This window comes from Paraburkholderia phytofirmans OLGA172, assembly GCF_001634365.1.
GTDB lineage: Bacteria > Pseudomonadota > Gammaproteobacteria > Burkholderiales > Burkholderiaceae > Paraburkholderia.
The window spans coordinates 403,329-518,671 of sequence record NZ_CP014579.1 but is presented as its reverse complement, the minus strand read 5'-3'; the positions used below and the strand labels follow the sequence as shown (position 1 = coordinate 518,671).

The following is a 115,343-nucleotide window of genomic DNA, read 5'->3' as shown; positions in this document are numbered from 1 at the left end:
GCTATCACGAGTTGATGCAGGACGGTCTCGATGGCTTCCTCAAGCTGATTGCGTCGAGCATTTACGACACTCGTCCGAGCCTCATGATCATCGACGGCTTTCGCAGCGCACGCGAATTCAGCGAAACCGAGCTGTCGCTGTCGAAGTTCATCCACGAACTGAACGCGCTGGTCGCCGCAATGGATTGCACCACGTTGCTGCTCGCACCGCTCTCCGGCAACGAACCGCATCCCGAGCACACGCTGGTCGACGGCCTGATCGAACTGAACCGCTATAACGACGGCATGCGCCGCACGCGCGAAATCGAAGTGCACAAGATGCGTGCGCGCAACCATCTGATGGGCAAACATTCCTTTCGCATTGCCGAAAGCGGGCTCCTGATGTTCCCGCGTCTGGAGTCGCAATGCGCGGCGCCGCCGGGCCCGGTCGATCTGAAAACGCGGCTCGGCTTCGGCCTTGCGCATCTGGACGGCCTGCTCGGCGGCGGCTTTGCGCAAGGTTCCACGACCACGCTGATTGGACCGTCAGGGGTCGGCAAGACCTTGCTTTGTCTGCAGTTTCTCGCGGCCGGCGTGGCGCGCGGCGAACGCTGCGTGTATCTGGGCTTTTACGAAGGACCCCAGCGCCTGATCGGCAAAGCCGAGGCTGTCTCGATCGATCTCGCCGGCCCGTACAACGACGGCCGCGTGATGATTCAATGGCAGCCCGCCATAGAACTGGCGGTCGACGAACTCGCGGCCGTTGCGCTCGCCACGGTCAGGAAGACCGGTGCGAAGCGGATCGTGATCGACGGCGTGGAGGGCTTTCGCGACTCGGCCTTGCGGACCGAACGCTTCGGCCTGTTCCTGAACGCGCTGCTTCATCAGCTTCGGGAAGCCGGCGTCACCACGATACTGACGGAGGAGCTGCCGCTTTACGCCGACCCCGGACACGCGAAGAGCGTGCGGGTCTCCGCGTTGACCGAGAACCTCGTGCTGCTGCGCTACGCCGAAACGGCAGCGGGGTTGCGGCGCATGATTTCCGTGGTCAAGCAGCGTGAGAGCGCACACGACACGTCGCTGCGCGAACTCGTCATTTCGTCTCAGGGGCTCGACGTGATCGAAAGCCCGGTCAGCCTCGCCAGCGTGGTTTCGGCGCAAGGCCTGTCAGCCACGCTGACGCCGCGACGAGATACGTAGCCGCCCATGAAAACCATCCTGCTCGTGGACGACGAGTTCGACATCCTCACGGTTTGGCGACTGTTGCTGGAGCGGCATGGCTATACCGTGCTGACGGCGCCCAACGGGGTTGCCGCACTTGAACAGATCCACAAGACACAGCCCGACATCATCGTGTCGGACTGCATGATGCCAGTCATGTCGGGGCCGCAACTGTGCGCCGCGCTGAACGACGACGCCGGTCTGCGCACCATTCCGATCATCCTGTGCAGCGCGGCCGCGGATATCCCCGCGCAGCCGAATCCCACCATCGAATACGCGCGCAAGCCGCTTTCATTCGACACCCTTCTCGCGATGCTGGAACGGATGGCGGATTGACGGCTGGGTAAAAACCCGAACTCGATCGGAAGAATGGCGTGCGTTGTTCCTGCGATAGAATAAAAAAACATCAGAAGTACGAAGATTTGTAAAAATGGGATTTTTCTCATGCTTGTCTCATAGACGTTCGCGCATCGCGGCAGGTAACCTCAGTAAGTCGAATCGCACGGGTCGGCACATTCCAACATGTGCGCGCACCGTGCCACCCAAAAAAACGGGGACTTCACTGCCGCCATGCGAACCATTAACGATGTTCTGCAGCATCCGGGTGCAAGGCTCACCCAACACCTCAGACTCTCAATCGCCACGTTTGACCCACGGTTAGATGTGCTGGAGTTCCGTCTTGAGGAAGCGTTCAACGAAACCTACGTGGCCGACCTCACCGTTACGTCGGTCGAGAAGTCGATCGATGGCGCATCCTGCGTCGGGCGCCGGTCGACATTCACGATCGACGAACGTGCCGCGATCCCGTCGTTGCCGGGCCTGCTCGACCCGGTAGTCAATCCCGCGCGCACCGTCAATGGCGTGGTGACGCAATGGGAGCGCGTCAACACGAGCCGCGACGAGGCAACTTACAAGCTGCGCATCGAACCTCGCGTGGCGCTTTTCAGGCAAGTGGTCGACTCAGGGATATTTCTCGACAAGACGCTTAAGGAACTGATCACCGAATCGATCATCGACCGGCAACTGATCCAATCATTCGACGTCGAGTTCGAGCTGGAAGGTGTCGAAGAGCGTTTCGAGCAGGCGGTCATGTATGAGGAGACCGTCTGGGATTTTGTGTCGCGTCATTGCCGCCGCGCCGGCCTCTTCTGGTACTTCAAGCAGGGCCGCAAGGGAGATGGACCGCAACGCGACACGATTGTGTTCGGCAATTCGCCGCGTGGCTACGTCCGCGCGCTCGAGGTGCCGCTGATGCCCGTCTCGGGCCTCTCGGGAAACTGGCATGAGGCCGTGCTGTCGATCAGTCCGATCCGCAAGCTTGTGCCGGCCGTGGTCGAGTTGCGGGAGCACAACTATCGCACGCCCGTCGCCCCACTGAAGGCCGAGTCGTACGTCGCGCACGACGACTGTTCTGTGTATGGCAGCGTGAATCGCAGCACCGAGCACCATCATACTGCGGAGATCGGGCAGATGCTGGCCGACGCGCGACGCGATGAACTGATCGCACGGCAAACCACGTTCAAGGGCACGAGCAACGTGATCGGCATGATGCCCGGCATGGTGGTGCGCCTGACGAACCACGCGATGCCCGAGGCCGAATACGGCTTCGTGATCACTAAGCTCATTACGACAGGCAGTCGTACCCAGCCGGTCATCAACCAGTTCGAGGCGACGCCCTCGCATCTGACATACCGCCCCGAGTACATCCTCGAAAAGCACTGGCGCTGGGTCGGCGGCACGCTGATCGCCACCATCGAGTCGGGCGATGACGAGCCGTACGCATGGCTGGACGAATACGGCCGCTACCGGGTATTGCCGCATTTCCTGCGGCGCACCGGCACGCGCGGCATGAACACGATGCCGCTGCGTCTGATGCGCCCCAGCGTGTCGTACCAAGGTGGATTTCATTCGCCGCTGCTGCCGGGCACGGAGGTCCGGCTCGAAGGCACCAACGGGGACGTGGATCGCTTGTACATCAGCGGCGCGCTGCATGACTACGCGCACCCGGACATCGTGCATGGCAAGGCCGGCTGGTACAGCCGCGCGGTATGGCGCTCGCCGCTCAATGGCGCAAAGATCCGCTTCGAGGATCTGAAGGGCCATGAAGGCGTCAAGGTGGCGACGGTCTATATGAAGTCGTCGGTCAGCCTCGGGTATCTGGTGGACAGCCAGAAACAGAAGCGCGGCGAGGGCTTTGAGATCAACACGCAGGGCTGGGGCACGATGCATGCGCCCAAAGGCCTGTTCCTGTCAGCCGATGCGCTGTCCAGCCCCAACGCGCCGCAGCTTGAAATGCAGGCCGCGCTCAGGGAATTGCAGTCTGCCTTGAGTCGCGTGACCGCATTGGTTGATGCCACCACGCAGGCGAAAGCCGCACCTGCCGACAAGGCGACCCAGGCGAGCTTGAAAGATGCGCTGGACCAACTCAAGGACGCCGGACTGATCGCCAGCGCACCGGGCGGCATTGCTCTGGTGACACCGAGCTCCGTGCAGCAGGCCGCCGGCGAAAACGTGATGCTCGCTGCGGGCAGGCACGTCGACGTGAGCGCAGTGAAACGCTTCACGCTGGCGGCAGGTGATCTCATTTCGCTATGCGCACACAAGCTCGGACTGAAGATTTTTGCAGCCAAGGGCAAGGTCGAGATCCAGGCGCAGAGCGATGCACTCGACCTGCTCGCGGACCAGCAGCTACGCGTGGCAAGCGCTAGCCAGGACGTGCTGGTGAGCGGGAAAACGAAGGCAGTCATGGCCAGCGGCGGCGCCGCGATCACGATCGAGAATGGCAACGTGGTGTTCCATTGTCAGGGTGAGTTCCGGGTCAAGGCGGAGTCGTTTACGTTTGAAGGTCCCGCCAGCATGAATGCTCCGCTACCAGCGCTTCCCAAAAGCGACTTCAAGGCAACCGATTTCTACAACATGTCGCGGTAAAAGATGCTTATCAGCCCTCCCTTCCTACCCGCTGCCGGCCTGACGTCTGCCGATGCCACAGCTACCGACCCAATGATGGACGAAGTCGACAAGTATGAACTGGCACACGGGATCTATCCGATCGCTTTTGACCGCCGCTGGCACACGGGCGTGCATCTGTATCCAGACAATCAGAACCTGGAGGTGCGGGCAATCGCCGATGGCGAGGTCGTGACATATCGCGTGAGCCAGAAGCCGGTTAGCGATGGCGGCAAAAAAAACGATGGAACGCCCGAATTGAACAGCAACAATGGCTTTGTGCTGCTCAAACACACGGCCGAAACCGGCGAAGGCCGTACGCTCACTTTTTACTCGCTATATATGCACTTGATGGATCTTGATGAGCAAAATAGCCGCGGGATTGGTCACGTTTCGGCGCACCCTTTACGCTACGATCCGCCAGCATGGCTTCAGTGCCCGTCCGGCGCGCCAGTTGCCGGCGGCAACCTAAAGGTTCGTCGCAAGGATATCCTCGGTTACGCCGGGAAGTGCCATAACGTATCGCAGTTGCACTTCGAAATCTTCATGACGAAGGCGGACTTCGATGCATACTTCTCGCACACACAACTCGGCCACGAACCGGTCGTTACATCAGCGACGACTGACGTTTGGGGCCGGACTTACTACGTCATTCCAGCGCACCAGCAATTTCTGGCACAACCACCCGCCACAGATGCGCATCACAAACTTCATGGCATAGAGTTCCCTTTGCAGAGCACGGGGCAAAACGCCGGCTCGCTTTACGTCGAGATGTGTTTTCACAAGAATGGGAAATATACGAGGGTGTGGCAGGACGCAGGTAACGGTCAGCGGGATCTACTCACAGATACCCCAATTTATGAACCCAAATACGACTGGGATCTTTTCAAGCGAGCGAAGGCGCTGTATGCAACCTGCCCAAGTGACGGGTATGAGCTACTGCGCTTTGGACGGATCTTAAGCACGCCCGCCACCTTGGCCGATCCGTCTCACTCCACGGCAGCTTTGGGTGCCCAGCAGTCCGGCCCTATGCAGGCAAATCCGCGTGCGACGTGGGTCCGCGTGGCCTTCGCTCGCGGCCAGGAAGGTTATATCGATATCAGCCCAGATACGATTCTTAAGGTGTCCGACGCGGACTTCCCGTTCTTCATGGGCTGGAAGAAGATCAGCGAGGGCAACAGTCTGTTCCGCTCGGACGGGTTGTGTGATTTCGAACAGCTTCGGACACTCTTGGGAGATGCCACAAATCACCAAAACATGCAGGAACAGAGCGCGCACGAGGAGTACCAGAAAGAGGAAGCGCTCGTTCGATACGTAAGAACAACCCCCGGCGTGCGCGACATGTTACGCGGCTTCGTGTGCGAGGCCCCAAGCGAATGGGATGGCAGCAATAATGACGCCCGCTACGCAAAACTCAAGACGGCTGGTGAGTTCTACTATGGCAACACCGCAGGCTACACGAAGTTCATGGAGACGCTTAAGCTCTTTCAGTTCTGGGACCGGACCGGATTAGCAGCCGGGCAGAAACTATGGTTCTTCCATCCGCTTCACTTCATCAGACACTTCAGGAAGTGCGGATGAGCTTGCCCCCGAAAAACGAATCCCTTGCTGAGCAGGTAAACTCAAGCAAGGAGAAGAACGATGACAGGCAAGGCAAAGCGGGCACAGTACACGCTCGAATTCAAGCTGGAAGCCGTGCGACTGGTCAAGGCCGGACAAAGCATGGCGGCCGTGGCGGCGACACTGGGTGTTGTTGAACAGACGCTGTACAACTGGATAAAGGCTGAGCGGGAAGGCAGGCTGGCGGGCGCTGGCACGAAGCCTGTGAGCCCAGAACAGATGGAACTGGCGCGGCTGCGTGCGGAAGTGGCTCGCCTGAAGATGGAGCGGGATATTTTAAAAAACCGCCCTACGCGCTTGCGCGCGCCCCTCATGAGTAGAAACTCCCGGGGAGTACACTCGATGCACGCAGAGACAGTGGCCGTAAGCTTCTTGGAGGTATGAACCCCGTCAAAAAACCTGGCCCAGGGGAAGCTGCGGACTCATCTGTGGCGGCGTCTTCGGGCGACCCCGTTTAGGAAATTGATCTATTCCGAGTCCCCGTCCTGCGCCTGATTATCCAGGAGGTGGGTGATGCCAAAAGACCGAACACGATCCAAGCCCTCAGGGTTGCCGATCATTCATCCGTTTGCAGCCGGTATTGATATCGGTTCACGGTTCCATGTTGTCGCCGTGAGTCCAGATCTGTGCGACGAGCCGGTGCAGACATTCCAGGCATTTACGAGCGATTTGCAACGCATGGCGGACTGGCTCGTCGCGACCGGCACAAAGACGGTTGTGATGGAATCGACCGGCGTGTACTGGGTCGCCGCCTACGAGGTGCTGGAGTCCCGGGGCCTTGAAGTCGTTCTTGCCAATGCACGCGAGGCGCGCGCAGTCCCTGGAAGAAAGAGTGATGTCAACGACGCACAATGGCTGCAGCGACTGCACGCGTGTGGGCTACTACGGGCAAGTTTCCGGCCTGGGCGCGACATCGCGGAATTACGCGCATACCTGCGTTGCCGCGAAAGGCATACTGACTATGCCGCCGCGCATATCCAGCACATGCAGAAAGCGCTGACCTTCATGAATATCCAGTTGCACCACGTGATCACGGATATCACGGGCGTCACTGGAATGCGGATCGTCCGCGCGATCGTCGCCGGCGAACGCGATCCAGACCGGCTGGCGGCGATGCGCGACGTCCGCTGCAAGGAAAGCCTTGAGACCATTCGTAGTGCACTGGTGGGCAACTACCAGCCCGAGCACGTATTCGCCTTGAAGCAGGCGCTTGCGCTGTATGACTTTTACCAGCGGTGTATCGACGAGTGCGATGTTGAGATCGAACGCGCTGTCGCGATTCTCAATATCGCTCACCCGATTCCGGATGCGCCGTTGCCGAAGGCGAAGCATCGCAGCAAGCTGCCCAGCGATCCCAACTTTGATGTGCGCACGGCCATGTACCAACTGGCGGGGACCGACCTGACGCAAATTCACGGCATCGGCCCATTCCTTGCACTGCGCCTGATTGGCGAATGTGGAACGGACTTGAGCCGATGGCCAACCGCCAAACATTTCACTTCATGGCTCACGCTTTCGCCCGGCTGCAAGATCAGCGGTGGCAAGGTGCTGTCATCGCACACGCGCAAAACAAGCAGTCGCATCACAGTCGCCCTGAGGCTTGCGGCGGTGACCGTTGGAAGAAGCAATACCGCGCTTGGTGCATTCTACCGGCGCCTCGCCGGGCGCATCGGCAACGCCAAGGCCGTGACCGCGACGGCGCGCAAGATCGCTGTCCTGTTTTATAACGCGATGCGCTATGGCATGGACTATCGCGACCCGGGTGCGGATCATTACGAGCAGCAGTACAGGGACCGCGTCATCAAACAGCTTCATCGCCGCGCGGCGCAATTTGGGTATTCACTGCAACCTCAGGACTCGCCAGCGTGAAGGTGTGTTTCTTAGGAAAGCCGCAGCGTACTTCGCGAAGGAGTCGATGTGAAGTGCGCGTTCATTGACCGGAATCGACACCACTGGCCAGTTTCAGTACTGTGTGAAGCGCTCGAAGTCAGCCCCAGCGGATATCATCAGCGCCAGCAACGCAGCGCCAAGGACAAGCCGCAAAGAGGCTACATGAGCAACGATGCCCTGCTCGCGCACATCAAGGCGATTCACGCGCAGGTCAAGGGCGAATACGGCTGGCCGCGCATGTGGAAGGAACTGCTCGCGCGCGGCGTGCGCGTGGGCAAGGAGCGGGTTCGCAAGCTGATGGCGCAGCATGGCATTCGTGCACGGCACAAGCGCAAGTACATCGCGACGACGAACTCGAATCACAACCTGCCGGTTGCACCGAATCTACTGGGGCGCGACTTCACGGCGTCGGCGCCGAATCAGGTCTGGACGAGCGATATTACCTATCTGGCGACAGCCGAAGGCTGGGTGTACCTCGCGGTCATCATCGACATGTTCAGCCGGCAGGTGGTGGGCTGGTCGATGCAGCCGCACATGAAAGCGGAGTTGGTCACAGACGCGCTACGCATGGCGTGGTTCCGGCGTCGCCCCGAGGCTGGTGTAATCGTGCATAGCGACCGGGGCAGCCAGTATTGCGGCGGCCTGTTCCAGGACACGCTGAAGGCCTACGGCATGCGCTCGTCGATGAGCCGACGCGGCGATTGCTGGGACAACGCGCCGACGGAAAGCCTGTGGGGTTCGCTGAAGGTAGCTCGTATGCATGGACGACACTTCACCACGCGGCGTGCTGCAATGGATGAGGTGATTGACTGGCTGAGCTTTTACAATGCACGCCGGTTGCACTCGACACTCGACTACGTCAGTCCCATGACATTCGAGAAAAACTGGTTCGCGGCTCAGCAGGGACGAGCCGCATAATTCCCTCGGTTATGGGATTCGCGGAACGGGGGCAAGGTCACCCTATTTCCGCGGTGCCTATCGCCAGACGTACCTCGGATTGTTCGGCGCTGATGGCCGAGACACCAGTGACGGGTTCGGAGGCGTTGAGCCGAATCCGATGATGCTGGAGGTCAACGCACCTCGGGCGCTTTTCTTGCGACTACAAAAACGTGTTTGGTGAAGCCCCTTCGCAGACGCTAAAGCGCGTGACGATGCGCTAGCCGTATTAGACGCGGATTTTGTGCCGTGCCTGCGAGCATTCCGGTGCATTGCTTCCGCTTCGCTAGAAATCCTCTGCATTGAGAAGCCAATATCAGATGCGGCAATACGCCGCTTCCGGTGCGCTATTAATCTGCTTGCGCTGATTCCGGCTTGGTTTGCCGAAAAGGTCTTCGTTGCGGCTGTAGTTGCTGCTTTAGTCGGCCCACGGCAGCCGTATCGAGCGACAATTCGCGCCCCGCTCTAATCACCGCTAATGTAGGCGCTCGTTTCCAGGTTTCCAGGCATATTCTGGCGTTAATATCGCAGACCGCATTAAATCAATTTAGTTCCCGCTTTTCCAAAATAAATTTACACCGCTTCGAATTGGGCTTATCGCGATTGCCCGGTTTTCGAACAATCAGACGCTTCTCACTTTTTAAACGTTCCGACCCGATTAGGTCATCCATATTAAATGCTGTTGCATTCACACAACTTTAATATTGAGATGTTGCAAATAACTTTTGTCCAGAGCTGGCGTGTCGCAGCTCTGATTTTGCGATAAATGTCTGAAAAACAAAGACTTAATGCCGATCTCGATTTTATTATTGCTGATTCAGAAATTCCATGTTGTGTAAATTGCGGGCGTCGCTACTAGGGTCTCCACCTACACTCACGCTTCGTTTGAAGGGTGCCCGGCCGCTCCGAAACGGTTTGGCCAACAGGGCAGCAGCGCGTGACGCATGCGTTGCTGAGGCAGGTCCCGCTCCCCGCGTAAATTTATCGAACTGGAGTCCCACGCATGAAAAAGAGTCTCATCGTCGTTGCGGTTGCCGCATCGTTCGCTTCCGTCGCTCACGCACAAAGCAGCGTGACCCTGTATGGTCTGCTGGACGCAGGCCTGACCTACACCAGCAACGTCAACCACAACGCAAAGTGGGCAGCGGGTAGCGGCGGCATCAACCAAAGCATGTTCGGTCTGCGTGGTTCGGAAGATCTGGGCGGCGGTCTGAAGGCCATCTTCACGTTGGAAAGCGGCTTCAACATCAACAACGGCAAGTACGCGAACAACAACGGCATGTTCAACCGTCAAGCGTTTGTCGGTCTGTCGAGCGCGCAATTCGGTACGCTCACGCTGGGTCGTCAATACGACGCAGCACAAGACTACCTGGCACCGCTGACCGCAACGGGCAGCTGGGGCGGTACGTACTTCGCTCACCCGTTCAACAATGACAACCTGAACACGAACGGCGGCTACGCAGTCAACAACTCGATCAAGTACTCGAGCGCTAACTACGCAGGCTTTACGTTCGGCGGCACGTACGGCTTCTCGAACCAGGCTGGCGCATTCGCAAACAACCGCGAATACAGCGTTGGTGCTGCATACCAGTGGCAAGGTCTGCACCTGGGCGCTGCTTACGCACAGCAGAACAACCCGGGCGCAGCTAATGGCGGCGCTTCGGACGGTTCGTACGTCAACGCGCTGGCAGGCAACGTCGGCAACTTCCGTCAACGTGAATTCGGCGTTGCTGGTTCGTACGCATTCGGCCCGGCTACCGTGGGTCTGGCATGGACGCAATCGCGTTCGGACAACTTCGTCGGTGCTGCACAATCGCTGCGCGCCAACAACTACGAAGTCAACGGCAAGTACAACCTGACGCCGGCTATGAGCCTGGGCGTTGCGTACACGTTCACCGACGGCAAGGGCTACGGCGTTGGCGCGAACGGTAGTTCGGATTCGGTTCGCTACCACCAGGTCGGCGTGCAAGCTGACTACTCGCTGTCGCGTCGTACGGACGTCTACGCTCAAGCCGTGTACCAGCACGCAATGGGCGACGGCGGTGTCGCTTCGATCTACAGCGGCGACAACACGCAATTGCCGTCGTCGTCGAAGAACCAGACGGCTGCTACGGTCGGTCTGCGTCACCGCTTCTAAGCTTCAGCAGAAGCGAGTTGTGGTAGAAAAGGTGCCGTTCGCGGCACCTTTTTTTATTGGCGCGCCACTTGGTGGTTGAGGATCCGCTGGTTGTCCGAGGCCGAACCGTCCTGCAGGTTGATACGGCGCGATAGCGCATTGCGATTTCCAACAATTGGTATTGCACACAGGCAAGCCGCGGCACGCGATGCCCGACCGGTATGCGCCTTATCAGACTGCACATCGCTACTATCTGTGCTGGAACAATTCATGCGTGCTGGAAAACATCGCTTTCGCGCTGTTCGATACCGATGCCATGCTGGTGCGGCCCGTCACTCGCCGGAGCGACCCGCGCACCGTGTAGCAGGCTTAGGACTATTTCGGCATGACAAACAGAAAGGCCGTCACCCGGTAAACCGGATGACGGCCTTTTTCACTCGGCTACATAGCCAGGCGCACGCAATTGCCCTAAATCTGCTCCCGACCGAATGCGCACAGGCGTTCGAGATCCAGCACGTCGATCTGGTTATACGAGAGGCGCAAAATCTGCAGCTTTTCGAGGTTTTGCAGTGTCTGGTTGATCCGTTGCCGCGACACGCCTGCCAGCAGGCCGACTTCTTCCTGCGAAATGGCCAGCGTGCGTCCGGTGTCGGGATAGAGGTCGGGATTGAACAGTTGTGCGAGCGACTGGGCGACGCGCGCGTCGACGTCCAGCAACCGGCTATTCTGGATCGCTGCGATGAATTCGCCCATGCGGTTGTTCAACTGCCGGATCACGAAGCCTGTGAACGGCAGACTCGACTCCAGGAGTGCATGAAACGTCTCCGTCGGCACGAACATCACGAGCGAAGGCTGAATGGCGGCCACGTCGTATTTGCGCAATTCGCGCTTGATCACGCTGCCTTCGCCGAACCAGCCGCCAGGCGGTACGCCAGAGAGCGTGCAACTGCGTCCTGAGGCGTTGTAGATGGCGAGTTTGATCAGGCCGGAATGGACGCCGATCCAATAGTCCGACGGCTCCTGGCGGCGCGCGATCCATGCGCCCCCTTCCAGACGCTCCGCGTACGCGCTGGCAAGGACCATGGCCTGATGCTCGGCGGCGAGCGCCCTGAACCAGGCGCAGGTGCCGAACAGCCGCGGCAGATCGGTGCGCGGAATCCGTTCAGGACGGTGCGGGCGGGTGTCTGCGCAGGCGGGGAGCGAAGCGTCATCCATAAGCGGCCAAGGGGGCGTAGGAGGGTGAAGTCGGTTGAGAAGAGTCAGGGCGCGCCACTCTGTCATTTGAATGACAGACAGTTCACCATGACAGTTGCTAGGCTAGTTCATCAATCAGAAAAAGCGACGGCGCGACCAGCGCATCAGGAGACAAAGCGATGAAGCACATGTTCGAAGAAGGCCTTGAGCGGCGCGAGGCCAATTATGTCCCGCTGACACCCATCGATTTCATCGTACGCGCAGCGGAAGTCTACGGTGAGCGGCCGGCGGTCGTCCATGGGGAGATTCGCCGTAACTGGCGCGAGACCTACGGGCGCGCGCGGCGTCTGGCCAGCGCGTTGCAGCAGGCCGGCATAGAACGCGGCGACACGGTTGCTGCGTTGCTGCCGAATATTCCTCCGATGATAGAAGCGCATTTCGGTGTGCCGATGGCCGGGGCCGTGCTCAATACGCTGAATACGCGGCTCGACGTGTCGTCGCTGCTGTTCATGCTGCGCCATGGCGAGGCGAAGGCGCTGATCGTCGACACGGAGTACAGCGAGTTCGCGCACCGGGCGGCGCTGGAATTTCCCGAGTTACGCGTGATCAGCGTGGCAGATGCGATGCCCGCCGACGCGGACAAGTTCATCCGCGCGACCGACTATGAAGCGTTCCTGCAAACTGGCGACCCAGAGTTCGTCTGGACTTTACCTGCCGACGAGTGGGACGCTATCGCGCTGAACTACACCTCGGGCACGACCGGTGACCCGAAGGGCGTGGTCTACCACCATCGCGGCGCGTATCTGAATGCGCTTAGCAATATCCTCGAATGGGATATGCCGAAACATGCAGTCTACCTATGGACCTTGCCGCTCTTTCACTGCAACGGCTGGTGTTTCCCGTGGACCGTCGCCGCACGTGCGGGCGTCAACGTCTGTCTGCGCAAATTCGACGCGAAGACGGTGTTCGACCTGATTCGCCGCGAAGGCATCACGCACTATTGCGGCGCGCCGATTGTGCAAAGCGCGCTTGCGAATGCGCCCGCCGAATGGCGCGAGGGCATCACGCATCGCGTGTCGACGATGGTGGCGGGCGCGGCGCCCGCACCGGCGGTCATCGCCAAGATGAAGGAGATCGGTTTCGATCTGACGCACGTGTACGGGCTCACCGAGACCTACGGCCCGGCCGCGGTCTGCGCGAAACAGGCGGAATGGGAAATGCTCGACGACAACGCGCGTGCCGAAATGAATGCACGGCAAGGCGTGCGCTATCACTTGCAGGCAGCCGTGACGGTGCTCGACCCGGACACGCTCGAGCCGGTGCCTGATGACGGCGAAACGCTCGGCGAGATCATGTTCCGCGGCAATATCTGCATGAAGGGGTATCTGAAGAACGAGCGCGCCACGGAAGCGACCTTCCGCGGCGGCTGGTTCCACACCGGGGACCTCGGCGTGCGGATGCCTGACGGCTATATCCGTATCCGCGATCGCAGCAAGGACATCATCATTTCGGGTGGCGAGAACATCTCGAGCATCGAGGTGGAAGACACGCTGTACCGTCATCCTGCGGTGTCGGTCGCCGCCGTGGTGGCGATGGCCGATCCGAAATGGGGTGAGGTGCCATGTGCTTTCGTCGAGCTCAAGGAGGGCGCTCAGGTAAGCGCAGAAGAGATCATCGCGCACTGCCGGCTGTTTCTTGCGGGATACAAGTTGCCAAAGGCGGTGCGCTTTGGCGAATTGCCGAAGACGTCGACCGGAAAAATTCAGAAGTTCGAACTGCGCGCGCGGATCAAGGCGGAAGAATCCAAATAGACCGCGCGCGATTGTCTAGCGCGCCCAATGACGCGCTATGTAGTGTTGTACGATGCAAGCGCGGGGTCCCGCGCGCATCAGACTCGACTCGCGCTTAACCGCGCGTGTCGACCCAGCGGCGTGCCCAGCGTGCCGAATGCTGCAATGCCTGTTCTTCGTTCGGGAAGTAGTCGAGCGAATAGAACTGGTAGCGCCCTTCGGTACGCACGCTGTCAGCGCGTTCGAGCAGCAGGTTGGATGAAAAGCTACCGTCGGGCAAACGATGCGCCGAGGGTTTGACGGCATAGCCGTTGTAATGATGAATATGTTTGTTTTGCATTTTATATTTTAATAATGTTCGAGTGCGCGCCTGCCGTGCGAGCCGTTGTACGGGTCACGCGGACGAGCCGATTCAAGCCATTGCGAGCCGAATCCACAAACGCAGTCGGAAAGCTAAAAAAGGGCGTTGAAGCCAGAGGGGAGAATGAGGTGCAACGAGGCGTTTGGCGCTTGGGGCTTGCTGCTGAACAACACATGCAGCTAAAAGCGATCGCGCCAACTGTGGGAGACAAAGCTCCGCGAGGATGTCGCTGCAGCCCGATGTCCGTTGCCGGACACCGAGCCCTTCAAACTTACATCGGCTTGATGTTAGCCGCTTGCAGACCCTTCGGGCCTTGCTTCGTTTCGAAGCTCACCTTCTGATTTTCAGCCAGCGTCTTGAAGCCGTCGCCGCTGATTTCGGAGAAGTGCGCGAACAGGTCGTCGCCGCCCTTGTCCGGGGTGATGAAGCCAAAGCCTTTGCTGTCGTTGAACCACTTAACGGTACCGGTATCCATGAAGAATCCTTGAGTAAAAATAGAAAAATTTGCTCTGTTGAGGAGCGCGTGAAGCGTCAAGGAGGGAGAGGACAACGAATACCGCTGAGGAGCGAGACATTGATGAACAGCAATCGAACTTCTTGAACTTCGGATGCCACAATAACCGTCGGGGCACGTCAGCGTCAACACTTATCTTGTAACTGTTTTGTTAGGGGCCCTGCGTGCGCCCGCGCGGCGATGCTGCCCTCGTTACCGGTTTGCCGTGTCGCGCGGCACGGCCAACGCTCAAGCGAGGTTTCCGTTTCAGATACCCACTTTATGCGCTGTCAGGATCAGACGTAAACCGAGTGCAGCGACTGCGCTTGCGGCGACGCGATCGATCCAGGCCTTCCATTGCAGATAGATTTCGCGCGGCCGTTTGCTCGAAAAGCACAACGCGACCACGGTGTACCAGCCGGCTTCAATGGCGAAGATCGCGGGGGGCAATGCAAAGTAGCACCACACCGGCGGATGTTGCGGAAGCAAGGCCGCGAAGATACTGCCGTAGTAGACCGCGGTTTTCGGATTGCTGAGTTGTGTGCTCAAACCGATCCAGAAGGACTTACGCACGTTGGTAGCGGCGGCTTGCGTGGCGTCGAACGCGAGTGGTTTAGCCGCACCGCGCCATATCTTCGACGCAAGGTAGACCAGATAAAGGCCACCGGCCACCTTCAAGCCGACGTACAGCCACTCTACCGTCGCCAGCAAGGTGTATAGACCGAGCAAGGCGATGCCGCTGAAGAACACGCCGCCGATGCCCATGCCGGCGGCTGTTGCGAGGCCGTCGCCGCGCGAGAGTCCGATTGCATTGCGGGCAACGATGACGAAGCTCGGTCCGGGGCTCATGGCGCCGAGCAGCAGTGCGGCCAGGATGGTGACGATGGCTGTCGAGGCGGGCATTTTTGCGTGTCTCCTACGGGCGGCGATGCGGGTCGGTCAAACATAGCATGAGAGGGCGAGGTTTTGCTTTTGATCAGCGCGAATAGAACCGATGAAGAACCAATAAGAATCGACCAGGCCGGAGCCGAACGCAAACGTAATGGCAAAGAAAGCCCGTCGCCGCAGGCAAACAATCTGACCTTGCCCCCGTTCCGCGAATCCCATAACCGAGGGAATTATGCGGCTCGTCCCTGCTGAGCCGCGAACCAGTTTTTCTCGAATGTCATGGGACTGACGTAGTCGAGTGTCGAGTGCAACCGGCGTGCATTGTAAAAGCTCAGCCAGTCAATCACCTCATCCATTGCAGCACGCCGCGTGGTGAAGTGTCGTCCATGCATACGAGCTACCTTCAGCGAACCCCACAGGCTTTCCGTCGGCGCGTTGTCCCAGCAATCGCCGCGTCGGCTCATCGACGAGCGCATGCCGTAGGCCTTCAGCGTGTCCTGGAACAGGCCGCCGCAATACTGGCTGCCCCGGTCGCTATGCACGATTACACCAGCCTCGGGGCGACGCCGGAACCACGCCATGCGTAGCGCGTCTGTGACCAACTCCGCTTTCATGTGCGGCTGCATCGACCAGCCCACCACCTGCCGGCTGAACATGTCGATGATGACCGCGAGGTACACCCAGCCTTCGGCTGTCGCCAGATAGGTAATATCGCTCGTCCAGACCTGATTCGGCGCCGACGCCGTGAAGTCGCGCCCCAGTAGATTCGGTGCAACCGGCAGGTTGTGATTCGAGTTCGTCGTCGCGATGTACTTGCGCTTGTGCCGTGCACGAATGCCATGCTGCGCCATCAGCTTGCGAACCCGCTCCTTGCCCACGCGCACGCCGCGCGCGAGCAGTTCCTTCCACATGCGCGGCCAGCCGTATTCGCCCTTGACCTGCGCGTGAATCGCCTTGATGTGCGCGAGCAGGGCATCGTTGCTCATGTAGCCTCTTTGCGGCTTGTCCTTGGCGCTGCGTTGCTGGCGCTGATGATATCCGCTGGGGCTGACTTCGAGCGCTTCACACAGTACTGAAACTGGCCAGTGGTGTCGATTCCGGTCAATGAACGCGCACTTCACATCGACTCCTTCGCGAAGTACGCTGCGGCTTTCCTAAGAAACACACCTTCACGCTGGCGAGTCCTGAGGTTGCAGTGAATACCCAAATTGCGCCGCGCGGCGATGAAGCTGTTTGATGACGCGGTCCCTGTACTGCTGCTCGTAATGATCCGCACCCGGGTCGCGATAGTCCATGCCATAGCGCATCGCGTTATAAAACAGGACAGCGATCTTGCGCGCCGTCGCGGTCACGGCCTTGGCGTTGCCGATGCGCCCGGCGAGGCGCCGGTAGAATGCACCAAGCGCGGTATTGCTTCTTCCAACGGTCACCGCCGCAAGCCTCAGGGCGACTGTGATGCGACTGCTTGTTTTGCGCGTGTGCGATGACAGCACCTTGCCACCGCTGATCTTGCAGCCGGGCGAAAGCGTGAGCCATGAAGTGAAATGTTTGGCGGTTGGCCATCGGCTCAAGTCCGTTCCACATTCGCCAATCAGGCGCAGTGCAAGGAATGGGCCGATGCCGTGAATTTGCGTCAGGTCGGTCCCCGCCAGTTGGTACATGGCCGTGCGCACATCAAAGTTGGGATCGCTGGGCAGCTTGCTGCGATGCTTCGCCTTCGGCAACGGCGCATCCGGAATCGGGTGAGCGATATTGAGAATCGCGACAGCGCGTTCGATCTCAACATCGCACTCGTCGATACACCGCTGGTAAAAGTCATACAGCGCAAGCGCCTGCTTCAAGGCGAATACGTGCTCGGGCTGGTAGTTGCCCACCAGTGCACTACGAATGGTCTCAAGGCTTTCCTTGCAGCGGACGTCGCGCATCGCCGCCAGCCGGTCTGGATCGCGTTCGCCGGCGACGATCGCGCGGACGATCCGCATTCCAGTGACGCCCGTGATATCCGTGATCACGTGGTGCAACTGGATATTCATGAAGGTCAGCGCTTTCTGCATGTGCTGGATATGCGCGGCGGCATAGTCAGTATGCCTTTCGCGGCAACGCAGGTATGCGCGTAATTCCGCGATGTCGCGCCCAGGCCGGAAACTTGCCCGTAGTAGCCCACACGCGTGCAGTCGCTGCAGCCATTGTGCGTCGTTGACATCACTCTTTCTTCCAGGGACTGCGCGCGCCTCGCGTGCATTGGCAAGAACGACTTCAAGGCCCCGGGACTCCAGCACCTCGTAGGCGGCGACCCAGTACACGCCGGTCGATTCCATCACAACCGTCTTTGTGCCGGTCGCGACGAGCCAGTCCGCCATGCGTTGCAAATCGCTCGTAAATGCCTGGAATGTCTGCACCGGCTCGTCGCACAGATCTGGACTCACGGCGACAACATGGAACCGTGAACCGATATCAATACCGGCTGCAAACGGATGAATGATCGGCAACCCTGAGGGCTTGGATCGTGTTCGGTCTTTTGGCATCACCCACCTCCTGGATAATCAGGCGCAGGACGGGGACTCGGAATAGATCAATTTCCTAAACGGGGTCGCCCGAAGACGCCGCCACAGATGAGTCCGCAGCTTCCCCTGGGCCAGGTTTTTTGACGGGGTTCATACCTCCAAGAAGCTTACGGCCACTGTCTCTGCGTGCATCGAGTGTACTCCCCGGGAGTTTCTACTCATGAGGGGCGCGCGCAAGCGCGTAGGGCGGTTTTTTAAAATATCCCGCTCCATCTTCAGGCGAGCCACTTCCGCACGCAGCCGCGCCAGTTCCATCTGTTCTGGGCTCACAGGCTTCGTGCCAGCGCCCGCCAGCCTGCCTTCCCGCTCAGCCTTTATCCAGTTGTACAGCGTCTGTTCAACAACACCCAGTGTCGCCGCCACGGCCGCCATGCTTTGTCCGGCCTTGACCAGTCGCACGGCTTCCAGCTTGAATTCGAGCGTGTACTGTGCCCGCTTTGCCTTGCCTGTCATCGTTCTTCTCCTTGCTTGAGTTTACCTGCTCAGCAAGGGATTCGTTTTTCGGGGGCAAGCTCAGGGGTCCCCAGTATCGACTGGTCGGCTCTGCAAATATCAAAATCCTGCTTCTTATTCTTAGGAATACAAATTTTTTGTGCATAAACGCAAAAACCCCACCTTTGCGGGGTGGGGTTTCTGGACATGCTGGGGAGCCTGACGATTACCTACTTTCACACGGGAATCCGCACTATCATCGGCGTGGAGTCGTTTCACGGTCCTGTTCGGGATGGGAAGGGGTGGGACCGACTCGCTATGGTCATCAGGCATGACTTGTTGTCGTGTTGACTTTGTCAACACAACCAATCTGGAAGAAGTAGTTTCTGGTGATGCTCACCAGAGGAGCTTTCAGCAAGCTCGGGCTGTGTTGTTCGAGGCACAACATCGATCTCAACCTGTGCATGTGGTCTCAAGACCCTGCGCATGGCGCAGGGTGGGCATCCATAAGTGCTGAAGCACTAACGGCTGCCGACACACACCTGTTATAGGATCAAGCCTTACGGGCAATTAGTATCAGTTAGCTTAACGCATTACTGCGCTTCCACACCTGACCTATCAACGTCCTGGTCTTGAACGACCCTTCAAGGGGCTCGAAGCCCCGGGGATATCTCATCTTAAGGCGAGTTTCCCGCTTAGATGCTTTCAGCGGTTATCTCTTCCGAACATAGCTACCCGGCGATGCCACTGGCGTGACAACCGGTACACCAGAGGTTCGTCCACTCCGGTCCTCTCGTACTAGGAGCAGCCCCCTTCAAATATCCAGCGCCCACGGCAGATAGGGACCAAACTGTCTCACGACGTTTTAAACCCAGCTCACGTACCTCTTTAAATGGCGAACAGCCATACCCTTGGGACCGGCTACAGCCCCAGGATGAGATGAGCCGACATCGAGGTGCCAAACACCGCCGTCGATATGAACTCTTGGGCGGTATCAGCCTGTTATCCCCAGAGTACCTTTTATCCGTTGAGCGATGGCCCTTCCATACAGAACCACCGGATCACTATGACCTGCTTTCGCACCTGCTCGACTTGTCGGTCTCGCAGTTAAGCACGCTTATGCCATTGCACTATCAGCACGATTTCCGACCGTACCTAGCGTACCTTCGTACTCCTCCGTTACACTTTGGGAGGAGACCGCCCCAGTCAAACTGCCTACCATGCACTGTCCCCGATCCGGATCACGGACCAAGGTTAGAACCTCAAACAAACCAGGGTGGTATTTCAAGGTCGGCTCCACGCAGACTGGCGTCCACGCTTCAAAGCCTCCCACCTATCCTACACAGACCGGTTCAAAGTCCAATGCAAAGCTACAGTAAAGGTTCATGGGGTCTTTCCGTCTAGCCGCGGGGAGATTGCATCATCACAAACACTTCAACTTCGCTGAGTCTCGGGAGGAGACAGTGTGGCCATCGTTACGCCATTCGTGCAGGTCGGAACTTACCCGACAAGGAATTTCGCTACCTTAGGACCGTTATAGTTACGGCCGCCGTTTACCGGGACTTCAATCAAGAGCTTGCACCCCATCATTTAATCTTCCGGCACCGGGCAGGCGTCACACCCTATACGTCCACTTTCGTGTTTGCAGAGTGCTGTGTTTTTATTAAACAGTCGCAGCCACCAGTTTATTGCAACCCCTTCACCCTTCTGGCGCAGGCCAGTCAGGCTACAGGGGCGTACCTTATCCCGAAGTTACGGTACCAATTTGCCGAGTTCCTTCTCCCGAGTTCTCTCAAGCGCCTTAGAATACTCATCTCGCCCACCTGTGTCGGTTTGCGGTACGGTCTTGTTAAACTGAAGCTTAGAGGCTTTTCTTGGAACCACTTCCAGTTGCTTCGTGACCTAGATCACTCGTCCCATGCCCTTGAATTCCGCGCCCGGATTTGCCTAAGCGCCTTCTCCAACACAGGAACCGGGACTTCCAACACCCGGACAACCTTCCGCGATCCGTCCCCCCATCGCATTTAACAATGGTGCAGGAATATTAACCTGCTTCCCATCAGCTACGCATTTCTGCCTCGCCTTAGGGGCCGACTCACCCTACGCCGATGAACGTTGCGTAGGAAACCTTGGGCTTACGGCGAGGGGGCCTTTCACCCCCTTTATCGCTACTCATGTCAGCATTCGCACTTCCGATACCTCCAGCGCACTTTTCAATGCACCTTCGCAGGCTTACGGAACGCTCTCCTACCATGCACATAAATGTGCATCCGCAGCTTCGGTATATTGCTTAGCCCCGTTACATCTTCCGCGCAGGACGACTCGATCAGTGAGCTATTACGCTTTCTTTAAAGGATGGCTGCTTCTAAGCCAACCTCCTGACTGTTTTAGCCTTCCCACTTCGTTTCCCACTTAGCAATATTTGGGGACCTTAGCTGGCGGTCTGGGTTGTTTCCCTCTTGACACCGGACGTTAGCACCCGATGTCTGTCTCCCGTGATTGCACTCTTCGGTATTCGGAGTTTGCTATGGCGTAGTAATCCGCAATGGACCCCACAACCATGACAGTGCTCTACCCCCGAAGGTGATACACGAGGCACTACCTAAATAGTTTTCGGAGAGAACCAGCTATTTCCAGGTTTGTTTAGCCTTTCACCCCTATCCACAGCTCATCCCCTAACTTTTCAACGTTAGTGGGTTCGGACCTCCAGTACGTGTTACCGCACCTTCATCCTGGCCATGGATAGATCACCTGGTTTCGGGTCTACACCCAGCGACTGAACGCCCTGTTCGGACTCGCTTTCGCTACGCCTGCCCTAATCGGTTAAGCTTGCCACTGAATGTAAGTCGCTGACCCATTATACAAAAGGTACGCCGTCACCCTCTTTCAAAGGCTCCGACTGTTTGTATGCATGCGGTTTCAGGATCTATTTCACTCCCCTCCCGGGGTTCTTTTCGCCTTTCCCTCACGGTACTGGTTCACTATCGGTCGATCACGAGTATTTAGCCTTGGAGGATGGTCCCCCCATCTTCAGACAGGATTTCACGTGTCCCGCCCTACTTGTCGTACACCTAGTTCTTCCCCGCTGTTTTCGTCTACAGGGCTATCACCTGCTATGGCGGCACTTTCCAGAGCCTTCGACTAACAATGAAGATAACGAGTACAGGCTGCTCCCATTTCGCTCGCCACTACTCTGGGAATCTCGGTTGATTTCTTTTCCTGCGGTTACTTAGATGTTTCAGTTCACCGCGTTCGCTTCACATAGCCTATGTATTCAGCTATGGATACTCCATAAGGAGTGGGTTTCCCCATTCGGACATCTACGGATCAAAGCTCGTTTGCCAGCTCCCCGTAGCTTTTCGCAGGCTACCGCGTCCTTCATCGCCTGTGATCGCCAAGGCATCCACCACATGCACTTGTTCGCTTGACCCTATAACGGGTGTGTCTCATGTCGCATCCACTGGGAATGCAACGCTCGCCACAATCGCTACAGGTTGAGTATTCGTGTTGCGCCGTATTCCAAAAGCGATCTTTCGATCACCTTTTCATACATTGATACAATCACAACCCTGATTCACCTACTCGATCACCCATCTCTAAGTGATCTTTCGTGAATCTCTTTACTACTTCTTCCTGATTGTTAAAGAACGACAGCCGATATCGCGGTTGCTATAACCACGTATCACTCTGACTGGCTCAATCGCCAATGCTTGTTTCACTACATCGCAAACGCCTTTCAACGTGCGCTGCAGATAAACCAGCATTGATGATTGGTGGAGGATGACGGGATCGAACCGACGACCCCCTGCTTGCAAAGCAGGTGCTCTCCCAGCTGAGCTAATCCCCCCAACTTAACCATTCAGACTCAAGGTTGATCCGCCCTGCCCCCTTCGGGGATGGGATGCTCGTAAGCGCTAAAGCGCCAACGATCATCGACATGGTGGGTCTGGATGGATTCGAACCATCGACCCCCGCCTTATCAAGACGGTGCTCTAACCAACTGAGCTACAGACCCCTGAGTCTGTCCTGATTCACAGCCGATAAGCGTGAGCGCTCAACGTTCGACACGTTAGCTCGAGAAAGGAGGTGATCCAGCCGCACCTTCCGATACGGCTACCTTGTTACGACTTCACCCCAGTCATGAATCCTACCGTGGTGACCGTCCTCCTTGCGGTTAGACTAGCCACTTCTGGTAAAACCCACTCCCATGGTGTGACGGGCGGTGTGTACAAGACCCGGGAACGTATTCACCGCGGCATGCTGATCCGCGATTACTAGCGATTCCAGCTTCACGCACTCGAGTTGCAGAGTGCGATCCGGACTACGATCGGTTTTCTGGGATTGGCTCCCCCTCGCGGGTTGGCGACCCTCTGTTCCGACCATTGTATGACGTGTGAAGCCCTACCCATAAGGGCCATGAGGACTTGACGTCATCCCCACCTTCCTCCGGTTTGTCACCGGCAGTCTCCCTAGAGTGCTCTTGCGTAGCAACTAGGGACAAGGGTTGCGCTCGTTGCGGGACTTAACCCAACATCTCACGACACGAGCTGACGACAGCCATGCAGCACCTGTGTTACGGCTCCCTTTCGGGCACTCCCACCTCTCAGCAGGATTCCATACATGTCAAGGGTAGGTAAGGTTTTTCGCGTTGCATCGAATTAATCCACATCATCCACCGCTTGTGCGGGTCCCCGTCAATTCCTTTGAGTTTTAATCTTGCGACCGTACTCCCCAGGCGGTCAACTTCACGCGTTAGCTACGTTACTAAGTCAATGAAGACCCAACAACTAGTTGACATCGTTTAGGGCGTGGACTACCAGGGTATCTAATCCTGTTTGCTCCCCACGCTTTCGTGCATGAGCGTCAGTATTGGCCCAGGGGGCTGCCTTCGCCATCGGTATTCCTCCACATCTCTACGCATTTCACTGCTACACGTGGAATTCTACCCCCCTCTGCCATACTCTAGCCCGCCAGTCACAAATGCAGTTCCCAGGTTAAGCCCGGGGATTTCACATCTGTCTTAGCGGACCGCCTGCGCACGCTTTACGCCCAGTAATTCCGATTAACGCTTGCACCCTACGTATTACCGCGGCTGCTGGCACGTAGTTAGCCGGTGCTTATTCTTCCGGTACCGTCATCCCCCCGGGGTATTAACCCAGAGGCTTTCTTTCCGGACAAAAGTGCTTTACAACCCGAAGGCCTTCTTCACACACGCGGCATTGCTGGATCAGGCTTTCGCCCATTGTCCAAAATTCCCCACTGCTGCCTCCCGTAGGAGTCTGGGCCGTGTCTCAGTCCCAGTGTGGCTGGTCGTCCTCTCAGACCAGCTACAGATCGTCGCCTTGGTAGGCCTTTACCCCACCAACTAGCTAATCTGCCATCGGCCGCCCCTGTAGCGGGAGGTCTTGCGATCCCCCCCTTTCCTCCGTAGAGCGTATGCGGTATTAATCCGGCTTTCGCCGGGCTATCCCCCACTACAGGACACGTTCCGATGTATTACTCACCCGTTCGCCACTCGCCACCAGGGTTGCCCCCGTGCTGCCGTTCGACTTGCATGTGTAAGGCATGCCGCCAGCGTTCAATCTGAGCCAGGATCAAACTCTTCAGTTCAAACCTGTTACTGTTTTTCGGGCTCTTGCGAACCCGGTCGCTCACTCAACGTACTGACGAATGATCATCCTGCCGGCGTGAATTCACCCCAACAGGAAAACCTTCCTTTAATACTAGTGTGAGACTTGATACTTTCGCTTCCCGGCAGACTCCGAAGAACCCACCGGCGCGTCGCGCATCAAGCGCCCACACTTATCGGCTGTTAATTTTTAAAGATCACTCGCTTGGAAGCTCTGCTTTCTTCGCGTCCGTCATCAAACGGGAGGCGAATTATGAGGGTCCACCGCCACCCCCGTCAAGCACATTTGAAAAATTATTTTTTTGGGCTGCTGAGTTGAATCCAGGACTTACGCAAATTTCATCCGAACGGTGGGATTTTTGAACCGCTGGCGGAGGAAGTCATCGAGCATCCGGTGTTTGACCTGATAGACTACTGGTTGCAGGTTTTGTTCGGATCACTAATGGTGATTTTTTCATCAATAGGAATGCAAAATATATGGTTGATGCTTGAATGAAGGATGGACGGACGCTGTCAAGACAAACAGGGCAATGTGCGCACGAGGCAGATCACGACGCACTGCGTCGGAACGGGAAACGCCAGCCTGATCGCTCGATCAGCTGCTGCAGTAGTGCCGTAGATTGATCATCGTGTACACGAGCGTCTTGAACGCGTAGTGCAGATGACTGAGCCGCTCGAAACGCAGCAGCAGGCGACGGAACTTGTCTTCCCAACCGAACAATCGCTCGATGGTGTTGAAACGCTCTTTAAAAATGGCCGGATCGAACAGCGCCTTGCGCGCCGCGTTTGGGTTTTTTCTGCCGCGCCGGTTCGGGTTGATGTTAGGCACCATGCCGCGATTGAAGATGGCCTTGCGGTTGATCCGACAGTCGTAGGCACCGTCCAGGCTGACGATGGTGCCGCGCAGCGCCAGGCCAGCTTCACGGGCGATCTTCATTAACCGCGGCAAGGCATCGCCTACCTGCGCCGGCGGCAAGGTAAGGAGCCCGTCACCTATCCGAGCCCGCAGATGAAGCAGGCGCTCTCGCGCACGCTCGGCGTGCCGATCTTTCAGGAGCAGGTGATGCAGGCGCGATGCTCGCTGCCGGATTCACCGCCGGCGAGGCCGACCAGCTGCGTCGCGCGATGGCCGCATGGCGCCGCAAGGCGCGGACTCGAAGCCTACTACGACCGCATCGTGAACGGGATGCTCGAGCGCGGTTACGACTGCGAGTTTGCCGAGGCCATCTTTGCGCAGATCCAGGGCTTCGGCGAATATGGTTTTCCGGAGAGTCACGCGGCGAGCTTCGCGCTGCTGGTCTACGCAAGTGCATGGCTGAAGTGTCATGAGCCTGTCGCGTTTCTCGTCGCGATGCTAAACAGCCAGCCGATGGGATTCTATTCCCCCTCGCAGCTTGTCCAGGACGCAAGGCGCCACGGCGTAAAGGTGCTGCCCGTCGATGTCACGCTCAGCAACTGGGATTCGGCTGTCGAAGGCAAATCGACTCGCGCGCCGGTACGCCTCGTCCAGGGAGAGCGATCATGTGCTATTCGGCCCAGATCCAGGCGGACTACCGCGAGTACGTCAGGGTGTTTGGCGCACACATGAGCATCCGGGAATTCGCGCAGCTGTACTGGGAACGCGCCGAGGGCAGCAACATCAAGATTCCGCTATGCCGCGCCAACGGTGCTCCACCGTCTAACCTCACATGATGATGCGGTACCGACTCGCGGCCTCACCTTCAGGTAAGCGGGATCCGCCGGGCGTCGGGACCAACCCTTACGCAGGCCCGGTACGCCGCTCCAGTTCCGCGGTCGTGCGCTCAAGCTCCTGCACGATCATCGCCTCATCTGGCAACACCGTCTGGTATTCCGCCGCGAGAATCTTGTTCGGCAGGTTGTCCAGCGCGTAATGTGCTTCCGCTGCACCTTTTTCGGCGCAAAGGATCAGACCGACAGGTGGATTCTCCCCAGGCTTCATCCAGTGCTCGCGCGCGTAGTTCAGATAGAGATGCATCTGCCCGGCGTCCGCATAGCTGAAGCGACCGACCTTGAGATCGATGATGACCAGGCATCTCAGACGTCGATGGAAAAACACCAGATCGACCCTGAACCACGTGTCGTCGATTCTCAGGCGGCGCTGCCGGCCGACGAAAGCAAAGTCGTCACCGAGCTCCAGCAGGAAATCCGCCAGATGTTGGATCAGCGCTTCCTCAAGGTCGGACTCCGAGTACTCGTCCTTGATGTCGAGAAACTCGAGGACGAACGGGTCGCGAATCGCCTCCTCTGGCGTGAGGAGATCACCCGGCTGGACATCGGCGGCTTTCCTGAGCAGGGCCGCCTTGTTGCGCGACAGCGCCAGCCGCTCGTAAAGCTGGCTACTGATCTGGCGGTCGAGCTGGCGCACCGACCAGCCTTCGCGCAACGCCTCTGTTTTCATAGAAAGCGCGGGCGGCCGACGTCTTCACTGAAAGCAGGCGCACATAGGCGGACCACGGCAGCGTAAAACGGGTGGCTAATGCCATGTAATCGGGCGCCGTTGCCATGGCGTCGACGACGTCTTTCGCCGGCGGAGATTTTCCAGACGGCGTCTGGACATTTCCGGGGGCTGCCGATTTTCCAGACACTGTCTGGAAAATCTCCGCCGCCGGCCAGGCGGAATAAAACGCGCGCATGCTGGCCAGATTCGCCCGGCCGAATCCGCGTCCGAAACGGCGCGTCAGGTCGTCCGCGAGCCGGGCGATCAGCGCCTGTCCGTAGCCGGCGCGCGCCTGCCCGCCCTGCTCGCTGGCGACGATCCGCCGCCCGATCTCCCAGTAGGCGGCGGTCATCACGGCATTGACGTTGCGTGCCGCCGTGCGTCGCGCCGATTCGACGACACTGACCACTTCCTTGTGCAGCCCGGCGTAGTCGCCGGGCGCGATTGCCACCTTCGTCATGACGCGTTGACGGCATCCTTGAACGCCTTGCCCGCCGTGAACTTGACCGTCTTCGCTGCGGGGATCTGGATTTCGGCGCCGGTCGCCGGATTGCGGCCGACCCGTGCGGCGCGCGCACCCGTGGAAAACGAGCCGAAGCCAATCAGCTGGACGGTGTCGCCCTTCGTCACCGCGCCGGTGATCGTAGCGATCACTGCGTCGATCATCTCGCCGGTCGCGACCTTGCTTTCATCGGTTACCGCCGCGACCGCATCCACCAGTTCCTGCTTGTTCATTGTTGATTCCTCGTTGTGGTTGCGATGTCGCCACCCTACCCGATCGGCCTGCCTTCACGCAATCACGACCAGCGGGCGGTCCGACTCTGCGGCACGCGAGAAAGCGCAGCGCAACTGGGCCATGACACAGAACAACCTAGTGTGAGCTTGCCCCCGAAACGATATTTAAACCGCCACCAACGTGAACCGTTCGGATTGAGCAACAGGAAGAGGCCGCCACCATCCGACAACTTCGTCGGCCTAGAGCCAGCCTTAGCCTTGCGAATTGCAGCGTCTGAAAGGGGCATGGGGGTAACTCCTCTTTGCGGCGTCGAGTTACCCCCTCAGAACGATAGAAGTCAGCGGAACCAAGCGGCCGTTTTGAGCATGACGAATGAGCGGAACTACCTTCCCAACAAGGATTTGGGAGATTCAGACAGAACGTCTTGGAACATGCTGGAATAGCAAATGGTGGGCCGGGTCGGAGTCGAACCGACGGTGTCCTTTCGGAGGCGGATTATGAGTCCGCTGCCTGCAACCAGCACGGCGTCCGGCCCAAGAAAAAGACCCGGTCATGAAGGCCGGGCCAATTCATCGATTGGCCGACATACTACACGAAAAAAGGGCCTCCGTAACCGCTTCGCCCAAGCGAAACAACCGGGAGGCCCCTTCAAACCGCTACATCATTTCCCACGACCGCCAACTTCGATCAATTCCCTTCGAGGAACGACTTCAGCTTGTCCGAACGGCTCGGGTGACGCAGCTTGCGCAGCGCCTTCGCCTCGATCTGGCGGATCCGCTCACGCGTCACATCGAACTGCTTGCCGACTTCTTCGAGCGTGTGATCCGTGCTCATCTCGATACCGAAACGCATGCGCAGCACCTTCGCTTCACGCGGCGTCAGCGAGTCGAGCACGTCCTTCACGACATCGCGCATGCTGGCGTGCAGTGCGGCGTCGGCCGGCGCGACCGTGTTGTTGTCCTCGATGAAGTCGCCCAGATGCGAGTCGTCGTCGTCACCGATCGGCGTTTCCATCGAGATCGGCTCCTTCGCGATCTTCATGATCTTGCGGATCTTGTCTTCCGGCATCTCCATCTTCTCGGCCAGCGTTGCGGGATCCGGCTCGAGACCGGTTTCCTGCAAGATCTGGCGCGAGATGCGGTTCATCTTGTTGATCGTTTCGATCATATGAACCGGAATCCGGATCGTACGCGCCTGGTCCGCGATCGAACGCGTGATGGCCTGACGGATCCACCATGTTGCATACGTGGAGAACTTGTAGCCGCGACGGTATTCGAACTTGTCCACCGCCTTCATCAGGCCGATGTTGCCTTCCTGAATCAGGTCGAGAAACTGCAGACCACGGTTCGTGTACTTCTTCGCGATCGAGATCACGAGACGCAAGTTCGCCTCGGTCATTTCGCGCTTTGCCTGACGTGCTTTCAGTTCTCCGGCCGCCATCTGGCGGTTGGTTTCCTTCAGGTCCTTCAGCGGCAAAACGACACGCGCCTGCAAATCGAGCAGACGTTGCTGCTGTTCGCGAATGGCCGGAATGTTACGCGTGAGGATCGCGCTATACGCGTGACCTTCGCCGACGATCTTGTCGGCCCATTCCAGATCCGTTTCGCTGCCCGGGAAACGTGCGATGAACTCGGCACGCGGCATGCCGCACTTGTCGACCACCGTATGCAGGATCTGACGCTCGACCTGACGCACTTCGTCTACTTGCGCACGCAACGTGTCGCACAGACGCTCGACGGTACGCGCGGTAAAGCGGATCGTCATCAGTTCGTTCTGGATGGTTTCCTGCGCCTTCAGATACGACTTGGACTTGTAGCCTTCCTTTTCGAACGCGCGACGCATCTTGTCGAACCATTCGCTGATCATGGCGAACTTCTCGAGGGACGCACGCTTGAGCGCTTCCATCTGCGCTGCGTTGGCCGTGGCTTGCGCCGCGCCGTCGTCTTCCTCCTCCTCGTCCGCGTCTTCTTCCTCGCCTTCCTCGTCTTCGCTTTCGATCGCTTCCGCTTCCTGCACCGAGAAGCCGTCCGCATCTTCCGCGTTGGCGTCGATCAGGCCGTCGACCAGTTCGTCGATGCGGATTTCCTCGTTCGCGACGCGCTCAGCCATCGCCAGAATGTCGGCGATCGTGGTCGGGCACGCGGAGATCGCCATCACCATGTGCTTGAGGCCGTCTTCGATCCGTTTGGCGATCTCGATTTCGCCTTCGCGCGTGAGCAGCTCGACCGTACCCATTTCGCGCATATACATGCGGACCGGGTCGGTGGTGCGGCCGAATTCGGAGTCGACGGTGGAGAGCGCGACTTCCGCTTCCTCCTCCACTTCGTCGTCCGACGAAGCAGCCGGTGCGTTGTCGTTCAACAGCAGCGTTTCAGCATCCGGCGCCTGCTCGTACACCGCCACGCCCATGTCGTTGAACGTGCTGATGATGCCTTCGATCGCCTCGGTCTCGGTGAAGTTGTCCGGCAGGTGGTCGTTGATTTCCGCGTACGTGAGGAAGCCGCGCTCCTTGCCGAGCTTGATCAGCGCGCGCAGTTTGGAGCGGCGCTCTTCGAGTTCCTCGACGGTGCCCGGCTGCGACGACGCAAACGCGTCTTTCAGCAGCGCTTTTTCCTTTGCACGACGATCGCGAGCCTTGACCTTTTCCACCTTGCCGGGAACGGCCGCAGGGGTTTCTTCGCTTTGGGTTGCGTCGTCATCAACGGGTGTTTCGTTCAGCTTTTTCGTCATGGAGTTCGTCGTACCGGCTGTAGTCTCGACTCGCGGCTGTTGGACAACAGCCGGTTGAACCGTGGATACTGGAGTCTCGCGCTCTACCGCATCGTCCTGCGCGGCAGGCGCTTCCCTTGCGCTTCTGACATCCGGCCGTTCTGCGGCCGGTGGTGGTACAGCTTTCGCCGCCCTGTCCGGCTCCGCTCGCGCAGCGGAACTGGTCGAGGATTTCTTCCCGGCAGCAGGTGTGACGCTTGCGGCAGACGTTTTTCTGGGGGAAGAAGCTAACTTGGCCTCGGTGACCTTTCTGGTCGGCTCATTCGAACCCGTGCCTGTTGCTATTTTTCCGCCTGGTGTCTTTGCCATCGCAATCGCCTTTTCGCCTTTGCTAGGAAAACCATTGAAAAAACAAACCGCTGGAAACCTTTTATTATAGCACCCAGGTTTCTGCCATCTCGCTTACAACCCAAGCTGGCGCTTCATCTCAGCCCGCTTCTGATTCAGGTCCGTCAGCTCCGCAAACTCCTCCGGCGTGTGCCGGGATTGCCGCGAAAGCTGCTCTAGACGATCGCAGTAAGCGTCGTATCGCATCTTCAGAATCGCCGCTTTCAGTTCCTCTCCGACAATCCTTTCCTGCTCGCGCCGTTCCTCGATGACGGTCGCATCCTCCGGGTCCTTCAGCAGTAAATCCCGGACGTTTTCATCATAGTCTAGAATTTTGCGAAAGATTTCCTCGAAAGTTGGGGCATTCGCGCCGTTTCGCAATAGGTCGGACAGCAACTGGAACTCCGCCGAATCGCCCAGCGCGCGCGCATGCGTCGCCACTTCTTCGAACAGCTCGCCGTGCCGCGTGACGCTCAGAAGCGCCTGCTCGGCTTCCTCGTCGAGCACCGCCACCGTCCGCGGATACATCACCAGATTGCGCAGCGTTTTTTCTTCGATCCCGGTCACACTGCGCCGGTCCTTGCGGGCCGGCGCCAAACGGGCAGCTGCCGCGATCCGGGCGTCGACTTCGCATAAGGCGGCCACTTCGTCGAACGGCACGTCGAGCCGGTCGGCGAACATATGCATGATCTGAGCGCGCAGCGCATTGGCCGGCAGCTGCTGCAGCAGCGGTTTCGCGTCGAACAGCGCGCGAGCCCGGCCTTCCGGCTGGTCCAGTTCCTTGCCGGTCAGCACCTCGTTCAGCATGAACTGCGACAGCGGCATGGCGCGCTCGACCTGCTCGGCGAACGCCTCCGTGCCGAATTCGCGCACGTAGCTGTCCGGATCATGCTCGGACGGCAAAAACAGGAACCGGATGGTCCGGTTATCCGCCGCGTGGGGCAGGCAGGCATCCAGCGCCCGGCGCGCGGCGCGGCGCCCCGCCGAATCGCCGTCGAAGCTGAAGATGACCGTATCGGTCTGGCGCATCAGTTTCTGCACATGAATCGGCGTGCAGGCCGTGCCGAGCGTGGCCACCGCGTTCTGGAATCCCAATTGGGCCAGCGCGACCACGTCCATATAGCCTTCGACCACCAACACGTAATGCTGTTCGCGGATGGCCAAACGTGCCTCGAACAGCCCGTACAGCTCGCTGCCCTTGTTAAATAGAGGCGTTTCCGGCGAATTCAAATATTTCGGTTCGCCGCCGTCCAGCACGCGCCCGCCGAAGCCGATCACCTGCCCTTTCACATTGCGTATCGGGAACATGATCCGCTCGCGAAAGCGGTCGTATCGGCGATTCTGACCTTGCGCATCGGCCTTTTCGCTGACGATCACAAGACCCGATTCGACCAGCGAATCGTCCCGATAGTTGGGGAATGCGGGCTCGAGGTTCTGCCAGCCGTCTGGTGCGTAGCCGAGGCCGAAGCGGGCGGCGATCTCGCCGGTCAGCCCGCGTTTCTTCAGATACTGGATCGCGACCGGCGCGCCGCGCAGCTGTTTGCGGTAGAAATCGCAGGCGGTCTGCATGACATCGGATAGCGCCGTGGTGACTGCCTTGGACGCAGCGGGCGAATACCCGCCGGAACCGCCACCGCCGCCATATCCCGGCGAAGGCTCGTTCGGCACGGTCAACCCGACCGATTGCGCGAGTTCGTTGACCGCCTCTGGAAACGTGGAGCCGACGTGCTCCATCAGGAAGCCAATAGCCGTACCATGTGCGCCACAGCCGAAGCAGTGATAGAACTGTTTAGTCGGACTAACCGTAAACGAGGGGCTTTTCTCGTTGTGAAACGGGCACAGCCCCATGAAGTTCGCGCCGCCCTTTTTCAACTGCACATACCGGCCGACCACGTCGACGATATCGACGCGGTTGAGCAGGTCCTGCAGGAATGACGGTGGAATCACAGTGAATGACGCTACCTAAAAGGCCCAAGGCTGCGCGCGCCGTCGAGCAACGGCGCGCGCAGACCGGAAATACGGGAATTACTTCGCGAGCGCGGCTTTGACTTGCGCCGAGACAGCGGTCATGTCGGCGCGGCCGGCCAGCTTCGGCTTGAGCACGCCCATCACCTTGCCCATGTCTTGCGGGCCGGCAGCGCCAGTTTGCGCGACCGCGGCCTGAACTTCGGCAAGGATCTCCGCTTCGGACATCTGCGCCGGCATATAGGCGGACAGGATGACCAACTCGGCCTTTTCCTTGTCGGCGAGATCCGTGCGGCCAGCGGCTTCGAACTGGCTGATCGAGTCTTTGCGCTGCTTGATCATCTTGTCGATGACGGCGGTGATCGCCGCGTCGTCAAGGGTGACGCGTTCGTCGACTTCGCGCTGCTTGACGGCGGCGAGCAGCAAGCGGATCGTGCCGAGACGCTCAGTCTCACGCGCCCGCATGGCAGCTTTCATGTCGTCGTTGATCTGGTCCTTGAGACTCATCACTCACCTGAATGCGTTGAAATTTAAAAACCGGCCGGCTAACCGCACCCATACCCTGCATCAACACGCCGTATCCAACACAAACGCCCGCTTGGGACTGCTTCCTCAAGCGGGTTGGCGCGATTTTGCGTAGTGGATGCGACCCTGCCGGCTGGCCCGAAGGGCCGTGTTTTCCGTGACGGCACCTGCTTGTGCCCTCACCAGTTGGATGTCGCCGCTCCGTTCGACGGGAACCGCGGCAACGCCAGAATCAGTAGAACTTCTTTGGCAGCATCTGGCCACGCAGACGCTTGAAATGACGCTTAACCGCAGCCGCCTTCTTGCGCTTGCGCTCAGCCGTAGGCTTTTCGTAAAACTCGCGGGCGCGAAGTTCCGTCAGCAACCCGTTTTTCTCCATCGTGCGCTTGAAGCGGCGCATGGCAACTTCAAGCGGCTCGTTGTCTTTTACGCGGATGGTCGTCATTTTTCAATAACGGAACTTTGTAAAGGTTCAGGAGTATAGCAGAGCTTTCTCACAAAGCTAATGCGCCGTCAAGCCCCTAAAACGTACTCCGCGGCCGCCTGGCCGGCCGCCACGCCGGAGGCCCACGCCCATTGAAAGTTGTAGCCGCCGAGCCAGCCGGTCACGTCGACCGCCTCGCCGATGAAGTACAAACCCGGCGTGCGGGCGCTCATCATCGTCGCCGACGACAGGTCGCGCGTGTCGATACCCCCGCGCGTAACTTCGGCCTTGCGGTAGCCTTCGGTGCCGTTGGGGGTGAGCGTCCAGCGCGACAACGCCTCGCCGACGCGGCGCAGCGTCTTGTCCGGCAGATCGGCCACACGCGCTTCGGCGGGAATCTGATGGGTTTCCAGCCAGACGTGGGCAAGCCGTTGCGGCACCCATTCCGAGAGCAGATTGGCGATCTGGCGCTTCGTGCCGGTTTTGGCTTCCAGCAATGCGGTGGTGGCGTCCTGCTCGGGCAGCAGATTGATATGAATCGGCTCGCCGGGCTGCCAGTAGCTCGAAATCTGCAGAACCCCCGGGCCCGACAAGCCGCGGTGGGTGAGCAGCAGATCTTCGTTGAACTCGGCGCCGGCCTTTTTGTTGCCGGTCGCCAGCTGCACTTCGAGCGACACGCCGGAGAGCGCCGAGAACGGCTCCCAGTCGGCCGTGGCAAAGGTCAGCGGGACCAGCGCGGGGCGCGTGTCGATCAGCTTATGGCCGAATTGCTTGGCGAGGCGGTAGGCAAAATCGGTGGCGCCAATCTTGGGAATCGACAGGCCGCCGGTCGCCACCACGAGCGCGCGGGCAGTAATCGGGCCCGAGTGGGTATCCAGCGTGAACCGCCCGGCGGCGTCATTCCGCACCTGCTCGACCGCGAGCGGCGTGCGCCACGCAATGCGGCCCGTGTCGCATTCGTTCTTCAGTACATTGATGACCGCGTCGCTCGACTGATCGCAAAACAACTGCCCCTTGTGCTTCTCGTGCCACGTCACGTGATGGCGCTTAAGCAAGGCCATGAAGTCGCGCGGCGTATAGCGCGCCAGCGCCGAGCGGCAAAAATGGGGGTTGGCCGACAGGTAATTGCCTGGTCCGGCGTACAGATTCGTGAAGTTGCACCGGCCGCCGCCGGAAATGCGGATTTTCTCCGCGAGACGTTGCGAGTGGTCGATCAGCACCACGCGACGGCCGAGTTGCCCGGCCACGGCCGCGCACATCATGCCGGCCGCGCCTGCGCCGATCACTGCGATATCGAAGGATTCCATGGGGCCGCATTGTACCCGCGCGTCGGCGGCCCTCTGCCCGCGCTGCTATACTTTAAAGCTTGCCTTTTCACTTTTGGACGCCGGAGTGGCTTCACTCCCGTGCCCGCTCAAACCCACCCGACCCACCCATCATGCTCGTTCTCGGCATCGAAAGCTCCTGCGACGAAACCGGTCTCGCGCTCTACGACACAGAGCGCGGCCTGCTCGCGCACGCGCTGCATTCGCAAATTGCGATGCATCGGGAGTACGGCGGCGTGGTGCCGGAGTTGGCGTCGCGCGACCATATCCGGCGCGCGCTGCCGCTGCTCGAAGAGGTGATGGAACGCGCCGGCGCGGTACGCGGCGATATCGACGCAATCGCCTATACGCAGGGCCCGGGCCTCGCGGGCGCGCTGCTGGTCGGCGCGAGCGTCGCCAATTCGCTGGCCATGGCGTGGGACAAGCCGACCATCGGTATCCACCATCTCGAAGGGCACTTGCTGTCGCCGCTGCTGGTGGACGAACCGCCGCCGTTTCCGTTTGTCGCGCTGCTGGTGTCGGGCGGCCATACGCAGTTGATGCGTGTAACGGACGTGGGCGTCTACGAGACGCTCGGTGAAACGCTGGACGACGCCGCCGGCGAAGCCTTCGACAAAACCGCCAAACTGCTGGGCCTCGGCTATCCGGGCGGCCCGGAAGTGTCGCGGATGGCTGAGTTCGGCACGCCCGGCGCGGTGGTCCTGCCGCGCCCAATGCTGCATTCCGGCGACCTCGATTTCAGCTTCAGCGGGCTTAAGACCGCTGTCCTCACGCACGCGAAGAAGCTCGGCGGCGCGAATATCTGCGAGCAGGCGAAAGCCGATCTGGCACGCGGTTTCGTCGACGCGGCCGTGGAAGTGCTGGCGGCGAAATCGCTGGCCGCGCTCAAACGAACCAAACTCAATCGCCTGGTAGTCGCGGGCGGTGTGGGCGCAAACCGGCAACTGCGCGAAGCCCTTTCCGCCGCGGCGAAGAAGCGCAATTTTTTCGTGCACTACCCGGACCTGTCGCTGTGTACGGACAACGGCGCAATGATCGCGTTGGCGGGTGCGTTGAGGCTGCAACGCTGGCCCGATCAATCGGGCAAAGACTACGCGTTCACGGTGAAGCCGCGCTGGGATCTGACGTCCCTCGCGCGCTGAGCCCGCGACACCTGGCGCACGCCTCGCGACACAATGGCAACCCCATAGAAAAAGCCGCTTCGTGAAAGCGGCTTTTTCCATTTGCGGCAAGCAAGAGGAGGCTAAAGCGTGATCACGCCACCCGCTTGTCCCGCTCGATCACGGCATAAGCGCTGTGATTGTGAATCGATTCGAAGTTCTCTGCTTCGAGCACATAAGCGACGATGCGCTCGTCCGCATTCAGACGCTGCGCGACATCGCGCACCAGGTCTTCGACGAACTTCGGATTTTCATAGGCACGTTCGGTGACGAACTTTTCGTCCGGACGCTTGAGCAAGCCCCACAGTTCGCACGAAGCTTCTTCTTCAGCGATACGAACCAACTCTTCCACCGCCACGTCGCCCGCCAGCTCGGCGTTGATCGTGACGTGCGAGCGCTGGTTGTGCGCGCCGTACTGCGAAATCTTCTTCGAGCACGGGCACAGGCTCGTGACCGGCACCAGCACCTTCAGGAACAGACGCGTCGCGCCATTGCGGGTCTCGCCCGTCAATGTCACTTCGTAGTCGAGCAGACTTTGCACGCCCGACACCGGCGCGGTCTTATTCACGAAGTATGGGAACGACACTTCGATGCGGCCCGCCTCGGCCTCCAGCTTTTCGAGCATCGCGGCGAGCATGGTGCGGAAAGTCGCGGCCTCGAGCGGCGCCTTATTCTCTTCAAGCAGCGCGACAAAGCGCGACATGTGAGTGCCCTTCTGATCGGCCGGCAGATGCACGTCGAGATTCCACGTGCCGACGGTCGGCTGCACTTCGCCGCCTTGCGTGCGCACCGTCAACGGATGACGCACGGCCTTGACGCCGACTCGTTGAATCGGAATCTGACGCGTATCGGGCGTGCTCTGCACGTCGGGCATCACAAAGGCGGGGTTCATCTGGTTCATATTCTTGTCCTTTCAAGAAACGCCGGGCCGTCCCAAGCGGGCTGCCCCAAGTTTTCTGCGCCGCAGGCAGTCCCCCGCCCCGCAGAAAGTCCCTTTGAGGGATTGGGGGATTGCCCCATCGGAGGTTGTCGCGAAGCGACAGACTTGGGGGCTCCCAGCGGCCGTGCGGATCAGGGCGCGCAACGGCGAACGCCGGCCCCTGCCGGGGTCGGATGATGGACCCGAAGGTCCATCGACTCAAGTTGGAGACTGCTATGGCCGCGGCGCAGCGCACGGCAGAGCAGCTTAACGGCGCTGCCAATCGACGCCGTTACGTGACGCAACCAAGCGACGCGGTTAAGCGACGCGCTTCACCGAGGATTGACCGCCGACCGCGCCGCTGGAAAGAAAGCGCTCGCGAATCGACTTGGCGATGCCCGCAGCGTCGAGACCGCACGCGGCGAGCAACTTGGCCGGATCCCCATGATCGATGAAGCGATCCGGGAGGCCCAATTGCAGTACAGGCCGCATAACCCCAGTCTCAAGCAGGGCTTCGACGCAAGCCGAACCCGCGCCGCCCATCACGCAGCCTTCTTCGACCGTGACGATGGCGTCGTGCGTTTCGGCCAGTTGGCGGACCAGCTCGGCGTCCAGCGGCTTCACGAAGCGCATGTTCGCCACCGTGGCGTCCAGTTGCTCAGCGGCGGCCAGCGACGGCGCAACCATCGTGCCGAATGCCAGAATCGCAATCCGCTTGCCGGCCGGTTGCGACGTTTCGCGACGGACCTCGCCCTTGCCAAGCGGCAGCGCCGTCATTTGCTTGACGGTTGCCACGCCCGTGCCGGCGCCGCGCGGATAGCGCACCGCCGTCGGGTTCGGCTGCTGCAACGCGGTGTACAGCATCTGACGGCATTCGTTTTCGTCCGACGCCGCCATCACCGTCATGTTCGGGATGCAGCGCAGGAACGCCAGATCGTAGGCCCCCGCGTGCGTGGCGCCGTCCGCGCCGACCAGACCCGCACGGTCGATGGCGAACACCACCGGCAGGTTTTGCAGCGCGACATCGTGGATCAGCTGGTCGTACGCACGTTGCAGGAAGGTCGAGTAGATTGCGACCACCGGCTTCATGCCGTCCGCAGCCAGACCGCCGGCGAATGTCACCGCGTGCTGCTCGGCGATACCGACGTCGAAATAGCGATCCGGGAAACGCTTCTCGAACTCGACCATGCCCGAGCCTTCACGCATGGCCGGCGTGATGCCGATCACGCGCGCATCCAGCTCGGCCGCGTCGCACAGCCATTCGCCGAACACCTGCGTGTAGGTTTTCTTCGACGGCGTGGCGGCCGGCTTGATGCCTTCGGCCGGGTTGAACTTGCCCGGGCCGTGGTACAGCACCGGATCGGCTTCGGCCAGCTTGTAGCCCTGGCCCTTCTTCGTCACGACGTGCAGGAATTGCGGGCCACGCAGTTCCTTGATGTTCTGCAACGTAGGAATCAGCGAATCGAGGTCGTGACCGTCGATCGGGCCGATGTAGTTGAAACCGAACTCTTCAAAGAGCGTGGCCGGCACGATCATGCCCTTCGCGTGCTCTTCGAGCTTGCGGGCGAGATCGAGCATAGGCGGCGCGACGCGCAGCACACGTTCGACGCCCGCACGCGCGGCGGCGTAGAAACGGCCCGACATCAGGCGCGCCAGATGGCGATTCAGCGCGCCGACCGGCGGCGAAATCGACATGTCGTTATCGTTGAGGATGACCAGCAGCGGCACGTCGTCTTCGACGCCGGCGTTATTCATCGCCTCGAAGGCCATGCCGGCCGTCATCGCGCCGTCGCCGATCACGGCGATGCCCATGCGGTTCTCGCCCTGCAGCTTGCTGGCAACGGCCATGCCGAGCGCGGCCGAGATCGAGGTGCTCGAGTGCGCGGTGCCGAAGGTGTCGTATTTCGACTCGTCGCGCTTCGGAAAGCCCGAAATGCCGCCGAGCTGACGCAGCGTGTGCATCTGGTCGCGGCGGCCCGTCAGGATCTTATGCGGATAGGTTTGATGGCCGACGTCCCATACGATCCGGTCACGTGGCGTGTCGAACACATAGTGCAGAGCAATGGTCAACTCGACCGTGCCGAGATTGGACGAAAGATGGCCGCCTGTCTGCGATACGCTGTCGAGCACGAAGGCACGCAACTCGTCGGCAAGCGGTTGCAATTGGCGGCGATCGAGGCGGCGCAAGGCTGCCGGGTCGTCGATAGTTTTCAGCAAGTCGTACATCGTCGTTCCATTGTAGGAAAACTTACGCGCCCGCACTTCATACATGCACCTCATAGCGAAGGTGCACGGCGGCGGGCTTTCGCGTTCAGCTAACCCGGTTCACCACCAGGTCGGCCAATTCGGCAAGACGCTGCGCGCGCGCGCCAAACGGCGCAATCGCAGCGTGGGCGTCGCTGCGCAGTTGCGCTGCGAGCGCACGCGACGCCTCTAGCCCAATAATCGACACGTAGGTCGGCTTGCCGTCCTTCGCGTCTTTACCTGCTGTTTTGCCAAGCGTCGCTGAATCGGTCGTGACGTCGAGAATATCGTCGACAACCTGAAACGCGAGGCCGACAGCGGCCGCATACGCGTCGAGCGAACGCATGGCGTCCGCGTTCGGCGTTTCGCCCGCCAGCGCGCCCATGCGCACCGCGGCACGCAGCAAGGCGCCGGTTTTCATCCGGTGCATGGTTTCCAGTTGCGGGCGCGTCAGCGTATGGCCGACGCTCGCCAGGTCGATGGCCTGGCCGCCGCACATGCCGATCGAGCCGCTCGCCAAGGCCAGTTCCCGCACGAGCGATGCCTGCTGCGCCGGCGCCAGCACGTCCGACGTCAGCGCGACGAATGCCTGCGCTTGCAGCGCGTCGCCGACCAGCAGCGCGGTGGCCTCGTCATATTTGACGTGTACCGTGGGCTTGCCGCGGCGCAGCGCGTCGTCGTCCATGCAGGGCATGTCGTCGTGCACGAGCGAGTACACGTGGATCATTTCCAGCGCCGCCGCTGCCGCATCCAGGCACTCGGCGCGCGCGCCGGTCAGCTCGCCGGCCGCGTGGCACAGCAGCGGGCGCACCCGCTTGCCGCCGCCCAGCACCGCGTAGCGCATGGCTTCATGCAGTTTGCCCGGCTCGGTCGCTTCCGTGGGCAGGTAGTGTTCTAGTGCCGATTCGACGCGGTCGAGTACCGAGCGCGTCCATTGTTCGAATGTCATAGGTCGTCCCCGCTTTCAGTAGCGGCTGTGCCTGCGGTATTCATGGGCAGTGGCTTGAGCGTCTCGCCATCGAGCACGCGCACCTGCTGCTCGACCTTCTCGAGCTGCTGCTGGCAAAACGCCACGAGAGCCGCACCGCGCCGGTAGGCGGTGAGCGACTCCTCGAGGCTGAGATTGCCGCTTTCCATGCGCGCAACCAGCCCTTCCAGCTCGGCCTGGGCCGCCTCATAGTTCTCGGGCAGCGGCATGGTATCGACGCCTTCAGCAGGCGCGGCAGCAGTATCTTTCGACGCGGTCTTCGCCATGAATAGTCGCAAAATTAAAACAAGTCGGACATTCTACGGCAAAAGCGACATTTCCGATCCCATCGCCAGCCCACGCCCCGCCTTTGCCATCCGTGTCCGACCCTCAGTCTCGCAGAAAAAAAACGATTGGTCCGTGGCGAAAACCTTGAACTTGCTTGACATTTTTGACCTAAATCAGTCACTTAAGCGCCCCAAGGCGGGGGAAACGGGTATAATCTCGGGTTCCCTAAATCGAATCTTCGATGGTTGGGTTGTTCACTGCTTTCACGTCTTCACGGGAGTGGGAATGTCCAATCTGAGCAATGCATTGCAGTTGCGGTCTGTCCACAGCCAGCTGCCAGTCACGGCTTACTTTGACGAAGCGCTTTTAACGCGCGAAATCGACACCCTTTTCAAGAAAGGTCCTCGCTACATCGGCCACGATCTCATGGTGCCCGAAGCGGGGAATTATTTTGCTTTGCCCAGCGAGAGCGAAGGGCGCGTGCTCGTCCGTAACCAGCAGTCGCAAGTCGAACTGCTGTCGAACGTGTGCCGCCACCGGCAAGCCATCATGCTCAACGGCCGCGGCCAGACGGAGAATATCGTCTGCCCCCTGCATCGCTGGACGTACGACCTGAACGGCCAGCTCCTCGGTGCACCTCATTTTGCGGATAACCCCTGCCTGAATCTCGGCGCCACGCCGCTGCAGAACTGGCAAGGCCTGCTGTTCGAAGCGCAGGGGCGCGACGTCGCGCGGGATCTGGCGCGCCTCGGCACCAAGCAACACTTCGATTTTTCGGGCTTCATGTTCGATCACGTCGAAGTGCACGAGTGCAATTACAACTGGAAGACCTTTATTGAGGTCTATCTGGAGGACTACCACGTCGCGCCATTCCATCCGGGCCTCGGCAGCTTCGTCAATTGCGACGACCTGACGTGGGAATTCGGCGAGTGGTACAGCGTGCAGACGGTCGGCGTCCACAAGGATCTGGAGCAGCCGGGCAGCCCGACGTACCGTAAATGGCACGACGAGGTGCTGCGCTTCCGCGAAGGCAATCCGCCCGATTTCGGCGCGATCTGGATGGTGTACTACCCCGGCATCATGATCGAGTGGTATCCGCACGTGCTGGTGGTGTCGTGGTTGATTCCGCGCGGTCCGCAGAAGACCACCAATGTGGTGGAGTTCTATTATCCTGAGGAAATCGCGCTGTTCGAACGGGAGTTCGTCGAAGCCGAGCGCGCCGCCTATATGGAAACGGCCCGCGAAGACGACGAGATCGCCGAGCGCATGGACGCAGGCCGCCGCGCGCTGATGGAACGCGGCGAATCGCAGGTCGGCCCGTATCAGAGCCCCATGGAAGACGGCATGCAGCACTTCCACGAGTTCTTGCGGCGCGAACTCGGCGCGATCTGATTCGCCCGCGGCCCGCTTTGATCGGCGTTTGAGCCGATCCTTGAGTGAGCCGCATCAAGGCATGGAAAGACGGGCTTCGGCTCGTCTTTTTTTGTTTAGACTATCAGTATCGTTCGGCCATTCGCTAACAGCGCCAAGCCGCCGGGCAAGCGCCGCAATCGCCCGCTTCGCAACCATCTTGCATGGGACCGGACCAAGCGCTAAAGCGCTAACTCCGGTCGACCGCTTTGCATGGGACCGGAGTAAGCGCTAAAGCGCTAACTCCGGTCGACCGCTTTGCATGGGACCGGAGTAAGCGCTAAAGCGCTAACTCCGGTCGACCGCTTTGCATGGGACCGGAGTAAGCGCTAAAGCGCTAACTCCGGTCGACACAGGAGACGTCATGCCGCACACTCACTACACCACACTCATCTCCGCGACCAACCTCGCGGAACGGCTAGCCGCCGCGCCGGGCAGCGTGTTCGTCATCGATTGCCGTTTCGATCTGGCAGACACCGAGGCGGGCGAGAAAGCCTATCTGGCCGGGCATTTGCCAGGTGCGCACTATCTAAACCTCGATCGCGATCTGTCAGGACCGAAGAACGGCCACAATGGCCGCCATCCGCTGCCAGATCGCGCGCGGCTGGTGGAGACGCTGGAGTCGCGCGGGCTCAAACAGGGTCAGCAGGTGGTCGCGTATGACGCGCAGGGTGGTATGTACGCCGCGCGCGCATGGTGGCTGCTGCGCTGGCTGGGCCACGATGCGGTCGCGCTGCTCGACGGCGGGCTGCAAGCCTGGCAGGCCGCCGGTCATCCGCTGACGCAGGACGCGCCAGCGCAGAATACCGGTGACTTCAAAGCCGGCGCGCCACTCTCCGTCACAGTGGACGTGCAGACCGTCGAGCGCAATCTCGGCACGAAAGAACGCGTCGTGGTCGACGCGCGCGCGAACGATCGCTATCGCGGTGAAAACGAAACCCTAGATCGCGTCGGCGGCCATATTCCTGGCGCGCTCAACCGGTTCTTCAAGGACAACCTCACCGCCGACGGCCGCTACAAGCCGGCACACACGCTGCGTGAGGAATTCCATGCGTTGCTGGCCGACACGCCGCCGGAACATGTCGTGTTGCAATGCGGCTCAGGCGTGACGGCGTGCGTGAACGCGCTCGCGATGGAGATCGCCGGCATGCATGGCGCGGCACTGTATGCCGGATCGTGGAGCGAATGGAGTTCTGATCCGAAGCGGCCGGTTGCAACGGGCCCGAATCCTTAAGCGACCCATCAAGCGGGACGATTGGCAAAAGGCCGCGGCCGCTGGAAAGCGGCTGTGGCCTTTTGCATTCCTTCAGCCGAGCGCATCGGCACGCCGTTATGGCACGTCAAACGAAGGTATCGAACGCGCGCTGGACCAAGCAAGCGCGCGCCCTCACGCGACCCCATGCTGCTTGAACCACACCAGCACACGTCGCCAGCCATCCTCGGCATCAGCCTTCTTGTAACTCGGCCGGTAATCCGCGAAAAACGCGTGGCCCGCGTCGTCGTATACGACGAATTGCGAGCCACGGCCCACCTGCGGACCCTGGGCGATGGCCTGCTTCATCTGCGCAAGTGTGGCTTGTGGGATGCTTTGATCCTGCAGCCCGTATAGCCCCAACACCGGTGCGTGCAGATCGCCGACACGATCGAGCGGGTTCGCGGGCGTGGTCGCGCTGTGATCTCCGCCCACGCGCCCGTACCACGCTACCGCAGCCTTGAGCCGCGGATTGTGCTCCGCATACAGCCACGCGATACGTCCTCCCCAGCAAAAACCGTTCACGCCGAGCCGGTTAAGATCGCCGCCGTGCTCGCCCGCCCATGCGACGGTAGCGTCGAGGTCGTCCAGCGCCTGCTCGTCCGGCACCTTGCTGAGAATCTGATCGTCGATCTGCTGGATGGTCGGCAGCACCAACGGATCGCCCTCGCGGACGAACAGATCCGGCGCGATCGCCAGATAACCTAGCTTGGCAAAGCGCCGGCACACATCGGCAATATGCTCATGCACGCCGAACGCCTCATGGATCACGATGATCACCGGCAAATGCGTCTTGCCCTTCGGCTGTGCGCGATAGGCCGGCACGAGCGTGTCGCCGGAGCGCACGCCAATCTCGCCGGCTTCAAGACCGTCGCTATCGGTATGGATGGTTTGCGCCGACACCGGCAGCACGGCCGCGGCGAAACCGGTGCCGAGCGCGGCCTTGATGAAGGTACGGCGATTGAAGGGAACGTGCGGGACCAGGCTGTCGATGTCGGGTTTCAGCATGCGGCGCTCCTCGGGTGAAGGTTGGAGGCAACAGGATACGCTTCACCCGCATCCTGTTGCAGATGCAACCTTCTCGAGCGCGGTCTGCCCTCAGTGCAGCTTGACCCGCGGCAGCGTGGTGCGCCGCAACCAATGCGCGAAGGTGTCGAGCACCATCCGCGCGTAGCCGTGCAGCGCCGCGATATGCAGCCGGTACAGCGACATGTACATGAAGCGCGCGAACAGCCCTTCGATCAGCATATTGCCGCCGATCACACCGCCCATCAGATTGCCGACCGCGCTGAAGTGCCCGAGCGACACCAGCGAGCCGAAGTCGCGATAGGTAAATTCGGGCAGCGGCTTGTTCTCGAGCCGGGCCGCAAGCGCCTTCAACAGGAAGCTCGCCTGCTGGTGAGCCGCTTGCGCGCGCGGCGGCACGTTGCGCTCGTTGCCCGGCCATTGGCAAGCCGCGCAGTCGCCGAGCGCGAAGATGTTGTCGTCGATTTCGGTTTGCAGCGTGCGGCGCACGATGAGTTGCCCCAGACGGTTGACCGGCAGGCCGTCGAGCTCACTCAGGATAGCGGGCGCCTTGATGCCCGCCGCCCACACCGTCAGATCGGCGCGCACAGTTTTACCGCTGGCCGTGCGGATCATGCCGGGCGCGACCTCGGCCACGGTCTCACCGATCATCAGCTTCACGCCGAGCTTGGTGAGCAATTCGGCGGTGGCCGTCGACACACGCTCCTGCAAGGCCGGCAAAATGCGCGGCCCCGCCTCGATCAGCACGATGCCGACGTCGTGCCGCGGATCGAGCTTATGCAAGCCGTACGCGGACAAGACCTGAGCCGTATTGCGCAACTCAGCCGAGAGTTCGACGCCCGTCGCGCCGCCGCCGACGATCGCCACCTGAATGCGCGGCTCCGATGAAGGCGACGTCCCCGGGTTCGACTCGACAGGTTCATGCACCTGATGCTCCGCGCGCATACAGGCCGCGATCAGGCGCTTGCGGAAACGCTCCGCCTGGCTGACCGTATCGAGCGCGAGGGAAAACTCGGGCGCGCCCTTCACGCCAAAGAACGCCGTGGTGCTGCCGATCGCGATGATCAGCGTGTCGTATTCAAGCTGGCGTTCGGGCAATAGTTCTGCGCCATCGTCGTCGAGCACGGTACCGAGCGTGAGACGCTTGTTCGCGCGGTCCAGACCGGTCAGCTCGCCCTGCTGAAACTCGAAGCCGTGCCAGCGCGCTTGCGCCGCATATTCGAGTTCCTGGGTGAACGGGTCCATGCTGCCGGCTGCCACTTCATGCAGCAGCGGCTTCCAGATATGGGTTGGATTGCGGTCGACGAGCGTCACTTGCGCGCGCACGCCACCTTTGTTCTTCCGGGGTGCATAGCGGTCGCCTAAGCGCGTCGCCAACTCCAGCCCCCCCGCGCCCCCGCCAACGACGATAAAACGATGCATTGAACTCTCCGTATTTGCCGATGGGTTATGCGTCGCGACGGCGTGCATGAAGCGCGTATGAATCATGAAGCGCACGCCGTCCGTCCTGGCGATTGTCCGCGAGCGGCACGGGTTATCACAAGCCATCAATACGCATATGTGACATGCGCGCGACGTTATCGCCTATCACGCGCGCCGTCACATTCACGTCAATGCGCTTCTTCCCAGTTCAGGCCGGCGCCTACTTCGGCGACCAGCGGCACTTTCAGCGCGGCGACACCGCACATCAGTTCCGGCAAGCGCTTACGTACGTCGGACAATTCCGCGTCGGGCACTTCGAGAATCAGTTCGTCGTGCACCTGCATGATCATGCGCGTACCGACCTTCGACTCTTCGATCCATTTCTGCACCGCGATCATCGACAGCTTGATCAGGTCGGCAGCCGTGCCTTGCATCGGCGCGTTAATGGCCGCGCGCTCGGCGGCCTGACGGCGCGGACCGTTACCACCGTTGATCTCCGGCAGCCACAGGCGGCGCCCAAACGCGGTTTCCACGTAGCCTTTGGCCTTCGCGCTCAGACGCGTTTCGTCCATATAACGCGCGACGCCCGGATAGCGCGCGAAGTAGCGGTCGATATACAGCTTGGCCGCGTCGCGCGTAATGCCGAGGTTCGCGGCAAGACCGAACGCGCTCATGCCGTAGATCAGACCGAAGTTGATGACCTTTGCTACGCGCCGTTGATCGTTCGACACTTCGAGCGGCGTCACGCTGAAAATCTCCGCTGCAGTGGCGCGGTGAATGTCTTCGCCCTGCGAGAACGCCCGCAGCAGGGATTCGTCGCCGGAAATGTGCGCCATGATGCGCAATTCGATCTGCGAGTAGTCCGCGGAGACGAGCTTGTGGCCCGGCGGCGCGATAAACGCCTCGCGGATACGACGCCCTTCGCCGGTACGCACGGGAATGTTCTGCAGGTTCGGATCGTTCGACGCCAGCCGGCCCGTGACCGCCACCGCCTGCGCGTAGTTCGTATGTACGCGGCCAGTTTGGGCGTCGACCATGCGCGGCAGCTTGTCAGTGTAGGTCGATTTCAGCTTCGACAACCCGCGGTGTTCCAGCAGGATCTTCGGCAACGGATAGTCTTCGGCGAGCTTTTGCAGCACTTCTTCGTCGGTGGACGGCGCGCCGCTCGGGGTCTTCTTGACCACCGGCAATTCGAGCTTCTCGAAGAAAATCTGACCAATCTGCTTCGGTGAACCAAGATTGAATTCGCCACCAGCCAGCACATACGCTTCGCTTTCCAGCTGAATCAGACGCGTGGCGATTTCACTGCTTTGCGCGCGCAGCTTTTCGGCGTCGATCAGCACGCCGGTGCGCTCCATCTTGCGCAAGACGCGCGAGGTCGGCATTTCGATGTCGCGATACACGTAGTCGAGCGTCTTCTCCGCGGCCACTTGCGGATACAAGGCCTGATGCAGACGCAAAGTGATGTCGGCGTCTTCCGCCGCATACTCGGCAGCCTTGTCCAGCGCGACTTCGTCGAAGCCGATCTGCGACGCGCCTTTACCCGCCACCTCTTCATACTTGATCGTCTTGATGCCGAGATGGCGCAGCGCGAGGCTGTCCATGTCGTGCGTACGGTGCGATTCGAGCACGTACGATTCCAGCAGCGTGTCGTGTTCGACGCCGCGCATTTCGATGCCGTAGTTCGCCAGCACCTGTTCGTCGTACTTCATGTGCTGGCCGACCTTCTTGTGTTCGGCGCTTTCCAGCCACGGCTTGAGCTTCGCGAGGACTTCGTCGCGCGGCAGTTGCACGGGCGCGTCCGGACCGCGATGCGCAACCGGCACATAAGCAGCGTAACCAGGCTCGACCGACAACGACAGCCCCACGATTTGCGCGGTCATCGGATCGAGCGAGGTGGTTTCGGTATCGAACGCAGTCAGCTCGGCGGCGTTGATTTTCTCAAGCCAGGCGTCGAACTGCTCCCAGGTCTGCACGGTATCGTAATGACGCTCGTGATCCACGGTGAGCGCCGGCGGCACGTCGGTCTCGGGACCTTCCACGGCTTCCGCGACTTCCACCTCACGTAGCCAGGTCTTGAAGCCGTTGCGCGTGAACACGTCGCGCAGCTCCTCGCGCGATTCCGGCCGGCTTTCCAGGCCTTCTTCGATCGACACGATATGGCCGGTCAGATCGCATTGGCGCTCGACGGTGACGAGCTTCTTCGCCATTGGCAGAAAATCGAGCGCACGTCGCAGATTGTCTCCTACCGCACCTTTGATCTCGTCCGCATGTGCGACGATGCCATCGAGGGTTTCGTACTGCGTCAGCCATTTGATCGCCGTTTTCGGCCCGCATTTTTCGACGCCGGGCACGTTGTCGACGGTATCGCCGATCAACGACAGGTAATCGATAATGCGCTCCGGCGGCACGCCGAATTTGGCGATCACGCCTTCGCGGTCGAGCTTCTCGTTAGTCATCGTATTGATGAGGGTGACATGATCCGACACGAGCTGCGCCAGATCCTTGTCCCCAGTCGACACGATCACTTTCATGCCGCGTTTTTCCGCCTCGGTGCTGAGCGTACCGATCACGTCGTCGGCTTCGACGCCTTCGATCATCAGAAGCGGCCAGCCGAGCGCGCGCACGGCGACGTGGATCGGCTCGATCTGACGCGAGAGATCGTCCGGCATCGACGGGCGGTTCGCCTTATAGTCGGCATACCAGTCGTCGCGGAACGTTTTGCCCTTGGCGTCGAACACGCACGCGCTATACTCTGCTGTGACTTCCTTGCGCATGCGCCGCAGCATGTTGATCATTCCATAGAGCGCACCCGTCGGACCACCCTCGGGTCCGCGCAGATCAGGCATCGCATGGTAGGCCCGGTACAGATAACTCGAACCGTCTACCAATAGCAGGGTCTTACCTTCAAGGCTTCGTTCTTCAGGCATTATGACTAAGAGAAAAGTGATACCGAGTCTGCGATCACTCGCAGATCAAGAGCGCGCAACGGCTAAGAAGGCCCGCGCATCGTGGCAGATGTTCACGATTATGGCAGAGTTTATCGAGGCGACCGAGTACCTCTCGGAGATTCGTCCGGCTGTCAGCATCTATGGTTCAGCGCGCCTGAAACCGAACTCGCCGTATTACAAACTCGCCACGCAAATTGCGCGCAAGCTGTCGGACGCAGGCTTCGCGGTCATCTCGGGTGGCGGCCCCGGCATTATGGAAGCGGCCAACAAGGGCGCCCATGCGGGCAAGGCGCCTTCGGTCGGCCTGAACATCGAACTGCCGCACGAGCAATCGGGCAATCAGTGGCAGGACATCTCGCTGCGCTTCCGCCATTTCTTCACGCGCAAGGTTACGTTCGTCAAAAACTCGGATGCAGTGATCGTCATGCCGGGCGGCTTCGGCACGCTGGACGAGCTTGCCGAAGTCCTCACGCTGATTCAAACCAAGAAGTCGCGCCACGTGCCGATCATTCTGGTGGGCGGCGAGTTCTGGGAAGGCCTGCTTGCGTGGTTCAAGAACTCGCTCACGCCGATGGGCCTGATCAATCCGACAGATATGGACTTGATGCAGGTGATCGACGATCCGGACCAGGTGCTCGAAGCGGTGCTGAAGTTCTATGAGGACCGTGAAGAAGCCGAACCGCATCCTGTGAAGTCGGATGAAGACCGGATGTTCTATCTGTGATGCTGAAGCTTCGCGCCTCGTGCGCGAAGTCAGCTTGCTGATGTTCAATGCGCCGTATTGAGCAGAGCAACGCACGCGGGTTCTAGCGAGTGGCCTCCAGGTCGCTCGCTACCGCTACGTCGGTCTGATCGCCCTGCGCTTGCAGCCATTCGCAGAACTGCGCCACCAGCGGCGCCTGCGCGACCTCCCGCCTCGCTACCCACCAATAGCCGCGCGCATCGAGATGCGCTGCAGCAACGCGGGACTGCACACAGGAATCTCGCTCTCGGCAAGAGCCAGATAGCGCCGGCCGTCGTCGGTCAGCCGCATGCGCTTGGCGCGGCGATGAAATACCTGCACGCCGAGCCACGTTTCAAACGCTGCGACTTGCCGGCTGATTGCACCGTGTGTCACCTACGATTCGTTCGCCGCGGCGGTGAAGCTTTCGTGCCGTGCGGCGGCTTCGAAAGCGCGCAGCGCCCGAAATGGGGGAAGGTTACGAGCCATGCTTGTGATTCTCGGTCAGAACGGCGTGCTCAAAAATCGTTTTGCGCCCTGCCGGTTCGGCGCTAACCTTCTGAGCTTGAAAACGGACGCTTAGCGATATGGATCACGATCTCACCTCGGCCAAACCCGGACTGGCGCCCACGCCGACGGTGCGGGAGATTTTCGGCGGCTTTCTTGGCCTTGGACTGATCTCGTTCGGCGGCGCGCTGCCGCTGGCGCGGCGCACGCTTGTCGAACAGCGGCGCTGGTTGAACGCCGCGGAATTTACGGATTTGCTAGGCCTGTGCCAGTTTTTGCCGGGCGGCAATGTGATCAACCTCTCGGTGGCAATCGGGATGCGTTTTCGCGGCGTACGGGGCGCGCTAGCCGGCCTGCTCGGCCTGATTGCGGGGCCGTCGCTGGTGGTGATCGGCCTTGGCGTGCTATACGAGCACACGCAAAACGATCCGCATGTCAGGCACCTGTTTGCCGGTCTCGCCGCGGCGGCGGCCGGCCTGCTGATCTCGATGGCCGTGAAAATCCTGCTGCCGCTATGGCATAAGCCGCTGGCCGCCCTCATCGCTGCGCTCGGTTTTGTCGCGATCGCGATCCTGCGCCTGCCGTTGCTGCCAACCATGCTGGTACTCACGCCACTCAGCATCTATATCGCGTCGAGGGCCACGCGATGAACGACACGCTCATTTCACTAGCCATCATTTTCAGCCAGCTTTCGCTGCTCGCGTTCGGCGGCGGCAATACGATTCTTCCGGAGATGCAGCGTCAAGTGGTGGAGGTCCACCACTGGATGCCGGCCAGCGAATTCAGCGCGCTGTTCGCGCTCGCGCAAGCCGCGCCCGGGCCGAATCTGATGATCGTCACGCTAGTTGGCTGGCACGTGGCCGGCTGGGCCGGCATGCTGGTCACTTCCGTGGCGAAGTTCGGACCGTCCTCAATCGTGACGATTCTCGCGCTGCATGCATGGGAGCGCTTCAAGGACCGCCCGTGGCGCCGTTACGCGCAGGTTGGGCTGGTGCCGGTAACAGCCGGCATCGTGACGGCAAGCGCGGCCGTGATCGCCCGGGCGTCGGACCCGACGGCGATTGCGTGGGCAATCACCATCTTCACCGCCGTGCTGGCGTTGAAAACGCGCATCCATCCGCTGTGGCTGCTGGCCGCTGGAAGCTTGATCGGGCTGACGAGCTTCGGGCAATTCTGAAACCCTCTCTGGGAAGCCCGGCATCATTACTTTGGTAAGCAAGGCCCTTTTGGATTCCAGCAGGGGCTGGAGGATGCTGTCCGATGCTAATTACCTGCGGTCCAGGCTCACAGAAACAGGCAGCAGGTCACCGCGCCAGGAGACGGAATAGGTAGCTCGCTGAACTGCGGAATGCAACCCTCAACTCGATGCGCCACCAACGTGACGCGATGAAGTGCCTGGCGCACAGAACTTCTGCAAACACGGTAGGTCGAGAAACGTATTGACAGAATGCAATGTAATGCCAAAAAAATCTCACTGCCTGTGTCTCTGGATTCCGGAGGATAACTATACTTGTAGATTCAGTTACTGCGCCATCTACTCATGACTTATCACGCCGTTACAGTCACGCTTGAAGACATAGGCGGGATTGTCATCCAGAAAGACAAAAGTGGCACGAGAACAGCCTTTAACGTTACAGTTGCAGGAAAACGTCAGTACTCTGTACAAATGCGCGGAGCCCCTCGACTTGAAAACGGCATGGTCGTGACGGCAGTACTGCGCGATACGGATAACTGGCAAACACTTGTGGGATGGTTAAACCACGCCACGGGCGAGATTTGCGGTGTCAATTCACCCGAGATGTCATTCTGGTTGTTTGTGGCTGGCATCCTGATATCAGCCCTGCTTTCCCTTAAATTGATAAACGAAGGTCACAGCGGCAACGCCAGTGCACGCGTCGTAGTTTGGATTAGCGGGATCGTAGCGATGAACGCCTGGTCGCTATTCTCCTGGCGGAGGTCGGCGAGGGTCTACGGGTTGCTGAAACCCTAAATGCCTGGGTAATTTTAAAATCTCGGGGACAACTGTAGCGAAAGTCTCTGCCATCACCTATCGCGCAATGCGGTAAGTGATGGCAGAAGAGAAGGGCCGCCTATTCGTCATTCATCCACGCCCCTGCAGACCGTCGCCGGCAGTCGTCGCTTCGATCCAATCTTTCACCGCCTTTCGCCGCAATATTAACAGCGCGCCGAGCCGGAGCCACACACAAAGGGTAATTAGCGCAATAGCCCACAATCCCAATTCTTGCAGATATGAGTGGCCGGATATAGTCCATACAAGACTAAAGGCCGCGATCCACTTAAGCAGGTCGTAAGCCCATCTCTTTCTCTTTATCCCATACACAAGCGCCAAGGGATTTGCCATAAAACTTGCGAACACGGCCAGACAGCCTTCCCATGGTAGCGAGCCGGATTGAAGCAAGGCGATTTCCACCCAAGCCTCGCACAGAAAAGCGAGAAAGAATCCAATAAGTGAAACCCGAATACAACGCGGCATTGCTGTCATAGCTATCTGAATGTCACGTTCTTGCAATAATCCATTGCATTAACAATATCGCTCCAACCCTCCTTAACACTCAGATATCGGCAGTAGTTTTCCTTGTATTGTTCCTCATTGACTGGCGTGAAGCTACCTGGAATTGGCGTCCCCATAGGCATCAAAGCGCCACCTGAAAATCCCTTGTCGCTCAGACAAACGAACAAACCCTTTTGCGTCAATATTTCGTTGTATGATGCAAGCACGTATCCACTCCCGGGTTCGAGACTTGACCAATAAAGCGACGCACTAGCAACCGATACAGGCTTCGAGACTTGCAGCAAGCTTTCCATATAATCACCCAACCACATTCTTGCAAAGTTTATATACGGCTGAAAGGCGGATTGCAGGTCCGCAGCGAGAACGAGTGCACCGATTGCTGCTGCGGCACCTGGGCCAATTTCCGCCCAAACAAACAGCGTAATAGCGATTGTTCCCGCCGCACTTACAACGGTCAGCACGTCACCTGGCTGGACCTTTTTGTTCGGATCTTTCCAATCTGTCACAATTCGGATTAATGCAGACGTCGCGGCCAATCCGTTTGTCAGGATACGTACTGGCTGCAGCATCGGAGCGGCATTTGATACCGTCGCAACGAGGTTGGTGTCATTCTGAATGACTGATAGCGAGTCATTTGGGCTATTTGCCGCGGACATCAACGCCTGATAAGTAGTCATCGAATTCGAGCCGTTTTCGACGAATTGCAACACCATTTCCACTTTTGCCATTTTATTCAGCCTTTGACTCTGTATTCCAAGGGGCAATTGAATTCACTGAGGAACTTACGGATGGTGCGGTAGACGGACTCGATCCGACAACATAGCGATAATAGAGCTGTGTATTACCTGTTTTTGGCGTGTACACCGTCTGGGCGATAAATGATTTTGTTTTTGTGAGAGTGACAGGCAGGACGTCAATAATCTGCGAGAACCCTTTATCCGTCGCCACCTGGAGACTCGCTGCAATATCACTATTCGGGTCCTCGAAATTTATGATGCGCACCCAGAATACCCATGACCCGTCGTCGCGCCTCAACGCAGTCGCGCCGTTTGTTAACACGTATCCGCGCAGCGAAGTGGCTGCAATTTGGGGGGATATGGGAGTCGCCTTTGCGATTTGGGAAGTGATGCCAACAAGAGATAAGAAGCTTGTTCGCAAAAATAATCGTCTGGCAGTCATCGTGTCTCTATGTAGTTGGATGGCGATCGCCGTTTGTAAATGTAGTTTTCGCTACATTTACAAAAATATCGTCACTGCGAGCACGCCCGGAATAGGATAATTCCGAAAAAATTACCGCTATTCAGATAGCCACTAGGGCGATTGCATGAAACGTTACAGATGGTGGCGAAATGCTTGTGAGCCCGGTTGAAGGCGCGTTTACTCTGGCTTTTGTGCTTGGGAAAAGCGATGCAGGAAGACGTGCTCAGTATCGAAGAAGCGTTTGGCGATTTGCGCGATCCGCGCAGCCGCACGCCGGCTCATGATCTGACAGAGATGCTGGTGGTGGCGCCGTGTGCAGTCCTGTCGGGCACCGATAGCTGGGTGGCGATCCAGACGTGGACCGAAGCGAAGCTGGAGTGGCTGCGACGCTACCTGCCGCTGGTCAACGGCATTGCATCGCATGACACGTTTGGGCGCGTGTTTGCGGCGCTCGATGCGCAGCAGTTCGAAGCCTGCTTCATACGCTGGACTGCGCACCTGTGCCCGGCGCTGGCGCGCGCGGAACTGATCTCGCCGAAGGGCGCGCCCTCGAACGCCTTTGCGCGGCGATATACCGAGGCCGATTTACTCACAACCGTATTCCGCGAAGCCAACGCATACGCTTACTGAAACGCCACTTCCGCGAAGCTACGCAACTTGCGGCTATGCAAACGATGCAAGCCATTCATCCGCAACAACTCCATCGCCTTCACACCGATCTGCAGATGCTGATCGACCTGCGCGCGATAGAACTGATCCGCCATGCCGGGCAGTTTCAATTCGCCATGCAAAGGCTTGTCCGACACGCATAGCAAGGTGCCGTAAGGCACGCGGAAGCGGAACCCATTGGCCGCAATCGTCGCGCTTTCCATGTCGAGCGCGACCGCACGGCTTTGCGACAGCCGCTGCACCGGCTCACGGTGATCGCGCAATTCCCAGTTGCGGTTATCCACACTCGCCACCGTGCCCGTGCGCATCACGCGCTTCAACTCGACGCCATCCAACTGCGTGACCTGCGCGACCGCGCGTTCCAACGCCACCTGCACTTCGGCAAGTGCAGGAATCGGCACCCACAGCGGCAAATCGTCGTCGAGCACGTGATCTTCGCGCACATAGCCGTGCGCCAGCACATAATCGCCCAAACGCTGCGTATTGCGCAGACCCGCGCAGTGGCCAAGCATGATCCACGCATGCGGACGCAGCACGGCGATATGATCGGTAATCGTCTTCGCGTTCGACGGCCCGACGCCGATGTTGACCATTGTGATGCCGCTGCCGTCGGCGCGCTTCAGGTGATACGCGGGCATCTGCGGCAAACGCGGCGGCGCCGTGCCTTCCTGCGCCTGCTCGGCGAGATTCTCGTTGTATGTGGTCACGTCGCCCGGTTCGACGAACGACGTGTATTCGCTGCGATAGGCGCGCAGTTCTTCGTCGTCGGTATGGGCCATCATCGTGCGGCCGAGTTTGACGAACTCGTCGATATAAAACTGGTAGTTCGTGTACAGCACGTAGTTCTGGCAATGCGTAGGCGAGGTCGCCGTGTAATGCTTCAGCCGATGCAGCGAGAAATCCACCCGCGCCGCCGTGAACAGCGCGAGCGGATGCGGCTCGCCCGGCGGCGGCTCATACGTGCCGTTGACGATGCGGTCGTCGAGCAGCGCGAGGTCCGGCGTATCGAACACGTCGCGCATCAGGAACAGGCGCTCGCGATCCAGATCGCCCTCGAGATGAATGCCTTCAGCGAACGCGAAGTGAATCGGAATCGGCTGATCGGACACACCGACTTCGATCTGCACGTGATGGTTCTTGGCCAGCAGGCGCAATTGCTCGCGATAATAGTTGCCGAACAGATCCGGCCGCGTGACCGTGGTCTCGAACACACCGGGGCCCGCGACGAAACCGTACGAGCGGCGCGAGTCGATATGCGTGTTGACTTCAGTGCGCACCCTGACGAACGGGTAGCAGGCGCGCACCCGGCTTTCGAACAGTTCGTTGCGGCGGTAACGCGCGAAGGCGTCGCGCAAAAACGAGGTGTTCGCTTCGTAGATCGCCGACAAACGCGTGACGGCCTCGGTCGCGTCGTCAAAGGATTCGGTTGGGAAGCTATTGGCGGGAGTCTGCACCGCGCGTTGATTGGTATCGTTGTTCATCGTCATTCGCCCCTATTGATGAGATGACATTACCACGGAACCCGTGATGGCCAAATGACCTCGCGGCGCCTACCACATCTGCCGCAACAGCGGCCGCAAGTTTGCGCGCACAGCGCGCGAAAGCGGCGCAAAATAAGGCGATCGCGCCCGTGGGCAAGGCTGGATTTGCTAGAATCGGGGCACCATATTGGAGAATCACCATGAAGCCGCTCCTTCCCGTCGCCGTTGCACTGGCCCTCGCCTTTGGCAACGCCGCGATGGCTGCCCAGCCTGTCGATGAACCTCCGCCCGCCGATGCACCCCAGTCCGCCAATGAGCGGGCCGGTCTGCCTGACCTGGCGAAGATCAATCGTCCGGCCGCCGAGGTCAGCTCGAAGGTCGAAATCAACGTCCCACGCACGCCAAGCTTCTACGAACGCAGCGCTAACGGCACCGAAATCACCGAATACCGCGACAAAGGCAAGCCCGTTGAAATCAACGTGCATTCCAATCTCGGCACGCGCTACCAGATGAGCGCGCCGCTCGACACGTCGCCCACCGTGCGCGACAACGGCCGCGCGAGCACGCGTTTGCCGTCGGTGAACCTGACTTATTGATGCATGCCGGGGTGGCGGCGCGGCGTAAGCCGCTCCCCTGGATCTATGTGGCCCGCAGGCGTCGCCTCGGGTTTTCAGCCTGCTTGCCGATTTCCAGCATCCCACACCTCGCACTGGCCGCATCGCGCCAGCCCGACTAACCTGATCCGACGTTTCCCGCATGGCTGTCTTCACCGCTGTCACCGAGCCCCAATTAGCAGAATGGATGCGTCATTACGATCTCGGCGAAGTCGTCGAGTTTCGCGGCATCCCGTCCGGTATTGAGAACAGCAACTTCTTTCTGACGACGACGCACGGCGAATACGTCCTCACGATTTTCGAAAAGCTGACGGCCGAGCAACTGCCGTTCTATCTCGATCTGATGCGGCATCTAGCCGCGCACCGCGTGCCGGTGCCGGATCCCATGCCGCGCGAAGACGGCGCGCTGTTCGGCACGCTGCACGGCAAACCCGCAGCCATCGTGACCAAGCTTGAAGGCGCGCCGGAGTTGGCGCCGCAAGCCGAACACTGCGTCGAGGTCGGGCAAATGCTCGCGCGCATGCATCTGGCGGGGCGCGATTACCCGCGCTATCAGCCGAATCTGCGCAGCCTGCCGTGGTGGAAAGAAACCGTGCCGACCATCCTGCCGTTCCTCGCGGGCGCGCAGCGCGACTTGCTGTCGTCCGAACTGGCGCATCAGGAGGCTTTCTTCGCATCGGCGGATTACGCGAGGTTGCCCGAAGGCCCTTGCCACGCCGACCTGTTCCGCGACAACGCGCTGTTCGCGCATGCCGCGCCGGAAACCGGCCACGAGGTGCGCCTCGGCGGCTTCTTCGACTTCTATTTCGCCGGCTGCGACAAGTGGCTGTTCGACGTCGCGGTAACGGTCAACGACTGGTGCGTCGACCTCGCCACCGGCAAGCTCGACGAGGCGCGCACCGAAGCCATGCTGCGCGCCTACCAGACCGTGCGCCCGTTCACCGTCGAAGAAAACCGCCATTGGGGCGACATGCTGCGTGCGGGCGCTTACCGCTTCTGGGTCTCGCGCCTGTATGATTTTCATTTGCCGCGCACGGCCGAGCTGCTCAAACCGCACGACCCCGGCCATTTCGAGCGCATCTTGCGCGAACGCCTGACCGGCGTTGCACTTCCAGGCATTCATACCTCATGCAACTGATCGAAGTCCCCGCGAAAACCGGCTATGTCTGGTTCCGGCAGGGTATCTGGCTGTTCCGTAAGAACCCGCTTGCGTTTCTGACGCTGTTCTTCACCTATCTGCTGGTCATGACGCTGGCGTCGCAGATTCCGGTCATCGGCGGCGTGCTGCCGCTGGTCTTCATTCCGGGCGTTGCGGTCGGCTTCATGGCGGCGTGCCGCAACACCATCGCGGGCAAGCCGGTGTTCCCGACCATTCTGGTGGACGGCTTTCACTCGTACGGCCCGGTAGTCGCCAAACGTCTGCTGCTGCTGGGCGTGCTGTACGTCGTTGCGATGGCGCTGGTGCTGGCCGGCTCGGCACTCGCCGACGGCGGTATGTTGCTGAAAGTCATGCTCGGCATGGCCACGATGGATCAGGATGCGATCGCCAACAGCAATATCCCGCTGGCGGTGATCACCGCGTTCGCGTTCTACATTCCGGTCGCAATGATTTTCTGGTTCTCGCCGGTTCTTATCGCGTGGCACGACGTGCCGCCCGTCAAGGCGATGTTCTTCAGCATCGTCAGTTGCTGGCGCAATCGGGGCGCGTTCATCGTGTTCGGCGCATTGTGGTTCGCGGTGGCAACGACGGTCTCGTTCGGCCTGACCGCATTGATGCAGGCACTGGGCGCGGGCGATTTCGCGTTCGCGATCCTGATGCCTGCCACCATGATCGTCACGACCATGCTGTATTGCTCGTTCTACGCGACCTATCGCGGCTGCTTCGGCGTGCAAACGCCCGAAGCGCCGGACCTGCCGACCACGCCGGCGGCTTGAATGCCGGGTTGAATACCTCGACTTGCGGCACAATGGTTTGCGCGCAATCGATTTGCACGCTCTTTTTACACGAGATGCAATATGACCCAGCGTCCCGCCTTGCCCTTCACGCTCGACGAGCAACTTTGCTTCGCACTCTATTCGACCTCGCTTGCGATGACGAAAGCGTACAAGCCGCTGCTCGACAAGCTCGACCTCACGTATCCGCAATATCTGGCGATGCTGGTGCTCTGGGAAGCCGACGACATCACAGTCAAAGACCTCGCAGCGCGACTGAATCTCGACTCGGCAACAGTCACGCCACTGCTCAAACGTCTCGAAACACAGGGCTGCCTGGAACGGGTACGCGGCGTTGAAGATGAACGGCTCGTCTATATCCGGCTCACCAGAGTGGGCACCGCACTGAAGCGTCAGGCACGCGAAGTGCCAGCAGAAATCTTCTGCGCGACCCAGCAGACGCCGGAATTCCTGCTCCGTCTGCGCGACGATCTAACGCGCCTGCGCACCACGCTCAACGATTACATGGACCACTAGCCGGCCTGTTTCAAAAAGCACGCTATCGGTACGATGCAAAAATTAATTTGTGCACAAATTATTTGTGCACTATCTTTGCCACATGCCGCTTCGAAAGTGCTCCGCCAGAACGGCGGGCAAGCAACCAGCCGCAAACATGCAGATCCTGACAACCCAGATAAAGGAGCAGCACCATGAACATTCTCTACAAGGTAAGCGCAACCAGCACTGGTGGCCGTGACGGCCGTGCCGTATCGTCGGACAATGCGTTGGACGTGAAGCTGGCGGCACCGCGTGAACTGGGCGGCACCGGCGCAGCGGGCACCAACCCGGAGCAACTGTTTGCAGCCGGCTACTCGGCGTGTTTCCTGAGCGCGATGAAATTCGTCGCCGGCCAGCGCAAGCAGACTTTGCCGGCTGACACGCAAGTTACGGCAGAAGTGGGTATCGGCCCGAACGACAACGGCGGCTTCGCACTCGACATCGATCTGCGCGTCTCCTTGCCGGGCCTCGCTGCTGCTGCAGCCAAGGAACTGGCCGACGCGGCGCATCAGGTGTGCCCGTACTCGAACGCCACGCGCAACAACGTCGCAGTGCGCCTGCAAATCGCGTAAGCCGCGGCCTTAACGAGCCATTCGTCTAGATCCGCGATTCCGATGACACGCATCCGGCGCCTGAACGACGCCTTCGATACCGGTCTGGTCTGGTTTCGCCGCGACCTGCGCAACACGGACAACGCCGCGCTGTACTACGCGCTCAAGCATTGCGAGCGCGTCTGGTGCGTGTTCGTATTCGACACGACGATCCTGCAACCGCTGATCGACGCCTGGCAAACTCGCCATCCGGAGACGCAGGCGCAGGACCGCCGCATCGAGTTCATTCTTGCTGCGTTGGGCGAGCTGGACGAAGCATTGCGCGCCAGGGGCGGCGCCCTCGTCGTGCTGTACGGCGATCCAGCCGATCTCGTACCGAGGCTCGCGAACGAACTCGGCGTCGATGCGGTCTTCACGAATCACGATTACGAACCGGTCGCGATCGAGCGGGACGAGGCGGTGCGGGAGCGGCTTGTCGAAGCTGGACGCCAATGGCTGACGTTCAAAGACCAGGTGATTTTCGAGCGTGATGAGGTGCTGACAGGCCAGAACAAACCGTTCACGGTGTTCACGCCGTACAGGAACGCATGGCTCAAGCAGCTGACGGCGTTCGATCTGAAACCATACCCGGTCGAGACCTACGCGCAGCATCTGGCAGCACTGCAGCCCAAGCTGGACCGCCAGTTGCCGACGCTCGACCAGCTCGGCTTCGCACCGAGCAATCTCGCGGCGCTTAACTTGCCCACCGGCATGAGCGGCGCGCAACGTCTGCTCGACGACTTCATGACCCGCATCGACAGCTACAAGGACCGGCGCGACTTTCCCGCCGTCAAAGGTCCGAGCTATCTGTCGATGCATCTGCGCTTCGGTACGGTCTCGACCCGCACGCTCGCGCGGTTCGCGCACGAGAGCTCACTGCAGCCCGACGGACAAGGCTCGGCCACGTGGCTTTCGGAGCTGATCTGGCGGGACTTCTACTTCATGATCCTCTCGCATCATCCGAGGCTGGCGGCCGGCGCGTCGTTCAGGGAAGAGTACGACCGGCTGCGCTGGGAGCAAGGCCCGGAAGCGGACGAGGCGTATGCCGCGTGGTGCGACGGCCGCACCGGCTATCCGCTGGTCGACGCCGCAATGCTGCAACTGAACCGCACCGGCTACATGCACAACCGCCTGCGAATGGTGACGGCGAGTTTTCTGGTGAAGGATCTGGGGGTCGACTGGCGGCTCGGCGAACGCTACTTCGCAGAACAATTGAACGACTTCGATTTATCGGCGAACAACGGAGGCTGGCAATGGGCGGCATCGACAGGATGCGACGCGCAACCGTATTTCCGGATTTTCAACCCGATCACGCAATCCGAAAAATTCGACGCCGAAGGGCGCTTTATCAAACGCTATCTGCCCCAGCTTGCGAAGCTGCCGGCCAAATGGATTCACGCTCCGTGGCTGGCGGGTGCGGAGCGGCTCGCGGAATTCGGTGTGATATTGGGCAAGGATTATCCCGCACCGATCGTCGACCATGCTGAAGCGCGGCAGCGTACGCTTGCCCGCTTCGGCAAGTAAGCGCCCGCTCACATTGTTTTGATCAGGAATGTCGAGAGGTGTTGAAAGATGCGCCGTTTGCCGTCGCTACTCGCGTTTCAGTGCTGATCGTCACTTCAATACATGCCGATGCTTCAAACCTGTGCAGCTTAGTGCTGGCTCATCCACGACGGATGGCGAGTGGTTGCCTCACGATCCAGCTTGCGCATACGGAATTCCAGATCGTACAGATCGGTCGCTTCTGCGAGGAAAGCGTCAGCGCGTTCTTTCGCGAGTTGATCGGGCGATTTGGTCAGAAACAGAAACAGGCGGCTAAGCAGATACATGGTCAACCTCGACAATGAGTTCAGGCGGTAACGCCTAAGGGATAACCCCTATTATAGGGAAAACCCTAGGGTCGCGCCAATGCTCATTTCGAAATGTTGTTCGAATCTCAGCGTGCGGCCGCCGAGGCTTCTGCGGCGGTGCTTTCAGCGATACGGCCGGCGCCGGTGCGGCGCTGGTGCCTGAAGAATTCCCACACCATGGCGCTCGCGTCCGGACCTTTGGCGGAATGGAACGGTACGGCGTCGTCGCCGCCGCTCCACGCGTGCGCAAGCCCTTGCACACGGCACAGCCGCACCACGCGCCGGCCGCCGCGCAGATAGTCGCGCATCACCACGCCACCCTTACGGTCTTCCTTGACTTCACCTGATTTACGCACGCCTTTCTCGTCGACGATCCGGTTCAGGCGAAGAAACTGCTCCGCCAACTGGTCCGCATTGACCGGCGCGACCACATGGTCGGTGTCGCCATGGAGAATGATGGCCGGCATGCCGGGGTATTCGGCCACATTAACGAGTTCGTCGACCAGCTCGGCCGGCTCGCGGCGCGCGCCACGCCGCATCACGTCCATTGCCGTAATGCCGGAGCGAGCCTCCCCGAAAGCAGGGCCGGAATGCAGCGCAACCGCGGCGAAACGCTCCGGATAGTTGACGGCCAGAAGCGCCGTCAAGCCGGCGCCGGCGGAGATTCCGGCGACATACACACGCTCGCTGTCAAAGCCATGCTGGGCAACCAGCGAATCCACCAGCGAGACGACCGCACGCGTCTCGGCGCCGCCGGCGCTGTCGCTGGCGTCGTACCAATGCCAGCAGCGATGCGAATGGACATGCTTCGACTGTTCCGGATACACCACGGCAAAGCCGAAGCGATCGGCGAGCACGTTCATCCGCGTGCCTTCCGCGAATTCGTCAATCGACTGGGTGCAGCCGTGCAGCATCACCACTAGCGGCATCGACTCGTGCGCATGGCCAGATGGGATATACAAACCATACTGAAGGTGGTTGACGAGTCGCCCAGGTGCCACAGGCGCCGAATGGAACGAGCGCGTCCACGAACCGCTCGCCCATGCCGAAGCACGTGGACGAACCCGCGACTCCCGTGGGGCGGCTCGCGGCGCTTCGCGTTTCGCGGATGCGCGCAGCGCGGCCACTGGCTTGACAGGACGGGCCTTGGCCGAAGGCTTGGCGGTGGCAACGCGTGCCGGCCGCGTGGCGGCGCGCTTCGTGGTTGCGTGGGCGTGCTCGGTTTGAATGGAGAGCAGCCGCTTGAGACCGCGCAGCCAGATTTTCGATAGACTTTTTGCCATCGGCGGATAACCTCGCAAAAAGGGGACAGGTGACGCTCGATAGAACGACGCTTTGTTGTGCAATGCACAATAACACCAATCCTCATGCGATGCTGGAGGCCCGGACCACCGTCGAGCACCGAATTTTCCTATCGGAGAACCTTGCAGCAGCAATAACGTCAAATCTTTGCAAAGCTTGTTCGCCGGCCAACGCCCCGTCACAAAAAGCCCGGCGCGTAGCAAGTCTGGCCCGAAGCACCCGTCTATACTGGCAGGTAAATAATTTCGGAATACGCCTTTGCGGCGTCGGCGCTTCAAGCCGGTCGCGCGTTAAACCATCACCAACCCGATTCTACGCGGCCTTGGTCGCACTTTTTCCATGCCCGATTTACCTGTCCATCTGTGGTATTCGATCACCAGCCTCGGCGGCGCCGGCATGACGCTGCCGCTTGCGTTCGCCATCGCACTTTGGCTGGCGGTCGGCTACTCGTGGCGTATGGCTGCTGGCTGGTTGCTGCTGCTTGGCGCGGCCATCGGCATTGTGACCGTGACCAAGCTGGCCTTCCTCGGCTGGGGCGTTGGCGTGCGCGAACTGGATTTCACCGGCGTCAGCGGTCACGCCATGCTGTCTACCGCCGTCTATCCGGTCGCACTATTCCTGATGCTGCTGCCGGCGCGTCCGGCAATTCGTCTGCTTGGCGTCATACTGGGTCTGGCCGCGGGCATCGCGGTCGGCTTGTCGCGCGTCGTGCTGAGCGCCCACTCGCCGTCTGAAGCCGTCACGGGTTGCCTGGTCGGCGCGCTGGCCGCGCTGTTCTTCGTGCGCATGGCGTGGAATGCGGAGCCGGGCCGGCTATCGGCGTTGCCCGTCACCGCGAGTCTGATGATCCTCGCGCTGTTGATGCACGGCGTGCATGTGCCGACGCAACGCTGGGTCACGCATATCGCGCTGAAGGTGTCCGGTCACGAGCGACCGTTCATCCGCGCCAAGTGGAGGTCCGTGCGCGACGTACGCCCCGCCACGGCGCCGCTGTCACAAACGCTCAACACGCTTACGCCGCCGCACTCCTCGGCCGTCTGAAGCACACTCAACCGATTGCTCGTCCGGCAACCGAAGTCCACGTCCGGCAATCCGCGTGCCGCTTCATGTGCGCAGCGTGCCATAACGTCAGAGCCTGTGCCCCTCCAGAACCCTTGGCTCACTCAATCCTTCACCCCAAGAATCACACTCGACGCCTTGAATACAGCGACCGCCGTCCCGCCTTCCACAAGCCCGAGCGTATCGACGCTCTGATTCGTGACAACGGCGGCAATCACCGCGCCGCCGTCCAGCACCAACGACACCTCCGCGTTGACCGCCCCGCGCTTCACGCTCTGCACGGTGCCGCGCAACTGATTGCGCGCCGAGAGCTTCAGCGGCGCGCCACTTTCATCCTCGACGAGCAGCACCACCCACGACGCCTTGATCAACGCGAACGCCGCCGCTCCCTGCGCGAGTCCCAGCGTCTCGGTACTTTCATGCGTGACTACGGCGACAATCGTATGGCCGCCTGGCAGCGCCAGCGACACTTCATCGTTGACCGTCCCGCGCGTGATCGCCAACACCGTTCCATAAAGCTGATTGCGCGCGCTCGTTTTCACGCCGATGCGGCCGATCAGATCCCAATCCGTCGCAAAGCCTTCGATCGCCGCGCCCGCACGTTCGAGAAAGCGCCGATGCTCGCGTTCGACCGCCCGAAACGTCTCGATCAGCTTCACCGCGCGCGGCGTGAGCGTGGTGCCGCCACCGCCTTTGCCGCCAGTCGAGCGCACGACTAGCGGCTCGCCGGCGAGGTTGTTCATCGTATCGACGGCGTCCCACGCGCCCTTGTAGCTCATGCCGACAGCTTTCGCCGCGCTGGTAATCGAACCGGTCTCGCCGATCGCCGCGAGCAGCGCGATCCGCGACGCGCCGCCGAGCGTTTGCGCGCCCGCCTGAAACCAGACGGAGCCGCCCAGTTCGAGAGCTTCGTGGTGCGGATCGGTGCGGTCGGATGTCATGGAGGCAGGAGGGTCGGTGGGTTAGGAAAGGACAGCGAACCATTATAGCGATGCAGCGCCCCTTGACGGCGGCGCACATGGCGCGCCGCCGATCGCATTCGTCAGTCACTCAAACCGCGTACTGCGCGATCCCATTTCCGAACGACCAGTTCTCCTTCAGCACTTCGACGAGATTGATGAACACATCCTCTCGTCGCAGTCCCGGCGACGCCGCCAGTTCCTCCGCCATGCGCTTGTACAGCGCCTTCTTTTGTGGTGACCTTGCATTCGCGGGTGAGGGATAAGCGCTCGATGGAGACGTTGCGGCTGGTGCCAATCGCCTATGTCGAAGGTTTGCACAACGCAACGGTAGCGGATTTGCGCTCGATTGAGATTTTCGGTCTCGGTTCGGCGCTCGTTTTTCCGGCGCTCGATGTCGTCGTGTCGGTGCATGGCCTTATCGACGGTGTATTCGGCTCGAAGGCATGGATGCGCGATATCGGCCGCAGCGGCGGCAGCGTGAAATCCGAGGCGAAATCGGCGGCTGCCCGCGAGAACGGCAAGAAAGGCGGCCGTCCGCGAAAGGCTGCGTGAGGCTTATCACCCCAAACGGCACGCCGCCTGAACCGAAAGTCAGTGGAGGATCGGCGGCAACGAGCCGCTGCTGGCGGTTGCAGAATTAGCGGTCGCGGCCGAGGGACTCGCCATTACGTTTGCGGCCTTGGCAGGCGCGCTCGTGTGAACGACAGCCGGTTTGGCCGCACCGGTTTTCGCCGCCACCTTGACCACGCGAGCATGCGCTGTATGGCCTTGAACCAGGTTGGCGTGCATGATCCTGCCTTGACCTGGTTTCGCCTGAGCAATTTGTGCATGTGGCTTTTTACCCTGCGCCACCACCGCTGCCTTCGACTTGGGCTTGCCCGCGCCCTTGACCACGCCGCCGTGGCCAACATTCTTAGCCGCGACCTTCTTCACGCCGCCGTGCGCTGCGGGCTTGACGCCACCCGTCGACGCCGCCGCAACCCGCTGCGCGCCATGTTGAGCGCTCGCCGCGTGCTTCAAACCCGCCTTCGCGCCGGCGGCAGGCTTGACCTTGGCTGCACCCGCCGTTTTCTTTGTGTGCTTCGCCATATGCCCGGTCGACTCCGGCGGATTCCACACTTCCGCATAACCGGCAGCCATTGCCGCACCGGACACACACCACACTGCAACTGCCGTTGCTACCGCTCGAACCCACATCTCCCGCTTCTCCCGATCTTCGGCGTCATAACGAGCCGGGATTATATTCTCTTGCAAAAATCCATTTTTAGACTAATATTTATTTCAAGTACATATAAGGACTCATCCGCTCATGGCTCACGCTGCCCGCGCCACCCGGCCCGAACCGCCAATCCGCCCGCCGGTTTCGGAACCCACGCTCACGGAAATGTCGGCGGCAGGCCTGCGCGCGTTCTTCAACATCGCGCGAGACTGGGACCTGAGCGCCGAAGAGCAGATCGTGTTACTCGGTTCGCCGGGCCGCTCCACCTACTTCAAATGGAAATCCGCCCCGCAGACAGCCCGTCTGGGGCGCGACACGCTGGAGCGACTGTCGCTGCTGCTTGGCATCTATAAGGCGCTGCAAATCCTGCTGCCGCAGCCCAGCGCCGCCGACACCTGGATCAAGCGCCCCAACAGCGCACCGCCGTTCGGCGGCCGCCGCGCGCTGGACCGCATGCTGGCCGGCAACATCAGCGATCTCGTGGCCGTGCGCCAGTATCTCGACGCGATGCGAGGCGGCTGGGCGTGACACAACCGCATTGGCAGGACCGCTGGCGCAGCGCGCCGCTCGACTGGTCGCCCGCGTATCGCGTGATTCCAACGCGCTTTCCGGCCATCAATCTGTTCGACCGGGTCGCCTCGCCCGAAGATTTCGACGCTCTTTACGCGCTCGAAGCGATGACCAACGACCGCCTGCGCACCGAAGTCGGCGAACTCGATCTCGTGCCACGCGAAGAGCGCCGTTTCGGCCCGGGATACGGACCGATCATGGCAGCATTGACGCACCTGAATCCGCTCGGCAGCCGCTTCTCGGACGGCACGTATGGCGTGTTCTATTGCGCTCGCTCGCGTGCTACTGCGATCGCGGAGACGCGCTATCACACGGGGAAATTTCTCGAGGCGACCGCCGAGCCGCCCATGCGGCAGCAGATGCGCCTCTATACCGTGATGGCGCAAGGCAACGTGATCGATATCCGCAGCGACGTCTCGCTCGATCTCGCGGTGCTGTCGCCCGACGACTATGTCGCCGGACAATCGCTCGGCCGTGCCGTGCGCGAGGCCGGTGCGCCGGGCATTGTGTATCCATCGGTGCGGGATAAGGAAGGCGAGTGCCTCGCCGCGTTCAGAACCACGCTGCTGCGCGACTGCCATCACGCGGCGTATCTGGAATACAACTGGAACGGCACGAGCGTCGATATGGTGTTCGAACTCAATCAGGTGGGCTAGGAGACCGAAACGCGCTCGAAACCATCAAGGCAAGGCCAGCGCCGCCGCCCCGCTCTCCCGTGCCGCCTCAACCGAGATCGACCAGCGCCGCAACGCCTGGGGCTCCACGATCGTCAGCCTGCCGCCGGACCCGAATGCGCCGGTGTCGATGAACACCTGTGAGCCGATTTGCTGGATATCGCGCATCGGCGTATGGCCGCAATAGGTCAGCGAAAGGCCACGCTGCCGCTGCGGATCGCCGTTGCCCAAGGCCAGATCGCGCCCCCATAACAATTGCTGGCGCGTTTCGGCGGAAAAATTCCCGGCGTCGAGTTCGGCGTCCGTGCCGAAGAATTCGGCATGCAAAACATTGAAGCGCTCCTTGCCGCTACCGACCACGCGCACGAGCGGCAACATCCGCAGCCGTTCGGCGTAGTCCTGCAAGCGCTCGTCGGACAATTTCGCCGCCCATATCCCGCCGATTCCATACCACCACCGGCGCCGCATGCGCCCATCGGCGACCGCGCATAAAGTGTCTTCGTGATTGCCGAGCACCGCGTGAAACCACGGCTTGTCGAGCAGAGTCAACGCCTGCTCGGAATGTTCGCCGCGATCCACCAGATCGCCGACCGAAAAAAGCCGGTCGCGTGCCGGGTCGAACGCGATGTCGCGCAGCAGATAGCGCAATGCATCGACACAGCCATGCAAATCGCCTACGACAAAGTCGCGGCCGCTCCGATTGGCCGAATGATGCTGGACGGGGTTGACGAGTACGGAAGCCATTCGCTCATGATAGATCGGCATGCCCAAGTGCGCATGCGCGCTACCTATCTTTTCTTGGCGCGCCGCGGCACCGAAATGACGTATAAATGACGCAAATACGGCACGTTTTCCGGCAGAACTTACCGGAAAACGTGCCGCCGACGCAGTCGTTACTGCTCCGTGCGCAGTTTGGCGACCTGATCCGCCGTCACTGTGGACTGCGGATTGCCGAACTGTTTGGTCACATAGTTGGTGATGGCCGCTACCTGATCGTCGGTAAGCTGGGTGCCGAACGCGGGCATCAGCACGTCAGCCTGTTTCGTCGTACGACTGACGCCGTGCAGGATCACCATCGCCAGATTGTTGGCGTCGCTCGCGCCGACCGCGGAGTTATGGATCAGCGACGGATACGCACCCGGCGCGCTTGCACCGACACCCTGCCCAGTCCAGTTATGGCACGTCGCACAATTGGCAATGAACAGTTGCGCGCCGTTCACGGCATTGATCGTGGTGCCGCGCAACGCGGTGACATCGTCGGCGGCGGGGTTGCCCCACTGGTCGCGCGGACGCGCTTCGCCGCCGTTGATCGGCGGCACCGAGCGCAGATATGTGACGATCGAGCCGACGTCCTCGTGCGTCAGATACTGCGTGCTGTCGGTCACCACCTCGGCCATTGGTCCCGCCGCATTGGCGCGGCCCGACGCCGCGCCGGTCGACAGATACGCCGCCAGCTCGTCATCGCTCCAATTGCCCACGCCGCTATTCTTGTCCGGGGTGATGTTGTACGCATGCCAGCCGGCCTGTACCGCGCCCGAGAAACGCGAACTCGTCTTCAACCCCTGCATGAAATTGCGCGGCGTGTGGCATTCCTCGCAATGCGCGAGGCCTTGGACCAGATACGCGCCGCGATTCCACTCGACGCTTTGCTTCGGATCGGGGACGAAACGGCCTTCGTCGAAATTGAACAGATTCCAGAACACCATCAGCCAGCGCAGGTTGAAGGGGAATTTCAGGGTATTGCTCGGCGGTGCATAGTGGATCGGTGTCAGCGTATTCAGATACGCGCGAATGGCCAGCACGTCCTGATCGGTGACCTTGGTGTATTCCGCGTATGGGAAGGCCGGATACAGCCGCTCGCCGCTCTTGCCGACGCCTTCATGCATCGCGCGCAAAAAATCGGTGTCGCTCCATTGGCCGATCCCCGTGTCCGGGTCGGGCGTGATGTTTGGCGTCACGATCGTGCCGAACGGCGTGTTGATCGCCAGGCCGCCCGCGAACGGGCGGGCTTTGTCAGCCGTATGGCAGGCGACGCAGTCGCCGGCGCGCGCCAGGTATTCACCGCGTTTCACGAGATCGCTGCTGGCCACCGCCGTCGGCGTGGCGCCCGCGATGGCGGGTTGCGCAGCGTCGTCGGCCTGGGCCTGCGTGATCGGCAGTTCGTCGCTATGCCGCGCGCCAGGCCCATCCGCTTCGTGCCAGGCGACGTACAGCGCAAACAGCGAAAAGACCGCCGCCAGCGTCGCCACCCGGAAGCGGCGGCGACGCGTACCCTGAACCAGCGCATCGGCCGGCTGCACGCGAGAGGTGTTGTTCGTCATTGTGGCTCTCCGTTCAGGGCTCAGATTTCACGCTTGAGCTTGTCGGCCAGTTTCAGCGACAAGGCCGCGATCGTCAGCGTGCAATTGACGGAGGCAGCAGTCGGCATCACACCGCTGCTGGCGATGAACAGATTCGAGTGATCGTGCGTGCGGCAGTCCACGTCGACGACCGAATCCCCAGGATCGCTGCCCATGATGGTGGTACCCATGATGTGATTGTTCGGCGCGAACGTATCGTCGAACGAAACCTCGGCGCCGCCGAACAGCGAGGCGATCTGCGCATACAGTTCATGCGTGTTCGCCGCGCTCTTCTTCACGTAGTCGTTGATCGAGTAGTAGATCTCGGGCTGCGGAATACCGAGCGCGTCCTTGTGATCCGCCGAGGGCACCACGCGGTTCTGCGGCTCCGCGAGATGCTCGTGAAAGCTGTTGATGTTCAGCGTGCGGGCCGCGCGGTCGCGGATCTGCCGGTCGAACTCGGCGCCGGTGAGGCCTTTTTTGAGCAGATCGGCGGTCACGCTCATGGTCGGCACGCCGTTCGACAGATGCAGCTTTTTCGCCGCGTAATCGGAGCGGAACGCGCCGTCGCGGAAATTGACGATCGAGGTCATCTCCATCGGCCCGCGTCCGGGCCACAGCGGTTCATTGGCGAGGAAGGTGACGCCCGTGCCCGGATGGTCCATCAGGTTACGGCCCACCTGGTCGGAGCTGTTGCCGACGCCGTGGGGGAATTTGTCGGTGGTCGACATCAGCATCAGCTTCGGCGTTTCGATGCCGTTCGCGGCGAGCACGAACAGCTTGCCGGTGACCCGTGTGCTGTTGCCGTTCGGGTCCTTGTAGTGGACTGCCGTGATAAGCCCTTTGTTGTCCGCTTCGACGCGGTACACAACCGCCTCGGGAATCAGTTTTGCGCCGGCCTGTTCGGCCTTCTCCGCATGCACCACGCCGTTGTACATCGCCGCGATCGGGCAGATCGGCATGCAGTTGTTATTGCCGCAGCAGGTGGGCCGCGCATCGTACGGACGGCTGTTGCGCGCGACCGGCTCGGGCACCACCTTGAAGCCCTGTGCGTTGAGCACGTCGCTAAAGCGCTGATCCATGTACGAGAGCGGCAACGCGCTCATCGGATAAGGCTTGGAGCGCGGCGAACCGAGATCGATCGTGCTGTCCGGCCCGGAAACGCCCAATTGAATTTCAGCCGCCACATACCACGGCTCCAGCGTTTCATACGAATAAGGCCAATCACGTCCCACGCCGTACAGCTTGTGCAACTGGAAGTCCGACGGCAACAGCCGCCACGCGGCGGCCGCCCAGTGCCACGTCGTGCCGCCGACCAGCCGCACATACTGTGAGTTGTACGGATAGTCGCCCTTCTGGATCAGGTAATTGTTGGCGGGCGCGTACTCGGGATGCGGCGCGTACGGCGTGGAGGGATACGGCGTCGCGAAGTCGGACTTGACCGGCGAGTTGCGGAAATTCTCGACGATCTGCCAGCGCGGGATGCGCGGCCCGGCTTCGAGCAGGATCACCGATGCACCGGCCAACGCCATCTGATGCGCAACCAGCCCACCTGCCACGCCCGACCCGACCACGACGATGTCGGCGGAATTTGAGTTTGCCATTGTTGCCCTCTTCTTTGTCGGCCAGAGTTAGCGCTTTAGCTGTCAACCAGAGTTGGCGCTTTAGCTGTCGGCCAGAGTTGGCGCTTTAGCTGTCGACCAGAGTTGGCGCTTTAGCGCTTACTCTGGTCCCATGCAAAGCTCTTACTCTGGTCCCATGCAAAGCTCTTACTCTGGTCCCATGCACGACTGTGCCGGCTTATCGTTGCTTGCGGGTCTCGCGTGCCGACGTCTCGTCAAACGGCTCAATCAGGCGATACGACGGCAAGGCACGCGCGAGAGGAACGCCGTTCAGGCGCTCACTGGCTTCTGCGTCCAGTAGAACGGCACGTCGCGGCAATAGGACGGAATCGTCAGCACGTCCTTGACCGGCTCGAACATCAGCGCTTTTTCATAAGCGACCACGTCCACATGCGGCATGTCGCCCACGAGACCGAGATACCACGCGCGCATGATCGCGCCTACAGACTTGGCGAGCGCGGGCTGATCGGCCTGTAATGCCTGCGTGACGGTATCGGACGGCACACCGCCATGACCCTGCAGCCACGTGTTGAGCGCGGCGACGTTCTGGGCGAACTGGCTGTCGGATTTGGCGAGGGCGTCGTAGACACGTTTGCCGAGCACGGCGTCGAAGCCCGAGCGACCGGTAAGACGCTGCGAGAGCGCAAGGAACGCATCGAGCCCGCCGCCGGCGGGCGCATCGGCAAACGCCGGGGCGATCCACGAGAGCGGTTGGCCCGCGCCGGCAAACGCGAGCGCGGCGGCAGTGGCGCATGCGCCCAGCACCCATATCCTGCGTGAGGCCGAGAACGAAAACGAACGCGAGGCATGCAGCGAAGGCAACGGCGAAGACCTTCGCGAAGAAGGCAACGAAGACGAAGTTGACGACGAAAACCCGGCCAAATGCGTCACTTCGCGGTGCGCATCTTTTTTCTCAGGAACATCTGTCATGGGGGCTCCAGATGGCGAGTCGATCATGAGTCGTTCTCGACGGAAAACGCGGCCGTGGCGCGATGCCGCCCACGCATTACGTCGATTTCTCTATCCCAAACCTGGTCTGGCGCCGCTTAAGCGGTCTTGTGTGGCTGCATGATGCCGAAGCGAGCCGCATTACGTTGTGCTGATGACAGCCTTGTGAAATAGCTTCAGTGCGCGGCGTGCAACGCGAAAAGCGTGCCGCCTGCCAATCGCCTTTCAACTGAAAGCGGCGCGCAAGGCCGTTGCGAAAGACTATAGCCTGTGATTCCCCCATTCGACAAATGGCGCCCGAAGCGCGAGTAGAATCCGCGACACAGACGGCCCTCCACTCTTGACCTCATGCTGACAAAATATTATCCGCAGGTTCTTCGCAATCGACCACGCATGCTGATCGGCCTCGTCGCTGGCCTCGTCGCCGCGCTGGCGGTTCCCGAGCACACACGCCCCATGGTGCGTGTTCTGGCCGGCTGGGATGCCGCAGTGTGGACCTATCTCGTGCTGATCTGGGTGCACATGGCCTTCGCCGACGAAAGCCATGTCCGCGAATTCGCGCGGCGCGACGATGAAAACGCGGGGGTGGTGCTGGTGGTGATCTGCGTCGCGACGATCGCCAGCATTGCCGCGATCGTGCTCGAACTGGCTTCGGCGAAGGGCACGGCCGGCGCCTCGACTGCATGGCACTACCTGTTGACCGGCCTTACGATGATCGGCGCATGGTTCATGATCCCGACCATTTTCACGTCGCACTATGCGCGAATTTACTACGACGCGGATGCGCCGGAGACCGCCCTGCTGTTTCCCGACCACAAGCTCCAGCCGGACTACTGGGACTTCCTGTACTTCTCGTTCACCATCGCCGTGGCCTCGCAAACCTCGGACGTCGTACTGCGCTCCCGCACGATTCGCCGCGCCGCGCTCGCGCAGTCGATTCTGTCGTTCTACTTCAACGTCGCCGTGCTGGGCTTGTGCGTGAACATCGCCGCGGGCCTGGTCGGCTCTTGAGCCGCCCTTCTTCCGTGACGGTCTTTTCCCTCGCAACGCTTGCTCCGCCGGTCGCCGCTTCGCCTTTTGCGGCCCCGGCGCGCGTCTCGCTCCCCCCCGTGTAAAACCCGGACGACGCCCGTCCGTTTTACACGCGGGCTGTCCGCCAACACGCCTCCGCCGCTTCCAGCCGTCAGCCGCGCCTCCCAATAGGGCGCGCGCTCCCGCCCCCTTCGCTTCCGTCCAAAACGCACTGGCACACCGTTTGCTGCGTCTTGCGAATAGTTCTGGCCGGCCACGTGCCATCGACGCCTGGCGTCAAAACATCCCTAACTGGCCAGCGGCGTGACGATCTTTGCACTACATTGACCAGTACGCGCCCTCGCTTCACGCCTCGCGCGGTATCCGGCTCTGGAAGCCCAATGAGCGCTGTGATCGCATGCCAATTGCATCCACACCGCAGCAGGACGAATCTGGAAAAGACCGATGGAATCTCCAAACGGGTACGCGCCGCGGATTTACTTTTTCCATTCACTTCTCGTCGGGCCGCTCGACGCATGGCCTGCGCAGTTCGCTCACGCAGCCGGACTGGGCTTCGATCACGCGCTGATCGGCGGCATTTTCGAGCCGGGCCGGGCGGGTCACGCACAGGTGGTCGGCAACCACGGCCGGCTGCATCCGGTGTTCGAGACCGGGCAATCGGCCACGGAGGCGATCCGCACGCTCGCGCACGCCGCCCGCCAGAACGGTTTGACCTTGCTGGTCGATCTGGTGATCGACCGGATGGCCGCCGATGGCGCGCTGTACGCCGAACATGCAGGCTGGTTCCACCCATTCGAGTCTGAAGAGGCGCGGCTCGACCCGCGCCACGTGCATCACGAGGACAACGTCGCGTATGCCAACTTCAGCGACGACGCCAGCCGCGATGCACTACTTGGCTGGTGGACGCAGCAACTGCTGACGCTAGCCGATGCGGGGGTCGGCGGCTTCCGGTTCGATTCGCCGCATCGCGTGCCGGCCGCCGTTTGGCGGCAACTCGGCGACGCGGTTCGCGCGAATCATCCTGAGATGCGTTTCCTTGCCGCGACGCCGGGTCTCGCCCGCGGCGATCTGCTCGGCCTCGAAGGCGCGGGTTTCGACAGCGTGTTCTCGTCGGTGCGCTGGTGGGACTTCCGCGCCAGCTGGATGGTGGAAGAGCATGCCGCGCTCGCCCGCATCGCCGCACCCATCGCCTTTCCCGAAGCGCCTTATGGCACCCGCCTCGCCGCCGATCTCAGCGACGCGCACGACGCCGCCATCGTCGAGCGGGCCTACCGGCGCGCGCTGTTCGCGTCGGCCTCGACCGGCGCCGGCTGGATGATGCCGATGGGCTTCGAATACGGCATCGCCGAGCCGATGTCGCAAACACGCGGCGACGCTGCGCAGTTCGCCCTCGCCTGCCAGTCGAAGCCATTCGACCTCTCGGAACGGATCAGCCATGCGAACGAGGTGGTGCGCAATACGAAGACGCTCCACGCCAACGGCGAATTGCGCCCGCTAAGCGGGCCCGACGTGCCCTTCGCGGTGTTGCTGCGCGCCGACACACCCGATCTGCGCAACGCCGGCGAAGCGATCCTGATCGCCATCAATCCGGAACTCGGTACGCCTGTGCGCGTCGATCCTGCCCGCTTCCTCCCGGGCGTACCGGGCAACTTCACGCGCTTCGTCCCGCTCGACGCGCCAGGGCATGCCACGCCCGCCGCGTTGACGCCGTTCACGCTGGCACCCGGCGCGGTACGTTTGTTCCGCGGGACCGCCGATAAACCGATCCGTCTCGCGCCGCCGATCGACAAGGCGACCAGCAAGCGCAGCGGCCACAAGACCGTGCTCGAAGCGATCAGCGCGCCGCGCGTGGCGATCGAGAGCGTCACGCCCTCGGTCGATAACGGACGCTTTGCCGCCAAGCGCGTGGTGGGCGAGCGCGCCGAAATCACTGCCGCGATCTTTGCGGAGGGTCACGACAAGATCGCAGCCGCCGTTGTCTGGCGCGCCGCCGACGAGACCGCCTGGCACGAAGTGCCGATGAGTCCGGCCCAGCCGGTTGGCCTCGATATCTGGAAGGCGCGCATTCCGCTGGAGCGCCTCGGCCGTCACGAATTCACGGTCATTGCATGGCGCGACGACTTCGCGTCGCTAGTCGAGCATATCCAGAAGAAGCTGAAAGCGGGCCAAACCGTCGAACTCGAACTCGACGAAGCCGCGCATCTGTTCGCGCTGGTGCTCGCCGAAGTGGAAACCGCGGACGGCGCGATGACCGAGCCGCTCGACCATATCGTCAAGCGCTTCACCAAGGCCGACGCCGAAACGAAGCTCGCGCTGCTGCTCGAGCCGGCCACCGCGAATGCGATGACCGCCGCGCGCCACCGCCCGTTCCTGAGCCGCGATCCGATCGTCTACAAGATCGACGCCGAACGGACCGCCGCGCGTTTCGCGAGCTGGTACGAGATCTTCCCGCGTTCGATGAGCGACGACGAATCGCGTCACGGCACCTTCGCTGACGTGGTCACGAAACTGCCGCGCATTCGCGACATGGGCTTCGACGTGCTGTACTTCCCGCCGATCCACCCGATCGGCATCGCGAACCGCAAAGGCCGCAACAACACGCTGAATGCGCAACCGGGGGATGTCGGCAGCCCGTACGCGATCGGCGGGGTCGAAGGCGGCCATACCGCCGTGCATCCTGAACTCGGCACGCTCGACGACTTCAAGCAGATGCTGGCCGCCGCGCACGCGCACGGCCTCGAAATCGCGCTCGACTTCGCGATCCAGTGCTCGCCGGACCACCCGTGGCTGAACGCGCATCCGACGTGGTTCGCCTGGCGCCCCGACGGCACGCTGCGGTACGCGGAAAATCCGCCGAAGAAGTATCAGGACATCGTCAATCCCGACTTCTATGCGCACGACGCCAAGCCCGATTTGTGGCTGGCGCTGCGCGACGTATTCCTGTTCTGGATCGAAGCCGGCGTGCACATTTTCCGTGTGGACAATCCGCACACCAAGCCGCTGCCGTTCTGGGAATGGGTGATCGACGACGTGCGCTCGCGCTATCCCGACACGATCTTCCTCGCCGAAGCGTTCACACGGCCACGCATGATGAACCGCCTCGGCAAGATCGGCTTCTCGCAGTCGTACACATATTTCACGTGGCGCGAGTCGAAGCGCGATTTCATCGAGTACCTGAGCGAACTCACGCAAACCAGCGCGCGTGATTTCTACCGGCCGAATTTCTTTGTCAATACGCCGGACATCAACCCGCGGCATTTGCAGTCGTCGGGGCGGTCGGGCTTTCTGATTCGAGCGGCGCTCGCCTCCACACTCGCGGGTTTATGGGGCGTATATAGCGGTTTCGAATTGTGCGAAGCCGCCGCGCTGCCGAACAGCGAGGAATATCTCGACTCCGAAAAGTATCAACTGCGCGCGTGGGACTGGCACCGGCCCGGCAACATCGTCGGCGAGATCAGTGCGTTGAACCGGATTCGCCGCGCGAACCCGGCATTGCAAACGCATCTCGGCTTGACGTTCCTGCCGGCGCACAATGACCATGTGCTGTTCTTCGAAAAAGCGACCGAAGCACGCGACAACGTCATCCTGGTGGCGATCAATCTCGACCCGTTCAACGAACAGGGCGCGGATATCGAATTGTCGTGGGACACTTTCCAGCGATGGAATCTGCACGACCATGGCGCGCTGGAAGTGACCGATCAGATGACCGGTGCGCGTTTCGAATGGCACGGCCGCTGGCAGCACATCCGGCTCGGGTCGGGCCAGCCGTTTTCGATCTGGCGCATCGCGCCGCTCGGCGGCTTACCTGCTGAGCGCCCAGATGATGCCGACAGCGACGATCACGCAGACGACGCTGGCAACCTAACCTTTTTGGAAGGTGCGACATGAAGCGTGACGATCCAGCCCAAAGCACGTCGCAGACCCACGCGAGCACAACCGCCGGCGGCGCGGCGAAAGCGCGGACGGCACGGCGCGGCAAACCCGCCGCGCTCAGCGACGATCCGCTCTGGTACAAAGACGCGATCATTTATCAGGTTCACATCAAGTCGTTCTTCGACGCGAACAACGACGGCGTGGGGGATTTTCCCGGCTTGATCGCGAAGCTCGATTACATTGCCGAACTCGGCGTGAATGCGATCTGGCTGCTGCCGTTCTACCCGTCGCCGCGCCGCGACGACGGCTACGACATCGCCGACTATCGCAATGTGCATCCCGACTACGGCCAGATTGCCGACGTGAAGCGCTTCATTCAGGAAGCGCACGCACGCGGCATCCGCGTGATTACGGAGCTGGTGATCAACCACACGTCGGATCAGCACCCGTGGTTTCAGCGCGCCCGCCGCGCCAAGCCGGGGTCGAATCATCGCAACTACTATGTGTGGTCCGATACCGATCAGAAGTACCAGGAAACGCGGATCATCTTTATCGATTCGGAGCCGTCGAACTGGACGCATGACCCGGTCGCGGGCGCTTACTTCTGGCACCGCTTCTATTCGCATCAGCCCGATCTGAACTTCGACAATCCGGCGGTGCTGAAGGAAGTGCTGCAAGTGATGCGCTTCTGGCTCGACATGGGCATCGACGGGCTGCGGCTCGACGCGGTGCCGTATCTGGTCGAACGCGAAGGCACCAACAACGAGAACCTGCCGGAAACGCACGCGGTGCTGAAGAAGATCCGCGCAACCATCGACGCCGAGTATCCGAATCGTATGCTGCTCGCCGAAGCGAACCAGTGGCCGGAAGACGTGAAGGAATATTTCGGCGACGAAGACGAATGCCACATGGCGTTCCACTTCCCGCTGATGCCGCGCATCTATATGTCGATTGCGAGCGAGGATCGCTTTCCGATCACCGACATCATGCGGCAAACGCCGGACCTCGCGGAAACGAACCAGTGGGCAATTTTCCTGCGCAATCACGACGAACTGACGCTCGAAATGGTGACGGATTCCGAGCGCGATTATCTCTGGAACACCTATGCGAGCGATCGCCGCGCGCGCCTGAATCTCGGCATTCGGCGCCGCCTCGCACCACTGATGGAGCGCGACCGCCGCCGCATCGAGCTGATCAATTCGCTGCTGCTGTCGATGCCAGGCACGCCCGTTATCTATTACGGCGACGAGCTCGGCATGGGCGATAACATCCACCTCGGCGACCGCGATGGCGTACGCACGCCGATGCAATGGTCGTCGGATCGCAACGGCGGATTCTCGCGCGCCGACCCTGAACAACTGGTGCTGCCGCCGGTGATGGGTTCGTTGTACGGCTTCGACGCCGTCAACGTCGAAGCGCAAAGCCGCGACCCGCATTCGCTGTTGAACTGGACCCGGCGCATGCTCGCCACCCGGCGCGCGAAGCAAACCTTCGGACGTGGCACGATCCGTTTCCTCAAGCCGGAAAACCGCAAGATTCTTGCGTATCTGCGCGAAATGCCGGACCAGCCGCCGATCCTGTGCGTGGCGAATCTGTCGCGCGCGCCGCAAGCGGTTGAACTCGATCTATCCGAGTTCAACGGCGCGGTGCCGGTCGAAATGACCGCGGATTCCGTGTTCCCCGCGATCGGTCAACTCACCTATCTGCTGACCTTCCCGCCGTACGGTTTCCTGTGGTTCATGCTGTGTTCGGGCGGCCAGCGTCCAACATGGGCGCAGGCGCATTCGGAGCCGCTGCCCGAATTTGTCACGATCGTGATCCGCGAGGGCCAGATCGGCCCGACACCAGAGAACGTGCGCCTGCTCGAATCCGAGGTGCTGCCGTCGTGGTTAAGCCGGCGCCGCTGGTTTGCCTCGAAGGATCTGAAGATGCATGCGGTACGCCTCGCCGCGTTGACGACGATCCCCAACGGCGGCTTCGCGTTCACCGAAATCGAAGCGGACGTGGGCGACCATACTGAACGGTACGTCGTGCCAATCGCCATCACGTGGGGCGGCGAAACCACGACGCCGCTATTCATGCAACTGGCACTCGCGCGCGTGCGTCGCGGCCGCAACGTCGGCCATCTGACGGACGCGTTCGCGCTGCCGATCTTCGCACATGGCGTGCTGCGCAAACTGCGCGAACGCGCGGTCGTGCCGACCGTGCAGAAGAGCGAGATCAAGTTCATTCCAACCGAACGCTTCGACGAACTCAGCGAACTCGGCGAGCGGCCCGAGATCCGCTGGCTGGCGGCCGAGCAAAGCAACAGCTCGCTGATCATCGCCGATGCTGCGGTGCTGAAACTGGTGCGGCGTCTGGTGAGCGGCATTCATCCGGAAGCGGAAATCAGCCGCTATCTGACCCAACTCGGCTACGCGAACACCGCGCCGCTGTATGGTGAAGTGGTGCGCGTCGATCCCGAAGGCGTGCCGCATACGCTCGCGATTTTGCAAGGGTTTATCGACAATCAGGGCGACGCCTGGAACTGGTCGCTCGATTACCTGCGCCGCTCGGTGGACGAACTCGCCATCGCCGTGGATACGGAAGCGCAAGCGGCGGACCGCGATAACGAAGCGATTCTCATGGAAGGCTACAGCGCGCTGGCGGGCGTCATCGGCAAGCGGCTGGGTGAATTGCATGTGGCGCTCGCTTCGCCTGCCGACGACCCAGCGTTCGCGCCGGAACCGGCCAGCGCCGACCAGGTGAAGGCGTGGGTCGACGGTACGCAAGCCATGCTCGCCAGCGCGCTCGATCTGCTCGCGCCGCGCATCGAGCAGATGAGCGACGCGGACATCAAGGCATTGGCGCAAAGCCTGATCGACCGCCGCGCCGCGCTCGTCAAAGCCGTCAACAAGCTGGTCTCGGGCAATGCGGGTGCGTTGCGCACGCGCATTCACGGCGACTTCCATCTGGGCCAGGTGCTGGTCGCGCAGGGCGACGCGTATCTGATCGACTTCGAAGGCGAGCCCGCGCGTACATTGGAGGAGCGGCGCCAGAAGTCGAGCCCGTTGCGCGACGTGGCCGGCTTGATGCGCTCACTGTCCTATGCGAGCGCCGCGGCGCAGTCCACGATGGAAAGCGCGCCGCAGCAGACCGCCGATCGCAAGCGCACGCTCTTCGAGCGTTTCCGCGCGCACGCCACCGAAGCGTTCCTGAAGGCATACCGCACCGCCGTCGCGGATTCGCCGACGCCGCTGGTGGCGCCCGAAGCCGAACAGGCCTTGCTCGATCTGTTCCTGATCGAGAAAGCCGCGTACGAAATCCGTTACGAAGCGGCCAATCGTCCGACGTGGCTCAGTTTGCCGGTACGCGGCCTCGCCGCGCTCACCAGCCGCTTGCTCGGCGACACCAGCCATTCGCAGCACGATCCATTAACTCAGGCGCCAGGCGCCGCCACACCGCCTACTCCGGCCGAGGGCGACTATGAGTGAGCATGATCCGGCCGCAGGCCTCCAACCACTCGATATCGACGCGCTCGTCGAAGCGCGTCACCCCGATCCTTTCGCGCAACTCGGCATGCATCAGACGGACGCGGGTCCGGTGGTGCGCGCGCTGTTGCCCAACGCCTCGCATGTCATAGTGATCTCGCGCGCCGATGGCTCGACACTCGGCGAACTCGAGCAACTCAGGCCCGGGCTGTTTTCCGGTCGAGTCACGTCGGGGGCACCCTATCGCCTGCGCATCGACTGGCACGGCACCGTGCAGGAAATCGAGGACACGTATTCGTTCGGCCCGGTTCTCGGCGACGAGCCGTTGGGGCGTCTCGCTGGCGGCGACCCGTACGCGGTGCTCGAATGCCTCGGCTCGCGTCCGATGGAAGTGGCCGGCGTGCCGGGCGTGCGCTTTGCCGTATGGGCGCCGAACGCGCGGCGCGTGTCGGTGGTCGGCGACTTCAATTCGTGGGATGGGCGCCGTCATCCGATGCGGTTGCGTCATCAGGCCGGTGTATGGGAATTGTTCGTGCCGCGCGTCGGCCCGGGCGCGCGCTACAAGTACGAATTGCTCGCCCGTGACGGCCATCCGTTGCCACTGAAAGCCGATCCGTGCGCCATGCAAACGGAAAAGCCGCCTGGCACCGCATCGGTGGTCGCGCATGTCGACGAGATCGAGCAGTTTGCGTGGACCGACCAGGACTGGATTCAGTCGCGCGCCGCCAAACAAACCCCGCGCGCACCGATCTCGATCTACGAAGTGCATGCCGAATCGTGGCTGCGCGTCGCCGAAGAAGGCCAGCGCGGCCTCACCTGGGAAGAACTCGCCGAGCGGCTGATTCCTTACGTGAAAAGCATGGGCTTCACGCACGTGGAGTTCATGCCGATTGCCGAGCATCCGTTCGGCGGTTCGTGGGGCTATCAGCCGCTCGGACAGTTCGCGCCGTCCGCGCGCTTCGGCAAGCCCGAGCAGTTCGCCCTATTCGTCGACAAGGCGCACGAGGCCGGCCTCGGCGTGATTCTCGACTGGGTGCCGGCGCACTTTCCGAACGACGCCCACGGCCTCATCGACTTCGACGGCACGCCGCTCTACGAGCACGCCGATCCGCGCGAAGGCTATCACCAGGACTGGAACACGATGATCTACAACCTCGGCCGCAACGAGGTGAGCGCGTTCCTGGTGGCATCGGGCCTGGCTTGGCTGAAGCGCTATCACGTCGACGGCCTGCGCGTGGATGCGGTCGCCTCGATGCTGTATCGCGACTACTCGCGCGAGCCTGGCGAGTGGGTGCCGAATATCCACGGCGGGCGCGAAAACCTCGAATCGATCGCGTTTCTGAAGCGGCTGAATCATGAAGTCGGCTATGTGCCGGGCGTACCGGGCGCGATCACGATCGCCGAGGAGTCGACCGCGTGGCCGGGTGTGACGGCGCGCGTCGAAGACGGCGGCCTCGGCTTCCAGTTCAAGTGGAACATGGGCTGGATGCACGACACGCTGCACTACATGGAAGAGAACCCGATCTACCGCCAATACCATCACCACATGATGACGTTCGGGATGGTGTATGCGTATTCCGAGCGCTTCGTGCTGCCGCTCTCGCACGACGAGGTGGTGCACGGCAAAGGCTCGCTGCTCGGCAAGATGCCCGGCGACCGGTGGCAGAAGTTCGCCAACCTGCGCGCGTACTTCGGATTCATGTGGACGCATCCGGGCAAGAAGCTGCTGTTCATGGGCGGCGAATTCGGCCAGCTGGCCGAATTCAACCACGACACGTCGCCGCACTGGCATTTGCTCGACGATCCGAACCATCACGGCGTGCAGAAGCTCGTGCGCGACCTGAACCGTCTGTACAGCGAAGAGCCTGCGCTGCATCGGCTCGACAGCGAGCCGGGCGGCTTCCAATGGCTGGTCGGCGACGACAGCGGCAACAGCGTGTACGCCTACCGCCGCACCGATGGCGAGGGCCGCGAACTTGTCGTCGTGTGCAACATGACGCCGGTGCCGCGGGTCGGGTACCGGATCGGCATGCCGCGCAGCGGCCGCTGGGTGGAAGTGCTGAATACGGATGCTGGCGTGTACGGCGGCTCGAACATGGGCAACGGCGGGCTGATCCATACCGACAATGTCTCGAGCCACGGCTGGCCGCATTCCGCTGTGCTGACGCTGCCGCCTTTGGCGACGATCGTGTTGCGCGCGGATTGATGGATGTGTTGTAAGGCGAGCGCGCGGCGGCCAGGCCACGCGCTCGTTGCATGAAGTCCCACGATAGCGTTCATAAAACAGAACAAGGAAGGGGAATCATGTCGCACGCACTGCCCGACCGGCTTCTGCCCGGCTCGCCCTATCCGCTCGGCGCCAGCTGGGATGGCCTCGGCGTCAACTTTGCGGTGTTCTCGGCGAATGCGCAAAAAATCGAGCTTTGCCTGTTCGATCCCACCGGTCGCAAGGAGATGAGACGCTTCACGCTGCCCGAATGCACCGATGAAGTCTGGCACGGCTATTTGCCCAATGCACACCCCGGCACGGCGTACGGCTTTCGCGCCCATGGGCCGTATCAGCCGCAACATGGGCATCGCTTCAATCCGCACAAACTATTGCTCGATCCGTATGCACGCAAACTGGTTGGGCAGTTTCGCTGGTCCGACGCGCTGTTCGGCTATCGTGTGCATTCGAATCGCGCCGATCTTTCGATCGATCGCCGCGATTCGGCGCCGGCCATGCCGAAGTGCGTCGTGATCGACGAAGCCTTCGACTGGTCACACGACAAGCGCCCGAATGTGCCGTGGGGCGAGACCATCGTCTACGAGGCGCATGTGCGCGGCGTGTCGATGTTGCGCCCCGATTTGCGCCAGCACGAACGCGGCACGTTCGCCGCGCTGGCTTCGCCGGAATTCATCGCGCATTTGCTGAAGCTCGGCGTGACCGCTGTCGAATTGCTGCCCGTGAATGCGTTTCTGAACGACCGCTTTCTGGTGGAGCGCGGCCTGCGCAATTACTGGGGTTACAACAGCGCGGCATTTTTTGCACCGGAGCCGTCGTATCTGAGCACGCACCGGCTCGATGAAATGCGCATCGCCGTGCGCCAGTTGCACGCGGCCGGCATCGAAGTGATTCTCGACGTGGTCTACAACCACACCTGCGAAGGCAACGAAATGGGGCCGACTGTCTCATGGCGCGGCCTCGACAATGCGAGCTACTACCGCCTGATTCCCGGCGACGAACGCCACCATATCAACGACACCGGCTGCGGCAATACCGTGAACCTGCCGCATCCGCGTGTGCTGCAGATGGTGACGGATTCGCTGCGCTACTGGTCGACGAAGTTCAATATCGACGGCTTCCGTTTCGATCTCGGCGTGACGCTCGGCCGCGAGCAGCATGGTTTCGATCCCGGCTCCGGTTTCTTCGACGCCTTGCGGCAGGACCCAATCCTGTCACAGCGCAAGCTGATTTCCGAGCCATGGGACATCGGCCCCGGCGGTTACCAACTTGGCAATCATCCGCCGGGATTCGCGGAATGGAACGACCGTTTCCGCGACACGGTGCGCCGCTTCTGGCGCGGTGACGCGGGCCTGCGCCCCGATCTCGCCGCGCGTCTGACCGGCTCCGCCGATCTGTTCAACCGGCGTTTCCGGAAACCATGGGCATCGGTCAACTTTGTCACGTCGCATGACGGCTTTACGCTCGCCGATGTCACCGCGTACGAACACAAGCACAACGACGCCAATCAAGAAGACAACAATGACGGTCACAATGAAAACTGCAGTCGCAATTGGGGCGTAGAAGGCCCGACCGACGATCCGGTCATCCTCGAAACCCGCAAGCGCGTGGCCCGCTCGCTGATCGCCACGCTGCTGATGGCGCTCGGCACGCCCATGGTGCTGGCAGGCGACGAATCGCTGCGTACGCAGAATGGCAACAACAATGCGTACTGCCAGGATAACGAACTATCATGGCTCGACTGGGAGCGCGCGGAGTCGCCCGACGGCCGCCAGATGACTGCGTTCGTCGCACGCGTGATCGCGCTGCGCAAACAGCATCCGCTGCTACGCGAAACGCGTTTTCTGTTCGGCGACCGTGAAGTGTTGCCAGGCCTGTTCGATGTCGGCTGGTTCGATGAACACGGCGATCCGCTTACCATCGAAGCCTGGCAGGACCCCGAAGGCCGCGCGTTCACGCTGCGGCGCGCGGGTCCAGGCTTGAATGGCGAAACGGAAGTATTGTTGATGATGCTCAACGCCGCGGCGGAAACGCTGCGTTTCGTGCCACCCGCGCCACACTTGGAATGGCATGTGCTGCTAGATACTGCTGAGCCGGCGAGCGCGCCGCACCGGTTGGCGGTGCCAGAGGTCGAAGTGGCCGCGCATAGCCTCGTGATGCTGGCGGCGCAACCCGTCGGCGAAGCGGATTGGCAGGCGGGCTGGAAGGCCGGCGCGCAGCATGGGCCGCGGCTGTTGACCGCCCTGCCGCCCGATCCGGGTGCGCATCCGCCAAGCGGCGATACGTCGCCGACCACGTAGGCGAAAAGCAACATCGAATGGTGATGAATCATGTCCGAAAGTCCGATTGATCCTCACGCGCATCATCACGCGCATTGCCTGCCGTTCAGCGCGCAGCTGCTGGGCGCTATGGGCGCGAAGCCGCGCACCCGGTTCCGCTTCTGGGCGCCTTCGTGCAAGACGGTCCAGGTGGACATCGAAAATGGACCGGCCCAAGGCGCGCACGACATGACGTCCACCGGCAACGGCTGGTTCGAAACAACCGTCGATAGCGGCGCCGGTACGCTGTATCGCTTCCGGCTCGATGGCGAGCGTGCGGTGCCCGATCCTGCGTCGCGCTTCCAGCCGCAAGACGTGCACGGCCCGAGCGAAGTGATCGATCCGCGTGCGTATCGCTGGGAACATACGAACTGGCACGGTCGCCCGTGGGAAGAAGCGGTGTTGTACGAGTTGCACGTCGGCGCCGTGGGCGGTTATGCGGGCGTGCAGAAACGTCTGCCCGCGCTCGCCGCACTCGGCGTAACGGCGATCGAATTGATGCCGTTGAACGACTTTCCCGGCAAGCACAATTGGGGCTACGACGGCGTGCTGCCGTATGCGCCCGATTCCGCGTACGGCCGCCCCGAAGAATTGAAGGCGCTGATCGACGCCGCGCACAGCCTTGGCCTGATGGTGTTTCTCGACGTGGTCTACAACCACTTCGGCCCGGACGGCAACTATCTGCACGAATACGCCCGCGCGTTTTTCCGCGAAGGCACGCACACGCCGTGGGGCCCCGCGATCGATTTCGACCGCAGTGAAGTGAGCGACTTCTTCACTGACAACGCCGTCTACTGGATCAACGAATATCGCATCGACGGCCTGCGTTTCGATGCGGTGCATGCCATCGGCAACCATGCGTGGCTGCGCGAATTGTCCGACCATATCCGCGCGAAAGTGCAGCACGGGCGGCACGTGCATCTGGTGCTGGAAAACGAACACAACAGCGCGAGCCTGCTGGAAACGCATTTCGACGCGCAATGGAACGACGACGCGCACAACGCGCTGCATGTTCTGCTGACGGGCGAAACCGAAGGCTATTACCACGCGTACGAAGACCAGCCGATCCGCCGTCTCGCGCGCGTGCTGTCGGAAGGCTTCGCGTATCAGGGCGACCCGTCGCCGATTCACGACGGCGCGCCGCGTGGTGAATCGAGCCAGCATCTGCCGACTACCTCATTCGTGATGTTCTTGCAGAATCACGACCAGATCGGCAATCGCGCATTCGGCGAGCGCTTGCGCTCGCTGACGTCGGACGATGCTTTGCGCGCCGCCACCGGTTTGCTGCTGCTGTCGCCGCAAATCCCCCTGCTGTTCATGGACGAGGAATACGGCTCGACCCAGCCGTTCCTGTTTTTCACCGACTACACCGGCGCGCTCGCCGACGCCGTGCGCGAAGGACGGCGCCGCGAATTCGCACGCTTTTCGGCGTTCAGCGATGAAAAGCGTCGTGCGCAGATTCCCGATCCGAACGACGCGAAGACCTTTGCGGTCTCGTCACCGCCTGAGCCCGTTCAAGGTCAAGGCTCCGCACAAGATGACAACGCGAAAGACCGTCTCGACTGGATGCACTTCTACAAATCCGCGCTCGCCGTGCGGGCGAAGCTGATCACGCCGCGTCTGAAACATTCCAAAGCGCTCGGCTCGACCGTGCTGAGCGCCGCAAACGGCGGCGACGCCAATGCGCTGATCGCCCGCTGGAAACTTTGCGACGGCGAAACCTTGTCGATCGCGTTGAATCTCTCGAAGGAGAACGTGGCGTTCCCCGCTTTGCCCGCCGGCAAAGTGATTTTCGAAACGCCGCCGCGCGTGCGCGAGCAGGTCGACGCCAAGGTGTTGCCTTCGTATGCGTTTGTCGCGTGGGTGACCGGCGACGTCAGCGAATATGCCATCGGCCACGATGCTCGCATCGTGAGCCAACAGGAGCGCCACGCGTGAGTGCTACCCGCCGTTCAAACGATACGATCGTTACCCTTGCCACTCGCGTCGGCTTCGAGGTCGAGTGGCGGGACGCGCACCATACGACGCAGCATGTGCCGGAGAGCACGCTCGCCGTGCTGCTCGAACGAATGGGCTTGCCATGCGCTAACGCCACGCAAATCCGGCACAGCGCGGCGGCGCTCGAAGCCGAACTGTCCGGCCGCAAACTGCCGCCATTGATGACCGCGGAGATCGAGCGCGGCATCGCGCTGCCTGCCGCGGCGATCAAATCCGGCAGCCACTACCGGATCGAGCTCGAAAGCGGCTCGATCATCGACGGCCGCTTCACGGCGCCTAAAGGCGAGGAAGCATTGCTCGCACCAATCGACGAGCCCGGCTATCACACGCTGGTGATCAACGATCAACGCATGACATTGGCCGTGGCGCCGTCACGCTGCTATACCGTCGCGGATGCATGGCGCACGCTGCACGACGGCGCCACGGCGCAAACGCCGCCGCTCTGGGGCATTGCCGCGCAGTTGTATGGCTTGCGCCGCACGGGCGACGGCGGCATCGGCGACTATACGGCTCTCGCGCAGATGGCTATTGAAAGCGCGAAGCGCGGCGCCCATGCGCTCGCCGTCAGTCCGACGCACGCGATGTTCAGCGCCGAGCCGAACCGGTTCAGTCCGTATTCGCCGTCGTCGCGTTTGTGGCTGAACGTCACGCATATCGATCCCGCCGCGGTGTTCGGCGCGGACGCCGCGCGCGCCGCACTCGAGGCCGCGCAGGCCACCGACGCCTGGTCGGCACTCGAAGACTTGCCGCTGATCGATTGGCCGAACGCAGTTGTGCTGAAGCTGAAGGTTTTGCGCGTGCTGTACGAGAACTTTTGCACCCAGGAACGCGCGCACGATACGCCGCGCGCGCTCGAATTTCATGGCTTCTGCGAACGTGCCGGCCGTGCGCTCGAAGATCACGCGCGTTTCGAAGCGCTGCAAGCGGTGCAGTTGGCTCAGGAGGCCGGCAATGGCCACTGGCGCAATTGGCCTGATGCGTTACGCGACCCGCGCAGCCCGGAAGTTGACGCCTTTGCCGAAACGCATCGGCATGAAGTCGATTTTCATCTGTTTCTGCAATGGCTCGCCGCCAAGGGTCTGTCGCACGCGCAGCATGCGGCGACCGATGCCGGCATGGCCGTCGGCCTGATCGCCGACCTGGCAGTTGGATGCGATAGTGCCGGCAGCCATGCATGGTCGTACCGTGACGACATGCTGCAAGGCATTTCAGTGGGCGCACCGCCCGATCTGTTCAACCAGGCCGGCCAGGCATGGGGGCTCACCACCTTCTCGCCGCGCGCAATGCGCACGCAGGGCTTCTCCGCGTTCATCGACATGCTGCGCGCGGCGTTCGCGCACGCGGGCGGCGTCCGCATCGACCACATTCTCGGCTTGCGGCGCCTATGGCTCGTGCCCGAAGGCGAAAGCGCGCGTAATGGCGCCTATCTGCGCTATCCGCTCGAAGACCTGCTGCGGCTGATCGCGCTCGAATCGTGGCGGCATCGCGCGATCGTAATCGGCGAAGATCTCGGCACCGTGCCGCCCGGCTTTCGCGAGCGGCTCGACGAGCACGGTCTCGCCGGCATTCGCGTGCTGTGGTTCGAAGGCGCGGAAGGCGGCAAGGGTTTCAGGCCGCCGCACGCGTGGGACCGCAACGCTGTCGGCACCACCACGACCCATGATCTGCCGACCGTGGCAGGCTGGTGGCGCGGCAGCGACATTACGTGGCGCAACCGGATCGGTCAAACGATGGCGCGCGCCGACGGCCGCGACGCGGAGAAAGTGGCGCAGGAAGAACGCGCCGCCGATCGCGCTCTGCTATGGCGCGCGTTCCAGCAAGCCGGCGTCGCCGTGCCGGACGTGGAAGCGCCGCCGCCCGACGAGGCGCCCGTGGATGAAGCGCTCGCCTTCGTCGCCGCGACACCCGGGCCGCTCGTCACTTTCCCGCTCGAAGATTTGCTCGCGCTGGTCGAGCAGCCGAATCTGCCCGGCTCGATCGACGAGCATCCGAACTGGCGCCGCCGCGTGAGCTTGCCCATCGACGCATTGTTCGAGGACGACACCTTCAGCGATCGCCTGCTGGCCGTCGACCGCGCGCGCGGCGGCGCAACCGTTCCTGCTTCTGCCTCCAACGCCTCTTCGGAGCCTGATACGCCATGACCGTCCCGCGCTCCACGCTTCGCCTCCAGTTCCATCGAGGCTTTACCTTCGACGATGCCGCGAAGCATGTCGACTACTTCGCCGCGCTCGGCATCAGCCACGTGTACGCGTCGCCCATCACCACCGCCGAGCCGGGCTCGATGCACGGCTACGATACCGTCGACTACACCCAGGTCAACGCCGAATGCGGCGGCGAGGCGGGCTTGAAACGCCTCGTCGATAAGCTGCACGCGCACAACATGGGGCTGATCGTCGATGTGGTGCCGAACCATATGGGCGTCGGCGGTTCGAGCAACGCGTGGTGGCTCGATATCCTCGAATGGGGCCGGCACAGCGCGTACGCTCGCCATTTCGATATCGACTGGCATTCGCCCGATCCAGCCTTGCGCGGCAAGGTGCTGGCGCCGACACTCGGCGCCGCGTACGGCGAGGAGCTCGCAGCAGGCCGGATTGCGCTGCATTTTGCGGCTGATAGCGGCCGCTTTTATATCGGCTACGGGCCGCATGTGTTTCCGGTGTGCCCAACCGATTACGCGGCGATTCTGCAAAGCGCCGACCGCACCGATCTCAGTGCACTGGCCGAACGTTTCCAGGGCCTGACGACGCAGCCGACCGATCAGCCGCGCGCCGCCGAAGGACGCGACATGCTGCGCGAGTTCGTCGCGCAAAACGGCGCCGCGGCGATCGAATTGGTGCTAGAAGCGTATGCGCCCGCAGATCCGGTGACGCGTGACCGTCTGCATCGGCTGATCGAACGGCAGCACTTCCGCCTCGCATGGTGGCGCACTGCTTCGGACGAAGTGAACTGGCGGCGTTTCTTCGACATCTCGACGCTGGCCGGCGTGCGTGTGGAGCGGCCCGAAGTGTTCGAGGCCGTGCACGCGCTGATTTTCCGCTTGTATCAGGAAGGCGTGGTGGACGGTTTGCGGATCGACCACGTGGACGGTCTCGCTGAACCACGTGAGTACTGTCAGCGTCTGCGGCAGCGCCTCACCGAATTGCGCGACACCGCACCGTATGTGGTCGTCGAAAAAATTCTCGGCCGCGGCGAACCACTGCGCGACGATTGGCCCGTGGACGGCACGACCGGCTACGATTTCATGAACGACGTGGGCGCGCTACTGCACGATCCGGCCGGCGCCGAGCCGCTCGCGCAGACATGGGCCGAACTCACCGGCCGCAGCCCGCGCTTCGCCGACGAAGCCTTGGCCGCGCGACGCAAGATTCTCGTGGAGAACCTCGCGGCGGAACTGGACCGCGCAGCGCGTGCGTTGCATCGGATCGCCCGCGATTCGCTGACGACCCGCGATTTCACCTTCACGGCGTTGCGACGCGTGCTGACCGAACTGGCCGTGCATTTTCCGGTGTATCGGATCTATCCACAGAACGGGCTGCGCGGCGCCATCGATAACGTGTATTTCGAGCAGGCGCTGGCAGGCGCGAGACAAACGCTTTCGCGCGCGGACTATGTAGTGCTCGACCGCGTGAACGCGTGGTTGGGCGGCAGCGCAGAAGAGGTGCCGAATGCACGCGGCAATGTGCAATCACAGCAGCAGGGTCCGAATGGCGTACCGCCGGGTCATACCGGTTCCGCAAGGCGCACCGCGCAGACGCTGTTTTCGCAATTGACCGCGCCGGTCGCCGCGAAGGCGATTGAAGATACAGCGTGCTATCGCTATGGACGTTTGCTGTCGCGCAACGAAGTCGGCTCGGACCCGAGCGAGCTTTCGTTATCGGTGGACCAGTTCCACGCGGCGAATCTGGAGCGTTCGCAGCGCTTTCCCCACGCGATGCTCGCCACGGCAACGCACGACCACAAGCGTGGCGAAGACGTGCGCGCGCGGCTCGCGGTGTTGAGCGAAATCGCGGATGAATGGAGCGCCAAGTTGCGCGCATGGTCGACATTGAATGCACCGCATCGCCGCGCCGTCGACGGTACGAGGATTCGCAGCGTCAGCCACGACACACGCTACGATTGGGCGCCGGGCCCCGCCGCCGAAGCGATGCTGTATCAGACCCTGGTGGGCTGCTGGCCACCGGATCTAAAGCCGGACGATGAAGCCGGCGTCAAGGCACTGGCCGAGCGCGTCGCACAATGGCAGTTGAAGGCGCTGCGGGAGGCGAAGCTGCAGACCAACTGGCTCTCCCCCGACGAAGCCTATGAGGCCGGCTGCCGCGAGTTCCTGTTCGATATTCTGGCGCCGCAGCGGCGCGACGGGTTCTTGCGCGAGTTGTCCGCGCTCGTCGCACGGATTGGACGCGCTGGTGCGCTCAATAGTTTGCAGCAAACGGTGTTGCGGCTGGCATCGCCTGGGATTCCCGATCTTTATCAAGGCACTGAGTTGTGGGACTTCAGTCTGGTCGATCCGGACAATCGCCGACCCGTCGACTTTGCCAAACGTGAGGCGTGGCTGGCACAGACACCGCCTTCGGCGTTTCTGGCGAACTGGCGCGATGGCCGGGTGAAGCTCGCGGTGGTGCAACGCGTGCTGGCGTTGCGCGCGCATTTGCCGGAGTTGCTAAGTCAGAGTACGTATCTTCCGCTCGAGGTGCGCGGTGCGCATGCGTCGAATGTGATCGCCTTTGCACGCCGGCATGGGAACGCATGGGCTGTGGTGGTGGCGAGCCGGCTGGCTGCCGGGTTGCTAGGCGAAGACGGCGATTTGCCGATGGCCGATCCAGCCAAATGGGGCGATACGGCAATCCAGATGCCCGCGGATCTGGCCGCGCGGGCGCTGTTCGACTGGTTGAGTCCGGCGGCGCCTAAGGTCGATGAAAACGGCTTGCTTTATCTGCGCGATGCGTTGGGCGCAATGCCTATCGCAGTGTTGGTGGAGGATGGCGTGCCACACAGTTGATCTGCGACTTTTAGAAGGTTGGAGGCGGTGAAAGCATGGGCGACGCGCTGACTACCGATAAGAGCCGGGCAACAGCAGCCCGCAAATAAGCCGCTCAACCACCTTCGTCGTCGAAGATCTTCGGATAAACGCGCACGAGCACGATGCGCGGCCCCTTCATCTTCTTGACCACCACATCGAAGCAATCGAACTCAACGCGCTGCCCTTCGGCAGGCAGGTCGTTGAGCGCCTGAATCACGAGGCCGCCGACCGATTCAGCCCTGCCCTCGTCGATGTCGATCCCGAGCGCGCGTTCCAACGACACCACCGGCAAGCTGCCCTTGCCCATCAACGTGCCGTCGTCCATACGCGTCCAGTCGGCATCGCCCTGGCGGAATTCGTCGTGGATCTGCCCGACCAGTGCGCCGAGCAGATTGTCCAGCGTCAGAAAGCCGATCGGCTTCGAATTCTTGCGGCCAACCAGCGCGAAGTGCGGCGCACCCTGTCGGAAGCGGCGAAACAGTTCGAGCGCCGGCATGTCCGGCTTGACATACTGCACGGGCCGCACATATTTGGAGAGGTCGTCGAGCGTGCTGCCAGCGTGCCGCGCCAGCAGCAAATCCTTCAAATGGATCATGCCGGCCACGCGCTCGCCGGACGCGTCTTCCAACAACGGATAGCGGCTGAAGCGGTGCCGCGCCACCATCTGCATGTTTTCTCGCAAAGGCAAATCGCGCCGCAGGCCGACCATTTCATGGGACGGGCGCATCAGATCCGAGACGGTCATGCGCGAAAAGTCCAGCGAATGCGCAATCGTGTTCCATTCGTCCTGGCTATAGGCGCCATCCAGCGAACCAAGTTCAGTCGCGACGTTGGCGTGGCGGCCGCGCAGAATCAGCTTGAGTTCCTCGGTGGAGTAATGCGAATCGTGGCCGTGGTCCGCGTCGAGGCCCGCGAGCTTCAACACCGCGTTGGCGCTCGTGTTGAGCACCCAGATCCCCGGATACATCGCCCAGTAGAAACCGTATAGCGGCGTGGCGGCCCACAACGAAACCTTTTCCGCCTCGCGAATCGCCAGCGATTTCGGCGCCAGCTCGCCCACCACGATGTGCAGGAACGAAATGCACGAGAACGCGAAGAACAGCGAGATGCCGTGGATCAGCTTCTCCGATTCCACGCCAAGCAGGCTGAAAACCGGCGTGAGCAGTTCCGCGAACGCCGGCTCACCGATCCAGCCGAGCCCGAGCGACGCCAGCGTAATGCCGAGCTGACAGGCGGACAGATACGCGTCGAGCCGTCCGTGCACCTTCGCCAGCAAACGCCCGCGCATGCCGTGCTTGGCCGCGAGGCTCCGCACGCGCGTCTGGCGCAGCTTCACCAGACCGAATTCGGCGGCGACAAAAAAACCGTTGAGGGCAACGAGAAACAATGCACCGATAAGGGCGACAACCTGGATCAAAGCGAAGGGCTCCGGCAACAAAAGTTGTCAGTATAGAGGGCGAAAGCAAGCTGAAAGTTAATCGCGTACAGGAACGTGCGCCGACAGCCGCCGCTCACGTTGGTGTCGGCGCACTCAGCGGCACATGCAGCGCGAGCGTAGCCGTTTCGCTCTCAGGCGCGTCGCTTTGCTCGAAACTGCCGCCGTGCGCTTCCGCGACGCGCTTGCACAGCGCGAACACCCACGCGATCCGTTTGGCTTCGCGCGGTTCGCGTGCCTGTTTGCGGGCAAAAGCTTCCAGCAAATGAGGCACCGAAGGATCGTCCAGCGCAGCGGCACTTTGATTGAAGGTGACGGTGGCGTGCCACCTGGCGGCGTCCGCGTGTGCGGCCAGCGTGACTGCGGCGCCCTGCGTGCTCGCTTCGACCGCAAACGTGAGCATCACCCACAGCGCGGCGGCGAGGCGCTCACGGTCGCCGTTGAGCTGCTCGGTAGCGAGTCGCGATTCGACCGCGATCTTGACACCACGCGCGCGAGCCAACCCGGAACGGACTTCTTCCACCGTTTCATCGATTAGCGGATGCAGCGGAAACGGAGCAATAGCAAGCGCCAGCGATTTGGTCTCGCCGCGCGTGGCATCGACAATCGTCTCCAGCAACTTCACCTGCTGGTCCACGCCGTTACGAATCCCGGTGACGGCGCGCTGCGAATTAGGGTCGTTGGCATCGAGCTTACGCTCGAGCACGTAGGCCCAGCTATGGATGGCGTTCAGCGGACCACGCAGGTCATGCGACAGCAGCGACAGCACGTGGTCGCGCATAAATAGCGCGGTCTCCGCGCGCAGACGTGCGGTGCGTTCGGATACGGCAAAGCCGGAAAGAACCGGGTCTGCGCCGGCGGTCCCGGTGGAAGACGTTGTCACGATCAAGCCCTCTCAGGCGGTGCATAAAATGTTAAAAGACGTCCCATTATAGGCATGCCACCCGGCGCGGCCAGCCTGGCCGGATGGCCAGTGTGGACGCAAACCGCATGCCACGCCCCAATCCTCAGCGATGCAGCGCCAACACGCCTACAATGTCGGTTTTTACGTTTTTGACCTAAGGAGCGACATATGTCGACTGTGACTACCGAATCCGGCCTGAAATACGAAGACATCGTTGAAGGCACCGGCGCCGAAGCGGTGGCCGGCAAGACCGTCAGCGTGCACTACACGGGCTGGCTGACTGACGGCCAGAAGTTCGACTCGAGCAAGGACCGCAACGACCCGTTCGCGTTCGTGCTGGGTGGCGGCATGGTTATCAAGGGCTGGGACGAAGGCGTGCAAGGCATGAAGGTCGGCGGCACGCGCAAGCTGACGATTCCGCCGCAACTCGGCTACGGCGTGCGTGGCGCCGGCGGCGTGATTCCGCCGAATGCAACGCTCGTGTTCGAAGTCGAACTGCTCGGCGTCTAAGTTTTTCGCTGCGCTGTTTTGCATTGTGCAAGTGGGCTTCGCCAATGAGTCACCCCGCCGTCACCGCACCTAGCGTTTCGCTGCGCCGTTACGGCGTGGTCGAGGCGTCGGACGTGCACGACTTTCACCAGGTCGTGCTCGGACTCGACGGCGCGATGGTGATGGCGGTAGACGGCGTCGCGCATCAGATCGACGCCCGCTCCGCCTGGCTCATCCCGGCCGGGGCGCGGCACGATTACGCGGGCATCGGCGAGAACCGGCAATTGGTGCTGGATCTGCCGGCCACCTCGCTAGCCGTGCCGGAACGTCTGTTCGACCGCGCGCGGGCGGTGACGGTGGATGTCTCGCTCACGCAACTCGTGCATCGGATTGCGGCGCACGCCACAGGCGGCGCGCAAGCCGACGACCTGGACACCCGGCGTTTTCAATGGGATGCAGCCGCGCGCTTGGGCGCCGCGTTGGTGGCCGACACCGGTACGGTGGCCGGGGCTCAGGCCTATGGCGCCGGCCTCGACTTCGCGCGCATCGACCGTTGGCTGCGCGCGCATCTGTCGGAGCCGCTGCGTATCGCCGACCTTGCCGCGCACTGCGGCTTCGGCATGCGGCGCTTTCATCAGCTTTTTATCGACGCCTTCGGCGAAACGCCACATCGCTACTTGCAGCGTTTGCGGCTCGATACGTCTCTTGGTTTGTTGTCCGATCCACGCTTATCTCTCAGCGATATCGCGTTGGAAATCGGCTTTGGCGATCAGAGCGCCTACACGCACGCATTCACGCGGCGTTTCGGGCTGGCGCCCGGTCAATGGCGCGCGACACGGAACCGAAGTCACGCTTGAACCTCGATCCGCGACGCACTGTGACCAACAGTTAAATCTGGCAAACAAAGCAGTACGAGTTAGATGCGTCATTGCGCCACGCGCGTCAAGCAAAAGCGCGCAGTGTCTTCGCGACTGCCAGTCATCACTTCACCCCCTCCGCTACCGCTGCCGGCCCGCTCCATCAAGGCCTTTGGCAAACGACGCCCCAATCTCGCCGTAGACGTCGAGCCGGCATACAGATGTGCGACGGCCCAATCGCGTTGTCGAAGGTCACAAATAAAATTGAACCCACCTTCCAAAACAAAGACAGAGCTACGGGGTGCGTAATATTTCTGATGTTTAGCTGACACACCCCAATCCGCAACTTTCTATACCGCTGGAGGTATTCGATGGAAAAGCTCATTCAGCAAATTGCTCAGAACTCCGTATGGAATAAGTGGGTCGCCGCCAACTCGTCTGAAACAGACGGCTGCATATCGGGCAGCAAGGAAGGTTGCATTTCAGCCGCAAAGGCAGGCTGCATTTCGATCGCCAGAGCAACGCCGCCTCCGAAGAAAGGCTGCATCAGCTAATCGCCCTACGTCGAACTTGAGCGACCTGTAATGGCGAAACGCAACCTGGCGCGCTCATCAAGCTGATCCTTGCAAGGTGCAAGGATCAGCTTCCCTCGACATCGCAACCAGGCTTTGGAGTCCGCATGAAAAGCCAGCCGACAGCCGATGTGATCGAGCAGATCAAAGACATCCCCATCTATCGACAGTCGATAGCGGACAACTTTTTCCCGATTCTGGAAAAACCCGCTATCGCGCTGGACTTTCCCAACAACTGGATGACGCCGCGACTTGCAGCCGCGCTCGAGGCCGGCGAAGCCGAGTTCGTTCTTTCGACCGGCACCCATCACGCAAGGATGCAGATCATCCGCCCGCCTTACTTTCTATTGAACTCGTACTATCAGCTGTGGAGCGATCACCCCGACATTCGGTTCACATGGCAGCAACAATGTCAGCGCGTATCGCTCACTACGGTGCTGGCAACCGAACACGTGGCGCGAGTAAACGTCCGCAAATATGACACGCACATCGCTGGAATCGCCTCATCGGCGATGAGGCGGCTCGATGCGCGCACTTCGTATCTCAACCAGAAACTCGACCCTGCACTGTGGGAACGCGCCGATATCGAGTGCATGCTGGACGATATCGAGGCTGCCAGGCGTTCTCATCCTCATGGGTTTTATCATCTGGATTGTTCCAGCTTCCATCTGGCCCATTTCGTACTGAAGGTCTCAGAATACGGACTAAAGGAACGCTTCCCCCAACCTGCCAGCATCGTCCACGCTTACGAGTACACCCCGGCAAACGTCAGGCGGTTCCTGCTGGAAAATTTCAGTTGCCCGCTCGTCGATCTCTTCGGCAGCACCGAACTCGGCTATCTCTACTACAGCGATCGACACGGCCGCTACTCGCCGTATCTCGACAAAATGCGCCTGGAACTCGTGCCGTTCGCGACGAGCGACTCAATTTTCAGCCTGATCGTGTCGAGCGTGCGTAATCCGTATATGCCGCTAATCCGTTACCGCTCCGGCGATTGCGTCCAGACGGCCGACGGCTCGGCAAACCCTGCGCAAATTTTCAGATTTTGCGGCCGCGAAAAAGAGATGCTGTGCGCTTCGCACGGCATGGTGTCGCAAGCCGATTTCGACGATCTCATCTGCGCCGCTTCGCCCACAATCTTCGTTTATCAATTACGCACGGTTGAGCAATCGCAAGCCTGCCTGCATTACACGACGTTCCATGGCGCCCCGCTCCTGCCGCGGGAAGTTGCTGATTTGCAAGCGCGCATTCGGGAAGCGACAGGGATGGATTGCACCATCTCACACCGCGCCCATATCGCCATCGGCAAATCGGGAAAATATGCGTGGCTCCCGAGAGATTAAGGGTCTGCCGGCAGGTTCCAACTACTCTCACTGCAAAGAGGAAATCGCATGCACTCCCTGTATTCTGCTCCGGCGGTCGACGCAAAGGCATTGCTCGGTCACGAACTGTATTCGGAAGTAATCCTCTATTTCACCAATCGCACCGGCGCGTCCTCGGACTACGTAGAACGGCAACTGGTGGAATGTTTGCGGTACCTCTATCTGGTCTCGAAGCACCGGGAGCAACTGAGTGGTCTTTTTCTGCCGGTCGAGCAGCAGATCGACGAGATCTGGCATTACCTCATTCTCCAGACACGCGAATACCGGACGCTTTGTGAGGAACGCTTGCCCGGCGGTTTCTTTATCGAGCACCGCAGTTGCCCTTACGCGACCTATCAGCAAGCGCCGAGCCGCGAGCAACTAATCGAGCAATCACTTCGGTGGCTGCCGTTGTATCGGCAATCCTTTGGCCCGTTCGATGAGGGTGCGCTGCCGCATTGGACCATGCCTCGTTTTCTGCGCGACGAAATGGGCCTCTCGCTGGCGGACATTGCGCAGCTCGAAGCCCGCGAGGCTGCCTGAAGGCAGACGCCATGACAGGCTACCGAGCCTCCCGGCGCCTCCCGGGCGGGCGTAATCGACTGTCCGCCAGCACGCTTGCTCTTGTCGTTATCCTGGCCTGCCAGTTGATGGTGGTCATCGACGGCACGGTGATATACGCGGCATTGCCGCATCTTCGGGCAGACCTCCGACTTGCGCGCGCGGACCTGTCCTGGGTGCAAAACGCCTATATGCTGACTTTCGGCGGGTTCATGCTGCTGGGCGCCCGCACCGGCGACATCCTGGGACACCGTCGTGTGTTCCTGGCCGCCAGCGCGGCGTTTGTCCTGGCGTCGTCTGCTGGCGGGCTCGCGCAATCCCTCCATGGGCTGCTCCTCGCGCGCGGCTTGCAAGGCATCGCCGGTGCCTTTGCCGCGCCATCCGCGCTCGCGCTGCTGATGCTGCTTTTCCCGGAGGGCGCGGCGCGTATGCGTGCGATCACGCTCTACACAGCGGTCTCCGGCGGTGGGAGTGCGGCCGGGCTGGTGCTCGGCGGCGTACTGACCGATTTCGCCTCCTGGCGCTGGGTACTGTTCATCAATGTGCCTATCGGCGCACTGTTGCTGGTGCTGGGGCCACGATGCCTGCCTGAGGCGCCGCGTAACCGCAGACACTTCGATGTCATGGGTGCGTTGACCGTCACCCTCGGCACGAGCCTCCTGGTGTACGGGCTCGTACGTTGCGTGCCGGACGGAGCGGCACACCCAGGCGTCGTGGTGTCGCTCATCTCAGCAGGACTATTGCTCATCGCCTTCGTTCTCGTCGAGAAGCGGGCGAGGCACCCGATTACCCCGCTCTCGCTCTTCGCCAGCGCGCAACGTTCAGGCGCCTATGCCGGCAGGATGCTATTGATAGGCGGCATGCTGGGAACGTTCTTCTTCCTGACCCAATACGTGCAGGAGGTTCTTGAGTTCAGCGCGTTCCGCGCGGGCCTCGCCTTCCTGCCGCTGGCGGCAACGCAATTTCTGATGGTGATGGTCGGCGTGCCGTGGCTCATACCGCGGCTGGGCCGCAAAGGTCTGCTGACGGGAGGACTGCTGATCGCGGCGGGCGGCATGGTGTGCTTGAGCCGAGTGGGTGCCGACACGGAGTTTTTTGCCGATCTGGCATTGCCGATCGTCATGTTGGGAATCGGAACCGGCGCAGCCCTGGTGCCGCTTACGACGGCCGGCATTGCCGGCGTGGCGCCGCGTCATGCTGGTGCGGCTTCCGGTTTGATCAATGCGACGCACTATATCGGCGGCGCAATGGGCACGGCGGTCGTCGTCTTCATTGCCGATCTGACGTTTAACCGTATCGCTTTGACGCGTGGGCCACTCGGTTCGACTTTGGAACTGGGGGCCAAAACCGAACTCACCCATGCCCTGTCAGTTTCGGCTGGCACGTCTGCGGTGTTCTTCGTGTTAGCGCTGCTCATCGTGCTCGTCACGATGAGCAGCCCGCGCACGCTGCCAGCGGCATAGGCGACCGGGCGGCAGGGGTAGCCCCGGACCGGGCCGCCGCCCCTCTACGGTTTAACCCGCCAGACCGCGCTCCAGATCGCCGCGGATATCGCCGGCGTTTTCCAGGCCAACCGCGAGACGGATCAAGCCTTCGCTGATACCCGCCGCGGCACGCGCTTCCGGCGTTACGCGAGCATGCGTGGTCGTCGCCGGATGCGTGATGGTGGTACGCGTATCGCCGAGATTGCCAGTGATCGAGCAAATCTTCGAACTGTCGATCACGCGCCAGGCATTCGCGCGCATCTGCTCAGGCGTATCGCCCTTCAGTTCGAACGACAGGATCGCGCCGCCCGCCTTTTGCTGACGCATGGCCAGCGCGTGCTGCGGATGCGATTCGAGTCCCGGGTAGAACACGCGGTTCACGGCCGGATGCATTTCCAGCCAGCGCGCGATTTCGAGCGCATTCGCCGACTGCTTTTCGACGCGCAGCGACAGCGTTTCCATGCCCTTGAGCAGCACCCATGCGTTGAACGCGGACAGCGTCGGCCCGGCGCTACGCACGAACGGAAACACCTTTTCCATGATGAACTGCCTGGAGCCGACCAGCGCGCCGCCGAGCACACGCCCCTGGCCGTCGAGGAACTTGGTGGCCGAATGCATCACGACATCCGCGCCGAGCTTCAGCGGCTGTTGCAACGCCGGGCTGCAGAAGCAGTTGTCGACCACGAACAGCGCGTTGGCTGCCTTCGCGATCTTGCTGATCGCTTCGATATCGGCGACTTCGGTCAGCGGGTTCGACGGCGTTTCGAGGAAGAACATCTTCGTCTCCGGGCGCACGGCGTTTTTCCACGCGTCCAGATCGGTCGGATCGACAAAGGTCGTCGTGATGCCGAACTTGCTGAAAATCTGCGAGAACATGCCGAGCGTCGAACCGAACAGCGCCTGCGAGCTGACCAGATGGTCGCCAGCCTGCAATGCCGACATCACGACCGACATGATCGCGGCCATCCCCGAAGCCGTGGCCATGCACGCTTCGCCGCCTTCGAGCGCGGCCAGGCGGTCCTGGAACATCGTGACGGTCGGATTCGTGAAGCGCGAATAGGTGTAGTTGTCTTCGGAATTCTTGAATTTTTCGGCGGCGTCCGCGGCACTCGCGAAGACGAAGCTCGAGGTCAGGAAAATCGCTTCCGAATGTTCGTTGAAGTCGCTGCGCACTGTGCCCGAGCGGACTGCCAGCGTATCGAAGTTCAGGGAGTCGTCCATGTCAGTTCTGGTTTCCAATGTTCCATGGCTGGGTTCGGCGTCGACGGCTCCACGCGAGAGGAGCGCCTAACGCCAAACGTCAGCAACAAAAAAGCCCGCTTTTGCGTCGGCATAAGCGGGCTTCATGTGCGGGGGAAAGCTGGAGCGGAGGCGGATGAGTGCGGCTTTTCCACCCTTCGCTTTAGCTGTTTTGGGTTGCCCCGCGTCCGCAAGCTGAGATCAAATCGACGCAAGCCGTCATGCTAACACGCTCGCGGCGTGGCGTGCAGCGGGCCACGCCGCGAGCGCCATCACTCAACCGACCGACAATTGCAAGTGCAGTTGCGAACGCGCCGGGCCGCCGTCGGCCGCTTCGCTCGCGGCGTCGCGGTCCGATTGCGAGGACGGTGCGAGGCGCGCGGTTTCGATGCGGTCGAGGTATTCGCTGGTGACATCACCCGTGACGTAGTTGCCGTCGAAGCACGAGGCTTCGAATTCCTTCAGCGCCGGGTTGATATCGCGCACCGCCTGCTTCAGGGCGTCGACGTCCTGATAAACGAGATAGTCCGCGCCGATCATGCGCGCGACTTCATCGTCCGTGCGGCCGTGGGCGACGAGTTCACCGCGTGTCGGCATATCGATACCGTAGACGTTCGGGTACTTCACCGGCGGCGCCGCCGAAGCGAAGATCACCTTGTTCGCGCCGGCATCGCGTGCCATCTGCACGATTTCGTGCGAAGTGGTGCCGCGCACGATCGAATCGTCGACGATCAGCACGTTCTTGCCCTTGAACTCGATGCCCATTGCGTTCAGCTTCTGGCGCACCGACTTCTTGCGCATCGCCTGGCCCGGCATGATGAAGGTGCGGCCTACGTAACGGTTCTTGAAGAAGCCTTCGCGATACTCCACGCCCAGTTTCTTCGCGACCTGCATCGCAGCCGGACGGGACGAATCGGGAATCGGCATCACGACGTCGATCGCGACGTCGGGCAATTCGCGCTTGATCTTCTCGGCGAGGTAATCGCCCATGCGCAGACGCACGTTGTAGACCGGCACGCCGTCGAGTACCGAGTCCGGACGCGCGAGATACACGAGTTCGAAAATGCACGGGTTCAGGCTAGGATTCGTGGCGCATTGCTGCGAGTGCAAATTGCCTTCGAGGTCGATGAAAATCGCTTCGCCCGGCGCGATGTCGCGCACAAATTCGAAACCGACACCTTCGATTGCAACCGATTCCGACGCCAGTATCCACTCGACGCCTTCCGGCGTTTCCTGCTTGCCGAGGCACAGCGGGCGAATGCCGAACGGGTCACGGAAGCCGAGCATGCCGTAGCCGGCAATCAGCGACACGATCGCGTACGAACCCCGCACCCGGCGATGCACGCCCGACACCGCCTTGAACAGCGCGGCCGGATCGAGTTGCAGGCTCGAACTGGACAGCTGCAATTCGTGCGCGAGCACGTTGAGCATCACTTCGGTGTCGGAGTTCGTGTTGATATGGCGGCGATCGATGCGGAACATCTCATCTTTCAGCTGCTGCCAGTTGGTCAGATTGCCGTTGTGCGCGAGGATGATGCCGAACGGCGCGTTCACGTAGAACGGCTGGGCTTCTTCTTCGCTCGATGCAGAACCGGCGGTCGGGTAACGGACCTGGCCGATACCGGTGGTGCCGGGCAGGCTGCGCATGTTGCGCGTGCGGAACACGTCGCGCACCATGCCGTTGGCCTTGTGCATATGGAAGTTGCTGCCGTTCGCTGTCGCGATGCCGGCGGCGTCCTGACCGCGGTGCTGCAGAAGCAGCAGGCTGTCATAGATCAGCTGATTGACCGGAGAGTGGGAAACTACGCCTACGATGCCGCACATGGCATGTCCTTCAAAGGTACGAAATTCGTAACGGCGGCCGGTGCCAAAGATGCTGCGCGAGGGTACGTGAGGGTACGCGACGGTGCATAGAGGCAACCGGATTACGCCGGAGTCCTGCTGCGTTCCTTTAACCGTTCACCTGATCGTCACACGCGGACGTAGGCAGCGAGCGTCTCGGGAAGCAGCGGTTTCATTACGTGCACGCCCTCGACCGCATAGGGCCGAAGCAAGGCGTTGCGCCAGAATTCCTGTTGGGGCAGTTCGGTCAAGCCTGCGAGGGCGACCAGAACCAGCACCAGAACGACCCCGCGCACGAGGCCAAACATCAAACCGAGCGAGCGGTCCACGCCGCTCAAGCCGGTCGCCTGCACGATGCGGCTCAGCAGGGCATTCAGCACGCTTGCGACCAGCACCACGCCGATCGCCACCAGCGCGAACGCCAGAAGCCACTGGGTCAGCGCGCCGCCCGGCCATGTGGCAGGGATAAACGGCACGACATAACCGACAAAGCGGCAAGCAATGAAAAACGCCGCGATCCAGCCGATCAGCCCGAATATCTCAGACAAAAAGCCGCGCCATGTGCCGCGCAAGGCCGACAAACCGATCACCGCCATTACAGCGTAGTCGAAGGCAGTGAACATCGCTCGCTTACTGTGCAGCGCCGCTGTTCGCGCCCGACGTCAAGCCGGCCTCGCGAACCTTCGCAATCGCGGCGGTTGCCGCTGCACGGTCGGCGAACGGACCGGCGCGCAATAGCGTGAGTGTGGAGCCGTCTGCCTGCTTCCGATGTTCGGTATATGCAGGCACTCCGGCCGCTTTCAACTTGGCGGCCCAATTACGCGCGTTGGCGTCGTTCGCAAATGCGCCGAGCTGGACGGCGAAACGGCTGCCCGGCGGCGATGCCGGCGTGCCGGAATTGGCGTCCGCGCTTGCCGCGGGAGTATTCGCGCTGTCGTCGCTCGGTGCCGCAATGTTCGCCGCGCTTTGCGTGGCGGGCGCATTGGTCGGCTTGGCCGGTTTGGCGGGCGCTTGCGCTGCGGGCGCGGCCGGTGCCGCATTAGTGGCGACCGTGGGCGCCTGCGGCTTCACAGCGGGCTTGGCTGCGGACGGTGTGCTCGTCGCCGCGCTCTGCTGTTTAGCTGCGCCGGACTGGCCTTGCGTGGCTGCCGTTGTCGGTGCCAGGCCGGAAGCGGCGAGTGCCGCGTCAGGCGCCGGGTTATCCGGTGCCACGCCGGCCTGCGTGTCTTCGTCGGTCTTGGCGACCTTCGGTGCGGGACGGCTTGGAATGTCGATGGAGATGTCGTCAGTCACGGGCTTCGGATGCGAATCCAGCACCATGGGCAGGATCACCACCGCTGCGACGACCAGCGCAATCGCGCCGACGAGTCTGCGCCGCGCACGCTGCTTTTCAGGCAACGTAGGGTCGAGCAGCATTGCATCGGCATCCACGGTGCGCTCCGCGCGGCGGGTTCGCCGCTCCACGCGCTCGCCACCGGCGGCCCGAGTGGAACTGGTGTTTGCGCCGCGCCGGGTGGGCGCGTCGTCTTTCTTGCCGAACGAGAAAATTCCCATGAATCGCTTGGTTCGAGCCTGGCGCCCGTTCAGTGTTGCTGCGATTTACGGTAGGCCATTACGCCTGCTACCGTATAGAAACTGCCGAAAACCACAATTCTATCATTCTCTGACGCTCGTTTTAGCGCGTCTTGGAATGCCTCTGCCGGTGTTCCGTAGCGCGTCACGCTGCTGTCATTGCTATCGCTTACGCCTTGCTCGCGCAAAGCCGCTTCGAGTTCTTCCGCCGAAGCCGCACGCGGGGTCGGCAGATCGGTCACGCACCAATGGTCGATTTCGCCTTTCAGGTGCGCCAGTACGCCGGCAATGTCCTTGTCGCGCATCGCGCCGAACACGGCGTACGTGTAAGGGAAAAAGCCCATATTGCCGAGGTTTTGCGTCAACACCGCCGCGGCGTGCGGGTTATGGCCGACGTCGAGCACGATGGCCGGCTTGCCAGGCAGCACCTGGAAACGCCCCGGCAATTCGACATTGGCGAGGCCGAGCCGGATATCCTGCGCCGACACCGGCAAACGGTCGCGCAGCGCTTCAAGACCGGCAAGCGCCGCCGAGGTGTTGATCAACTGATTCGCACCGCGCAATGCCGGATAGGCGAGCGCAGAGCGGCGCATCGTCGGGCCCACGTAGCTCCATTGCTGGCGCTCGCTGCCTGCCTGCCCTTCGTAGCGGAAATCGCGGCCGAATAGCCACAGTCCGGCGCCGATCTTTTCGGCGTGATCGATCAGGGTTTGCGGCGGCACCGGATCGGCGCAAATCGCCGGCTTGCCCGGACGGAAAATGCCGGCTTTTTCGAAGCCGATTTTCTCGCGCGTGTCGCCGAGATACTCGGTGTGATCGATATCGATGCTGGTGATGATCGCGCAGTCCGCGTCAAGGATGTTGACCGCGTCGAGGCGGCCGCCCAAGCCGACTTCGAAGATCACAGCGTCCAGTCCGCGCGAGGCGAACAGGCTCATGATCGCCAGCGTCGTGAATTCGAAGTAGGTCAGCGTGATTGGTTCGGCGAGGCTCAGGCGCGCGGCTTCCACGGCTTCGAAGTGCGGCAGCAGGTCTGCGTCGCTCGCCATTTCGCCGTTCACGCGCGCCCGTTCGTTGAACGACAGCAGATGCGGCGACGTGTGGCAACCGACCGTGAAGCCCGCGCGCAGCAAAATCGATTCGAGGATCGCACAGGTCGAACCTTTGCCGTTCGTGCCGCCGACCGTGATGATCGGGCACGCGAACGACAACTGCATCGCGTCGCGTACTTGCGTGATACGGCCCAAACCCATGTCGATGCCGACGGGATGCGCGGATTCAAGGTGCGTGAGCCACGCGTCGAGGGTGGAGAATGTGGTCATCGAGTGAATCTGTGCTGCGTTGCGAGACCGTGATTATCCCGGAAATGACAGCGCGCCGCTTGATGACTCTCGCGGCGCGCGATTTTTTAGACTGCTTTTCTGATGACCACCGCGCCTGAACGGGCACGCCGCGGCATCGACACGAAAGCTTACGCGACTGCGTCAGCCGGCTGATGGCTCAACAGCGCCATCAATTGCGCGATTTCTTCGCGCAGCTTGCGACGGTCGACGATCATGTCGACCGCGCCCTTCGTCAGCAGAAACTCGGCGCGCTGGAAGCCTTCCGGCAGCTTTTCACGCACGGTTTGTTCGATCACGCGCGGACCGGCGAACCCGATCAGCGCCTTCGGTTCGGCGATCACCACGTCGCCCAGGAACGCGAAACTCGCCGACACCCCGCCCATGGTCGGATCGGTCAGCACGGAAATGAACGGCAGCTTGGCTTCGGCGAGCCTGGTCAGCATGGCCGTGGTTTTCGCCATCTGCATCAGCGACAACAAGCTTTCCTGCATCCGCGCGCCGCCCGAAGCGGTGAAGCAGATAAACGGCACTTTCTGTTCGAGCGCATTCTGCGCACCGCGCACGAAACGTTCGCCGACCACCGAACCCATCGAGCCGCCCATGAACGAGAACTCGAAGCACGCGACCACCACCGGCAGCGTGTGGATCGCGCCGCCCATCACGACCATCGCGTCGGTTTCGTCGGTGTCGTCCATCGCCTCTTTCAGGCGATCCGGGTACTTGCGGCTGTCTTTGAACTTGAGCGCGTCGACCGGGACGATTTCCTGGCCGATTTCGTAGCGGCCTTCCGGATCGAGCAGGCCGTCGAGCCGCTCACGCGCGCCGATGCGCATGTGATGGTCGCACTTCGGGCAAACGTGCAGATTGGCCTCGACGTCATTGCGGTACAGCACGGCTTCGCACGACGGGCACTTGATCCACAGGCCTTCCGGAATCCCCTTGCGGTTCTTCGGGTCGGTTTGTTTGATTTTCGGCGGCAGCAGCTTATCGAGCCAGCTCATATTGAATCCTTCAGGGGTCAACGGTTGCGCAAACGGCGGGACGAACCCGCCGTTCACACTACAGACGACAAAAATAACTGTTATCGGGCAGTCGCAGCGCTATCGAGCGCCTCGCGCACTTCAGCAATGAAGCGCGTAAGCGTCTCGGCGGCGGTTTCGGGGGCCGCTTGCTCGAGCAATTGCACGATACGGCTGCCAATCACGACGGCATCGGACACTTCCGCCACCAAACGCGCCGTTTGCGCGTCACGGATGCCGAAACCGACGCCCACCGGCAGGGGTACGCGCGACTTGATGGCCGGGATTTTACTCGCGATGCTGGAAACGTCCAGATTTGCCGCGCCGGTCACGCCTTTCAGCGACACATAATAGACGTAGCCGCTGGCGATTTTGCCGACTTCAGCGATGCGCTCATCCGTGGAGGTGGGCGCCAGCAAAAAAATCGGATCGATGCCGGCGGATCGCATCTGTTCAGCGAAGTTGACACACTCTTCCGGCGGGTAGTCGACAACCAGCACGCCGTCCACCCCGGCTTCCTTCGCCGCCTTGGCGAACGCCTCGGTGCCCATGCGCTCGATCGGATTGGCGTAGCCCATCAGCACCACCGGCGTCTTGTCGTCGGTTTCGCGGAAGCGCTTCACGTCGGCCAGCACGTGGCGCAGCGACACGCCATGCGCCAACGCGCGTTCGGACGATTGCTGGATCACCGGGCCGTCGGCCATCGGGTCGGAAAACGGTACGCCGAGTTCGATCACATCGGCGCCGCCGGCGGCGAGCGCGTGCATGAATTCGACCGTCCGCGCCGGATCCGGGTCGCCGGCCGTCATGAACGGAATCAGGCCTTTCTTACCCTGGGCGGACAACGCGGCAAACGTGTTCTTGATACGGGACATGGAATATTCTCGGATTCTTAAGCTACTGCGCGCTTATTGCGCCTCGGTTTGCCGCACAGCTTTGGCCGCATTCTTGCGGGTTTTGCGAGCGGCGGTGGGCGCGGCCGCGGCCGCGCTAACGCGTTCGCGCGCTATCGCGCAGTAACTTTCATTGATCTCATAGCCGACGAATTCGCGCTGCTGCCGAGCGCAAGCGACTGCGGTGGTGCCGCTGCCCATGAACGGGTCGAGTACGCGCCCGCCCTTCGGACAACTTGCCAGCACCATCCGCTCGACAATTTCCAGAGGCTTCTGGGTCGGATGATCGACACGCTCGGCGTGTTGCCGATGCAGCCGCGACACCGACCAGACGTCCTTCGGATTATAGCCAAGCTCCAGCCACTTACTGCCTTCGAACAATTTACGCGAACGCGCCTTCTTCGTGACGGCATCGTACGGAATGCGGACGGGATCGAGATCGAAAAAATAATCTTTCGATACCGCGAAAAAGCCGATGTTGTCGTGCACCGAGGTGAAACGGCGAACCGTTCCGCCCATGCTCGGCACGCGCCGGTCCCAGATGATTTCGTTGATCATCGTGAGTTTTGTCTTCAGGAAGCTGAAGATTTCCGGCGCGTACTGCCACGTGCAGAAGATATACAGCGAACCCGACGGCTTGAGCTTCGGAATAGCCAGTTCGAGCCAGCCACGGGTCCAGGCGAGGAAATCCTCGCCGGAGCGCATGTCGGAGTCGTTGCCATAATCCTTGCCGAGCCCATAGGGCGGATCGCAAAGGATCAGGTCGATCGACCCGTCGGGGATGTTCGCCACATCGGACAAAAAATCGCGGTTCAACAGCCGGATGCTGGCGGGCACCTGCGGTAACAGGGGTGCAGGCGCCTCGGCCGCCGCTACCTCGGCGACCGGGGCGGTTTCAAGCGCCGGTTGCGGCTCGTCGAACTCGTCGCGCATCGTCGCGGCGCTCAGAACTGGATACCCGATCGCTCAGCGACCGTATGCATGTCCTTGTCGCCGCGGCCCGACAGATTGACCAGAAGGACCTTGTCCTTAGGCAGCGTCGGCGCGAGTTTCGCGGCATAGGCCAGCGCGTGGCTGGATTCCAGCGCCGGAATAATGCCTTCGATGCGACAGCAATCGTGGAACGCCTTGAGCGCCTCTTCGTCGGTGATGCTGACATATTGCGCGCGATTGCTGTCTTTTAGCCACGCGTGCTCGGGGCCGACACCCGGATAGTCCAGACCGGCCGAGATCGAATGCGTCTCGATGATCTGACCGTTCTCGTCTTGCAGGAGATATGTGCGGTTACCGTGCAGCACACCCGGAGTGCCGGCGATAAGCGAGGCTGCATGCCGGCCGGTTTCGATCCCGTCGCCGGCCGGCTCAACGCCGATCAGTTGCACCGAAGTGTCTTCAATGTACGGATAAAAGATACCCATTGCATTTGAACCGCCGCCAACGCACGCAATCACGGCATCCGGCTGGCGACCGACCATTTCAGGCATCTGCACCTTGCACTCGTCGCCAATCACGCGCTGGAAATCGCGCACCATCATCGGATACGGATGCGGTCCGGCCACCGTGCCGATGATGTAGAAAGTGTTTTCGACGTTGGTCACCCAGTCGCGCATTGCTTCATTGAGCGCGTCCTTCAGCGTGCGCGAGCCGGACGCCACGGGCACGACGGTCGCGCCGAGCAGCTTCATCCGGTACACGTTGGCAGCCTGGCGGCGCACGTCTTCCTCGCCCATGTAGACCACGCATTCCATGCCGAAGCGCGCCGCGATGGTCGCGGTCGCCACGCCGTGCTGGCCCGCGCCGGTTTCCGCGATCACGCGCGGCTTGCCCATGCGCTTCGCGAGCAGCGCCTGGCCGATCACGTTGTTGATCTTGTGAGCGCCGGTGTGATTCAGGTCTTCACGCTTGAGGAAAACCTGCGCGCCGCCGAGCATTTCGCTCCACCGCTGTGCGTGATAAATCGGGGACGGACGACCCACGAAATGCTTCAGTTCGCGCTCGTATTCGGCGACGAATTCCGGATCTTTCTGATATTTCTCGTACGCGGCACGCAGCTCGTCGAGTGCGTGAACCAGCGTTTCAGCGACGAATACGCCGCCATACTGGCCGAAATGGCCTTTTTCGTCTGGCAAGTTATACATGGTGATCACTCTTCTCAGTGTGGCGCACGGTTTTCATATGAGAAAACCGTGCCGCCTGAATCATTCAGCGTCGGCTGCGCGCACTGCGCGTACGAACGCCGCCATCCGGGCGTGATCTTTCACGCCCCTGGCGCCCGGCACTTCGATGCCGCTCGAGACATCGACCGCGTACGGGCGCACGCGATGGATCGCATCACTGACGTTTTGCGCGTTCAACCCACCACTCAAAACGGCCCGACGCGCGAGCTCTGCTGGAATAAGTGACCAATCGAAAACCTTCCCGCCGCCGCCATAGCCTTCGACATGGGTGTCGAACAGAAGGGCGCTGGCTGCTGAATAGTTAAGCGCTGATTTTACCAAATCTGCCGGTTGAGTATCCGCCGCGACTCGCAAGGCGCGCAACCAAGGCAAACCCGCAACACCGGCGAGGGATTCGCACTGCTCCGCGGTTTCGTCGCCGTGGAACTGCAGCAGCGTGAGCCCGACATTGCTGGCGACTTCGCGAATCCAGTCCGGCGTTGCGTTCACGAACAAGCCGACTACCGACACGAACGGCGGCACGTCATGGACCAGCTCGACGGCCTGCGCGACGCTCACCGAGCGCGGGCTCGGCGGATAGAACACGAGGCCGATCGCGTCGGCGCCGAGATCGATCGCCTGCCTCACGTCTTCCGGCTTCGACAGGCCGCACAGCTTGATACGCGTGCGATGCGGCGCGGCGTGCCGCGATGCGTCTGCGTGAACTTCGACAGCCAGGTTTTCGGTTGATTTCATGTTTGCGCTTGCTCGGTCCATACGGTACTCCACGGCACGGCGCCTGTTTGCGGCGCGGGCACGGCGAATTGATCAGGATAGCCCACCTGCGCCAGGTACAGGCCATCAGGCATGAAAGTCGGCGCGGCACAGTCGCGATCGCGGCTGGCGAGAACCTCGGCCATCCATTCGGCCGGATGGCGCCCCCGGCCGATGTCAACGAGACATCCCATCAGGTTGCGCACCATATGGTGCAGGAACGCGTTCGCCCGAAAGCGGAAATGAACGAAGTCGCCCTGTTGCAGTATGTCGATCTGATACAGATGCTTGACCGGTGTTTTCGCCTGGCATTGCGACGAACGGAACGCCGAAAAATCGTACTCGCCGATCAGGTGGACGGTGGCGGCCCGCATGGCGTCGACGTCGAGCTGCGTGTGCACCCAGCCGGCCCGCGTAGCCTGCATCGGCGAGCGGAACGGATGGACATACAACACATAGTAATAAGTCCGCTCGAACGCAGAAAACCGCGCGTGGAATTCGTCGGGCATCGGCTTGGCCCACTGCACGGCGATCGTCTTCGGCAGGAAGGCGTTGGTGCCGCGAATCCACGAAAAATCTGTGCGATCGAGTTCCGTGTCGAAGTGCACGACTTGGCCGAGGCCGTGCACGCCCGTATCCGTGCGGCCCGCCACAACGGTTTGCACGGGCGTTTGCGCGAACTCGCGCAACGCCCGTTCGAGTTCGTCCTGCACGGTCTTGCCGTGCGGCTGCGACTGCCAGCCGCAGAATGCCGACCCGTCGTACTGGACGCCTAGCGCAATCCGCTTCACGACAACGGTGCGAGCGTCGAGAGCAGCGCGCGGGCCTCGGTCCGCGTGGCCGGATCGTTCGCTTCGATCACTTCGTTGATGAGCATGCGCGCGCCGGACAGATCGCCGAGGTCGATGTATTCGGCGGCCAGATCGAGCTTGTTGCGGGCGATGCGGGTCAGATCGGCCTGCGTGAAAGCGGGCAACGGCTGAGCCGGGCTCGGCGGCAGCTCGAGGTCGAAATCGAGCTTCAGCGCGCCGAAGCCGGCCGCGCCCAGGCCCGCGACGGCTGCATGGCCCGCGGTGCCGGCGGAAATTTCATCGGCGATGTGCGCAGCGTCATCCGGATCGTGCGACGCCACGGCTTGCTGCGCGGCGGTTTCCGCGGACGCGACCGGCTGTGTCGACAACGACGCGGGTGCGCTCACGGCCGCGTCTGCGTCGGTCGATTCAATGCGCGGCGGCAAGGGCATGTTGAGACTGCTGAATGCATCGACGGCGTCGCGCGGGAACTCGGTCGGAACGGACAGCGCGGGCTGAGTTGGCGCGACCGGGGGCAGCTCGAATTCCGATGCGGCATCTGGCATAGCGGTGTCGGCTTGCTGATGTGATTCCGGTTGTGGCTGCAGCTCATCGGACGGCTGATGCGCCGGTTCAACGTGGGTTGTGTCTTGCTGCGCCGGCGGTTCGGCAGCCGCGATCGGCTCCGGTTCGTCGTCCCATTGCAGACGGTGCGGCGGCACCTCTTGCTGGAGGGTCTCATCGACCGGTTCAAGCGACGTCAGCGGCAACGCGTCGGCCCCGAGTTCCGCGGCGGCTGCAAGGCTCGCCGCCGTGGTGGCTCCGTCGAAGTTTTCGTGATGAGCGGCGGGAAGAGGTTCCGACGCGAACTCGGGTTGGGTAGCCGTTAGGGTGTCCGCGATCGGTTGCGCAGGTTCGAAAGATGCCGGCGCGTGACCTTCGTGCGAGGCGTGTTGGGGCGCGTCGAGGTCGAGTACGGGCAGGGCCGTGTGCGGCGGATGCTCGGCGGCTTCGCGTTGTTCCACAGTGCGTTCGGCGGCGGGTTCCGCAGCCGCGGACTCCGGCGCTGCTTCGTCTACCGTTGAAGGTTCTGCTTGCACACGCTCGGCAGCAACTTGCGGCGCTGCTGCGTTTTCTGACACAGCGCGCGCTGATGCAGCGCCTTCGGCTGCTGCGCGCTCCGCGGTTTCGCGCTCCGCCAGTGCCGCCCTGTGCGGCGCGGCCACTTCGTCGCTCACGGCCGGCGCTTCGCGCGCCGGAATCTCTTCGCCTGTGAAAGGGATGTCCTGCGGCCCAGCCGCGCCACCGGCAGCCGCGGCTGCGTCCGCCGCCAACGAACCTTCAGCCGCGGCAACAGCGGCGCGCTTCCTCCGGCGCATACGCAAAGCCGCCAGCAGCACGACCAATGCCGCGCCGATCGCCGCCGCCACGCTCAAATTCGTCTGCGAGATGCCGGCGTCGTTCGACGTGGAAATCGCAGCGCCGCCATGACCGGAAACGGCCACCGCAGACGAAACGCCGGCGGCCGGCTGCACACCGTTCGTCGAAGGCTTGACAGTCGCGGCCGGCGAACCGCCGATGCCATGTTTCTGCAACTCCATCAGCACGCGGTTTTTCAGCGCAAGCAATTGCTGCAAGCTGGACACCTGCGCGCGCGGTTGCGATGCCGGCTGTGCTGTGGCGACCGCCGACGCGCCTTCGGCAGTCTCGCGGGCCGAGGGCTGGATCGCGCCTGACCAGACATGCGCGCCACTGCCCGGCAACGCGCCTGCGGCCGGTGAGCCCGCTACGGGCGCCGCCGGGATCGCGCCTGCCGCTGTCAAGCTACCTGGCGTCGCCGAGCTTGCTTCAGCCGTTGAGCTGGCCGCCCCTGAAACCGCAGACGTGGCCGGCGCTGCAGCGCGAGCCGCGGCACTTGCCGCGCTCGCTGCAGCGGCATTCACCTGCGCCGCACCGCTTGCGGCACCGACAGCCGCACCGGCCGCCGCCGCGCTCGGCGTGGCAGCAGGCGCAGCCGTAGCGGCCGATAGCGCGGCAGACGCAGACCCCGCACCCGGCGCCGAGGCCGCCAGAGCGCCCGACGCATCGAGCGCCGGGACCGTCAACAGCGCGCCTACACGCATCCGGCTCGGGTCATGATTCATGAAGGCATTCGGATTCGCATCGAACAGCGCGCGCGAAGCGCGTGCGAGCGTCCCCCGGTCGTGCGATTGCGTGACGGCAATCGCCACGTCGTTCAACGATTGCCCGGACTTCACCGTATATTGACTGCCGGCGGCGTGCGAAACGGAGGCACCCTCCGGCGCGCTCGCGGCGTCGCCCGGCGCTGCCACTGCACTACCCACGCCGACGCCGGACAGCGCGAGCGCCAAAGCGGCCGCGGCCGTCAGCCGGCTCGTACCTTGATGCATAGACATAGCCCGAAGGGAAGAGAGTCGAAGGTTCATCGGGACTCCTGGCGCATCAGCGCGCAGCCCTTTTTTGCGGTTGGAAAGAGACAAGATATTCGGAGCACACAATGAAAAAAGCGCCGCACAAGCGCGACGCTTCTTGAGTTTTCTACGCGTCGTGAGCGCGTAGTTTACTTTACTTGTCGAGCACAATGCGAAGCATGCGACGCAGCGGTTCTGCCGCGCCCCACAGCAGCTGATCGCCGACCGTGAAGGCCGACAGATATTCGCCGCCCATCGCCAGTTTGCGCACACGGCCGACCGGCACGGTCAACGTGCCCGTCACCACTGCCGGGGACAGATCGCGCATCGACGCTTCGCGCTCATTCGGCACGACCTTGACCCAGTCGTTGCCCGACGCGAGGATGCTGTTCACTTCGTCCAGCGGCACGTCCTTGTTCAGCTTGATGGTCAGCGCCTGCGAGTGGCAGCGCATTGCGCCGATCCGCACGCAGAGGCCATCTACCGGGATCGAACCCGGCGTGCCCATGGCCGGCTTGCCGAGGATCTTGTTGGTTTCCGCGCCGCCCTTCCACTCTTCTTTCGACATGCCGTTGCCGAGATCCTTGTCGATCCACGGAATCAGCGAGCCGGCGAGCGGCACGCCGAAGTTATCGGTCGGCATACGGTCGCTGTTCATCGCGCTCAGCACGCGACGGTCGATGTCGAGAATCGCCGACGACGGATCAGCCAGGTCTTCCTTGGCCGCGCCGTACAGCGTGCCCATTTGCTGCAGCAGTTCGCGCATGTTTTGCGCGCCCGCGCCCGAAGCGGCCTGATACGTCATGGCCGTCATCCAGTCGACGAGGTTTTCGCGGAACAGGCCGCCCAGCGCCATCAGCATCAGGCTGACCGTGCAGTTGCCGCCGATGAAATTCTTCTGGCCCTTGACCAGCGCATTCTTGATCACGTCGAGGTTGACCGGATCGAGAATGATGACCGCGTCGTCTTTCATACGCAGCGACGAAGCCGCGTCGATCCAGTAGCCGTTCCAGCCCGCTGCGCGCAGCTTCGGGAACACTTCGTTCGTGTAATCGCCGCCTTGGCAGGAGATGATCGCTTCGCACTTCTTCAGGTCTTCGATGCTTGTCGCATCTTTGAGCTTGGTCTCGTTTTTGGCGAACGACGGCGCGTTACCGCCCGCGTTGCTGGTGCTGAAAAACACCGGTTCGATCAAGTCGAAATCACCTTCCTGCTGCATGCGTTGCATCAGGACGCTGCCGACCATACCGCGCCAACCTACGAGACCTACGTTCATGACTTCATACCCTTCGAGTGGAGACTTCCCCGCATCTTTGCCCGCAGTGACCGCGCGGGGAAGATGGGCGGGCACGACGGACGATCAGCGTTTCGTGATCGTTTTCGGGGTAATCGCTTTAACGAGCGTTTTGGTGGTAATGGCGAGCTCAACCACACGGGCCGTTTTGCCGTGCAGTTTCGAAATCGAGGAGATTTGAGCTGTGTGCACCATCGCTACAATATACACGAAAACCGGAATCCGGCGACGCCAAGATCCGCCGCTTGTCGCCCGTATTACGCGCGAATCGGCCTGTTTGAAGGCCAATTCGCGTTTTAAAGGCCGCTTTGACGACTGCTTGGCGACCTAACTGCCACCTGTACGACTCCCGACTTCCAAGCGCCTTACAGCGCGGCGACCACTGCGTCGCCCATCGCCACGGTACCGACCTGCTTGCAACCCGGCGTCAGAATGTCGCCCGTGCGCAAGCCTTGTTCCAGCACCTTCTTTACCGCGCTTTCAATGCGGTCCGCCTGTTCCGCCTTGTTCAGCGAATAGCGCAGCATCATCGCGGCCGACAGGATCGTGGCCAGCGGATTCGCCACGCCCTTGCCGGCGATATCCGGCGCCGAACCGTGCGACGGCTCGTACAAACCCTTGTTGTTCTTGTCGAGCGAGGCCGACGGCAGCATGCCGATCGAACCCGTCAGCATGGCGGCTTCGTCGGAGAGAATGTCGCCGAACATGTTGCCGGTCACGATCACGTCGAACGACTTCGGCGCCTTCACCAGCTGCATCGCCGCGTTGTCCACGTACATGTGCGACAGCTCGACGTCCGCGTATTCCTTCGAGA

General features: G+C 61.5%; 87 protein-coding genes, 3 tRNA genes, 3 rRNA genes and 9 pseudogenes (2 of these 102 cut by a window edge). 44 read left to right on the top strand and 58 right to left on the bottom strand.

Translation table 11 applies throughout. The features are described 5' to 3' along the window. The 9 genes and pseudogenes from AYM40_RS22635 to AYM40_RS41470 form a co-directional block, all read left to right on the top strand. A protein-coding gene (locus tag AYM40_RS22635) for an ATPase domain-containing protein (protein WP_063498488.1) crosses the window boundary here: on the top strand, positions 1–1,178 show its 3' portion. 298 nt of this gene lie to the left of the window's left edge; the window shows 1,178 of its 1,476 coding nt (coding positions 299–1,476); the start codon falls outside the window, past its left edge; it ends in the stop codon at positions 1,176–1,178. A 6-nt stretch (positions 1,179–1,184) separates the two neighbouring features. Continuing rightward, positions 1,185–1,535: a response regulator gene (locus AYM40_RS22630; RefSeq protein WP_063498487.1), complete on the top strand. Its 351-nt coding sequence runs from the start codon at positions 1,185–1,187 to the stop codon at positions 1,533–1,535. A 234-nt stretch (positions 1,536–1,769) separates the two neighbouring features. Further along, entirely contained in the window at positions 1,770–4,127 is a 2,358-nt protein-coding gene (locus AYM40_RS22625; protein WP_063500628.1) for a type VI secretion system Vgr family protein, read from the top strand. A 3-nt stretch (positions 4,128–4,130) separates the two neighbouring features. Further along, positions 4,131–5,726 carry a hypothetical protein gene (locus tag AYM40_RS22620; RefSeq protein ID WP_063498486.1) on the top strand — a complete coding sequence of 532 codons (1,596 nt, stop codon included), beginning with the start codon at positions 4,131–4,133 and terminating at the stop codon, positions 5,724–5,726. Between the two features lie 60 nt (positions 5,727–5,786). Beyond that, positions 5,787–6,047 (top strand): annotated as a pseudogene (locus tag AYM40_RS22615) (transposase); the annotation flags it as partial. A gap of 231 nt (positions 6,048–6,278) precedes the next feature. Continuing rightward, positions 6,279–7,634 carry an IS110 family transposase gene (locus tag AYM40_RS22610; protein ID WP_063495238.1) on the top strand — a complete coding sequence of 452 codons (1,356 nt, stop codon included), beginning with the start codon at positions 6,279–6,281 and terminating at the stop codon, positions 7,632–7,634. Positions 7,635–7,649: 15 nt separating this feature from the next. Beyond that, positions 7,650–8,573: pseudogene (locus AYM40_RS22605) on the top strand (IS3 family transposase); the annotation flags it as partial. Positions 8,574–9,594: 1,021 nt separating this feature from the next. Further along, on the top strand, positions 9,595–10,728 hold the full coding sequence (locus AYM40_RS22600) for a porin (protein ID WP_063498485.1): 1,134 nt from the start codon (positions 9,595–9,597) through the stop codon (positions 10,726–10,728). A gap of 187 nt (positions 10,729–10,915) precedes the next feature. Continuing rightward, positions 10,916–11,071 carry a hypothetical protein gene (locus tag AYM40_RS41470; protein ID WP_158515310.1) on the top strand — a complete coding sequence of 52 codons (156 nt, stop codon included), beginning with the start codon at positions 10,916–10,918 and terminating at the stop codon, positions 11,069–11,071. Between the two features lie 104 nt (positions 11,072–11,175). Here the strand turns inward: AYM40_RS41470 and AYM40_RS22590 are convergent, their stop codons facing one another. Next, positions 11,176–11,922, bottom strand: coding sequence for a Crp/Fnr family transcriptional regulator (locus AYM40_RS22590; protein ID WP_063498483.1), 747 nt, complete (start codon positions 11,920–11,922; stop codon positions 11,176–11,178). A 158-nt stretch (positions 11,923–12,080) separates the two neighbouring features. Between AYM40_RS22590 and AYM40_RS22585 the strand changes: the two genes are divergently transcribed. After that, positions 12,081–13,712: an acyl-CoA synthetase gene (locus AYM40_RS22585; protein ID WP_063498482.1), complete on the top strand. Its 1,632-nt coding sequence runs from the start codon at positions 12,081–12,083 to the stop codon at positions 13,710–13,712. A 94-nt stretch (positions 13,713–13,806) separates the two neighbouring features. On the opposite strand, the gene AYM40_RS22580 is transcribed toward AYM40_RS22585, so the two are convergent. The 12 genes and pseudogenes from AYM40_RS22580 to AYM40_RS22525 form a co-directional block, all read right to left on the bottom strand. Next, positions 13,807–14,031, bottom strand: a complete 225-nt coding sequence (locus AYM40_RS22580) for a hypothetical protein (protein ID WP_063498481.1) — start codon at positions 14,029–14,031, stop codon at positions 13,807–13,809. Positions 14,032–14,323: 292 nt separating this feature from the next. After that, a complete protein-coding gene (locus tag AYM40_RS22575; protein WP_007178877.1) occupies positions 14,324–14,527 on the bottom strand; it encodes a cold-shock protein in 204 nt (67 codons plus the stop codon). A 285-nt stretch (positions 14,528–14,812) separates the two neighbouring features. Next, the gene (locus AYM40_RS22570) at positions 14,813–15,448 is read right to left on the bottom strand and encodes a LysE family translocator (RefSeq protein WP_063498480.1); all 636 of its coding nucleotides are present in this window, start codon (positions 15,446–15,448) and stop codon (positions 14,813–14,815) included. Between the two features lie 215 nt (positions 15,449–15,663). Beyond that, positions 15,664–16,587, bottom strand: a pseudogene (locus AYM40_RS22565) (IS3 family transposase); the annotation flags it as partial. 15 nt (positions 16,588–16,602) lie between these two features. Further along, the gene (locus AYM40_RS22560) at positions 16,603–17,958 is read right to left on the bottom strand and encodes an IS110 family transposase (protein WP_063495238.1); all 1,356 of its coding nucleotides are present in this window, start codon (positions 17,956–17,958) and stop codon (positions 16,603–16,605) included. Positions 17,959–18,189: 231 nt separating this feature from the next. Next, positions 18,190–18,450: pseudogene (locus AYM40_RS22555) on the bottom strand (transposase); the annotation flags it as partial. 196 nt (positions 18,451–18,646) lie between these two features. Next, positions 18,647–18,759 (bottom strand): 5S ribosomal RNA (gene rrf, locus AYM40_RS22550). Positions 18,760–18,978: 219 nt separating this feature from the next. Then, a 23S ribosomal RNA gene (locus AYM40_RS22545) occupies positions 18,979–21,859 on the bottom strand. Between the two features lie 341 nt (positions 21,860–22,200). Continuing rightward, positions 22,201–22,276, bottom strand: a tRNA-Ala gene (locus tag AYM40_RS22540). A 91-nt stretch (positions 22,277–22,367) separates the two neighbouring features. Then, positions 22,368–22,444, bottom strand: a tRNA-Ile gene (locus AYM40_RS22535). Between the two features lie 64 nt (positions 22,445–22,508). Next, positions 22,509–24,039, bottom strand: a 16S ribosomal RNA gene (locus AYM40_RS22530). Together the 16S, 23S and 5S rRNA genes with 2 tRNA genes alongside form the textbook arrangement of a ribosomal RNA operon. A 614-nt stretch (positions 24,040–24,653) precedes the next feature. Further along, the gene (locus tag AYM40_RS22525; RefSeq protein WP_082855241.1) at positions 24,654–24,995 is read right to left on the bottom strand and encodes a transposase; all 342 of its coding nucleotides are present in this window, start codon (positions 24,993–24,995) and stop codon (positions 24,654–24,656) included. A 21-nt stretch (positions 24,996–25,016) separates the two neighbouring features. Between AYM40_RS22525 and AYM40_RS22520 the strand changes: the two are divergent. Then, positions 25,017–25,562, top strand: a pseudogene (locus tag AYM40_RS22520) (error-prone DNA polymerase); the annotation flags it as partial. Positions 25,563–25,817: 255 nt separating this feature from the next. Here AYM40_RS22520 and AYM40_RS22515 read toward each other — a convergent pair. The 9 genes and pseudogenes from AYM40_RS22515 to AYM40_RS22480 all read right to left on the bottom strand — a co-directional run bounded on the left by AYM40_RS22515 (position 25,818) and on the right by AYM40_RS22480 (position 34,569). Next, a pseudogene (locus tag AYM40_RS22515) lies at positions 25,818–26,976 on the bottom strand (PDDEXK nuclease domain-containing protein). After that, positions 26,973–27,254 (bottom strand): annotated as a pseudogene (locus tag AYM40_RS22510) (HU family DNA-binding protein); the annotation flags it as partial. The pseudogenes AYM40_RS22515 and AYM40_RS22510, both read right to left, overlap by 4 nt. A 59-nt stretch (positions 27,255–27,313) precedes the next feature. Further along, positions 27,314–27,538 (bottom strand): Arm DNA-binding domain-containing protein, encoded by a 225-nt coding sequence (locus AYM40_RS43500; RefSeq protein WP_082855240.1) that lies wholly within the window; start codon positions 27,536–27,538, stop codon positions 27,314–27,316. A 161-nt stretch (positions 27,539–27,699) separates the two neighbouring features. Continuing rightward, positions 27,700–27,787: transfer RNA gene (locus AYM40_RS22505), tRNA-Ile, on the bottom strand. Positions 27,788–27,939: 152 nt separating this feature from the next. Beyond that, positions 27,940–30,330 (bottom strand): RNA polymerase sigma factor RpoD, encoded by a 2,391-nt coding sequence (gene rpoD, locus AYM40_RS22500; protein WP_082855239.1) that lies wholly within the window; start codon positions 30,328–30,330, stop codon positions 27,940–27,942. 93 nt (positions 30,331–30,423) lie between these two features. Beyond that, on the bottom strand, positions 30,424–32,295 hold the full coding sequence (gene dnaG / locus AYM40_RS22495) for a DNA primase (RefSeq protein WP_063498476.1): 1,872 nt from the start codon (positions 32,293–32,295) through the stop codon (positions 30,424–30,426). A gap of 78 nt (positions 32,296–32,373) precedes the next feature. Beyond that, the gene (locus tag AYM40_RS22490; RefSeq protein WP_063498475.1) at positions 32,374–32,820 is read right to left on the bottom strand and encodes a GatB/YqeY domain-containing protein; all 447 of its coding nucleotides are present in this window, start codon (positions 32,818–32,820) and stop codon (positions 32,374–32,376) included. A gap of 250 nt (positions 32,821–33,070) precedes the next feature. Continuing rightward, positions 33,071–33,283 carry a 30S ribosomal protein S21 gene (gene rpsU / locus AYM40_RS22485; RefSeq protein WP_063498474.1) on the bottom strand — a complete coding sequence of 71 codons (213 nt, stop codon included), beginning with the start codon at positions 33,281–33,283 and terminating at the stop codon, positions 33,071–33,073. Between the two features lie 68 nt (positions 33,284–33,351). Next, the gene (locus AYM40_RS22480; RefSeq protein WP_063498473.1) at positions 33,352–34,569 is read right to left on the bottom strand and encodes an NAD(P)/FAD-dependent oxidoreductase; all 1,218 of its coding nucleotides are present in this window, start codon (positions 34,567–34,569) and stop codon (positions 33,352–33,354) included. A gap of 131 nt (positions 34,570–34,700) precedes the next feature. Here AYM40_RS22480 and tsaD point away from each other — a divergent pair, with 131 nt between their 5' ends. Further along, positions 34,701–35,729, top strand: coding sequence for a tRNA (adenosine(37)-N6)-threonylcarbamoyltransferase complex transferase subunit TsaD (gene tsaD / locus AYM40_RS22475; RefSeq protein WP_063498472.1), 1,029 nt, complete (start codon positions 34,701–34,703; stop codon positions 35,727–35,729). Between the two features lie 112 nt (positions 35,730–35,841). Here the strand turns inward: tsaD and folE2 are convergent, their stop codons facing one another. From folE2 to AYM40_RS22455, 4 genes are all read right to left on the bottom strand, one after another. Further along, positions 35,842–36,648 carry a GTP cyclohydrolase FolE2 gene (folE2, locus tag AYM40_RS22470; RefSeq protein WP_063498471.1) on the bottom strand — a complete coding sequence of 269 codons (807 nt, stop codon included), beginning with the start codon at positions 36,646–36,648 and terminating at the stop codon, positions 35,842–35,844. Positions 36,649–36,984: 336 nt separating this feature from the next. Then, complete coding sequence (gene dxs / locus AYM40_RS22465) at positions 36,985–38,892, bottom strand: 1-deoxy-D-xylulose-5-phosphate synthase (RefSeq protein ID WP_063498470.1); 1,908 nt, start codon at positions 38,890–38,892, stop codon at positions 36,985–36,987. Positions 38,893–38,977: 85 nt separating this feature from the next. Then, positions 38,978–39,859 carry a polyprenyl synthetase family protein gene (locus AYM40_RS22460; RefSeq protein ID WP_063498469.1) on the bottom strand — a complete coding sequence of 294 codons (882 nt, stop codon included), beginning with the start codon at positions 39,857–39,859 and terminating at the stop codon, positions 38,978–38,980. Beyond that, positions 39,856–40,164 carry an exodeoxyribonuclease VII small subunit gene (locus AYM40_RS22455; RefSeq protein ID WP_063498468.1) on the bottom strand — a complete coding sequence of 103 codons (309 nt, stop codon included), beginning with the start codon at positions 40,162–40,164 and terminating at the stop codon, positions 39,856–39,858. Before AYM40_RS22455 ends, AYM40_RS22460 begins: the two co-directional genes overlap by 4 nt. A 286-nt stretch (positions 40,165–40,450) precedes the next feature. On the opposite strand from AYM40_RS22455, the gene AYM40_RS22450 reads away from it, so the two are divergent. Together AYM40_RS22450 and AYM40_RS22445 are read left to right on the top strand one after the other, a co-directional pair. Next, on the top strand, positions 40,451–41,557 hold the full coding sequence (locus AYM40_RS22450) for an aromatic ring-hydroxylating oxygenase subunit alpha (RefSeq protein ID WP_063498467.1): 1,107 nt from the start codon (positions 40,451–40,453) through the stop codon (positions 41,555–41,557). Between the two features lie 382 nt (positions 41,558–41,939). Then, positions 41,940–42,809 (top strand): sulfurtransferase, encoded by an 870-nt coding sequence (locus AYM40_RS22445; protein ID WP_063498466.1) that lies wholly within the window; start codon positions 41,940–41,942, stop codon positions 42,807–42,809. A 153-nt stretch (positions 42,810–42,962) separates the two neighbouring features. Here the strand turns inward: AYM40_RS22445 and AYM40_RS22440 are convergent, their stop codons facing one another. From AYM40_RS22440 to polA, 3 genes are all read right to left on the bottom strand, one after another. Beyond that, positions 42,963–43,835: a dienelactone hydrolase family protein gene (locus AYM40_RS22440; protein WP_063498465.1), complete on the bottom strand. Its 873-nt coding sequence runs from the start codon at positions 43,833–43,835 to the stop codon at positions 42,963–42,965. A 90-nt stretch (positions 43,836–43,925) separates the two neighbouring features. Next, positions 43,926–45,275 (bottom strand): NAD(P)/FAD-dependent oxidoreductase, encoded by a 1,350-nt coding sequence (locus AYM40_RS22435; RefSeq protein ID WP_063500626.1) that lies wholly within the window; start codon positions 45,273–45,275, stop codon positions 43,926–43,928. Between the two features lie 188 nt (positions 45,276–45,463). After that, positions 45,464–48,205, bottom strand: a complete 2,742-nt coding sequence (polA, locus tag AYM40_RS22430) for a DNA polymerase I (RefSeq protein WP_063498464.1) — start codon at positions 48,203–48,205, stop codon at positions 45,464–45,466. Position 48,206: 1 nt separating this feature from the next. Between polA and AYM40_RS22425 the strand changes: the two genes are divergently transcribed. Then, positions 48,207–48,950, top strand: a complete 744-nt coding sequence (locus tag AYM40_RS22425) for a TIGR00730 family Rossman fold protein (protein WP_063498463.1) — start codon at positions 48,207–48,209, stop codon at positions 48,948–48,950. Between the two features lie 273 nt (positions 48,951–49,223). On the opposite strand, the pseudogene AYM40_RS43495 reads toward AYM40_RS22425, so the two are convergent. Next, positions 49,224–49,436: pseudogene (locus AYM40_RS43495) on the bottom strand (LysR family transcriptional regulator); the annotation flags it as partial. 98 nt (positions 49,437–49,534) lie between these two features. On the opposite strand from AYM40_RS43495, the gene AYM40_RS22415 reads away from it, so the two are divergent. The 3 genes from AYM40_RS22415 (at position 49,535) to AYM40_RS22405 (ending at position 51,444) form a co-directional block, all read left to right on the top strand. Continuing rightward, complete coding sequence (locus AYM40_RS22415; RefSeq protein ID WP_063498461.1) at positions 49,535–50,104, top strand: chromate transporter; 570 nt, start codon at positions 49,535–49,537, stop codon at positions 50,102–50,104. Beyond that, positions 50,101–50,631, top strand: a complete 531-nt coding sequence (locus tag AYM40_RS22410; protein WP_063498460.1) for a chromate transporter — start codon at positions 50,101–50,103, stop codon at positions 50,629–50,631. Before AYM40_RS22415 ends, AYM40_RS22410 begins: the two co-directional genes overlap by 4 nt. A gap of 363 nt (positions 50,632–50,994) precedes the next feature. After that, a complete protein-coding gene (locus tag AYM40_RS22405) occupies positions 50,995–51,444 on the top strand; it encodes a hypothetical protein (RefSeq protein ID WP_148662278.1) in 450 nt (149 codons plus the stop codon). Positions 51,445–51,555: 111 nt separating this feature from the next. On the opposite strand, the gene AYM40_RS22400 is transcribed toward AYM40_RS22405, so the two are convergent. After that, a complete protein-coding gene (locus AYM40_RS22400; protein ID WP_063498458.1) occupies positions 51,556–51,957 on the bottom strand; it encodes a hypothetical protein in 402 nt (133 codons plus the stop codon). A 2-nt stretch (positions 51,958–51,959) separates the two neighbouring features. Then, positions 51,960–52,715, bottom strand: a complete 756-nt coding sequence (locus tag AYM40_RS22395; protein ID WP_063498457.1) for a hypothetical protein — start codon at positions 52,713–52,715, stop codon at positions 51,960–51,962. Between the two features lie 263 nt (positions 52,716–52,978). Between AYM40_RS22395 and AYM40_RS40470 the strand changes: the two genes are divergently transcribed. Further along, entirely contained in the window at positions 52,979–53,266 is a 288-nt protein-coding gene (locus AYM40_RS40470; protein WP_148662277.1) for a hypothetical protein, read from the top strand. Positions 53,267–53,394: 128 nt separating this feature from the next. Continuing rightward, positions 53,395–53,817, top strand: a complete 423-nt coding sequence (locus tag AYM40_RS22390; protein WP_063498456.1) for an ISAs1 family transposase — start codon at positions 53,395–53,397, stop codon at positions 53,815–53,817. Here the strand turns inward: AYM40_RS22390 and AYM40_RS22385 are convergent. Then, positions 53,811–55,337: an AMP nucleosidase gene (locus AYM40_RS22385; RefSeq protein ID WP_063500625.1), complete on the bottom strand. Its 1,527-nt coding sequence runs from the start codon at positions 55,335–55,337 to the stop codon at positions 53,811–53,813. The two genes, AYM40_RS22390 and AYM40_RS22385, sit on opposite strands and share 7 nt — an antisense overlap. A 200-nt stretch (positions 55,338–55,537) precedes the next feature. Here AYM40_RS22385 and AYM40_RS22380 point away from each other — a divergent pair, with 200 nt between their 5' ends. From AYM40_RS22380 to AYM40_RS22355, 6 genes are all read left to right on the top strand, one after another. Continuing rightward, positions 55,538–55,933 (top strand): hypothetical protein, encoded by a 396-nt coding sequence (locus AYM40_RS22380; protein ID WP_063498455.1) that lies wholly within the window; start codon positions 55,538–55,540, stop codon positions 55,931–55,933. Positions 55,934–56,093: 160 nt separating this feature from the next. Beyond that, positions 56,094–57,089, top strand: a complete 996-nt coding sequence (locus AYM40_RS22375; protein ID WP_063498454.1) for a homoserine kinase — start codon at positions 56,094–56,096, stop codon at positions 57,087–57,089. After that, positions 57,080–57,886, top strand: a complete 807-nt coding sequence (locus AYM40_RS22370; protein WP_063498453.1) for a BPSS1780 family membrane protein — start codon at positions 57,080–57,082, stop codon at positions 57,884–57,886. The genes AYM40_RS22375 and AYM40_RS22370 overlap by 10 nt, the downstream gene beginning before the upstream one ends. Positions 57,887–57,967: 81 nt before the next feature. After that, entirely contained in the window at positions 57,968–58,420 is a 453-nt protein-coding gene (locus AYM40_RS22365; RefSeq protein ID WP_063498452.1) for a MarR family winged helix-turn-helix transcriptional regulator, read from the top strand. 173 nt (positions 58,421–58,593) lie between these two features. Further along, positions 58,594–59,013 (top strand): organic hydroperoxide resistance protein, encoded by a 420-nt coding sequence (locus AYM40_RS22360; RefSeq protein WP_063498451.1) that lies wholly within the window; start codon positions 58,594–58,596, stop codon positions 59,011–59,013. Positions 59,014–59,055: 42 nt separating this feature from the next. Further along, entirely contained in the window at positions 59,056–60,555 is a 1,500-nt protein-coding gene (locus AYM40_RS22355) for a cryptochrome/photolyase family protein (protein WP_063498450.1), read from the top strand. A gap of 128 nt (positions 60,556–60,683) precedes the next feature. Here the strand turns inward: AYM40_RS22355 and AYM40_RS38835 are convergent, their stop codons facing one another. After that, on the bottom strand, positions 60,684–60,860 hold the full coding sequence (locus tag AYM40_RS38835) for a DUF3563 family protein (RefSeq protein WP_081833034.1): 177 nt from the start codon (positions 60,858–60,860) through the stop codon (positions 60,684–60,686). Between the two features lie 107 nt (positions 60,861–60,967). Beyond that, positions 60,968–62,164: a PHB depolymerase family esterase gene (locus tag AYM40_RS22350; RefSeq protein ID WP_063498449.1), complete on the bottom strand. Its 1,197-nt coding sequence runs from the start codon at positions 62,162–62,164 to the stop codon at positions 60,968–60,970. Positions 62,165–62,522: 358 nt separating this feature from the next. On the opposite strand from AYM40_RS22350, the gene AYM40_RS22345 reads away from it, so the two are divergent. Further along, a complete protein-coding gene (locus AYM40_RS22345; RefSeq protein WP_063498448.1) occupies positions 62,523–63,224 on the top strand; it encodes a phosphatase PAP2 family protein in 702 nt (233 codons plus the stop codon). 122 nt (positions 63,225–63,346) lie between these two features. Here the strand turns inward: AYM40_RS22345 and AYM40_RS22340 are convergent, their stop codons facing one another. Next, on the bottom strand, positions 63,347–64,183 hold the full coding sequence (locus AYM40_RS22340) for a TOBE domain-containing protein (protein WP_063498447.1): 837 nt from the start codon (positions 64,181–64,183) through the stop codon (positions 63,347–63,349). A 109-nt stretch (positions 64,184–64,292) separates the two neighbouring features. After that, positions 64,293–64,436 (bottom strand): annotated as a pseudogene (locus tag AYM40_RS22335) (tautomerase family protein); the annotation flags it as partial. Positions 64,437–64,474: 38 nt separating this feature from the next. Here AYM40_RS22335 and AYM40_RS22330 point away from each other — a divergent pair. After that, on the top strand, positions 64,475–64,756 hold the full coding sequence (locus AYM40_RS22330; RefSeq protein ID WP_162493829.1) for a DUF2442 domain-containing protein: 282 nt from the start codon (positions 64,475–64,477) through the stop codon (positions 64,754–64,756). A 39-nt stretch (positions 64,757–64,795) separates the two neighbouring features. On the opposite strand, the gene AYM40_RS22325 is transcribed toward AYM40_RS22330, so the two are convergent. Beyond that, positions 64,796–65,401, bottom strand: a complete 606-nt coding sequence (locus tag AYM40_RS22325) for a hypothetical protein (protein WP_063498445.1) — start codon at positions 65,399–65,401, stop codon at positions 64,796–64,798. A 112-nt stretch (positions 65,402–65,513) separates the two neighbouring features. Between AYM40_RS22325 and AYM40_RS22320 the strand changes: the two genes are divergently transcribed. Then, a complete protein-coding gene (locus AYM40_RS22320) occupies positions 65,514–65,951 on the top strand; it encodes an MbcA/ParS/Xre antitoxin family protein (RefSeq protein ID WP_063498444.1) in 438 nt (145 codons plus the stop codon). Next, positions 65,948–66,649 carry an RES family NAD+ phosphorylase gene (locus AYM40_RS22315; protein ID WP_063498443.1) on the top strand — a complete coding sequence of 234 codons (702 nt, stop codon included), beginning with the start codon at positions 65,948–65,950 and terminating at the stop codon, positions 66,647–66,649. The genes AYM40_RS22320 and AYM40_RS22315 overlap by 4 nt, the downstream gene beginning before the upstream one ends. Positions 66,650–66,673: 24 nt before the next feature. Here the strand turns inward: AYM40_RS22315 and AYM40_RS22310 are convergent, their stop codons facing one another. The 4 genes from AYM40_RS22310 to AYM40_RS22295 form a co-directional block, all read right to left on the bottom strand. Then, positions 66,674–67,411: a metallophosphoesterase gene (locus tag AYM40_RS22310; protein WP_082855487.1), complete on the bottom strand. Its 738-nt coding sequence runs from the start codon at positions 67,409–67,411 to the stop codon at positions 66,674–66,676. Between the two features lie 149 nt (positions 67,412–67,560). Continuing rightward, positions 67,561–68,988, bottom strand: a complete 1,428-nt coding sequence (locus tag AYM40_RS22305; protein WP_063498441.1) for a cytochrome c — start codon at positions 68,986–68,988, stop codon at positions 67,561–67,563. Positions 68,989–69,008: 20 nt separating this feature from the next. Continuing rightward, the gene (locus AYM40_RS22300; RefSeq protein WP_063498440.1) at positions 69,009–70,610 is read right to left on the bottom strand and encodes a GMC family oxidoreductase; all 1,602 of its coding nucleotides are present in this window, start codon (positions 70,608–70,610) and stop codon (positions 69,009–69,011) included. A gap of 288 nt (positions 70,611–70,898) precedes the next feature. Further along, positions 70,899–71,558 (bottom strand): sugar dehydrogenase complex small subunit, encoded by a 660-nt coding sequence (locus tag AYM40_RS22295; protein WP_063498439.1) that lies wholly within the window; start codon positions 71,556–71,558, stop codon positions 70,899–70,901. A gap of 366 nt (positions 71,559–71,924) precedes the next feature. On the opposite strand from AYM40_RS22295, the gene AYM40_RS22290 reads away from it, so the two are divergent. From AYM40_RS22290 to treY, 8 genes are all read left to right on the top strand, one after another. After that, positions 71,925–72,587: a DUF1345 domain-containing protein gene (locus tag AYM40_RS22290; RefSeq protein ID WP_063498438.1), complete on the top strand. Its 663-nt coding sequence runs from the start codon at positions 71,925–71,927 to the stop codon at positions 72,585–72,587. Between the two features lie 465 nt (positions 72,588–73,052). Then, positions 73,053–76,496, top strand: coding sequence for an alpha-1,4-glucan--maltose-1-phosphate maltosyltransferase (locus tag AYM40_RS38830; protein WP_082855238.1), 3,444 nt, complete (start codon positions 73,053–73,055; stop codon positions 76,494–76,496). After that, positions 76,493–79,954 carry a maltose alpha-D-glucosyltransferase gene (gene treS / locus AYM40_RS22280; protein ID WP_063498437.1) on the top strand — a complete coding sequence of 1,154 codons (3,462 nt, stop codon included), beginning with the start codon at positions 76,493–76,495 and terminating at the stop codon, positions 79,952–79,954. Before AYM40_RS38830 ends, treS begins: the two co-directional genes overlap by 4 nt. Continuing rightward, on the top strand, positions 79,947–82,157 hold the full coding sequence (gene glgB, locus AYM40_RS22275) for a 1,4-alpha-glucan branching protein GlgB (protein ID WP_063498436.1): 2,211 nt from the start codon (positions 79,947–79,949) through the stop codon (positions 82,155–82,157). Before treS ends, glgB begins: the two co-directional genes overlap by 8 nt. A 98-nt stretch (positions 82,158–82,255) precedes the next feature. Beyond that, entirely contained in the window at positions 82,256–84,475 is a 2,220-nt protein-coding gene (glgX, locus tag AYM40_RS22270; RefSeq protein WP_063498435.1) for a glycogen debranching protein GlgX, read from the top strand. A gap of 30 nt (positions 84,476–84,505) precedes the next feature. After that, on the top strand, positions 84,506–86,431 hold the full coding sequence (treZ, locus tag AYM40_RS22265; RefSeq protein WP_063498434.1) for a malto-oligosyltrehalose trehalohydrolase: 1,926 nt from the start codon (positions 84,506–84,508) through the stop codon (positions 86,429–86,431). Then, positions 86,428–88,632 (top strand): 4-alpha-glucanotransferase, encoded by a 2,205-nt coding sequence (malQ, locus tag AYM40_RS22260; RefSeq protein WP_063498433.1) that lies wholly within the window; start codon positions 86,428–86,430, stop codon positions 88,630–88,632. Before treZ ends, malQ begins: the two co-directional genes overlap by 4 nt. Continuing rightward, a complete protein-coding gene (gene treY / locus AYM40_RS22255) occupies positions 88,629–91,490 on the top strand; it encodes a malto-oligosyltrehalose synthase (RefSeq protein WP_063498432.1) in 2,862 nt (953 codons plus the stop codon). The genes malQ and treY overlap by 4 nt, the downstream gene beginning before the upstream one ends. Positions 91,491–91,584: 94 nt before the next feature. Here the strand turns inward: treY and AYM40_RS22250 are convergent, their stop codons facing one another. Both AYM40_RS22250 and AYM40_RS22245 read right to left on the bottom strand, forming a co-directional pair. Then, positions 91,585–92,928 carry a hemolysin family protein gene (locus AYM40_RS22250; RefSeq protein ID WP_063498431.1) on the bottom strand — a complete coding sequence of 448 codons (1,344 nt, stop codon included), beginning with the start codon at positions 92,926–92,928 and terminating at the stop codon, positions 91,585–91,587. Positions 92,929–93,022: 94 nt separating this feature from the next. Continuing rightward, positions 93,023–93,829 carry a sensor histidine kinase gene (locus AYM40_RS22245; RefSeq protein ID WP_063500624.1) on the bottom strand — a complete coding sequence of 269 codons (807 nt, stop codon included), beginning with the start codon at positions 93,827–93,829 and terminating at the stop codon, positions 93,023–93,025. Positions 93,830–94,018: 189 nt separating this feature from the next. Between AYM40_RS22245 and AYM40_RS22240 the strand changes: the two genes are divergently transcribed. The 6 genes from AYM40_RS22240 to AYM40_RS22215 all read left to right on the top strand — a co-directional run bounded on the left by AYM40_RS22240 (position 94,019) and on the right by AYM40_RS22215 (position 99,153). Beyond that, on the top strand, positions 94,019–94,360 hold the full coding sequence (locus tag AYM40_RS22240) for an FKBP-type peptidyl-prolyl cis-trans isomerase (protein ID WP_027803023.1): 342 nt from the start codon (positions 94,019–94,021) through the stop codon (positions 94,358–94,360). A gap of 44 nt (positions 94,361–94,404) precedes the next feature. Next, entirely contained in the window at positions 94,405–95,196 is a 792-nt protein-coding gene (locus tag AYM40_RS22235; protein ID WP_063498430.1) for an AraC family transcriptional regulator, read from the top strand. A 371-nt stretch (positions 95,197–95,567) separates the two neighbouring features. Then, positions 95,568–95,750 carry a hypothetical protein gene (locus AYM40_RS22230; RefSeq protein WP_063498429.1) on the top strand — a complete coding sequence of 61 codons (183 nt, stop codon included), beginning with the start codon at positions 95,568–95,570 and terminating at the stop codon, positions 95,748–95,750. Positions 95,751–95,875: 125 nt separating this feature from the next. After that, positions 95,876–97,111 (top strand): hypothetical protein, encoded by a 1,236-nt coding sequence (locus AYM40_RS22225; protein WP_063498428.1) that lies wholly within the window; start codon positions 95,876–95,878, stop codon positions 97,109–97,111. 48 nt (positions 97,112–97,159) lie between these two features. Next, positions 97,160–97,672 carry a hypothetical protein gene (locus tag AYM40_RS22220; protein WP_063498427.1) on the top strand — a complete coding sequence of 171 codons (513 nt, stop codon included), beginning with the start codon at positions 97,160–97,162 and terminating at the stop codon, positions 97,670–97,672. Between the two features lie 11 nt (positions 97,673–97,683). After that, positions 97,684–99,153 (top strand): MFS transporter, encoded by a 1,470-nt coding sequence (locus AYM40_RS22215; protein ID WP_063498426.1) that lies wholly within the window; start codon positions 97,684–97,686, stop codon positions 99,151–99,153. A 51-nt stretch (positions 99,154–99,204) separates the two neighbouring features. On the opposite strand, the gene AYM40_RS22210 is transcribed toward AYM40_RS22215, so the two are convergent. The 14 genes from AYM40_RS22210 to leuB all read right to left on the bottom strand — a co-directional run. Further along, entirely contained in the window at positions 99,205–100,395 is a 1,191-nt protein-coding gene (locus AYM40_RS22210; RefSeq protein ID WP_063498425.1) for an O-succinylhomoserine sulfhydrylase, read from the bottom strand. A gap of 294 nt (positions 100,396–100,689) precedes the next feature. Then, on the bottom strand, positions 100,690–102,237 hold the full coding sequence (gene purF / locus AYM40_RS22205) for an amidophosphoribosyltransferase (RefSeq protein WP_063498424.1): 1,548 nt from the start codon (positions 102,235–102,237) through the stop codon (positions 100,690–100,692). A 146-nt stretch (positions 102,238–102,383) separates the two neighbouring features. Next, positions 102,384–102,878 (bottom strand): CvpA family protein, encoded by a 495-nt coding sequence (locus tag AYM40_RS22200; RefSeq protein WP_063498423.1) that lies wholly within the window; start codon positions 102,876–102,878, stop codon positions 102,384–102,386. Positions 102,879–102,885: 7 nt separating this feature from the next. Further along, the gene (locus AYM40_RS22195; RefSeq protein WP_063498422.1) at positions 102,886–103,809 is read right to left on the bottom strand and encodes an SPOR domain-containing protein; all 924 of its coding nucleotides are present in this window, start codon (positions 103,807–103,809) and stop codon (positions 102,886–102,888) included. A 29-nt stretch (positions 103,810–103,838) separates the two neighbouring features. Then, a complete protein-coding gene (folC, locus tag AYM40_RS22190; RefSeq protein WP_063498421.1) occupies positions 103,839–105,149 on the bottom strand; it encodes a bifunctional tetrahydrofolate synthase/dihydrofolate synthase in 1,311 nt (436 codons plus the stop codon). 149 nt (positions 105,150–105,298) lie between these two features. Next, on the bottom strand, positions 105,299–106,171 hold the full coding sequence (gene accD, locus AYM40_RS22185; RefSeq protein WP_063498420.1) for an acetyl-CoA carboxylase, carboxyltransferase subunit beta: 873 nt from the start codon (positions 106,169–106,171) through the stop codon (positions 105,299–105,301). Positions 106,172–106,251: 80 nt separating this feature from the next. After that, positions 106,252–107,064 carry a tryptophan synthase subunit alpha gene (gene trpA, locus AYM40_RS22180; protein WP_063498419.1) on the bottom strand — a complete coding sequence of 271 codons (813 nt, stop codon included), beginning with the start codon at positions 107,062–107,064 and terminating at the stop codon, positions 106,252–106,254. Between the two features lie 33 nt (positions 107,065–107,097). Beyond that, complete coding sequence (locus AYM40_RS22175; RefSeq protein WP_063498418.1) at positions 107,098–108,015, bottom strand: DNA-methyltransferase; 918 nt, start codon at positions 108,013–108,015, stop codon at positions 107,098–107,100. 11 nt (positions 108,016–108,026) lie between these two features. Then, positions 108,027–109,220 carry a tryptophan synthase subunit beta gene (gene trpB / locus AYM40_RS22170; protein ID WP_063498417.1) on the bottom strand — a complete coding sequence of 398 codons (1,194 nt, stop codon included), beginning with the start codon at positions 109,218–109,220 and terminating at the stop codon, positions 108,027–108,029. 60 nt (positions 109,221–109,280) lie between these two features. Continuing rightward, positions 109,281–109,994, bottom strand: a complete 714-nt coding sequence (locus AYM40_RS22165) for a phosphoribosylanthranilate isomerase (RefSeq protein WP_063498416.1) — start codon at positions 109,992–109,994, stop codon at positions 109,281–109,283. After that, on the bottom strand, positions 109,991–110,803 hold the full coding sequence (gene truA / locus AYM40_RS22160; RefSeq protein ID WP_063498415.1) for a tRNA pseudouridine(38-40) synthase TruA: 813 nt from the start codon (positions 110,801–110,803) through the stop codon (positions 109,991–109,993). Before truA ends, AYM40_RS22165 begins: the two co-directional genes overlap by 4 nt. Next, positions 110,800–113,250 (bottom strand): FimV/HubP family polar landmark protein, encoded by a 2,451-nt coding sequence (locus tag AYM40_RS22155; protein WP_063498414.1) that lies wholly within the window; start codon positions 113,248–113,250, stop codon positions 110,800–110,802. The genes truA and AYM40_RS22155 overlap by 4 nt, the downstream gene beginning before the upstream one ends. A gap of 139 nt (positions 113,251–113,389) precedes the next feature. After that, positions 113,390–114,511, bottom strand: a complete 1,122-nt coding sequence (gene asd, locus AYM40_RS22150; RefSeq protein ID WP_027805102.1) for an aspartate-semialdehyde dehydrogenase — start codon at positions 114,509–114,511, stop codon at positions 113,390–113,392. 383 nt (positions 114,512–114,894) lie between these two features. After that, positions 114,895–115,343, bottom strand: the 3' portion of a protein-coding gene (gene leuB / locus AYM40_RS22145; RefSeq protein WP_063498413.1) for a 3-isopropylmalate dehydrogenase. It continues 619 nt past the right edge of the window; 449 of the gene's 1,068 nt are visible here — the last part of the coding sequence; its start codon lies beyond the right edge, outside the window; its stop codon occupies positions 114,895–114,897.

What these genes read in the sequence shown, in the direction of transcription:
- AYM40_RS22630 (WP_063498487.1), top strand. Translation starts at nt 1,185, where the DNA reads ATGAAAACCATCCTGCTCGTGGACGACGAGTTCGACATCCTCACGGTT.
- AYM40_RS22625 (WP_063500628.1), top strand. Translation starts at nt 1,770, where the DNA reads ATGCGAACCATTAACGATGTTCTGCAGCATCCGGGTGCAAGGCTCACC.
- AYM40_RS22620 (WP_063498486.1), top strand. Translation starts at nt 4,131, where the DNA reads ATGCTTATCAGCCCTCCCTTCCTACCCGCTGCCGGCCTGACGTCTGCC.
- AYM40_RS22610 (WP_063495238.1), top strand. Translation starts at nt 6,279, where the DNA reads ATGCCAAAAGACCGAACACGATCCAAGCCCTCAGGGTTGCCGATCATT.
- AYM40_RS22600 (WP_063498485.1), top strand. Translation starts at nt 9,595, where the DNA reads ATGAAAAAGAGTCTCATCGTCGTTGCGGTTGCCGCATCGTTCGCTTCC.
- AYM40_RS41470 (WP_158515310.1), top strand. Translation starts at nt 10,916, where the DNA reads ATGCCCGACCGGTATGCGCCTTATCAGACTGCACATCGCTACTATCTG.
- AYM40_RS22590 (WP_063498483.1), bottom strand. Translation starts at nt 11,922, where the DNA reads ATGGATGACGCTTCGCTCCCCGCCTGCGCAGACACCCGCCCGCACCGT.
- AYM40_RS22585 (WP_063498482.1), top strand. Translation starts at nt 12,081, where the DNA reads ATGAAGCACATGTTCGAAGAAGGCCTTGAGCGGCGCGAGGCCAATTAT.
- AYM40_RS22580 (WP_063498481.1), bottom strand. Translation starts at nt 14,031, where the DNA reads ATGCAAAACAAACATATTCATCATTACAACGGCTATGCCGTCAAACCC.
- AYM40_RS22575 (WP_007178877.1), bottom strand. Translation starts at nt 14,527, where the DNA reads ATGGATACCGGTACCGTTAAGTGGTTCAACGACAGCAAAGGCTTTGGC.
- AYM40_RS22570 (WP_063498480.1), bottom strand. Translation starts at nt 15,448, where the DNA reads ATGCCCGCCTCGACAGCCATCGTCACCATCCTGGCCGCACTGCTGCTC.
- AYM40_RS22560 (WP_063495238.1), bottom strand. Translation starts at nt 17,958, where the DNA reads ATGCCAAAAGACCGAACACGATCCAAGCCCTCAGGGTTGCCGATCATT.
- AYM40_RS22525 (WP_082855241.1), bottom strand. Translation starts at nt 24,995, where the DNA reads ATGAAGATCGCCCGTGAAGCTGGCCTGGCGCTGCGCGGCACCATCGTC.
- AYM40_RS43500 (WP_082855240.1), bottom strand. Translation starts at nt 27,538, where the DNA reads ATGCCCCTTTCAGACGCTGCAATTCGCAAGGCTAAGGCTGGCTCTAGG.
- rpoD (WP_082855239.1), bottom strand. Translation starts at nt 30,330, where the DNA reads ATGGCAAAGACACCAGGCGGAAAAATAGCAACAGGCACGGGTTCGAAT.
- AYM40_RS22490 (WP_063498475.1), bottom strand. Translation starts at nt 32,820, where the DNA reads ATGAGTCTCAAGGACCAGATCAACGACGACATGAAAGCTGCCATGCGG.
- rpsU (WP_063498474.1), bottom strand. Translation starts at nt 33,283, where the DNA reads ATGACGACCATCCGCGTAAAAGACAACGAGCCGCTTGAAGTTGCCATG.
- AYM40_RS22480 (WP_063498473.1), bottom strand. Translation starts at nt 34,569, where the DNA reads ATGGAATCCTTCGATATCGCAGTGATCGGCGCAGGCGCGGCCGGCATG.
- tsaD (WP_063498472.1), top strand. Translation starts at nt 34,701, where the DNA reads ATGCTCGTTCTCGGCATCGAAAGCTCCTGCGACGAAACCGGTCTCGCG.
- folE2 (WP_063498471.1), bottom strand. Translation starts at nt 36,648, where the DNA reads ATGAACCAGATGAACCCCGCCTTTGTGATGCCCGACGTGCAGAGCACG.
- dxs (WP_063498470.1), bottom strand. Translation starts at nt 38,892, where the DNA reads ATGTACGACTTGCTGAAAACTATCGACGACCCGGCAGCCTTGCGCCGC.
- AYM40_RS22460 (WP_063498469.1), bottom strand. Translation starts at nt 39,859, where the DNA reads ATGACATTCGAACAATGGACGCGCTCGGTACTCGACCGCGTCGAATCG.
- AYM40_RS22455 (WP_063498468.1), bottom strand. Translation starts at nt 40,164, where the DNA reads ATGGCGAAGACCGCGTCGAAAGATACTGCTGCCGCGCCTGCTGAAGGC.
- AYM40_RS22450 (WP_063498467.1), top strand. Translation starts at nt 40,451, where the DNA reads ATGTCCAATCTGAGCAATGCATTGCAGTTGCGGTCTGTCCACAGCCAG.
- AYM40_RS22445 (WP_063498466.1), top strand. Translation starts at nt 41,940, where the DNA reads ATGCCGCACACTCACTACACCACACTCATCTCCGCGACCAACCTCGCG.
- AYM40_RS22440 (WP_063498465.1), bottom strand. Translation starts at nt 43,835, where the DNA reads ATGCTGAAACCCGACATCGACAGCCTGGTCCCGCACGTTCCCTTCAAT.
- AYM40_RS22435 (WP_063500626.1), bottom strand. Translation starts at nt 45,275, where the DNA reads ATGCATCGTTTTATCGTCGTTGGCGGGGGCGCGGGGGGGCTGGAGTTG.
- polA (WP_063498464.1), bottom strand. Translation starts at nt 48,205, where the DNA reads ATGCCTGAAGAACGAAGCCTTGAAGGTAAGACCCTGCTATTGGTAGAC.
- AYM40_RS22425 (WP_063498463.1), top strand. Translation starts at nt 48,207, where the DNA reads ATGACTAAGAGAAAAGTGATACCGAGTCTGCGATCACTCGCAGATCAA.
- AYM40_RS22415 (WP_063498461.1), top strand. Translation starts at nt 49,535, where the DNA reads ATGGATCACGATCTCACCTCGGCCAAACCCGGACTGGCGCCCACGCCG.
- AYM40_RS22410 (WP_063498460.1), top strand. Translation starts at nt 50,101, where the DNA reads ATGAACGACACGCTCATTTCACTAGCCATCATTTTCAGCCAGCTTTCG.
- AYM40_RS22405 (WP_148662278.1), top strand. Translation starts at nt 50,995, where the DNA reads ATGACTTATCACGCCGTTACAGTCACGCTTGAAGACATAGGCGGGATT.
- AYM40_RS22400 (WP_063498458.1), bottom strand. Translation starts at nt 51,957, where the DNA reads ATGACAGCAATGCCGCGTTGTATTCGGGTTTCACTTATTGGATTCTTT.
- AYM40_RS22395 (WP_063498457.1), bottom strand. Translation starts at nt 52,715, where the DNA reads ATGGCAAAAGTGGAAATGGTGTTGCAATTCGTCGAAAACGGCTCGAAT.
- AYM40_RS40470 (WP_148662277.1), top strand. Translation starts at nt 52,979, where the DNA reads ATGATGCGCACCCAGAATACCCATGACCCGTCGTCGCGCCTCAACGCA.
- AYM40_RS22390 (WP_063498456.1), top strand. Translation starts at nt 53,395, where the DNA reads ATGCAGGAAGACGTGCTCAGTATCGAAGAAGCGTTTGGCGATTTGCGC.
- AYM40_RS22385 (WP_063500625.1), bottom strand. Translation starts at nt 55,337, where the DNA reads ATGAACAACGATACCAATCAACGCGCGGTGCAGACTCCCGCCAATAGC.
- AYM40_RS22380 (WP_063498455.1), top strand. Translation starts at nt 55,538, where the DNA reads ATGAAGCCGCTCCTTCCCGTCGCCGTTGCACTGGCCCTCGCCTTTGGC.
- AYM40_RS22375 (WP_063498454.1), top strand. Translation starts at nt 56,094, where the DNA reads ATGGCTGTCTTCACCGCTGTCACCGAGCCCCAATTAGCAGAATGGATG.
- AYM40_RS22370 (WP_063498453.1), top strand. Translation starts at nt 57,080, where the DNA reads ATGCAACTGATCGAAGTCCCCGCGAAAACCGGCTATGTCTGGTTCCGG.
- AYM40_RS22365 (WP_063498452.1), top strand. Translation starts at nt 57,968, where the DNA reads ATGACCCAGCGTCCCGCCTTGCCCTTCACGCTCGACGAGCAACTTTGC.
- AYM40_RS22360 (WP_063498451.1), top strand. Translation starts at nt 58,594, where the DNA reads ATGAACATTCTCTACAAGGTAAGCGCAACCAGCACTGGTGGCCGTGAC.
- AYM40_RS22355 (WP_063498450.1), top strand. Translation starts at nt 59,056, where the DNA reads ATGACACGCATCCGGCGCCTGAACGACGCCTTCGATACCGGTCTGGTC.
- AYM40_RS38835 (WP_081833034.1), bottom strand. Translation starts at nt 60,860, where the DNA reads ATGTATCTGCTTAGCCGCCTGTTTCTGTTTCTGACCAAATCGCCCGAT.
- AYM40_RS22350 (WP_063498449.1), bottom strand. Translation starts at nt 62,164, where the DNA reads ATGGCAAAAAGTCTATCGAAAATCTGGCTGCGCGGTCTCAAGCGGCTG.
- AYM40_RS22345 (WP_063498448.1), top strand. Translation starts at nt 62,523, where the DNA reads ATGCCCGATTTACCTGTCCATCTGTGGTATTCGATCACCAGCCTCGGC.
- AYM40_RS22340 (WP_063498447.1), bottom strand. Translation starts at nt 64,183, where the DNA reads ATGACATCCGACCGCACCGATCCGCACCACGAAGCTCTCGAACTGGGC.
- AYM40_RS22330 (WP_162493829.1), top strand. Translation starts at nt 64,475, where the DNA reads ATGGAGACGTTGCGGCTGGTGCCAATCGCCTATGTCGAAGGTTTGCAC.
- AYM40_RS22325 (WP_063498445.1), bottom strand. Translation starts at nt 65,401, where the DNA reads ATGTGGGTTCGAGCGGTAGCAACGGCAGTTGCAGTGTGGTGTGTGTCC.
- AYM40_RS22320 (WP_063498444.1), top strand. Translation starts at nt 65,514, where the DNA reads ATGGCTCACGCTGCCCGCGCCACCCGGCCCGAACCGCCAATCCGCCCG.
- AYM40_RS22310 (WP_082855487.1), bottom strand. Translation starts at nt 67,411, where the DNA reads ATGGCTTCCGTACTCGTCAACCCCGTCCAGCATCATTCGGCCAATCGG.
- AYM40_RS22305 (WP_063498441.1), bottom strand. Translation starts at nt 68,988, where the DNA reads ATGACGAACAACACCTCTCGCGTGCAGCCGGCCGATGCGCTGGTTCAG.
- AYM40_RS22300 (WP_063498440.1), bottom strand. Translation starts at nt 70,610, where the DNA reads ATGGCAAACTCAAATTCCGCCGACATCGTCGTGGTCGGGTCGGGCGTG.
- AYM40_RS22295 (WP_063498439.1), bottom strand. Translation starts at nt 71,558, where the DNA reads ATGACAGATGTTCCTGAGAAAAAAGATGCGCACCGCGAAGTGACGCAT.
- AYM40_RS22290 (WP_063498438.1), top strand. Translation starts at nt 71,925, where the DNA reads ATGCTGACAAAATATTATCCGCAGGTTCTTCGCAATCGACCACGCATG.
- AYM40_RS38830 (WP_082855238.1), top strand. Translation starts at nt 73,053, where the DNA reads ATGGAATCTCCAAACGGGTACGCGCCGCGGATTTACTTTTTCCATTCA.
- treS (WP_063498437.1), top strand. Translation starts at nt 76,493, where the DNA reads ATGAAGCGTGACGATCCAGCCCAAAGCACGTCGCAGACCCACGCGAGC.
- glgB (WP_063498436.1), top strand. Translation starts at nt 79,947, where the DNA reads ATGAGTGAGCATGATCCGGCCGCAGGCCTCCAACCACTCGATATCGAC.
- glgX (WP_063498435.1), top strand. Translation starts at nt 82,256, where the DNA reads ATGTCGCACGCACTGCCCGACCGGCTTCTGCCCGGCTCGCCCTATCCG.
- treZ (WP_063498434.1), top strand. Translation starts at nt 84,506, where the DNA reads ATGTCCGAAAGTCCGATTGATCCTCACGCGCATCATCACGCGCATTGC.
- treY (WP_063498432.1), top strand. Translation starts at nt 88,629, where the DNA reads ATGACCGTCCCGCGCTCCACGCTTCGCCTCCAGTTCCATCGAGGCTTT.
- AYM40_RS22240 (WP_027803023.1), top strand. Translation starts at nt 94,019, where the DNA reads ATGTCGACTGTGACTACCGAATCCGGCCTGAAATACGAAGACATCGTT.
- AYM40_RS22235 (WP_063498430.1), top strand. Translation starts at nt 94,405, where the DNA reads ATGAGTCACCCCGCCGTCACCGCACCTAGCGTTTCGCTGCGCCGTTAC.
- AYM40_RS22230 (WP_063498429.1), top strand. Translation starts at nt 95,568, where the DNA reads ATGGAAAAGCTCATTCAGCAAATTGCTCAGAACTCCGTATGGAATAAG.
- AYM40_RS22225 (WP_063498428.1), top strand. Translation starts at nt 95,876, where the DNA reads ATGAAAAGCCAGCCGACAGCCGATGTGATCGAGCAGATCAAAGACATC.
- AYM40_RS22220 (WP_063498427.1), top strand. Translation starts at nt 97,160, where the DNA reads ATGCACTCCCTGTATTCTGCTCCGGCGGTCGACGCAAAGGCATTGCTC.
- AYM40_RS22215 (WP_063498426.1), top strand. Translation starts at nt 97,684, where the DNA reads ATGACAGGCTACCGAGCCTCCCGGCGCCTCCCGGGCGGGCGTAATCGA.
- AYM40_RS22210 (WP_063498425.1), bottom strand. Translation starts at nt 100,395, where the DNA reads ATGGACGACTCCCTGAACTTCGATACGCTGGCAGTCCGCTCGGGCACA.
- purF (WP_063498424.1), bottom strand. Translation starts at nt 102,237, where the DNA reads ATGTGCGGCATCGTAGGCGTAGTTTCCCACTCTCCGGTCAATCAGCTG.
- AYM40_RS22200 (WP_063498423.1), bottom strand. Translation starts at nt 102,878, where the DNA reads ATGTTCACTGCCTTCGACTACGCTGTAATGGCGGTGATCGGTTTGTCG.
- AYM40_RS22195 (WP_063498422.1), bottom strand. Translation starts at nt 103,809, where the DNA reads ATGGGAATTTTCTCGTTCGGCAAGAAAGACGACGCGCCCACCCGGCGC.
- folC (WP_063498421.1), bottom strand. Translation starts at nt 105,149, where the DNA reads ATGACCACATTCTCCACCCTCGACGCGTGGCTCACGCACCTTGAATCC.
- accD (WP_063498420.1), bottom strand. Translation starts at nt 106,171, where the DNA reads ATGAGCTGGCTCGATAAGCTGCTGCCGCCGAAAATCAAACAAACCGAC.
- trpA (WP_063498419.1), bottom strand. Translation starts at nt 107,064, where the DNA reads ATGTCCCGTATCAAGAACACGTTTGCCGCGTTGTCCGCCCAGGGTAAG.
- AYM40_RS22175 (WP_063498418.1), bottom strand. Translation starts at nt 108,015, where the DNA reads ATGCGCGACGAGTTCGACGAGCCGCAACCGGCGCTTGAAACCGCCCCG.
- trpB (WP_063498417.1), bottom strand. Translation starts at nt 109,220, where the DNA reads ATGTATAACTTGCCAGACGAAAAAGGCCATTTCGGCCAGTATGGCGGC.
- AYM40_RS22165 (WP_063498416.1), bottom strand. Translation starts at nt 109,994, where the DNA reads ATGAAATCAACCGAAAACCTGGCTGTCGAAGTTCACGCAGACGCATCG.
- AYM40_RS22155 (WP_063498414.1), bottom strand. Translation starts at nt 113,250, where the DNA reads ATGAACCTTCGACTCTCTTCCCTTCGGGCTATGTCTATGCATCAAGGT.
- asd (WP_027805102.1), bottom strand. Translation starts at nt 114,511, where the DNA reads ATGAACGTAGGTCTCGTAGGTTGGCGCGGTATGGTCGGCAGCGTCCTG.